General features: G+C 64.1%; 84 protein-coding genes, 1 tRNA gene and 2 pseudogenes (1 of these 87 cut by a window edge). 56 read left to right on the plus strand and 31 right to left on the minus strand.

Features of this window, described 5'->3' with window-relative positions:
* The 3 genes from glpK to ACTIEZ_RS03600 form a co-directional block, all read left to right on the plus strand.
* Positions 1-676, plus strand: the final stretch of a protein-coding gene (gene glpK / locus ACTIEZ_RS03590) for a glycerol kinase GlpK (protein WP_439545275.1). Its footprint begins 791 nt before the window's first position; only the last 676 of its 1,467 coding nucleotides appear in the window; the start codon falls outside the window, past its left edge; the stop codon is at positions 674-676.
* Positions 676-855, plus strand: coding sequence for a hypothetical protein (locus ACTIEZ_RS03595; protein WP_439545276.1), 180 nt, complete (start codon positions 676-678; stop codon positions 853-855). Before glpK ends, ACTIEZ_RS03595 begins: the two co-directional genes overlap by 1 nt.
* A 75-nt stretch (positions 856-930) precedes the next feature.
* The gene (locus ACTIEZ_RS03600) at positions 931-3,069 is read left to right on the plus strand and encodes a PQQ-dependent dehydrogenase, methanol/ethanol family (protein ID WP_439545277.1); all 2,139 of its coding nucleotides are present in this window, start codon (positions 931-933) and stop codon (positions 3,067-3,069) included.
* 14 nt (positions 3,070-3,083) lie between these two features.
* Here ACTIEZ_RS03600 and ACTIEZ_RS03605 read toward each other — a convergent pair whose 3' ends face one another.
* The 3 genes from ACTIEZ_RS03605 to ACTIEZ_RS03615 all read right to left on the minus strand — a co-directional run bounded on the left by ACTIEZ_RS03605 (position 3,084) and on the right by ACTIEZ_RS03615 (position 6,503).
* Positions 3,084-3,497 (minus strand): BLUF domain-containing protein, encoded by a 414-nt coding sequence (locus ACTIEZ_RS03605; RefSeq protein WP_439545278.1) that lies wholly within the window; start codon positions 3,495-3,497, stop codon positions 3,084-3,086.
* Positions 3,494-5,254 (minus strand): putative bifunctional diguanylate cyclase/phosphodiesterase, encoded by a 1,761-nt coding sequence (locus ACTIEZ_RS03610; protein ID WP_439545279.1) that lies wholly within the window; start codon positions 5,252-5,254, stop codon positions 3,494-3,496. The genes ACTIEZ_RS03605 and ACTIEZ_RS03610 overlap by 4 nt, the downstream gene beginning before the upstream one ends.
* Before the next feature lie 70 nt (positions 5,255-5,324).
* The gene (locus tag ACTIEZ_RS03615; protein WP_439545280.1) at positions 5,325-6,503 is read right to left on the minus strand and encodes a vWA domain-containing protein; all 1,179 of its coding nucleotides are present in this window, start codon (positions 6,501-6,503) and stop codon (positions 5,325-5,327) included.
* A 98-nt stretch (positions 6,504-6,601) separates the two neighbouring features.
* Between ACTIEZ_RS03615 and ACTIEZ_RS03620 the strand changes: the two genes are divergently transcribed.
* Positions 6,602-7,714: an acyltransferase family protein gene (locus tag ACTIEZ_RS03620; RefSeq protein WP_439545281.1), complete on the plus strand. Its 1,113-nt coding sequence runs from the start codon at positions 6,602-6,604 to the stop codon at positions 7,712-7,714.
* Between the two features lie 48 nt (positions 7,715-7,762).
* Here the strand turns inward: ACTIEZ_RS03620 and ACTIEZ_RS03625 are convergent, their stop codons facing one another.
* Positions 7,763-8,716, minus strand: coding sequence for an SDR family NAD(P)-dependent oxidoreductase (locus ACTIEZ_RS03625; RefSeq protein ID WP_439545282.1), 954 nt, complete (start codon positions 8,714-8,716; stop codon positions 7,763-7,765).
* Positions 8,717-8,755: 39 nt separating this feature from the next.
* Here ACTIEZ_RS03625 and ACTIEZ_RS03630 point away from each other — a divergent pair, with 39 nt between their 5' ends.
* The 9 genes from ACTIEZ_RS03630 to ACTIEZ_RS03670 all read left to right on the plus strand — a co-directional run bounded on the left by ACTIEZ_RS03630 (position 8,756) and on the right by ACTIEZ_RS03670 (position 19,713).
* A complete protein-coding gene (locus ACTIEZ_RS03630; protein WP_439545283.1) occupies positions 8,756-9,481 on the plus strand; it encodes an SDR family NAD(P)-dependent oxidoreductase in 726 nt (241 codons plus the stop codon).
* Entirely contained in the window at positions 9,478-10,206 is a 729-nt protein-coding gene (locus tag ACTIEZ_RS03635) for an SDR family NAD(P)-dependent oxidoreductase (protein ID WP_439545284.1), read from the plus strand. The genes ACTIEZ_RS03630 and ACTIEZ_RS03635 overlap by 4 nt, the downstream gene beginning before the upstream one ends.
* Before the next feature lie 190 nt (positions 10,207-10,396).
* Positions 10,397-13,777, plus strand: a complete 3,381-nt coding sequence (locus ACTIEZ_RS03640; protein ID WP_439545285.1) for a PAS domain-containing protein — start codon at positions 10,397-10,399, stop codon at positions 13,775-13,777.
* A 221-nt stretch (positions 13,778-13,998) separates the two neighbouring features.
* Complete coding sequence (locus ACTIEZ_RS03645) at positions 13,999-14,628, plus strand: response regulator transcription factor (RefSeq protein ID WP_439545286.1); 630 nt, start codon at positions 13,999-14,001, stop codon at positions 14,626-14,628.
* A complete protein-coding gene (locus ACTIEZ_RS03650; protein ID WP_439545287.1) occupies positions 14,625-15,434 on the plus strand; it encodes a two-component system sensor histidine kinase NtrB in 810 nt (269 codons plus the stop codon). The genes ACTIEZ_RS03645 and ACTIEZ_RS03650 overlap by 4 nt, the downstream gene beginning before the upstream one ends.
* 207 nt (positions 15,435-15,641) lie before the next feature.
* Complete coding sequence (locus ACTIEZ_RS03655; protein WP_439545288.1) at positions 15,642-16,442, plus strand: sigma-70 family RNA polymerase sigma factor; 801 nt, start codon at positions 15,642-15,644, stop codon at positions 16,440-16,442.
* Positions 16,439-17,851 (plus strand): putative bifunctional diguanylate cyclase/phosphodiesterase, encoded by a 1,413-nt coding sequence (locus ACTIEZ_RS03660; protein WP_439545289.1) that lies wholly within the window; start codon positions 16,439-16,441, stop codon positions 17,849-17,851. Before ACTIEZ_RS03655 ends, ACTIEZ_RS03660 begins: the two co-directional genes overlap by 4 nt.
* A gap of 7 nt (positions 17,852-17,858) precedes the next feature.
* A complete protein-coding gene (locus tag ACTIEZ_RS03665) occupies positions 17,859-18,254 on the plus strand; it encodes a BLUF domain-containing protein (RefSeq protein ID WP_439545290.1) in 396 nt (131 codons plus the stop codon).
* A gap of 166 nt (positions 18,255-18,420) precedes the next feature.
* The gene (locus ACTIEZ_RS03670) at positions 18,421-19,713 is read left to right on the plus strand and encodes a M20/M25/M40 family metallo-hydrolase (protein WP_439545291.1); all 1,293 of its coding nucleotides are present in this window, start codon (positions 18,421-18,423) and stop codon (positions 19,711-19,713) included.
* Positions 19,714-20,262: 549 nt separating this feature from the next.
* On the opposite strand, the gene ACTIEZ_RS03675 is transcribed toward ACTIEZ_RS03670, so the two are convergent.
* The 10 genes from ACTIEZ_RS03675 to ACTIEZ_RS03720 all read right to left on the minus strand — a co-directional run bounded on the left by ACTIEZ_RS03675 (position 20,263) and on the right by ACTIEZ_RS03720 (position 30,922).
* A complete protein-coding gene (locus tag ACTIEZ_RS03675; protein ID WP_439545292.1) occupies positions 20,263-21,207 on the minus strand; it encodes an AAA family ATPase in 945 nt (314 codons plus the stop codon).
* On the minus strand, positions 21,204-22,139 hold the full coding sequence (locus tag ACTIEZ_RS03680) for a toprim domain-containing protein (protein ID WP_439545293.1): 936 nt from the start codon (positions 22,137-22,139) through the stop codon (positions 21,204-21,206). Before ACTIEZ_RS03680 ends, ACTIEZ_RS03675 begins: the two co-directional genes overlap by 4 nt.
* The gene (locus tag ACTIEZ_RS03685; RefSeq protein WP_439545294.1) at positions 22,136-22,276 is read right to left on the minus strand and encodes a hypothetical protein; all 141 of its coding nucleotides are present in this window, start codon (positions 22,274-22,276) and stop codon (positions 22,136-22,138) included. Before ACTIEZ_RS03685 ends, ACTIEZ_RS03680 begins: the two co-directional genes overlap by 4 nt.
* Before the next feature lie 144 nt (positions 22,277-22,420).
* Entirely contained in the window at positions 22,421-22,612 is a 192-nt protein-coding gene (locus ACTIEZ_RS03690) for a helix-turn-helix domain-containing protein (RefSeq protein WP_439545295.1), read from the minus strand.
* A gap of 157 nt (positions 22,613-22,769) precedes the next feature.
* On the minus strand, positions 22,770-23,417 hold the full coding sequence (locus ACTIEZ_RS03695; protein ID WP_439545296.1) for a hypothetical protein: 648 nt from the start codon (positions 23,415-23,417) through the stop codon (positions 22,770-22,772).
* A gap of 8 nt (positions 23,418-23,425) precedes the next feature.
* Entirely contained in the window at positions 23,426-27,625 is a 4,200-nt protein-coding gene (locus ACTIEZ_RS03700; protein ID WP_439545297.1) for an Eco57I restriction-modification methylase domain-containing protein, read from the minus strand.
* Positions 27,626-27,718: 93 nt separating this feature from the next.
* Complete coding sequence (locus ACTIEZ_RS03705; protein WP_439545298.1) at positions 27,719-28,957, minus strand: tyrosine-type recombinase/integrase; 1,239 nt, start codon at positions 28,955-28,957, stop codon at positions 27,719-27,721.
* 171 nt (positions 28,958-29,128) lie between these two features.
* Positions 29,129-29,218: transfer RNA gene (locus ACTIEZ_RS03710), tRNA-Ser, on the minus strand.
* Between the two features lie 33 nt (positions 29,219-29,251).
* Positions 29,252-29,860, minus strand: coding sequence for a bifunctional transcriptional activator/DNA repair enzyme AdaA (locus tag ACTIEZ_RS03715; RefSeq protein ID WP_439545299.1), 609 nt, complete (start codon positions 29,858-29,860; stop codon positions 29,252-29,254).
* Positions 29,861-29,929: 69 nt separating this feature from the next.
* The gene (locus tag ACTIEZ_RS03720) at positions 29,930-30,922 is read right to left on the minus strand and encodes an aldo/keto reductase (protein WP_439545300.1); all 993 of its coding nucleotides are present in this window, start codon (positions 30,920-30,922) and stop codon (positions 29,930-29,932) included.
* A gap of 50 nt (positions 30,923-30,972) precedes the next feature.
* Between ACTIEZ_RS03720 and glmM the strand changes: the two genes are divergently transcribed.
* From glmM to ACTIEZ_RS03780, 12 genes are all read left to right on the plus strand, one after another.
* Positions 30,973-32,322: a phosphoglucosamine mutase gene (gene glmM, locus ACTIEZ_RS03725; RefSeq protein WP_439545301.1), complete on the plus strand. Its 1,350-nt coding sequence runs from the start codon at positions 30,973-30,975 to the stop codon at positions 32,320-32,322.
* The gene (locus ACTIEZ_RS03730; RefSeq protein ID WP_439545302.1) at positions 32,322-32,564 is read left to right on the plus strand and encodes a DUF4160 domain-containing protein; all 243 of its coding nucleotides are present in this window, start codon (positions 32,322-32,324) and stop codon (positions 32,562-32,564) included. The genes glmM and ACTIEZ_RS03730 overlap by 1 nt, the downstream gene beginning before the upstream one ends.
* Positions 32,548-32,796, plus strand: a complete 249-nt coding sequence (locus ACTIEZ_RS03735) for a DUF2442 domain-containing protein (RefSeq protein ID WP_439545303.1) — start codon at positions 32,548-32,550, stop codon at positions 32,794-32,796. Before ACTIEZ_RS03730 ends, ACTIEZ_RS03735 begins: the two co-directional genes overlap by 17 nt.
* Positions 32,793-33,581 carry a bifunctional hydroxymethylpyrimidine kinase/phosphomethylpyrimidine kinase gene (gene thiD / locus ACTIEZ_RS03740; RefSeq protein WP_439545304.1) on the plus strand — a complete coding sequence of 263 codons (789 nt, stop codon included), beginning with the start codon at positions 32,793-32,795 and terminating at the stop codon, positions 33,579-33,581. The genes ACTIEZ_RS03735 and thiD overlap by 4 nt, the downstream gene beginning before the upstream one ends.
* Complete coding sequence (locus tag ACTIEZ_RS03745) at positions 33,578-34,129, plus strand: ribonuclease HII (RefSeq protein ID WP_439545305.1); 552 nt, start codon at positions 33,578-33,580, stop codon at positions 34,127-34,129. The genes thiD and ACTIEZ_RS03745 overlap by 4 nt, the downstream gene beginning before the upstream one ends.
* Before the next feature lie 197 nt (positions 34,130-34,326).
* The gene (locus tag ACTIEZ_RS03750; RefSeq protein ID WP_439545306.1) at positions 34,327-35,490 is read left to right on the plus strand and encodes a site-specific DNA-methyltransferase; all 1,164 of its coding nucleotides are present in this window, start codon (positions 34,327-34,329) and stop codon (positions 35,488-35,490) included.
* A 110-nt stretch (positions 35,491-35,600) separates the two neighbouring features.
* Positions 35,601-37,646, plus strand: coding sequence for a M13 family metallopeptidase (locus tag ACTIEZ_RS03755; RefSeq protein WP_439545307.1), 2,046 nt, complete (start codon positions 35,601-35,603; stop codon positions 37,644-37,646).
* Positions 37,640-38,659: a dihydropteroate synthase gene (folP, locus tag ACTIEZ_RS03760; protein WP_439545308.1), complete on the plus strand. Its 1,020-nt coding sequence runs from the start codon at positions 37,640-37,642 to the stop codon at positions 38,657-38,659. The genes ACTIEZ_RS03755 and folP overlap by 7 nt, the downstream gene beginning before the upstream one ends.
* Positions 38,660-38,724: 65 nt before the next feature.
* A complete protein-coding gene (locus ACTIEZ_RS03765; RefSeq protein ID WP_439545309.1) occupies positions 38,725-38,862 on the plus strand; it encodes an aa3-type cytochrome c oxidase subunit IV in 138 nt (45 codons plus the stop codon).
* A gap of 32 nt (positions 38,863-38,894) precedes the next feature.
* Positions 38,895-40,022 carry an NAD(P) transhydrogenase subunit alpha gene (locus ACTIEZ_RS03770; protein WP_439545310.1) on the plus strand — a complete coding sequence of 376 codons (1,128 nt, stop codon included), beginning with the start codon at positions 38,895-38,897 and terminating at the stop codon, positions 40,020-40,022.
* An 11-nt stretch (positions 40,023-40,033) separates the two neighbouring features.
* Positions 40,034-40,351 (plus strand): proton-translocating transhydrogenase family protein, encoded by a 318-nt coding sequence (locus ACTIEZ_RS03775; RefSeq protein ID WP_439545311.1) that lies wholly within the window; start codon positions 40,034-40,036, stop codon positions 40,349-40,351.
* Positions 40,352-40,366: 15 nt separating this feature from the next.
* On the plus strand, positions 40,367-41,794 hold the full coding sequence (locus ACTIEZ_RS03780; protein ID WP_439545312.1) for an NAD(P)(+) transhydrogenase (Re/Si-specific) subunit beta: 1,428 nt from the start codon (positions 40,367-40,369) through the stop codon (positions 41,792-41,794).
* A 74-nt stretch (positions 41,795-41,868) separates the two neighbouring features.
* Here ACTIEZ_RS03780 and msrA read toward each other — a convergent pair whose 3' ends face one another.
* Genes msrA through ACTIEZ_RS03800 form a run of 4 tightly spaced genes read right to left on the minus strand, consistent with a single transcriptional unit; the run spans position 41,869 to position 46,298 of the window.
* Entirely contained in the window at positions 41,869-42,528 is a 660-nt protein-coding gene (gene msrA / locus ACTIEZ_RS03785) for a peptide-methionine (S)-S-oxide reductase MsrA (RefSeq protein ID WP_439545313.1), read from the minus strand.
* Positions 42,525-42,998 carry a peptide-methionine (R)-S-oxide reductase MsrB gene (msrB, locus tag ACTIEZ_RS03790; RefSeq protein WP_439545314.1) on the minus strand — a complete coding sequence of 158 codons (474 nt, stop codon included), beginning with the start codon at positions 42,996-42,998 and terminating at the stop codon, positions 42,525-42,527. Before msrB ends, msrA begins: the two co-directional genes overlap by 4 nt.
* Before the next feature lie 36 nt (positions 42,999-43,034).
* Positions 43,035-44,204, minus strand: coding sequence for a DUF3089 domain-containing protein (locus tag ACTIEZ_RS03795; protein ID WP_439545315.1), 1,170 nt, complete (start codon positions 44,202-44,204; stop codon positions 43,035-43,037).
* 57 nt (positions 44,205-44,261) lie between these two features.
* Positions 44,262-46,298: a 3-hydroxyacyl-CoA dehydrogenase NAD-binding domain-containing protein gene (locus ACTIEZ_RS03800; RefSeq protein WP_439545316.1), complete on the minus strand. Its 2,037-nt coding sequence runs from the start codon at positions 46,296-46,298 to the stop codon at positions 44,262-44,264.
* Between the two features lie 141 nt (positions 46,299-46,439).
* Between ACTIEZ_RS03800 and ACTIEZ_RS03805 the strand changes: the two genes are divergently transcribed.
* From ACTIEZ_RS03805 to ACTIEZ_RS03845, 9 genes are all read left to right on the plus strand, one after another.
* Positions 46,440-46,754, plus strand: coding sequence for an FtsB family cell division protein (locus ACTIEZ_RS03805; RefSeq protein WP_439545317.1), 315 nt, complete (start codon positions 46,440-46,442; stop codon positions 46,752-46,754).
* Positions 46,755-46,861: 107 nt separating this feature from the next.
* Complete coding sequence (gene pdhA / locus ACTIEZ_RS03810) at positions 46,862-47,917, plus strand: pyruvate dehydrogenase (acetyl-transferring) E1 component subunit alpha (RefSeq protein WP_439545370.1); 1,056 nt, start codon at positions 46,862-46,864, stop codon at positions 47,915-47,917.
* Positions 47,917-49,332, plus strand: coding sequence for a pyruvate dehydrogenase complex E1 component subunit beta (locus ACTIEZ_RS03815; protein ID WP_439545318.1), 1,416 nt, complete (start codon positions 47,917-47,919; stop codon positions 49,330-49,332). Before pdhA ends, ACTIEZ_RS03815 begins: the two co-directional genes overlap by 1 nt.
* Positions 49,332-49,991 carry an NYN domain-containing protein gene (locus ACTIEZ_RS03820; protein ID WP_439545319.1) on the plus strand — a complete coding sequence of 220 codons (660 nt, stop codon included), beginning with the start codon at positions 49,332-49,334 and terminating at the stop codon, positions 49,989-49,991. The genes ACTIEZ_RS03815 and ACTIEZ_RS03820 overlap by 1 nt, the downstream gene beginning before the upstream one ends.
* Positions 49,992-49,993: 2 nt before the next feature.
* Positions 49,994-51,292: a pyruvate dehydrogenase complex dihydrolipoamide acetyltransferase gene (locus ACTIEZ_RS03825; protein ID WP_439545320.1), complete on the plus strand. Its 1,299-nt coding sequence runs from the start codon at positions 49,994-49,996 to the stop codon at positions 51,290-51,292.
* Positions 51,289-52,683 carry a dihydrolipoyl dehydrogenase gene (gene lpdA / locus ACTIEZ_RS03830; RefSeq protein WP_439545321.1) on the plus strand — a complete coding sequence of 465 codons (1,395 nt, stop codon included), beginning with the start codon at positions 51,289-51,291 and terminating at the stop codon, positions 52,681-52,683. Before ACTIEZ_RS03825 ends, lpdA begins: the two co-directional genes overlap by 4 nt.
* Entirely contained in the window at positions 52,683-53,054 is a 372-nt protein-coding gene (locus ACTIEZ_RS03835; protein ID WP_439545322.1) for a hypothetical protein, read from the plus strand. Before lpdA ends, ACTIEZ_RS03835 begins: the two co-directional genes overlap by 1 nt.
* A 238-nt stretch (positions 53,055-53,292) precedes the next feature.
* Positions 53,293-54,216: a lipoyl synthase gene (lipA, locus tag ACTIEZ_RS03840; RefSeq protein ID WP_439545323.1), complete on the plus strand. Its 924-nt coding sequence runs from the start codon at positions 53,293-53,295 to the stop codon at positions 54,214-54,216.
* A complete protein-coding gene (locus ACTIEZ_RS03845; RefSeq protein ID WP_439545324.1) occupies positions 54,216-54,662 on the plus strand; it encodes a type II toxin-antitoxin system RatA family toxin in 447 nt (148 codons plus the stop codon). The genes lipA and ACTIEZ_RS03845 overlap by 1 nt, the downstream gene beginning before the upstream one ends.
* 2 nt (positions 54,663-54,664) lie before the next feature.
* Here ACTIEZ_RS03845 and ACTIEZ_RS03850 read toward each other — a convergent pair whose 3' ends face one another.
* A complete protein-coding gene (locus ACTIEZ_RS03850; RefSeq protein WP_439545325.1) occupies positions 54,665-55,153 on the minus strand; it encodes a CinA family protein in 489 nt (162 codons plus the stop codon).
* Complete coding sequence (locus tag ACTIEZ_RS03855) at positions 55,150-56,307, minus strand: bifunctional 2-C-methyl-D-erythritol 4-phosphate cytidylyltransferase/2-C-methyl-D-erythritol 2,4-cyclodiphosphate synthase (protein WP_439545326.1); 1,158 nt, start codon at positions 56,305-56,307, stop codon at positions 55,150-55,152. Before ACTIEZ_RS03855 ends, ACTIEZ_RS03850 begins: the two co-directional genes overlap by 4 nt.
* A gap of 65 nt (positions 56,308-56,372) precedes the next feature.
* On the opposite strand from ACTIEZ_RS03855, the gene dusB reads away from it, so the two are divergent.
* From dusB to ACTIEZ_RS03920, 13 genes and pseudogenes are all read left to right on the plus strand, one after another.
* A complete protein-coding gene (dusB, locus tag ACTIEZ_RS03860; protein ID WP_439545327.1) occupies positions 56,373-57,383 on the plus strand; it encodes a tRNA dihydrouridine synthase DusB in 1,011 nt (336 codons plus the stop codon).
* A gap of 141 nt (positions 57,384-57,524) precedes the next feature.
* Positions 57,525-59,804 carry an ATP-binding protein gene (locus ACTIEZ_RS03865; protein WP_439545328.1) on the plus strand — a complete coding sequence of 760 codons (2,280 nt, stop codon included), beginning with the start codon at positions 57,525-57,527 and terminating at the stop codon, positions 59,802-59,804.
* Between the two features lie 18 nt (positions 59,805-59,822).
* Positions 59,823-61,229: a nitrogen assimilation response regulator NtrX gene (ntrX, locus tag ACTIEZ_RS03870; RefSeq protein WP_439545329.1), complete on the plus strand. Its 1,407-nt coding sequence runs from the start codon at positions 59,823-59,825 to the stop codon at positions 61,227-61,229.
* 114 nt (positions 61,230-61,343) lie between these two features.
* Positions 61,344-61,571 (plus strand): annotated as a pseudogene (gene hfq / locus ACTIEZ_RS03875) (RNA chaperone Hfq); the annotation flags it as partial.
* A gap of 70 nt (positions 61,572-61,641) precedes the next feature.
* Positions 61,642-62,952 carry a GTPase HflX gene (gene hflX, locus ACTIEZ_RS03880; RefSeq protein ID WP_439545371.1) on the plus strand — a complete coding sequence of 437 codons (1,311 nt, stop codon included), beginning with the start codon at positions 61,642-61,644 and terminating at the stop codon, positions 62,950-62,952.
* A 102-nt stretch (positions 62,953-63,054) separates the two neighbouring features.
* Positions 63,055-64,143: a lytic murein transglycosylase gene (locus tag ACTIEZ_RS03885; RefSeq protein ID WP_439545330.1), complete on the plus strand. Its 1,089-nt coding sequence runs from the start codon at positions 63,055-63,057 to the stop codon at positions 64,141-64,143.
* Complete coding sequence (locus tag ACTIEZ_RS03890) at positions 64,140-65,018, plus strand: septal ring lytic transglycosylase RlpA family protein (protein ID WP_439545331.1); 879 nt, start codon at positions 64,140-64,142, stop codon at positions 65,016-65,018. The genes ACTIEZ_RS03885 and ACTIEZ_RS03890 overlap by 4 nt, the downstream gene beginning before the upstream one ends.
* Positions 65,019-65,042: 24 nt before the next feature.
* Positions 65,043-66,209 carry a D-alanyl-D-alanine carboxypeptidase family protein gene (locus tag ACTIEZ_RS03895; RefSeq protein ID WP_439545332.1) on the plus strand — a complete coding sequence of 389 codons (1,167 nt, stop codon included), beginning with the start codon at positions 65,043-65,045 and terminating at the stop codon, positions 66,207-66,209.
* Positions 66,209-66,817 carry a dTMP kinase gene (tmk, locus tag ACTIEZ_RS03900; RefSeq protein ID WP_439545333.1) on the plus strand — a complete coding sequence of 203 codons (609 nt, stop codon included), beginning with the start codon at positions 66,209-66,211 and terminating at the stop codon, positions 66,815-66,817. The genes ACTIEZ_RS03895 and tmk overlap by 1 nt, the downstream gene beginning before the upstream one ends.
* Entirely contained in the window at positions 66,814-67,788 is a 975-nt protein-coding gene (locus tag ACTIEZ_RS03905) for a DNA polymerase III subunit delta' (RefSeq protein ID WP_439545334.1), read from the plus strand. The genes tmk and ACTIEZ_RS03905 overlap by 4 nt, the downstream gene beginning before the upstream one ends.
* A 33-nt stretch (positions 67,789-67,821) precedes the next feature.
* A complete protein-coding gene (gene metG / locus ACTIEZ_RS03910; RefSeq protein WP_439545335.1) occupies positions 67,822-69,354 on the plus strand; it encodes a methionine--tRNA ligase in 1,533 nt (510 codons plus the stop codon).
* Between the two features lie 3 nt (positions 69,355-69,357).
* Positions 69,358-70,140, plus strand: a complete 783-nt coding sequence (locus ACTIEZ_RS03915; protein ID WP_439545336.1) for a TatD family hydrolase — start codon at positions 69,358-69,360, stop codon at positions 70,138-70,140.
* Positions 70,137-70,916, plus strand: a complete 780-nt coding sequence (locus ACTIEZ_RS03920; protein ID WP_439545337.1) for an MBL fold metallo-hydrolase — start codon at positions 70,137-70,139, stop codon at positions 70,914-70,916. Before ACTIEZ_RS03915 ends, ACTIEZ_RS03920 begins: the two co-directional genes overlap by 4 nt.
* On the opposite strand, the gene ACTIEZ_RS03925 is transcribed toward ACTIEZ_RS03920, so the two are convergent.
* Positions 70,911-71,969 carry a YeiH family protein gene (locus ACTIEZ_RS03925; protein WP_439545338.1) on the minus strand — a complete coding sequence of 353 codons (1,059 nt, stop codon included), beginning with the start codon at positions 71,967-71,969 and terminating at the stop codon, positions 70,911-70,913. The genes ACTIEZ_RS03920 and ACTIEZ_RS03925 overlap by 6 nt on opposite strands.
* Before the next feature lie 132 nt (positions 71,970-72,101).
* Between ACTIEZ_RS03925 and ACTIEZ_RS03930 the strand changes: the two genes are divergently transcribed.
* Together ACTIEZ_RS03930 and mazG are read left to right on the plus strand one after the other, a co-directional pair.
* Positions 72,102-73,076 carry an alpha/beta fold hydrolase gene (locus ACTIEZ_RS03930; RefSeq protein ID WP_439545339.1) on the plus strand — a complete coding sequence of 325 codons (975 nt, stop codon included), beginning with the start codon at positions 72,102-72,104 and terminating at the stop codon, positions 73,074-73,076.
* Complete coding sequence (gene mazG / locus ACTIEZ_RS03935) at positions 73,073-73,864, plus strand: nucleoside triphosphate pyrophosphohydrolase (RefSeq protein WP_439545340.1); 792 nt, start codon at positions 73,073-73,075, stop codon at positions 73,862-73,864. The genes ACTIEZ_RS03930 and mazG overlap by 4 nt, the downstream gene beginning before the upstream one ends.
* Here the strand turns inward: mazG and prmC are convergent.
* From prmC to hisS, 3 genes are read right to left on the minus strand one after another with little or no spacing between them, the layout of a single operon-like run.
* Positions 73,856-74,671 carry a peptide chain release factor N(5)-glutamine methyltransferase gene (gene prmC / locus ACTIEZ_RS03940; protein WP_439545341.1) on the minus strand — a complete coding sequence of 272 codons (816 nt, stop codon included), beginning with the start codon at positions 74,669-74,671 and terminating at the stop codon, positions 73,856-73,858. The genes mazG and prmC overlap by 9 nt on opposite strands.
* Complete coding sequence (prfA, locus tag ACTIEZ_RS03945) at positions 74,668-75,726, minus strand: peptide chain release factor 1 (protein WP_439545342.1); 1,059 nt, start codon at positions 75,724-75,726, stop codon at positions 74,668-74,670. Before prfA ends, prmC begins: the two co-directional genes overlap by 4 nt.
* Before the next feature lie 10 nt (positions 75,727-75,736).
* A complete protein-coding gene (gene hisS, locus ACTIEZ_RS03950; RefSeq protein WP_439545343.1) occupies positions 75,737-77,017 on the minus strand; it encodes a histidine--tRNA ligase in 1,281 nt (426 codons plus the stop codon).
* A gap of 90 nt (positions 77,018-77,107) precedes the next feature.
* Here hisS and ACTIEZ_RS03955 point away from each other — a divergent pair, with 90 nt between their 5' ends.
* A complete protein-coding gene (locus tag ACTIEZ_RS03955) occupies positions 77,108-79,018 on the plus strand; it encodes a M61 family metallopeptidase (RefSeq protein ID WP_439545344.1) in 1,911 nt (636 codons plus the stop codon).
* A 3-nt stretch (positions 79,019-79,021) separates the two neighbouring features.
* On the opposite strand, the gene ACTIEZ_RS03960 is transcribed toward ACTIEZ_RS03955, so the two are convergent.
* The gene (locus ACTIEZ_RS03960) at positions 79,022-79,348 is read right to left on the minus strand and encodes a DMT family transporter (RefSeq protein ID WP_439545345.1); all 327 of its coding nucleotides are present in this window, start codon (positions 79,346-79,348) and stop codon (positions 79,022-79,024) included.
* An 88-nt stretch (positions 79,349-79,436) separates the two neighbouring features.
* On the opposite strand from ACTIEZ_RS03960, the gene ppa reads away from it, so the two are divergent.
* A complete protein-coding gene (gene ppa / locus ACTIEZ_RS03965) occupies positions 79,437-80,021 on the plus strand; it encodes an inorganic diphosphatase (protein WP_439545346.1) in 585 nt (194 codons plus the stop codon).
* A 133-nt stretch (positions 80,022-80,154) separates the two neighbouring features.
* On the opposite strand, the gene ACTIEZ_RS03970 is transcribed toward ppa, so the two are convergent.
* The 4 genes from ACTIEZ_RS03970 to ispG are packed head-to-tail and all read right to left on the minus strand — an operon-like array spanning position 80,155 to position 82,269.
* Positions 80,155-80,625 carry a GNAT family N-acetyltransferase gene (locus ACTIEZ_RS03970; protein ID WP_439545347.1) on the minus strand — a complete coding sequence of 157 codons (471 nt, stop codon included), beginning with the start codon at positions 80,623-80,625 and terminating at the stop codon, positions 80,155-80,157.
* Complete coding sequence (locus tag ACTIEZ_RS03975) at positions 80,622-80,789, minus strand: hypothetical protein (protein ID WP_439545348.1); 168 nt, start codon at positions 80,787-80,789, stop codon at positions 80,622-80,624. The genes ACTIEZ_RS03970 and ACTIEZ_RS03975 overlap by 4 nt, the downstream gene beginning before the upstream one ends.
* The gene (locus ACTIEZ_RS03980; protein WP_439545349.1) at positions 80,786-81,115 is read right to left on the minus strand and encodes a hypothetical protein; all 330 of its coding nucleotides are present in this window, start codon (positions 81,113-81,115) and stop codon (positions 80,786-80,788) included. The genes ACTIEZ_RS03975 and ACTIEZ_RS03980 overlap by 4 nt, the downstream gene beginning before the upstream one ends.
* Positions 81,116-81,138: 23 nt before the next feature.
* On the minus strand, positions 81,139-82,269 hold the full coding sequence (gene ispG / locus ACTIEZ_RS03985) for a flavodoxin-dependent (E)-4-hydroxy-3-methylbut-2-enyl-diphosphate synthase (protein ID WP_439545350.1): 1,131 nt from the start codon (positions 82,267-82,269) through the stop codon (positions 81,139-81,141).
* A gap of 105 nt (positions 82,270-82,374) precedes the next feature.
* Here ispG and ACTIEZ_RS03990 point away from each other — a divergent pair, with 105 nt between their 5' ends.
* Together ACTIEZ_RS03990 and ACTIEZ_RS03995 are read left to right on the plus strand one after the other, a co-directional pair.
* Positions 82,375-83,187, plus strand: coding sequence for an NUDIX hydrolase (locus ACTIEZ_RS03990; protein ID WP_439545351.1), 813 nt, complete (start codon positions 82,375-82,377; stop codon positions 83,185-83,187).
* 65 nt (positions 83,188-83,252) lie between these two features.
* A complete protein-coding gene (locus ACTIEZ_RS03995; protein ID WP_439545352.1) occupies positions 83,253-83,543 on the plus strand; it encodes a hypothetical protein in 291 nt (96 codons plus the stop codon).
* Between the two features lie 282 nt (positions 83,544-83,825).
* Here the strand turns inward: ACTIEZ_RS03995 and ACTIEZ_RS04000 are convergent, their stop codons facing one another.
* Complete coding sequence (locus ACTIEZ_RS04000) at positions 83,826-85,373, minus strand: acyl-CoA carboxylase subunit beta (RefSeq protein ID WP_439545353.1); 1,548 nt, start codon at positions 85,371-85,373, stop codon at positions 83,826-83,828.
* 394 nt (positions 85,374-85,767) lie between these two features.
* On the opposite strand from ACTIEZ_RS04000, the gene ACTIEZ_RS04005 reads away from it, so the two are divergent.
* From ACTIEZ_RS04005 to ACTIEZ_RS04015, 3 genes are all read left to right on the plus strand, one after another.
* Positions 85,768-86,439: a response regulator transcription factor gene (locus ACTIEZ_RS04005; protein ID WP_439545354.1), complete on the plus strand. Its 672-nt coding sequence runs from the start codon at positions 85,768-85,770 to the stop codon at positions 86,437-86,439.
* 79 nt (positions 86,440-86,518) lie between these two features.
* Positions 86,519-86,878 carry a hypothetical protein gene (locus ACTIEZ_RS04010; protein WP_439545355.1) on the plus strand — a complete coding sequence of 120 codons (360 nt, stop codon included), beginning with the start codon at positions 86,519-86,521 and terminating at the stop codon, positions 86,876-86,878.
* 78 nt (positions 86,879-86,956) lie between these two features.
* Positions 86,957-87,364 carry a hypothetical protein gene (locus tag ACTIEZ_RS04015; protein ID WP_439545356.1) on the plus strand — a complete coding sequence of 136 codons (408 nt, stop codon included), beginning with the start codon at positions 86,957-86,959 and terminating at the stop codon, positions 87,362-87,364.
* Positions 87,365-87,519: 155 nt separating this feature from the next.
* On the opposite strand, the pseudogene ACTIEZ_RS04020 reads toward ACTIEZ_RS04015, so the two are convergent.
* A pseudogene (locus ACTIEZ_RS04020) lies at positions 87,520-88,284 on the minus strand (IS256 family transposase); the annotation flags it as partial.
* Between the last annotated feature and the right edge of the window lie 84 nt (positions 88,285-88,368).

The following is an 88,368-nucleotide window of genomic DNA, read 5'->3' on the forward strand; positions in this document are numbered from 1 at the left end:
GCTCGCCCATGCTGGTGCCGTCGCGCCGGTGTCGCACAACCGCCTGCTGTCCACCGTGGCGTGGCGGCTGAACGGTCGCTGTGCCTATGCGCTGGAAGGCGCGATCTTCGTGGCCGGATCGGCGATCCAGTGGCTGCGTGACGGGCTGGGCATCATCGCCAGCAGCGCGGAATCCGAAGAACTGGCCCAATCCGTGCCCGACAATGGCGGAGTCAGCTTCGTGCCGGCGCTGGCCGGGCTTGGGGCGCCGCACTGGGCGCCGGACGCACGCGGGCTGATCTGCGGGCTTTCGGGCGGCACCACGCGCGCCCATGTCGTGCGGGCCGCGCTGGAGGCCCAGGGCCAGCAGACGGCCGATCTGGTCGATGCGCTCGCGGCCGATGGCGTGGCGGCGGCCGTGCTGCGGGTCGATGGCGGCATGGTTGCCAACAATTGGCTGTGCCAGGATCTGGCCGACAGCCTGGGCGTGGTCGTCGAACGGCCGCGGGTGATCGAAACCACCGCGATGGGCGCGGCGATGCTGGCCGGCGTTGGTGTGGGCCTGTTCGCCGATCTGCCTGCTGCCGCGGCCGCGATGGCCAATGCCGACCGCCGCTTCCACCCTGCCACCGATGCCGCCACCCGCACGCAACGGCGTACGCAGTGGCAGACGGCCATCGCGCGGGTGCTGGCCTGATGGGCGCGATCACGCCGCTCACCGGCCTGACTCTGGTCGCGGCACTCGCGTTGGTCGCCGGCGGCTTCTGGCTGCTCACTCAGCCCAGCGGCAACCGGACCAAGGCCATTTTGATGATGGTCGCCGGCGTCGTTGTCGCCTTCAACGCCTGGATCAACAGTCTGCCACTGCCGGGCTAGACTTGCCTGTGACAATCTATGGCTTGCATGTCGCCCCACCTGCCATAGTCTGATGAAAAATCTGGGGAGATGATCATGACACGGGCAAGCAAGGCCGCAGCACTGCTGCTGGCGGGATCGATGCTGGTTGGCGGGCTGGCGGGGGCCGGTGGGCCGGGGACCGGCGCCCGCGGGGTCGATGCGCAGCGCATCATGAATGCGCGCAGTGAACCGGGCAATTGGCTGACCCACGGCGGCAGCTATGCCGAGCAGCGCTTCGCCGATCTTGGCGAGGTCAACGCCGGCAACGTCGATCAACTCGGGCTGGCCTGGTATGTCGATCTCGACACGTCGCGCGGGCAGGAAGCGACTCCGATCGTCGTGGATGGCACGATGTACACCACCACCGCCTGGTCCAAGGTGATGGCGCTGGATGCTGCCACCGGCAAGGTGAAGTGGCGCTTTGACCCGGAAGTGCACAAATCGCGCGGCCAGGCGGCGTGCTGCGATGTCGTCAACCGCGGGGTCGCGGTGTGGAACGGCATGGTCTATGTCGCCGCGCTTGATGGCCGGCTGATCGCGCTGGATGCAAATACCGGCAAGGTGAAATGGTCCAGCCAGACCTTCACCGACACCACCAAGCCCTACACCATCACCGGCGCGCCGCGCGTGGTGAAGGGGCTGGTGATCATCGGCAATGGCGGCGCCGAACTGGGCGTGCGCGGCTATGTGACCGCCTATGATGCGGCCACCGGCAAGAAGAAATGGCGCTTCTTCACCGTGCCCGGCGATCCCGGCAAAGGCCCTGATGGCGAAGTGTCCGACAGCGTGCTGGCCGGCAAGGCGGCGCCGACATGGGCCGGCGAATATTGGAAGGGCGGCGGCGGCGGCACCGCCTGGGATGCCATTGTCTATGATCAGGAACTGGATCAGCTTTATATCGGCGTCGGCAATGGTTCGCCCTGGAACCACCAGATCCGGTCCGATGGGAAGGGCGACAATCTCTTCCTGTCCTCGGTGGTCGCGCTGAAGCCGGATACCGGCGAATATCTCTGGCATTATCAAGGCACACCGGGCGAAACCTGGGATTTCACGCAAACCCAGCCGATCATCCTTTCCACGCTGATGATCGAAGGCAAGCCACGCAAGGTGCTGATGCAGGCACCGAAAAACGGCTTCTTCTATGTGATCGACCGCGAGGGCGGGAAGCTGATTTCAGCCAAGGGTTTCGCCACCCAGACCTGGGCCACCGGCGTTGACATGAATACCGGTCGCCCGATCGAGGTCGCCGACGCGCGGTACAAGGACAAGGGCTTTCTGGTGATGCCCTCGGCGCTGGGCGCCCACAATTGGCACCCGATGAGCTTCTCGCCGCGCACCGGGCTGGTCTATCTGCCGGCGCAGGAAGTGCCGTTGTTCTACCAGTCCGACAAGGGCTTCGAGCGCCGCGAGGGCGCCTGGAATGTCGGCATCGATCTGCTGGCCAATCCGGTGCCGGATGATCCCAAGGCCTTCAAGGCCGTGAAGGCCATGCTGAAGGGCAAGCTGATCGCCTGGGACCCGGTGGCGCATAAGCCGGCATGGGAAGTGACCTATGATGGCCCGTGGAATGGCGGCACATTGGCCACGGCCGGCAATCTGGTGTTCCAGGGCAATGGCGGCGGCAGCTTCCAGGCGTTCAAGGCCACCGATGGCGAGAAACTCTGGAGCTTCGATGCGCAGACCGGCGTCATCGCCGGCCCGGTCAGCTACACGGTGAAGGGTGAGCAATATGTGGCGGTGATGGCCGGCTATGGCGGCGCCTATCCGCTCACCAGCGCCTTCGACGATCCGCGCACAGCCAACAATGGCCGCGTGCTGGTGTTCAAGCTGGGCGGCAAGGCGAAGCTGCCCGCCGCCACGCAACCGGTGTTTGCGGCTGCCAATCCGCCGCCGGCCGGCCTGTTCACGGCGGCGCAGGTGAGCGAGGGTGAGCGCATCTATGAATCGACCTGTGGCCTGTGCCACGGCGCTGGCGCGCGGTCTTCGGGTATCCTGCCCGATCTGCGGCGCTCAGCGGTGCTCACCGATGGCGAAGCGTGGCGGACGATCGTGCATGAAGGCGCGCTGCACGCCAACGGCATGATCGCCTTCTCACGCTGGTACAAGCCGGAGCAACTGGAATCAGTGCGTGCCTATGTCGGCGCTCAATCGCGCAAGTTGGCCGAACAGGACGCGGCAACTGCGGGAAAATAGACCCGGGAACCGCGTCAGCGGGCACCGGCCTGGTCGACATGGTGCAGCCTTCCGATGGCTGCGCTGGCCATTTCGATGATCGCTTCGCCGATGCTGTCGTCGGTGGGCAGGGCGATATCGTCCACATCGATGCTGACCAGGCGAAAGCTGGAAAAGGCCGGGGTGTCTGACGGGCCATAGTTCATCACCAGCACATCGCGGTGGCGCGGATCAACGCAGATGCGTTCGAACGTGCGCTCGATCGCAGCGCGCGGACCTTCCAGCACCTGGGCGAAGCGGTTGCCGGACGCCATCAGCGCGCCTCTGAGTCCCTGCAGCTCGTTGTTGCGGCTCGCGACAGCCACAATGTCGGTCACTTCGGCTGCGGCAATCGCCGGTTCGCGCGCGGTGCGGCGGCTGGTGTAGACCAGGCGATAATTGTCGGTCATTGATCCACGCCTCCTGCAATGGCCGCGCCAGCCAGAAAGCCGGCAATGTCGCCCGGCGGCATTGGCCGGCTGATCAGATAGCCCTGGATCTGGCTGAAGCCGTCGTGCCGGGCCAGCATCGCCTGTTCCCGGGTCTCGACGCCTTCGGCCACCGATGTCACGTTCAGCGACCGGGCCAGCGCCGCAATCGATCGCACCAGCGCACCGGCCTTTTCATCATGGCCCAGTCCGGCGACAAAGCTGCGATCGACCTTGATGCTGTCGAACGGGAATTCCAGCAGGCGCGACAGGCTGCTGTGCCCGGTGCCGAAATCATCGATCGACACCCGCACGCCCAGTTCGCGCAACCGGTGGAGCTGCTGCAAACCACCTTCGCCAGCGGCGGCCAGGCCGGTCTCGGTGACTTCCAGCTCCAGCCGCCAGGCCGGCAAGCCGCTTTCGGCCAGGGCCCGCATGACGCTGGTGACGATGCGATCACCGTCCTCGAGCTGGCGCGGCGACAGATTCACCGCCACCCGCATGTCACCCGGCCAGCGCATGGCTTCGCGGGTTGCGCAGTGCAGCACCCAATCACCGATGGCGTTGATCAGGCCGGTTTCCTCGGCCAGCGGGATGAAATCATTGGGTGGCACCAGGCCATGGCCGGGGCGTTCCCAGCGCACCAACGCTTCAAAGCCGACCACATCGTTGCCGCTGGCCGCCAGTTGCGGCTGATAATGCAGGCGCAGCGCACCCAGCGCGAGCGCGCGGCGCAGATCGACCAGCAACTCCTGCCGGCTGCGCGCGGCACTGTCCATGCCGGGCTCGAAGCGGCGCCAGCCACCGCGCCCACCGGCCTTCGCCCCATAAAGCGCCAGATCGGCAGCGCGCACCAGCATGTCGGCATCCTGCGCATCGGCCGGCGCCACCGCCATCCCGATGCTGGCGCCCACCTCCACGACATGGCCAAGCAGCAGAAACGGCCGGCTGAGCAGATCGACCAACTGGCCGGCCAGTGGCTCGACATCGCCAGTGAGACAGGGGATCAGCAGGGCGAATTCATCGCCGCCCAGCCGCGCCACGGTGGCGCCGGGCGGCGCTGCCTTGCGCAGGCGTCCGGCGACAGCACGCAGCAGCGCATCACCCGTGGGATGGCCCAGCGTGTCATTCACCGTCTTGAAGCGATCGAGATCGACCAGCAGCAGCACGGCGCCAGCACTCTGGCAGGCAGCTTCGAGATGCTGCTGAAACAGTGTGCGATTGGCGAGGCCGGTGAGCGGATCGTGGTTGGCGATCCAGCGAACTTCATCCTCGACACAGCGCCGATCGGTCACATCCTGCTGCATGCCATAGGCCATGGTCGGCTGGCCATTGGCATCGCGTTCCACGCGGGTGCGGGATGAAACCCAGCGCGTTTCGCCGCCGGTGGTGATGATGCGATATTCGATGGCGCCCAGATCGATGGACGTCAGCACATCGTGCAGATGGTTGCGCACCATGTGCCAATCAGCGGGGTGGACATGGCGGCGCCATTCCTCACTGCTCAGCCGCAGCTTGTCGCGGGGCAGGCCATATTGATCGAAGAAGGTCGGCGTGGCGTAAGTGATGCCGGTACGCGTGTCGATTTCATAGCAACCGATGCGGCCAACCTCTTGCGCCAATTGAAAGGATCGTGCGATCCGCCGCATGGTTTCCGGTGACTCCAGCCGCCCGGCCGCCAGCCCGAACCAGTCGATTTCCGTCGACGTTGCCAGATCGAAGCGCTGCGATAAATCCATGGTTGCACGTTCCCGGCCTTGCCCATCAAAGGCATGAAGCGGCCGGGAAGGGCGGATGTTTAGCCAAATGCTATTTCTTCCGGCTCAACTCCCGCATGCCGCGATCCAGGCCATCGAGTGTCAGCGGGAACATCCGATCGTGCATGATTTCCTTGATCATGCGGATCGACTGGCCATTCTCCCAATGCCGTTCCGGAATCGGGTTCAGCCATACCGATGATTGATAGACATCGGTCATCCGCCGCAGCCAGGCCTCGCCGGGTTCCTCGTTCCAATGTTCGGTGCTGCCGCCGGCATAGGTGATCTCATAGGGGCTCATCGAGGCATCGCCCACGAACACCAGTTTGTAATCATGCGGGAATTTGTGGAGGATCTCCATCATCGGCGTGCGTTCGGACCAGCGCCGCTTGTTGTCCTTCCACACCGCCTCATAGGGGCAATTGTGGAAATAGAAGAATTCCAGATGCTTGAATTCGGATTTGGCGGCTGAGAACAGTTCCTCGCACAGCTTGATATGGGGGTCCATCGATCCGCCGATGTCGAGCATCAGCAGCAACTTCACCGCATTGTGGCGTTCCGGCCGCATCACGATATCGAGCCAGCCCTGCTTGGCAGTGCCGTTGATGGTGGCATCCAGATCGAGCTCGTCGGCGGCGCCTTCGCGGGCGAAGCGGCGCAGGCGGCGCAGCGCCACCTTGATGTTGCGGGTGCCAAGCTCGACGGTGGAATCGAGATTCTTGAACTCGCGCTTGTCCCACACCTTGACGGCGCTGTTCTTGCGGCCTTCATTCTGGCCGATGCGCACGCCTTCCGGGTTGGACCCTTGCGCCCCAAACGGCGATTTGCCGGCGGTGCCGATCCACTTGTTCCCGCCTTCGTGGCGCTTTTTCTGTTCCTCCAGCCGCTTTTGCAGCGTTTCCATCAACTTGTCCCAGCCCATTTTCTCGAGCTCGGCGAGTTCCTCGGCTGACAGGTTCAATTCGGCGACTGCCTTCAGCCATTCGGCCGGAATCTCGGTCTCGCCGGTCTCGATGCTCGGTTCGATGCCCTTGAACACCTTGGCAAACACCATGTCGAACCGGTCGAGCAGGCCTTCGTCCTTCACATAGGTCGCGCGCGCCAGATAATAGAAATCGGTGATCGACAGATCGATGGCGTCGCTTTTCAACGCCTCCAGCAGCACCAGGTGCTCCTTCATGGAAGCCTTGATCTTTGCTGCGCGCAGCTCTTCGAGAAAGGTCAGGAACATGGGCCAAGACTAACACGCCGCCCGCCGCCTGCCAGTGCGTTTTGTTGACAGGGCGAAGTGCCCGGCTATACCCCCGCGCAGAGCGGACAGGCGGGCCGGTGCAGACATTCCAGGACAGGCTTGATGATGTCGGCGGCTTTGGCCCCGGGTTCGATCTGGTGCGGCTGCTGCTCTGCTATGAAGTGATGGTCTGGCACACGATCTCGCTTGCCGGCGGCGATCTCCTGGCCTGGCAGGCCAGCCCCTTGTGGTTGCCGTTCGACCTGATGGTGCCGATGTTCTTCACCTTGTCGGGCTTTCTGGTCACCGCCTCGGCACTGCGGCTGCCCGCAACACCCTATCTGCTCAACAGGGCCGCGCGCATCCTGCCGGCGTTGTTTGCCGTCGTCGGGTTCGCAACGTTGGTCGCCGGCCCGCTGACCACGACGCTGCCGATCGGCGATTATTTCAGCGACGGCCGGTTCTGGCGGCACCTCACCAACCTCGCCGGCTGGCCCAATTATGTGCTGCCCGGCGTGTTCGACGCCAATCCCTATCCCGGCGCCGTCAATGGATCATTATGGACGGTGCGCTGGGAAATCGGCTGCTACATGATGATGGCGATCATGGTGGGGTTCGGCATCGCGCGGCGGCCGTGGGCGGTGCCGGCGCTGGCGCTGGTCTGGGCGGCGGTGCCATGCATCCTGGGCCCTGTCACGCTTTGGTCGAGCGGGTTGCCGGCGCCCATTGCCGCCGTTTTGCGCCAGATTTTTGGCACCGGCGGCATGTTGTTTCCCTATTTCCTCGGCGGCGCCACCATCTGGCTCTATCGCCGCCGCATCCCGTGGCACGGCGGCGTCGCAGCGCTGTGCGGCGGCATGTTGCTGGCCGCCGCCCTGCTGCTTGATGGCCGGGTATCGAGCAGCGATCCGTTGAAAAGCCTGATGTTGATTGCGCCGTCGGCCTATCTGGTGGCGTGGGCCGGCCTGCAGCGACTGCCGGTGCCGCGTGTCTATAGGGGCGGTGATTACAGCTATGGCGTCTATCTCTGGCACTTCCCCGTGCTGCAGACGCTCCAGCATTTCCTGCTGTTGGGGGAATGGTGGCAGTTGTTGCTGGTCGGTTTCCTGCCGGTCACCTTGCTGGCGGCCGCCTCGTGGCATGCCATCGAAAGTCCGGTGCTTGCCGCACGCAAGCGGCAGACCCGCCGCGCTGCTGTTGCCGCCGCTTAGCCGGTGAACAACATCCGCCGTGCGGCAAAGGCGGCGACATGATCGGTTTCACGTGGTCAGCGCCTTCAACGTGCGACCCGGCGGGATGCGCGTATCGATGCGGCCGCCCGGATAGAATGCGCGGATCGGGGCCTGGGCGGGCAGGGCGGCCAGGGCTTCGGCCAGCGCCTCGACCCGCCACTGGCCGTCGCCGCTGACCAGCCAGTCGGCGCTCCACGGCTGATACAGCGCCACATCCGGGCCTTCGGCGGCGAAGATGCGGCCCGTGAAACGGTTGAGCGGCGAGGCGAGATAGACGACCAGCGGTGAGACGTGATCGGGCAGGTGGCGATCAAATCCTGCTGCACGCGGCATCAACTGGTCCACTGCCGGGCTGGCCATCACCATCCGGGTGCGTGCGGCCGGAGCGATGGCGTTGGCGCGCACGCCCAAAGCGGCAAGTTCCTGCGCAGCCACCACGGTCAGCGCCGCGATGCCGGCCTTGGCCGCGCAATAGGGGCCACCGTTGGGCATCGGGTGCACGCCCACCGGCGATGTCGTGTTGATGATGGCGCGGCCTTCTGCACGGCCCTGGGCAGCCCATAGCCGTGCCGCATGATGGCACACCGCCGTGGTGCCCTTCAGATGCACGCCGGTTTCCAGATCAAAATCCGCTTCGGTCAGGTCGATCAGGCTGGCCGGGCGATTGATGCCGGCATTGTTCACCACGATGTCGAGGCCGCCGAACGCTGCCACAGCATCGTTTATGATCGATTCGGCGCCAGCCCAATCGGCGACACTGGCGCGATTGGCCACCGCATTGCCGCCCATGGCGACGATTTCCGCAACGACCGCGCCAGCAGCGTCCCCCGCGTTTTGATCAGGGCCGTCACCGGTCACTGCGCCGCCCAGATCATTCACCACCACCGAAGCACCATGGGCAGCCAGCGCCAAGGCATGGCATCGCCCCAGCCCGCGCCCGCCGCCTGTCACAATCGCGACCTTGCCTGAAAGAAGCGCCATGGTTGAAATCCTTGCTGTAATGACGAGGGAAACGTGCGCGTGAGCGAGTTTGCCGGCAAGACCGTGCTTGTGACAGGGGGATCGACCGGGATCGGCAATGCCGCCGCGCGCCTGTTTCTGGCCGCCGGCGCACGCGTGATCGTGACCGGCACGCGGGCCACGGCAGCGGATTATGCTGGCAGCGACGGTGATCTGGATGGCATCGAATATCACTGCCTCGATCAGGGCGACATGGCGGCGGTGGCGGCGTTCGATCCCGACATCGACAGCCTGGATGTGCTGGTAATCGCCGGCGCCAAGGTTGCCTATCGCCGGGCCGAATTCCAGCCCGACATCTTCGCTGATGTACTGGCCACCAACCTGACCGGGCCGATGCAGCTTGCGATGAAATTCCGTCCGCACCTGGCGGCGGCCAAAGGCAATATCATCTTCATCGGCTCGGTCGCCAGTTTCAGGGGTACCATCGGGCAGCCGGCTTATTCCGCCAGCAAGGGTGGTCTGCTCACGCTCACCCGCAGCCTGGCGCAGGCGTTGGGCGGGGAAGGGATCCGCGTCAATCTGGTGGCGCCGGGGCTGGTACGGTCCAAGATGACCGCCATCACATGGCAACATCCCGACCGGCTGGCGGCGACCGAACGCCAGGTGCCATTGGGCCGGATCGGTGAGCCTGACGATATCGCCAGGCCGATCCTGTTTCTGGCGTCGGATGCGGCGCGTTACGTCACCGGCACGTCACTGGTGATCGATGGAGGCTTGAGCGCATGAATGAGCGCAACAACGATTGGGCGACCGGCAAGACGGTGCTGGTCACCGGCGGCACGCAAGGCATCGGCAAGGCCGTGGCCGAGCAGTTTCTGGCGCAAGGTGCCCATGTGACGATCACCGGCACGCGTATTCACCTTGGCTGCTATGAAGAACCGCCCACCGGCGTTGATTATATTCAGGCCGACCTGACCTGGCCCGAAGCGCGCGCCGATGTGGCGGCGCATTTCGATCATCTCGATGTGCTGATCAACAATGCCGGCCGCGGGTCCCCACGCGAATATGAGCAGGAAGAGTTCGAGCATGTGATCGATACCAATCTGAATGCGGCGATGGACCTTTCGGTGCGGTTGCACCCCTATCTGAAGGCGGTGCGCGGCAGCATCGTCAATGTCGGCAGCCTCGCCAGCTTCCTGGCGCTGAAGGAAACGCCGGCCTATACTGCGTCAAAGGCTGGTCTGCTCGGCCTGACGCGGGCGCTGGGCGACAAATGGGCGCCCGATGGCGTTCGGGTCAATCTGGTGGCACCGGGCTTCATCGAGACACGGATGACCGAAGGCGCACGGACGAATCCGGAGCGCGAGAAGAAGTTGTTACGGGCAATCCCCATGCAACGCTGGGGCGATCCGGCCGAAGTCGCAGCAGCCATCCTGTTCCTCGCCAGCCCGGCAGCGAGCTATATCACCGGGCAGAGCCTGGCCATTGACGGCGGCCTGATGCTGCGTTGAGGCTCATCTACTGGTGCCTGTCTTGCTGTTCTGATCGACCCGGCCAATGCAAGGCTGGAGCGGTCGCGGCGTCCTGAACGGCCAAATCGCAATTCTTGTATAAAGTGTCGCACGGCGTTAAAGGCTTCAGGTCTGATTATTGTTGCGATCGGAAGTCGTCATGGACCTTGCTGCCGGTCCGGGATTGCACATGTTTCTTGCAGCCGGCGACGTGGTTCCGTTGTGGATCATCGATCCGACCAGCTTGGCCATCCTCCACGCCAGCCCGGCGATGGCCACGGCGCTTGTCCGCCCGGCAGACGATCTGCGGTGCCTAACGCTGCACGACCTGGTTGCGCCTGATCACGTGCCATGTCTCCGCGATACGCTGTCTGTCCTGGCTGTCGACACCCACCACACCGGCTTGCTGCGTTTGCGCATGGGTGAATTATGGTCGCGGCCGGTGGCGATGCAGTGGCACTTGACACAGCATGATGATCGCCCCGCTGTGCTGGGCATTCTCGGTAATAATGGCGCGCTGACCGAAACCGATGCGATGGATCAGCAGCGGCTGCGCGAACAAGCGGCCAATCTGGATCTGGTTCAGCAACTCATGGCCATCGGTTTCTGGCGGATGGAGGTGGCCACCGGCCGTTTGCGCTGGAGCGACAATATCTACCGTATCATCGGCAGCTCGCCCGGCACGTTCGACGCCGATCTCAGCACATTGCTGAAATTGACTCATCCAGCCGACCGGGCCGAGACCTCGCGCCTGTTCGAAAATTTCATGGCCTCCGACGAAACGCGGTTCGATTTCACCCATCGCATCATCCTGCCGGACGGCAACATCCGCCACATGCGCGGTATCGCCGAACGCAAGGTTGCCGGCGATGATGGCTGGCTGTCGGGCATCGTGCAGGACATCACCCGCGACGTGCGCGTTCGCGCCGAGGTTGACCGGGCCGACCGCATGCAGCGTATCGCCAAGAAAGTGGCACGGTTGGGCTGGTGGCGGCTGGGCTTTCGCCCGCTGCAGATCGAATGGAGCCCGGAAACCTGCGCCATGCACGATGAACCCGAAGGGAAACAGCTCGAGCTTGATGCGGCGCTCGAATATTATGCGCCGGCTGATCGCGGGCGCATCCGGGCAGCGGTCGAACGCTGTTCGATGGAAGGCATGTCCTTCGATGAAGTGGCGCAGATCGTCACGGCCAAAGGCCGCCATCTGTGGGTACGGGTCATCGGCGAAGCCGAAAGCGACGCCGATGGCGCGGTGATCGGTGGTCAAGGTGCGTTTCAGGATATCACCGAACTTGTGGCGATGCGCGACGAGTCGGACAAGCTGGCCCGGCGCCTGCAGCACACGCTGGAATCGATCAACGACAGTTTCCTGATTATCGATCATGATTGGTGCTTTGCTTTTCTCAACCGGCGAGCCGAAGCATTGTTGCAGAGCAGCAGTGCCGATCTGATCGGGCGCAACGTCTGGGAAGCCTTCCCGACCGCAGCCGGAAGCGTGTTCCAACAGAATTACGAGCTGGCGGTCGAAACCGGCCGTTCGGTGCGCTTTCAGGCGCATTTTGCACCGCTCGATCTGCAACTCGAAGTCGATGTACACCCGACGTCGGAAGGTTTGGCCATTTATTTCCGCGACATCACCGCCGAACATGCCCGCGCCGAACATCTGCGCCTGCTGGAAGCCGCCGTATCGCAGCAGGACAATATGCTGATCATCCTGGAGGGCCATCCGGTGTCCGGCACCTACGGTCGTCCGATTGTTTACGTAAACAACGCCTTTGTCCGCCGCACCGGCTACAGCCGTGAAGAGGTGATCGGCCGTACGCCGGACATGATGTACGGCCCCAATACCCAGCCGGACGTGATCGAAGATCTGCGCGCTGCCATGCAGCGTGGCGAAGCGGTCAACGCCGAAATGATCCATTATACCAAGGCCGGGAAAGAGTTCTGGCAGGAAGTGGACATGGTGCCCGTGGTCGATGAGGCCGGGCAATTGACTCACTGGGTCGGCATCGAGCGCGACATCACCGACCGCAAGCATGCCGAAGAAGCCCTGCGCCGCAGTGATGAACGGTTCCGCCTGGTGGCGCGCGCCACCAACGATGTCGTGTGGGACTGGGATCTCGAGTCTGACACGCACTGGTGGAACGAGAATTTTGAATCGCTGTTCGGCTATGATCCGGCGCAGCTTTCGCCCGGCGCGGATTCCTGGAGCGACCATATCCATATCGAAGATAAGGAAGAAATTGTCAGGCGCGTTTATGCGGCGTTGGCCGGTTCCGACACGACATGGGTTGGCGAATATCGTTATTGCCATGCAGACGGTCACATCATGACCGTGATCGATCGGGCCTTCATCATTCGCGATATCGCCGGCAAGGCGGTGCGGATGATCGGCAGCATGATCGATGTCACCAAGCAGCGCGAAACCGAAGCCCGGCTCAACCAGGCGCAGAAACTCGAAGCCGTCGGCCAACTGACCGGCGGGGTCGCGCATGATTTCAACAATCTGCTGACCGTCATCCTGGGCAATGCCGAGGCGTTGAGTGAACGGCTGGAAGATAAAGAAGCGCGCCGGCTTGCCGAAATGACCGCCAGTGCCGCCGAGCGCGGCGCGGCACTGACCAAGCGACTGCTGGCCTTTTCGCGCAAGCAGCCGCTGCAGCCGCGCCTGCTGGATATCAGCAAGCAGGTCGACGGGATGGAGGAGCTGCTGCGCCGCGCACTGGCCGAACATATCGATATCCGGATCTCCCACCCCCGCAATGTCTGGCAGACCGCGCTTGATCCGTCCCAGCTTGAGGCTGCGCTGCTTAATCTGGCGCTGAATGCCCGCGATGCGATGCCCGGCGGCGGCTATCTGACGATTGAGACGGCCAATGTGGCCGTGGACGAAGAACATGCTCTGCCGGAAGAGGATTTGCCGCCCGGCGATTATGTGCGCGTCAGCGTGACCGACACCGGCGAAGGCATCGCCGCCGACGCGCTGCCGCACATCTTCGAACCGTTTTTTACCACCAAGGATGTCGGCAAGGGCTCCGGTCTCGGCCTCAGCATGGTCTATGGCTTCGTCAAGCAATCCGGTGGCCATGTCCGCGTCTATTCCGAACTGGGCGAAGGCACGGTGGTGAAAATATATTTCCCGCGCAGCCGGTTGGTGGATCGCAGCGGGCGTGGCCAGATGCTGGCCCGGCAGATGGTTGGCGGAAATGAACTGATCCTGGTCGTCGAAGATAATGCGCTGGTGCGCGAATATCTGGTCGGGCAACTAAAGGCCCTGGGCTATCGGGTGGAAATGGCGTCCTCGGGCATCAGGGCGCTGGAACTGCTCGATACTGTCCCTGGCATTGATCTGCTGTTTACCGATGTGATGATGCCCGGCGGCATGAACGGGCAGGAACTGGCGCAGATCGCGCGCAGCCGGCAGCCGGATCTGAAGCTGCTGTTTACCTCGGGCTATACCGAAAATGCCTTTGCCCACAGCGGGCGGCTCGACCCGCCGATTGAACTGCTCAGCAAACCTTACCGCCGCGATCAACTGGCCAGCAAATTGCGCAAGGTCCTTGATCGGTGACGATGGCCAGAAGGCTGCAGGATGGCGTTGGCAGGTTATTTTCGCCGCCGCGACACGAAACACGTAGGTATCAATACCGGAAGAGACTAGAGTCGCCGAAGGAAATACCTCGGACAGTAGGCGTTCGAACGATCGGTTCGACATGACTGACAGAAGAGTTCGCCAGACGGCGCGTATGGCAGGGACATGCCATTGCCAGTCTGGCGCGAAGGGAAGACCGGATGACCGATAGCGAACAGCAACGGGCTGTTTACATCATCGATGATGATGCCCTGGTCCGCGCTTCGGTTGCCGCGCAGATGACCAGCTTGGGCATTGAAGCGCGTGCCTTCGCCGGCGCGCGGGAATTTCTGGATACGATCGACGAATTGCGGCCCGGCATTGTCCTGCTGGATGTGCGCATGCCGGAACTGGATGGCATCACCTTTCTGTCGACGCACCGGACGAATCTGGCGGATTTCGCGGTGATCGTGATGACCGCCTATGGCGACATCGCCACGGCCGTGCGCGCCATGAAGATTGGCGCCATCGATTTCATCGAAAAACCGTTCAACATGGTGCTCTTGAAATCCATGCTGGAACAGGCGTTTGGCCTGTTGGAACGATCCCAGGGCCATGTCCAGGATCGCCGCGCCGCCGTGGATGCCATCGGGCAGTTGACCGCGCGGGAACGCGATGTGCTGCGCGGGCTGCTGGCCGGCGGCCACAACAAGCAGGTCGCGCACCAACTGGGCTTGAGCGTGCGGACGGTGGAAATGCACCGCGCCAACATGATGCGGCGTCTGCAGGTCAAATCCCTGTCCGAAGCGTTGAAATTGGCCATTGCTGCGGAAATCGACACGGAATCATGAGCGGTTCGGGATCTGCCGACCGCCTGGAACAGGCCAAAGCCCGCGAGGCTGCGCGCCTGTCGGCGGCGGCGCAGATCAGCAGCGAAATCGCGCACGAACTGAACAACATGATTACCGTTGTTCTGGGCAATGGCGAATTGCTGGCCGATGCGCTCGCCGATGATCCCGCGTTGCAGCCGCTGGCCGAACTCATCGTGCTGGCTGCCGAACGTGCCGCTACGCTCTCCGCCAATCTGCTGAATTTTGCGCGCCGCCAGCAACCGCGGCCAAAGGTGGTAGCCATCAACGATTGGCTGCTGGCGCTATTGCCGGTGCTGCAGGCCCAGGTGGGCGAAGATATCGATGTCCACACCGATCTTGATCCCGATGCCTGGCCCGTGCTGGTCGATCCGGCGCCGCTGGAAAGCGTGCTGCTGGCACTATGTGCCAATGCTCGGGCAGCCTTTGCCGGACGTCATGTGCGCCGACCGGGCAGCATCACGATCGGCACGCGCAATTCTGTTGATGCCGCTGTGTCGGCGCCCGGCGTTGAACCGGGCGGCCATGTGCAGATCATGTTTGTCGACACCGGGCGCGGGATGGACCGCGAAACCCGCATTCGTGCCACAGACATGTTCTTCTGCGGGCTTGAAGCCGCGCCGCGGAGCGCCAGCGTGGAAGGTGAGGGCGAAGGTCTCGGCCTCAGCCTCGTTCACAGCTTCATCAAGCAATCCCAGGGGTTCATGGCCATTGATTCAACCCCGGCCTTCGGCACCAGCATCCGCCTGTGGCTGCCGCGCGCGGTAACCACCGTAAACCGACGGTAACGGCCTTACCGTAATTTTTCGGTACGGTCGGAAAATATGCTGAAATCCCCGCAAGAACACCTACGGTAATTGTCCGTGATTGGTTTGCGCCTGGGTGTTGTTACATGTACCGCACTGAAGCATTCAGCCAGTTCGGATGTTTTCAAGTCTGCACATTCGTTCGGACTGATCTCTTCGGTGTTTCGTAGTTGCTTGGGGAGCAAGTATATGTTCATCGGGCAAAGCCTGCCTTCTTCATCTCGGGTAGATGATTGTTACCAGAATGAAACGGTTGCCCGCACGCCGGCGCTGACAGCGTGGGAAAACCCCCTCGCCGATACACGCGCGCCTTCCCAAACGCAGATCGCGCTGTATCGGGTGATGGTGCAGCGCATTGCCTGGTCGGTCTATTCGCGCATTGCCACGGTGATCGAGCTGGAAGATCTGGTGCAGATCGGCTTGCTGGCGGTGATCGCCACCCCGGCGCGTGTCGAAAACCGCGGGGATCAGCCGTTGCAGGCCTATCTGCACACCCGCATTCGCGGCGCCATGCTCGATGCGCTGCGCCAATTGTCGCCGCTGCCGCGCGCCAGCCTGAAATTCCGCCGTGATGCCGCGGCCGCCCGCGCCGCACTGAAGCTCAGCCTGGCACGTGACCCTGATGATGCTGAAGTGGCTGCGCAACTTGGCCTCGATCTCGCCAGCTTCCAGCAAAAGACCCGGCTCGCCGTTGCGCCGATCTTTGAACCGATGGACAGCGCCCAGCTCGATCGCGTGGCCGGCGCCGCCGATCCGTCCGGTGACGGTTTTGAGTGCCTGGAGCAGGGCCGGATCACCGGCGACATCGCCGCCGCCATCGCTGCACTGCCGCCGCGCGAGGCCCAGATCATCCGCTGGTTTTTCATCGATGAGCTGTCGCTGCCCGAAATCGGCGCGAAGCTCGGCATGGGTGCCTCGCGGGTCTGCCAGATCAAGCGCACTGCACTCGGCCGGCTGAAGCGCGTGCTCCATGGGTGGAGCGACCGTTGAAACACGATCCCCATGATTTCGCCGCCGTTATGCCGATGATCTGGCCGATGGCCGAGCCGACGGGCCCGGCCCGCAGCAAGATCGACGGCAATTGGGCGTTGGCGATTGACAGCCTGACCGGGCTGGCCGCGCGCGCCCGCTTTGAAGAGCGGTTGCAGGCGAGGCTGCATGACGGCCATGCGCGGTTGGCGCTGCTGCTGATCGATGTCGATTATTTCAAGCAGATCAACGATGGCCATGGTCACCCGACCGGCGACCAGATCCTGCGCCGCCTGGCCGACCGCATGCGCGCCGGCATCCGCCGCGGCGATCTGGCGGCGCGGCTGGGCGGCGATGAGTTTGCCGTGATCCTGGAAGGGCTCGCCGATGTGCCGGCCTTCGTTGCGCGCGCCCAGGCGCTGGTGAACCGCTTGTGCCAGCCGATGAAGCTGGATGGCCATCGGCTGCCTTGTTCTGTCAGTGCTGGCCTCGCCATCGCCGAAGACGGATCGACCGGCCTCATTGCGCTGATGAAGAATGCCGATGCCGCCTTGTATGACGCCAAGAGCGCCGGCGGCGGGCAATTGTCGGTGTTCGATGCGGACATGCGGGCCGAACTGGCCCAAAAGACCGAAGCCGAAGCCCGCGCCCGTGAGGCGATCAAGAACCACCGCATCGTGCCGTTCTACCAACCCAAGGTCGATCTGCAGACCGGGGATATCGTCGGTTTCGAAGCGTTGATGCGCTGGAAGGCGCCCGATGGTACAGTCGAAAGCCCTGGCGGCTGTCCGCGCGTGCTGGAAGATCCCCACATCGCCCGCATCGCCATCGATGTGATGTTGAGCCGGGTGCTCGCCGATCTGAAGAAATGGCAGGAAGAAGGCGTCGCTCGTCCGGTGTCGATCAACCTGACCGACAGCGATCTGCGGCGCGCCGGCTTTGCCGAATGGTTTCTGGGCCGCATCAGCCGCGTCGGCATCCCGACCCGGTTGATTGCCGTGGAAATCAGCGAGACCGTGCCGCTGGCGCGCAATCCCGCGCAGATCACGCGGGTGCTGCATGAACTGAGCGAGGCCGGCATCCGCATCGCGCTCGATGATTTCGGGACCGGCAACGCATCGCTGGTCCACCTGCGCACCCTCCCGGTCGATGAACTGAAGATCGACCGCCAATTCGTTGCCGGCCTGGAAACGGAACCAGACGACCGCGCCATTGTTGCGTCGATGTTGGCGCTGGCCAGCACCTTGTCCATCGAAGTCGTGGCCGAAGGGATTGAAACCTGGCGTCAACAGGACATCCTGCGATCCGAAGGTTGCCGGATCGGGCAGGGATATCTGCTGGGGCGCCCCAAACCGGCGCGCAGCATCCTGCGTTTGCTCCGCCGCGCCTTGGCCGGGCGCGATCCACCATCCCTCCAGCCAACCGCGTAGGACGACCATGGGTCTGCTTTCGATCCTTTATGTCAGCACGTGCAACCTCGGCGGCAATCCCGGCAACGAAATCGACAGGATACTCGCGGTCTCACGAGAGAATAACGCCAAACTGGGCATCACCGGCGCGATTGCGTACACAGGTGGCCAGTTCGCCCAATGTATCGAAGGCCCCGCCACGGTGGTCGAGGAACTACTGGCGCGCATCACGGCCGATCCGCGCCACGGCGACGTGTCGATTGTCCAGCGGTCGGACATCAACGAACGGCAGTTTTCCGGCTGGTCCATGGCCTATGCCGGGCCATCGTTGTTCGTCAAACGCACGCTCTATCTCAGCCTGGCCGGCCGCCGCGTCGCGGCTGAGCGGCTGCTGCGCTTGCTGAAGGAATTTTCCACACAATAGCTGGCGCCATGACGGGCCAGGGCAATGATAGAGCGGCGGCGGCCGACGCCTGCGGCGCGGCAACCCCTGCCGCAACACGCAGGATTGTTGCGCCTTGACCGTCCTGCCGTGGTCACGCAGATAACTGCCGGGCGATTTGTCCGGGGATGAATGGGGGAGCGTGGTCATGATGGCTTGGACGAGGCGGGTTCACCGTACAGCAGTGTCGGCAGCGTTGTTGATTGGCGCCATCCCGGCATTTGCAGCACCAACGCCGGCCGCAGTGGCAACGATCAAGCGTATCGAAGCCAGCCCAGCCTTCGCCAAGGCCGTGGCGGCGATCGATGCCGGCCATGACAACTGGGTTGCCGACATCATCACCTTGACCGAAATCCCGGCGCCACCGTTCAAGGAATCTGCCCGCGCCCAAGCCTATCGCGACATGTTCATGGCCCGCGGGCTTTCCGATGTCGAAATCGATGCAGCTGGCAATGTCACAGGTTTGCGCAAGGGCGGCGGTGACGGCCTGATCGTCGTTTCAGCCCATCTCGATACCGTCTTTCCAGAGGGAACGCCGGTGAAGGTGCGCCGTGAAGGGGAGCGGCTCTACGCACCGGGCGTGGGCGATGACAGCACCGGCCTCGCCACCCAACTGGCGTTCATCGATGCCATGAACCAGGCCGGTATCCGCACCAAAGCCGATATCCTGTTCGTCGGAACCGTCGGCGAGGAAGGCCGCGGCGACCTGCGCGGGGTGCGCCATCTGTTCACCAAAGGCAAATATCAGGGCCGGGCCAAGGCGTTCTTTTCGATCGATGGCGGCGGCATGGACAGCCTGACCATCGGGGGTGCCGGATCAAAACGCTATCGTGTCACCTTCAAGGGACCGGGCGGGCATAGTTTTGGCGCCTTTGGCCTGGTCAATCCAATGACCGCCATGTCGCAAGCCGTCGTCGATCTCTACAAGATCGCGGCCCCCGCCGATCCCAAGACAACCTATAGCGCCAGCGTTGTCGGCGGCGGCACTTCGGTGAATGCGATTCCGGGCGAAGTGTGGATGGAATTCGACATGCGTTCGGTGACCGCCGACGAACTCGCCAAAGTCGAAAAGCGTTTCCTCGCCATTCTGGACGAAGCCGCCGCCACCGAAAATGCCGCGCGCTCGACCCGTGACGGGCGCATCACGGTTGAACCGGTGCTCGTCGGTGACCGCCCAGCCGGCGCCACACCGCTCAGCGCCGATATTGTGCAGTTTTCCACGGCGGCCCATGCCGCACAAGGCATAACGGTCCAATATCGGTCAAGCTCGACTGATTCGAACATTCCGATCAGCCTCGGCATCCCGGCCGTCACCATTTCACGTGTCGCAAGCGGGGGCCGTAACCATTCGGTGGACGAATGGATCGGCATCGAAAAGGCGGACAACGTCAAGCTGAAGCGTATCGGCCTCGCCACGATCCTCGACACCGCCGGCATGTGATCGACAGGCCGTGGCGGACAGAGTGTCAATCGAATAAATCCGCTAGACATTTGATTTTGAACAATAAATAATTTGCCGAAAGGCAGGTTCCCACAAAAAACCCCACATAATCGCGCCTGCTAGGCGGTATTTGGGACATCGATGGAGGGATTTGATACACCCCAACGCGCATGCGCGCACGCGCGAATTTCTCCCAAAAAAATTGGCATGCATGATTTGCGGCTGGCGATCTCGCGCGTGCGCGTGCGCGCATATCGTTCCGGAAAATTCGGTTGCGGCTGGGGCGGGCGACAATCTCGCGCGCACACGCAGGTGAGGGCAAGGGAAACTGGACGCATCGTGCGCGCGCGCGTGTGAGGCTGGCAAAACTCCCCCCTCTATCCGGACGGAACCCTATTCACCCCCCTATTTTATCGATACGGAATATTCGGCGGGCGGCGCGGTTCCGCTGTTCCGTTCCGCGTTCCATCCGCTGTTCCGCGATTGGCTGGCCGGGTGTTCCATCGTTCCAGTCTATAGGGGGTGAAACAGTGGAACAGGCCACAATCGTCATCCCGGCTTGTCTTTTCGCCCCTTGATCACGCGGTTCACCGTCGCCACACCGCACTTCACAGCCTTGGCAATATCCCGCTGGGAAACGTCTTCATCGGCCAGAGCCAATATCTGAGCATCCCGCGCGGAAGTCCCGCCGGCAAGGTGCCAGCTTCCGTCTTTCAGCCAGGCTTCGAAAGGATCGGCATCGTTCCCGAACAGGCCACGGCATTTGGTGTAGGACACGATGAACCGGGCGCCCTCGCTTTCCTTGTAATCGGTTGGCCGGGTCAGCTTGATCACAGTTTCCAGCACGTCTTCCCGGCCGCTGGTGCCGCGCTGTTCGCCGTTCTTGCCGGCATGGTGGACAAACAGCACCGCGCGCCCGGCACGGCGCTGGCCAAGCCCCCAAGCCTGAATGCTGGCCCAGCTTTCCTTTTCGTTTTCCTTGCCGGTGCGGCAAAGCGTGGAAAGATTGTCGAGGATCAGCAGGTCTTGCCCATCCAGTGCGGGCGCCAGCTGCTCTTGACCTTCCGGGTTGGAAAGATCGGGCAGCCCTTCAAGGAACATATCGGCGGCCAGAATCGATATGTTGGCTTGGGCCAGTTCTGGCGCCGCGCAAGACTTGATGGCCGTCGCCAGCCGTTCCTGCAATGCCACCGCCGGCATCTCGCCATCGATCAGCAGCACGCGGCAAGGCTTGGGCGCTGTCCATTGCAGAAAGCTGGTCCCGGTGCCGGCGGCAATCGCCATGCCGATCACCAGGTGGGTTTTGCCAATGCCGCGCGTGGCAAAGATCATGCCCAGGGACCGTTCGGCAATAATCGGTCCCAACAGCATCTCGCGTGGTGGCAGGTCCAGTTTCAGGAAGTCGCCCAGCGCCATTGGCTGCAATCGCGGCGGCGGCGGTTCGGGTTCAAAGATGGCCCAGCCTTCGGGCGGCTTGGGGTTCGGCTTGGTCATGGCTGCCGTTCTTCCGAAATAGAGAGAAATACTGAGAATGCCGCCCGGATCGCTTCGGCGCCGCCCGGCAATGACCATGCATCGGCGAAGTCCCATCCCTTGCCATCGGGCCAGCCCGGCGGCTTGGGCGGCCAGGCGATGCCGGCGCCCACCAATGCGGCGGCTTCACGGGCGGCGCGCTGCCCAGTTTCGTTGGGGTCAATGTCGGCGGCCAGGATCAGGCGGCATGCGGGGTGCCGCGCTGCCATCGCCCGCGCGATTGGCCCAAGATTGTTGGCCGAAATTGCCGCTGCCACGGGCAACCCGGTGGCGGCATGCACGGAAGCCATGGTGGCCACGCCTTCGCCAATCACCAGCGGTGCATCGGCCACTGTTCCGCGCCGCCACAACAGGCCAGCTACCCGGCCGCCTTTCAGGAAGCGTTTGCTGCCATCCGCGTAAATCCGTTGCAGGTTCCACAACTGGCCATCGGCATCGTGCATGGGGACCAGCAGCACCCGGCCGGATTGGCGCAAGCCATCGCCGGCCATGCGCTTGGCTGCCAAATAGGGATGATCGGCGCTGGCCGGCTGGGCAGCGTGCCACAGGCGTTCCGCTTCGGCCGCCACGTCCTGTTGCAGTGCCAGCCGGGTTTCCGCATGCATCGCCCGCATGCGCGCGTGCGATTGGCCGCAAAACGGGGCAGGGGCATGGCCACCCGCGCGCCAACTGCCCGATTTGCCCAAGCGCCAGTTGCCGAATGCACCGGCTGGGGATCGATCAAGGAACAACACAGCCCAGCCGTTGGGCTTGCGTTCGCCATGGCAGGCAAAGCGCACCAGGCCGCCCTGCAACAAATCGGCCGACACCGCGCCTGCATTAGCAGGTGTGATGCCCGATGCTGCCATGGTGGCCATGAAACTGCCCACCAGGTCCGCCGCGTTCCCTATCATGGCGCCAGCCCTTCATAGCGGCCGGTTTCTTCCTGTTTTTCTAACGGAACGGCACGGGCGCTGCCCAGCCGGGCCAGTAGCGCCGCCTTGGCTTCGGCCGGCAAGTCTTGCCCAGCTTTCTTGGGGCGTTTGCCCATGCGAAACGGATGCAGGGCGCACCGGCTGATTTGGCATTCGCGCACTTCGGATGGCATGCCGCCCGCGCAATCCAGGCATTTGGCCCGAATAGCTTTCAAGGCGCTGGCGGTTTCCGGTGCAGGGGTGGGGGGTGGCATCGCGGCTCACTCCCCCAACTTGGGCAATGATGCCGCCCAGCGTTCCGCATCGGCGCGCTGGATGCGGCTGGCGCGGCCGATCTTCACAATCGAAATCTGGCCAGCGGCGGCAAGTCGATAAAGCGTGGTGCGGCCAATTGGATAAGTATCCAGAAACTGGCGCACCGTCATGAAGCCAGAGGGGGGCGGCTGAGGCATTGATCGGGTATCCCGGAAGGGCAGGCGGGATTGCCGGCGGCCTTCTGGGTGTTTCAGTTATGGTGGTTTTCAGCCGCACGCCACGAATAGAATTCGCTCTGTTCGGATCAGATTGGAACAGATCACTTCGTGACTGACGCGAACCGTTCAGTTCGCGTCAGTGGTCGGGCTTGCCGATTGATAGGGCATGCATCAAAGGTCCAAAGTTGCGCTTCACGCTGGCGCGGGTCCCCGCTGCAAGCAGTTCATCATAAGTCGGATTGGTTGGAATCGGATCTCCCGCTTCCTCTATTGCGATGACTGCATCATTCATCTTTTCCAGGTAGTGTTTTGCTAAGCTATCGGCGCCTGCAATGCCTTCTGATTTTCTGCATAACGGGATCAAGGTCCGAACGGAAAACTCAGCCTTAGCAACCTCCAGGGCGTATATCGCCCGATAGGTTGCACATCTTGGCGTTGAAAGCCGGCGCAATAACCGTGTGATTACAGAGCTATGGCTTTGTTTATGCTTCACGGCAGGGGCGGCCAGTTCGGCCAGTTGCGTGCGGCTCCGTGCCGGTTCACCGTTCAACAGACGGCGGGCTTCCTCTCTCAGAATGGGTTCCAGCGCCCGATAGTCCTGAATTTCGGGTTCGGCGCGCAGATTGGGTTTGGTTAGCTTTTTCGCCGCCTTTGCCACCGCTTCCTTGCCATGCCTGCGAATAAGGCGCTTGATTTCGTCATCCAGACTTGCGGCAGAAAGTAGCCCGCTGCCCAGCGCGGTTTCAAAATATGATTCTGGCCTCGGCGGTCCGCCACCGATCATCCCGCGCCTCATATCGCCACCACGCTTTCCGTATCCCCGGCGGCCAAGGCGTTCATGTAGGCCAGGATCAGATCGCGGGTGAAATAGCGGCCATGGGCGGCGCGGTCTTCGCGTTCCACGATGGGGAAGGTGGACAGGATATAATCTGCATCTTCCCGGCCAATGCCATAGAGGATGAAAAACAGGGCATCCAGCCGGGCGCGGCGGTGGCGGCGGTCGGTTTCATCCCAAGGGAAGGGCAGGCCATCGTGGCCAAGATCACGGCAGAAGGCGGCCAGATCATGGGCGGTATAGGTGAGGCGCAAGACTTCCCGCTTCACCATGTCGCCGGCCGTCATGGCTCCAAGCGGCTGGGTGTAGGCGGCGGGGGGCAGGATGGGCAGCTGTTCCAGCAAATACCAGACAAGATGATTGGTGTTCACCTTCTGGCGGGCAGAATAGTCAAATGCCATTGCATTGAAATTGGCGGCCAGGGCCACTTGCTGGAAGACGGCATCAGCCTTGATCAGATTGGCGGCTGGGTCGGGAACGACAAGCGGTAATGTATGGCCAGCACCTGCCTTTGGAACAATGGCGGCAATGACCGTGCGGACATTGCTTGAAGCGGTCACGTCCTTGAAGGCCAGCGCCCAATCGGTCGGGGCTGGCCAATCCTTTTCGCCCACCTGAATCCAATAGCGCGGCTTGGCAGAGCGGTGGGGGTCGGCATGATCAGCGGCCGAGAGGCTTGCTTGCTGGCCAGGCCGGAAAACATTTTCTTCGTTTATGGTGATATCGGCGGCGCGGTGGTCAAACGCCTGCACCATCTTGCCTTCGAAAAGCGGATACCATTCGCCGCTGGCGGATTTCCACCGGTTGCCATCAATCGGCCACGCGCCTTCCTTTGCTGCGAGTTCTTCGGCGGTGCGGAATCGGCCGCTGTCACCGGCCATGTGAAACATAGTGGCGTATCGGGTCGGCCAGCTTGCACGGGGCGGACTGTGGCGCCGGTCTACTAGCACCGGCACGCGTTCGTAGATGGTCCGGGTTAACTCAGCATCGCGGCGGGTCCGAAAGATTGGGGCGTTCCCGGTGTTGGGGTTCACCCGGTCAAAGTCGGCTGCCGTCATTGGGTAAGTCTGGGCGGCCAGCACGGCATCATCAGTGCCTTGCAGATAGAACCCGCATTCAGCCGCCGGGAAGGTGCGCTGTTCGCCGCCCGCGATGAAGGCGCAAAACTTGAAGCGGTTGTCCACGTCCGGGAAAAAGCCGTTTGGTTTGTGGGCGCGATTTTCGAAGTCCAGCAGAGTGGCCAGCCGCCCACTTGTCGAGATGGCGCGGAAGAACGGCGCGGCGCCAAGATCGGCGGCAATGCCGCTGGGCACCAGTAAGCCCACCATGCCATCGCGTTTCACCAGCCGATTGGCACGCTCCACGAACAAGGAATAAAGGTTCACGTCTCCCCCACCCATCAAGGGGAATTGGCCGCCGTCCTTCTCACAAAGCCCCGTCATCCGCATGGCTTGGTTGGTGCGAGCGGCTACCCTTGCAAAAGCATCGGCCAATGGATCACCAGCTTTGGCCAGATCGGCAATCATTCGCTTTCGGTCCGAAGCGCGTTGGGCTTTAGCGATGCCCGGTGCGCGGGCTTCAAACCATTCAATTTCCTGCAATTTCAGTCGGTCCCAGGGCGGGTTCCCGATAATGGCATCAAAGCCGCCTTCCGGCTGGGCGCTGGCCCAATTCTGCCACACGCCAGGGAAACCAACTTCCCAATGGAAAAAGCGTTCTTCAGCCGCGATGGCTGCCGCTTGGCCAAGGAAGGCTAGTTCAGGATCAGGGTCATTTTGTTTTCCGTAGAATGTTGCGGCTGCGAAAACCGGATCGCCAAATCCGCCTTCTAACCAGACTTGGCCAACATTGGCCTTTCGCTCCAAGGCTTTCAGTTCTGAAAGGGCAGTGGCGGCAACGTGCGCGCCGGTTGCTCCCTGCACTTGCGCAGCCCTCAAAGTGGCTTTGGCCTTACGAATGCGTTTGCGGGCAGCGTCAATTTCTTCGCCCTTCCATGCCAGGCCATGCAAGGCATCCAGCATTGATCGCAGCGGTGCGGTATCATCTTGAATAGCGCGATATTGGGCGGCCGATTCATGCACTTCGGCCACGTCGCTATCGGTCAGTTCTTCCACGCGAGCCATGCCGGCAACGGCGCCTTGGGCAGCGGCAACGGCATTGTTGGCAAACAGGCCGCCAGCGGAAAGCCGGTCCATCGCCGGGCGCACCCATTCACCGAACAAGCTATCCCCGCACCGCAAGTGATGGTCCAGGAAGCTGAGAGGGGCGCCCACCGTGAAGCTGTGCAGCCACAACGACAGCTTGGCCAGTTCCACCGCCATCGGGTTCTTGTCCACGCCGTAGATCACCCGTTTCAGGATCATACGGCGCACCAGCTGGCGCTGGTCCAGCTGTTCATCGCGCACCGCCCAGCCGTTGGCTTCGGCCAGTTCCCGGATGCGCAGCCGCACCGCTTCCAACCGGGCGCCTAGCGGGGATGCGTATTCACCCCAGGCCACAAGATCAGGCGCTTCGGCCATGGCGGCCAGCGTGGCATCGGCCAAATAGTCCACCAGGCTGACAAGGAAGTGCCCCGAACCCATGGCGGGGTCGCAGATTTTTAGGTCCAGAAAATTTGTGGCCGGATCAAGCGCGGCCAGCTTGGCCAGCCGTTCGGATTTGCGGGGGTGCCCCCCTGCCATAGCCTTCGCGGCGTCGGAAAAGGCGGCGCGGCGTTCGGCCAACAATGGCCCAACCGTGCGGCGGATCACCAGCATCACCAGCGATTCAGGCGTGTAATAACTGCCGGTATTTTTCCGGGCGAAGGGTTGCAGGCGGGCGGCAATCGCCGTGCCATCGGCCACCAGATCGAAATCCAGCAGCCGTTCATAGATCGAACCCAAATGCTGCACCGACAGATCACGGTAATTCAGGCGGCGGCGCTGGCCATCGGCTTCGGTGCGGGACAGGGCGTCAAAAATGGGGGCAAAGGCCGCATCGGGCAGGATGGCGCGGTTCAGCAGGGGCGAGCGGGCTTCGGCAAACAGGCCGCCATTGTAGGGGGGCAGGCCAATGGACCTATCCCCCTTGTCGATTTGTTCCCACAGGCCGCGCAAGTGCCGATCAAGGTCTTTGCGGGTGGCGCTGAAAGCATCGGCCCGGTCCAGCCGGGCGGCAATTTCGCCGCGCAACCGCTTGTCCAGACTGTAATCATCGTAACCGGGGTGCCGCGTGGGCAACAGATCACGGTCTTCGGCATAAAGCACAAACAGCAGCCGATAGAGATAAGTTTGGGAAGCATCGCGCAATTCGGCCAGATAGGCTTCGCCCATGGCGGCTGGGCGCTGGGGATCGGCGGCGGCAAGGGCACCAGCCAGCTGGGCATAAACATCGTTGAAAACGCGGGACGCCAGATCATCGGTTAGGCGCGCTTCAAAGCGGCGGTTTTCATCTAGCAGCCCGGCCAGGGTGACATTGCCAGCGGCATCGGCGGCAATGGTGTTGCGCCCAAACACCACCAGGAACAGCCGGATGCCGTGCGCCTGTTCGGTGGCGTCGGGGTTCAGCAGATCAGGCGCGCGCCATGGCAAATCCTTGGCCAGCAAGGCGGCCAGATCGATTTCCAGAAAGTCTTCGGCGCGGGACGTAGCGCGCTGGTCATACAGGCGCCACAGGCTGCCATTGGTGAGGATGCCGAACCGAATGCGGCGGTCTGACAACACTTCCACCGCGCTTAGGTAGCGAAGTATTTGGCTGGATGGCACGCCTTCGCCCAAGGCGCCGCTGCCCTTGTCCAGCGCCACACCCCAGCCCTTGGCTTCCAGGATGGATTCGGCATGGCGGAAGCGTTCGCCCGGATTGGCCAGTGCGGCAGCCGTCGCCTTGGCGGTGGCATCGGCAAACAGGGCATAATCGGGAATTCCGGTGCGGCGCTTGTCAGTGGCTGCCTGCACAACCGTATCGGCCCAGCCGAGCGCGGCGATGGTGGGCTGGATCAGATCGGCTTCGGTTTGGGCTTCGCTGGGCGCTGCCATCGCGGCAATGGCGTTCATGTGGGCCAGCAGCATCGCGCGGGAAGCAGCCACTTCGGCATCGGTAATTGCCAGATATTCGGGATGGGAGCGAATGCCTTCCGACAGGAAATAATCACTCAGCAGCCGGCCACGCCTGTAGGTCATTCGCGCTTGTTCCCTCCTGTTCGGGAACCTTAACGGCGCAGCTGGGCAAGGCCAAGGGCAACAACCCTATTTCAGCCTATTTTACGCAAGCGCCTATTTCTTGCGCGCGGCGGCGATGGGCACAACATTTTGGCCAGATTTGTCGCCGCACCAGCTTGCCCAAGCCTCCATCATCTCCCGGCGCCGTTCCAGCAGATCACCGCGCCGATAGGCGGCTTCTGTCTTGTCCTTGATGGCATGCGCCAGCGCGGCTTCGGAAAGTTCGTTGGGGTAGCGCGCCACTTCGCTAGCCCAATCCTTGAAGGTGGACCGGAAGCCATGGGGCAGGGCGGTGCGGCCCATGCGGGTGAGAACGGCTTTCAAGCTGGCATCGGACAAGGGCTTGGCACCAGCCGGCTGGGCAGCGGTGGCGCGGGTGCGAGCGATGCCGGGGAAGCACAGGGTTTCATCCCCGGTGCGCAGCGCCAGCGCCCGGCGGAAGGCGTCCACCGCCGCATCGGAAAGCGGGATCACATGCGGGCGGGGGCGCTTCATGCGGGTGGCCGGGATGGACCATAGCTTGGCATCCAGATCGACTTCCTCCCACGTGGCGCCGCGAATGTCGCCAGACCGGCAGGCGGTGAGGATCAGGGCTTCCAGCGCCAGCGCGCCCATGCCGTGCCGTTCGCCGCGCAATTCAACCATGAAGGCGGCCACGTCACCATAGGGCATGGCTTCAAAATGCTGGATGGGCTTGGACCGTTTCGGCAGGCCGCGCGATATGGCCCGCATCGGGGTTTCGGCCGGGCGCCAGCCTTGGGAAAAGCCGTAATCCAGCACGGCGGCCAGCCGCTGGCGCACACGGCGGGCGGTTTCGTGCCGGTCCAGCCAGATGGGTTGCAGGATCGCCAGCAGGTCTTGGGCATCAATTGTGTCAACCGGCTTGTCGCCAATGGTGGGGAAAGCGAAGGTTTCCAGCGTGCGCAGCCATTGGTGGGCATGCTTGGCGTTGCGCCAGCCGGGTTTCAGGGTTTCCAGCACTTCGGCGGCAAGCACCTTGAAGGTAGGCGCCACCTTGGCCGCTTCCTTCTCGGCCAGCGGATCATGGCCTTCGGCAACCATGGTGCGGATTTTGGCGGCGGCTTCGCGGGCCTTGGCCAATTCCAGATTGAAGGCGCTGCCCAGCCCCTTTTCCCGCATCTTGTTGCCGGCCTTGTATCGCAGAATCCAGCTGGCAGCGGTGGCGGATTTCACTTCCAGAAACAGCCCTTGGCCATCTGCATAGCGGCCAGGTTTTTTGAGTGCGGCCTTCACGCCGTTCACGGTGAGGGCATTTTGCAGGCGCTTTGGCATGGCCGTTCCCCATCAAAACCGGAAAGTGGGAACCGAACCCATCTTCCTTCCCCCACCAAGATAATGGGGCTGCGGGGGCACGGCAAGGGCCAGCGCGGAACAAATATCCGCGCCGTTCCTTGGTAATTCAGGGCTTTAGGGGTTGTCTGGGGCCACTCAGGAAGGGGGTGGTGGCGGACAGAGTGGGATTCGAACCCACGGTGAGCTTTCACCCACGGCGGTTTTCAAGACCGCTGCCTTAAACCACTCGGCCATCTGTCCAGTGGCGGGCCTAATGCGTTGGGGCCGGGCAGGTCAAGCGGTGACATTGTGCGGGCGCACGCGGCGCAGGGCGGTGGGGGTGCGGCCATAACGGGCGGCGATGACTTCGTTGAAGCGCCTGAGCGAGCCGAACCCGGCAGCCAGGGCGATTTGCGTCATCGGCAAATCGGTGTGGGCGATCATCTGCATCGCCCGCTGCACGCGGCGGGTTTGGGCGACCTCTACTGGTGAGGCGCCGAGATGCTGGTGAAACAGCCGCGTCAGGTGGCGGGCGCCGACGCCGCAACGTTCGGCCAGGGCGGCTACCGTGCCGTCTCCATCCAGCGCACCGCCATCGATCAGTTTGCACGCCCGTTCGACGGTGGTGCGGGTGCCGTTCCACGCCGGGCAGAACGGCGCCGATTCCGGCCGACATTTCAGGCAGGGGCGGTAACCTGCCTTCTCGCAAGCCGCCGCGCTGGGGAAGAAGCTGATGTTGCGGGTGAGCGGCTGGCGCACCCGGCACACTGGCCGGCAATAGATGCCGGTGGTGCGCACCGCGATGAAGAACACGCCATCAAAGGCCGGGTCTCGCCGCAGCCGCGCCTGGTCCATCGTCTCGAAATCGAGGGGGTGGTCGAGCCGAGACTGCGGGGCGTGCATGAGGAGAGGTTATTCGCCCACCGCAAGCTGGGCCAGAGCGCGCGCAAACGCGAGGGCCGATTTCCGCGATTATAGCCGCGTCATCGCCATCGCCACCTTGCTGCCATAACGGTCGCCGGCCGTGCGCGGCAGGGCGCCATCCAGGGCCGCGATGTCGCCGCGCCCCAGCTTGATCGCAGCCGCGCCGGCCGTGTCGATCAGCGTTGCGCGCCGCTTGCAGCCGGGGATCGGCACCACATCGGGACCCTTGGCCAGCAACCATGCGATGGCGATCTGTGCCGGCGATGCGCCATGGGCGGCCGCAATGGCCTGCACCACCGCCACCGCCGCCAGGTTCGCGTCATAATTTGCGCTCTGATAACGCGGATCGTTCTTGCGGTAATCACCGTCCGGCAGATCTTCGGCGCGCGGCACACTGCCGGTCAGGAAGCCGCGGCCCAGCGGCGAGAAGGGCACGAAGGTCACGCCCAGTTCGCGGGCGGTGGGCGCGATGTCGGCCTCCACTTCGCGTTCCCACAGGCTCCATTCGCTTTGCAGCGCTGCCACAGGGTGCACGGCGCAGGCGCGGCGCAGCGTGGCGGCCGAACATTCCGACAGGCCGATGGCGCGGATTTTCCCTTCGCGAACCAGATCGGCCAACGTCTCCATCACATCCTCGATCGGCACGGCGGGATCGACCCGGTGCTGATAGAACAGGTCGATCACATCGCTGTTAAGTCGCTTCAGCGCCGCCTCGCACACGGCGCGGATATGGGTGGGCTGGCTGTTCACGCCGACCACGCGGCCATCGGCGATGTTGAAGCCGAATTTTGTCGCAATCACGGCTTCATGACGCCGCCCTGCCAACGCCTCGGCCAGCAGTTCCTCGTTGATGAACGGACCATAGACTTCGGCCGTATCGAAGAAATTGATGCCGATATCGAGCGCGTGATGGACGGTGGCGATGGCTTCGGCGCGGTCAACCGGGCCGTACATGGCGGCCTGGCCGGCGGTGCCGGCCATGCCCATGCAGCCCAGCCCGATGGCCGAAACATTCAACGGCCCGATGTGGCGGGTTTCCATGGCAACTCCTCCTTTGGCAAGCGACATTCGAGACGCTACAACCCGCTGCCATGACAGCAAAGCAGCAACGCCGATATTTCGGGACGGATGGCATCCGCGGCCGCACCAACACCCCGCCGATGACCGCCGCCATCGCCATGAAGGTGGGCCAGGCGGCCGGCCGGCATTTTCTGCGCGGGCACCATCTGCACCGGGTGGTGATCGGCAAGGATACGCGCCTGTCCGGCTACATGATGGAATCGGCGCTGACCGCCGGTTTCACCAGTGTCGGCATGGATGTGACGTTGCTGGGCCCGATGCCGACGCCGGCCGTGGCGATGCTCACCCGGTCGATGCGCGCCGATCTGGGCGTGATGATCTCGGCCAGCCACAACCCGTATGACGATAATGGGATCAAATTGTTCGGCCCTGATGGCTATAAATTGTCGGACGCCGACGAGGCCGCGATCGAGGCGTTGCTGGGTGACGAAATCCCGCTCGCCGAGCCGCGCGCTATCGGCCGAGCTCGGCGCATCGATGACGCGCAAGGCCGCTATATCCATTTCGCCAAGGACACGTTCCCCGAACATCTGCGTCTGGATGGCCTGAAGATCGTCATCGATTGCGCACACGGCGCCGCCTACCGCGTGGCGCCGGCCGCCTTGTGGGAATTGGGCGCGGAAGTGATCGCCATCGGCGTGGCGCCCGACGGTTTCAATGTGAACGCCGATGTCGGCTCCACCCACCCCAAGGCGCTGCAGATGAAGGTGCTGGAAACCGGCGCCCATATCGGAATCGCGCTGGATGGCGATGCCGACCGGCTGATCGTTGTCGATGAAAAGGGCCAGATCGTCGATGGCGATCAGTTGATGGCGCTGATCACCACGCGCGCGGCGGCGGCTGGCACGTTGCGCGGCGGTGCGCTGGTGGCGACCGTGATGTCCAATCTGGGGCTTGAGCGTTTCCTGGCCGGGCAGGGCATCGGCATGCTGCGCGCGGCGGTCGGTGATCGCCATGTGCTGGAACTGATGCGCAGCCATGGCTGCAACGTCGGCGGCGAACAGTCCGGCCATATCATCATGGCCGATCACGCCACCACCGGCGATGGTCTGGTCGCCGCGCTGCAGGTGCTGGCGGCGCTCGTCGCCACCGGGCGCGCGGCAAGCGAATTGCTCCACCTGTTCGATCCGCTGCCGCAACTGCTCAAGAATGTCCGCTTCAAGGGCGGCGCACCGCTGGAAGTCGACAGCGTGCAGGCCGCCATCGCCGCCGGTGAAACGCGCCTGGCCGGCACCGGACGCCTGCTGATCCGCAAGAGCGGCACCGAACCGCTGATCCGCGTGATGGCCGAAGGCGAGGACAAGGCGCTGGTAACGGCGGTGGTGGACGATATCTGCGCAGCCGTGGCGGCGGTGGTGTAATGCCGGAAGTGTTCCGCCGCGATGGGTGGAAATATTTCTTCTACGCCAACGAAGGCACTCCACGTGAACCGCCGCACGTGCACGTGCGACGCGGGCGAGACGAAGCCAAATATTGGCTGCACCCATTCGTGCGACTGGCCTATAACGATGGTCTGAGCCAGCGCGAACTGCGCGACACCATGATGGTAGTGGTGGCGGAGCGCGATCGGATCGAAAGGGTATGGCATGAGTTTTTCGCCTGAAAGCGTCCGCTTCGATGCCGATGCCATGTGGGTGGGCATTTCCGATGGCCGCACCATCGGCGTGCCGCTGGCCTGGTTTCCCCGCCTGCTGGCCGCCAGCCCGGCACAGCGCGAGCAGTTTGAACTGAGCCGCCGCGGCATTCATTGGCCGGCGCTGGATGAGGATATCTCCGTGGCGGGCCTGCTCGCCGGGCTGGGTGATCAAACCAATCCGATGCGCGGCGCCGCATGATCGCACGCATTTTGGCCATCGCCGGGTCGGACAGTGGCGGCGGCGCTGGTATCCAGGCAGATATCAAGGCGATCACTGTCCTTGGCGGCTATGCGATGACGGCGGTGACGGCGATCACCGTGCAGAACACGCTGGGGGTATCCGCCATCCATGCCGTGCCGCCCGAAATCATCGCGGCGCAAATCCGTGCCTGCATCGATGATATCGGTGTGGATGCGATCAAGATCGGCATGCTCGGCAATGAGGCGACCATCAACGTAGTGGCTGACGCATTGTCGGGCGTGAATGTGCCGATCGTGCTCGATCCGGTGATGGTGGCGAAGGGCGGCGCCGCGCTGATCGATGAAGAAGCCGTGTGGGCGTTGATGCAGCGCCTGTTGCCGCTGGCGCGCGTTATTACACCGAACGTGCCCGAACTGATCGCGCTGACCGAAACCGAGATCGAGGACAGCGCCGATATGCTGTTGGCTGCACAGGAATTGCTCAACGCCGGTCCGCGCGCCGTGCTGGCCAAGGGCGGGCATCTGGAGGGCGATATGGTCACCGACTGGCTGGTCACCCGCCATGGCCACCAGGCCTTCAGCGACACGCGCATCGAAACCCGGCACAGCCACGGCACCGGCTGTACGTTGGCCAGCGCGCTGGCGTGTGGGCTGGGGCAGGGGCTTGCGCTGCCCGAAGCGGTGGCCCGGGCACGGGCTTTTGTGCGGCAGGGACTGGAGCGTGCGCCCGGCCTTGGCAAGGGCCATGGACCACTGGGGTTTTTTCCGCTGCCATCCCCATGATCGCCGGTGTGGACGAAGCCGGCCGCGGGCCGTGGGCGGGGCCAGTGGTCGCCGCCGCGGTGATCCTGCGCCACAACATCCCGGCAGGTCTGAACGACAGCAAGAAACTCTCTGCCCTCCGCCGCGAAACCCTGTTTGCCGCTTTGCATGCCAGCGATGCCGTCATCGGCGTTGGCCAGGCCAGCGTCGCCGAGATCGATGCGCTCAACATCCTTCAGGCCACCTATCTCGCCATGACGCGTGCCGTGGCGGCGCTGGGCACCGAACCTGGTGAAATCCTTGTCGATGGCAACCGCCTGCCGCAATGGCGCTGGCCGGCGCGCGCCATCGTTGGTGGTGATGCCAGCGTGCCGGCCATCGCCGCCGCGTCGATCATCGCCAAGGTGACCCGCGACGCGATCATGGCCGATCTGCATGGCCAGCATCCGCACTACGGCTGGCTGCGGAACCAGGGCTATGGCACCGCAGCGCACGCAGCCGCGCTGAAAATCCACGGACCCTGCCTGCATCACCGCCGCAGCTTCGCCCCCATTCGCGCCTTGCTGTGAATATCGGTGCGGTGAGTCCTTTGCGTCACACCACTAGGGATTGAGTCCGCACACCCGCTCTGGACTCAACATATGGTGCCGTTCCCGATTTGATTCAGCATTGCAGCGAATCAGGGAATCTCTCTGATTCAAAATGATTCTTGACCGCGAATCCGCCATGATTCATCCCTTGTCCACAAGGCAAGGTGGAGCAGGCAATGAAGGCTTTCAGAGACACGGATCTTCGCGATGCCGAACGCCTGCCCGCCGATACCGGCGCCTCGGGACGCAAGGCCGCGCCCAAGATCGACACCAACCGCATCATCATCGGCGATTGCATCGCCGCGATGAACGCCTTGCCCGCCGGCAGTGTCGATCTTATCTTTGCCGATCCGCCCTATAATCTGCAATTGGGCGGCGATCTGCACCGCCCGGATGGCAGCCAGGTGGATGCCTGCGACAATGATTGGGACAAGTTTGCCAGCTTCAAGACCTATGATGATTTCACCCGCGCCTGGCTGAAGGCCGCCCGCCGCCTGCTCAAGCCCGATGGCGCGATCTGGACCATCGGTTCCTATCACAACATCTTCCGTGTCGGCGCCGCGTTGCAGGATGAAGGCTATTGGATCCTCAACGACATCGTCTGGCGCAAGGCCAATCCGATGCCCAATTTCAAGGGCACGCGTTTCACCAACGCCCACGAAACTCTGATCTGGGCATCGAAATCCGAAAACAGCCGCTATTGCTTCAACTATCACGCCATGAAGGCGATGAACGACGATCTGCAGATGCGGTCCGATTGGCTGATCCCGATCTGCAACGGCAACGAACGGCTGAAGGACGCCGGCACCAAGGCGCACCCGACCCAGAAACCCGAAGCCCTGCTGTATCGCATCATCGTCGCCTGCACCCGGCCCGGCGACATCGTGCTCGATCCATTTTTCGGCACCGGCACCACTGGCGCCGTCGCCAAATTGCTCGGCCGGCAATGGATCGGCATCGAACGCGATGAACGCTACGCCGCGCTCGCGCAGCAGCGCATCGACAGCCTGCTGCCGTTGAAAGGCGGTACCACCACAATCAGCGAGGGCAAACGCGCCGAACCGCGCATCCCGTTCGGCAGTCTCGTCGCGGGCGGCCTCGTCCGTCCCGGCACACGGCTTTGGGATCCCGGCCGCCGTGTTGGTGCCAGCGTACGCGCCGACGGCAGCCTGGACATGGCCGGGCGCACGGGCTCCATCCATCAGATGGGGGCCGCGGCGCAAGGCCTGCCCAGTTGCAATGGCTGGACCTTCTGGCATGTCGAGGACGACAATGGCCAACTGGTCCCGCTGGATGCCAAGCGACAGCTCTTCCGCTCCACCGCGCCTGCGTGCACCTGATCCCTGGCATCCCGTTGCCGCGCTGAGGGCTGCACTTGCCCTTGCCGTATCGACTGGATAATACACCCCTCGTTATTGCCCGCACGGGGCGCACATGACGGGGATTATCCATGCGCAATTTTCTGATCGCCTCCAGCCTGATCGCAATGGTGGCCAACATCGGCCTGCATCCGGCCCTGGCAGCCGAAGCTGACGCAATCGGGCGTTTCGGCGTCGATACCAGCGCCATGGATCGCAGCGTCAAGCCCGGCGATGATTTCAACGCCTATGTCAACGGCGCTTGGCTGGCCCGCGCGGAATTCCCGGCCGACAAGGCCTATATCGGCGCCGCCATCGATGTCGATGAAAAGGCCCGCGCCCAGGTGCGCAGCATCATCGAAGCCGCCGCCGCCGACAGCAGCGCCGCACCGGGCAGCGTCACCCGCAAGGTGGGCGATTATTATGCCGCCTTCATGGACGAAGCCGGCATCGAAGCCCGCGGCATGGCGCCGATCCAGCCGATGCTCGCCGACATTGCCGCCGTGCGCACGCAGGCCGATCTGCTCGCTGCCTTTGGCAAGGCCAACCGCATCGGCATCACACTGCCGCTGGGCGTCGGGGTGGGGCCCGATGACAAGGATCCCGATGCCATCGTCACCTTCATGAACCAGAGCGGGCTGGGGCTGCCCGATCGCGACTATTATCTCGATACGAAAAACCCGGAATTCGCCAAGGCGCGCGCCGCCTATCGCAGCTATGCCACCGCGATGTTGCGCCACGCCGGATTCGACAATCCGGAACAGCGCGCCGATGCCATTCTGGCGCTGGAAACACAGCTGGCCGGCGTGCACTGGACCCAGGTGGAGCGGCGCCAGGCCGAGAAGAATTACAACCCGGTAGCGATTGCCGACCTCGGCAAGATATTCCCCGGCATCGACTGGCCGGCATTCCTGGGGCCGATCGGCGTTGCCGGGCAGCCGGGCGTGGTTGTTGGCCAACCCAGCGCCATCGCCGGCACGGCGACGCTGATCGCGCAGGAACCACTGTCGGTGTGGAAGGATTATCTGGCGCTGCACACGATGGCCTGGGCCGCGGCTGTCATGCCCAAGGCGGTGCTCGATACCCAGTTCGAACTGAGCAAGGCGCTGAGCGGTGCCCAGCAATTGCGTCCGCGTTGGCAACGCGGCGTTGCCGCCACCAGCGGCGCGCTGGGTGATGCTGTCGGCCAGATCTATGTCGAGAAACATTTTCCGGCCGACGCCAAGGCAAAGATCGACACGATGGTGAAGAACATCATCGCTGCCATGGATCGCCGCCTCGCCAATCTGGACTGGATGGAGCCGGCCACCCGCGCCGTCGCCCGCGAGAAGCTGGCGGCGTTCCGGCCCAAGATCGGCTTTCCCGACGAATGGCGCGATTATGGCGCGCTGGTGGTGGACAAGAATGATGTGCTGGGCAACCGGATGCGCGCCGCCGAATTCGAACATCGCCGCGAAATCGCCAAGCTTGGTAAACCGGCCGACCGCAATGAATGGTATATGGCGCCGATGGTGGTGAATGCCTATGCCAACCCGACCTGGAACGAAATCGTGTTCCCCGCCGCCATCCTGCAGGCGCCGTTTTTCGATCCCGGTGCCGACGATGCGGTGAACTATGGCGCCATCGGTGCGGTGATCGGCCACGAAATCACCCACCATTTCGACGATCAGGGCCGCAAATATGACAAGACCGGCCGCCTGGCCGACTGGTGGACCGCACAGGATATCAAACGCTTCGAAGAGCGTGCGAATGTGGTTGTGCAGCAATATGGCGCCTATGAACCGGTGCCGGGCACCAAGTTGAACGGCGAACTGACCCTGGGCGAGAATATCGCCGACATCGCCGGTCTGCTGGTGGCCTGGGATGCCTGGCAGTTGGCGCGCCAGAACAATCCGGCGGCCAATGCGGTGATCGACGGCTTCAGCCCGGAACAGCGGTTCTTCTTGGGCTATGGCCAGGCATGGCGCGCCAAGATGCGGCCGCAGTTGTTGATGCAGGTTGTCACCGCCGATCCGCATTCACCCGCCGAATATCGGGCGCAGGCCGTGCGCAACCATGATGGCTGGTATGCCGCGTTTGGCGTGAAACCGGGTGACAAGCTGTATCTGCCGCCTGCACAGCGCGCCCGGCCGTGGTGAGGCGCTATTACCGCCCGATCTTGACCGAAGGAGAGGGGCTGCCGCTGGCCGGCGGCCCCTTTTCCTTTGCTCGCGCGCAAGTGCTGACGCGCGCAGGGTGCGAGGGGATCATTGCGGCGTCTGACGTGCCGGCACAATGGCTGGAGCGGCTCACCGGGCCGCGGCCATTCAGCCAACCGCAGCCGCTGATCATGGGCGTGCTCAACATCACGCCAGACAGTTTTTCCGATGGTGGCCGCAACAACGATGCCGCCACGGCGATTGCGGCTGCCCATGCCATGCACAGGGCAGGGGCCGCGTTCATCGATATCGGCGCGGAATCAACCCGGCCGGGTGCCGCCGAACTGCCCCTGGCCGACGAACTCGCCCGCCTGGCGCCGCTGTGGGCCGGATTGGCCGGGCTGCCGCTGTCCATCGACACCCGCAAGGCCGCAGTCATGGCGACCGCGCTCGATGCCGGCGCGAGTCTGATCAACGATGTCAGCGCGCTCACCCATGATCCGGCTGCCGCCGCCCTGGTGGCGGCGCGCGGCTGCCCGGTCGTCTTGATGCACCACCAGGGCACGCCCGAAACGATGCAGGCGGCGCCGCATTATGATGACGCGCTGCTGGATGTGTTTGATTGGCTGGAGGGGCGGATTGCCGCAGCGGTCGCTGCCGGCATCAACCGCGACAGGATCATCGCCGATCCCGGTATCGGCTTTGGCAAGGCCCTCGATCATAATCTGGCGCTGCTGCGCGGGCTTACGCTGTTTCATGGCCTTGGCGTGCCGATCCTGCTCGGCGCCAGCCGCAAATCGCTGATTTCCACGGTGTCAGGCGGTGTCGGCGTGGCCGATCGCCTGCCCGGTAGCCTGGCCATCGCGCTGGCCGGAGCCTCGGCGGGTGTGCAAATCCTGCGTGTGCATGATGTCGCAGAGACCAGACAGGCGCTCAGCCTGTGGGCGGCGTGCAACCCCGCGCTGATGCAACCGCAACCATTTGCCCCTTCACAGCAGCGCCCAAACTGCTAACAGGCAGGCTGCACGGTTGCGGGGAACGCCGTGTGCACATGCAACAATCAAGGGTTTTGCCTGTCATGGCCAGCAACGAACAACCGGACAACACCCCCGGAACCAACAATTTTTCGACCTACGCCAGCTTCATGACCGTGACGAAATGGGTCTCGATCTTCGTCATCACCGTGCTGCTCGCGTTGTACATTTTCCTGGTCTGACCGTCGCGTTAGGGGTTTTTGGGGGCTGAACCATGAAGATTGCGGTATTGAAGGAAACCGCGGCCAACGAACAGCGTGTGGCCGCGACACCGGAAACGGTGAAGAAACTGCTTGGCCTGGGCGCTGCGGTCGCCATCGAAAGCGGCGCTGGTGCTGGCGCCCGCATCCGCGATGAGGATTATGTTGCCGCCGGTGCCACCATCGGCGCCCGCGCCGATGTGATTGGCGGCGCGCATATGGTGCTGGGCGTGCAGGGCCCGGCGCCGGACGACCTGCCTGGCATCGCTGCCGGCACCATTGTTTCTGCCATCCTGTCGCCCTTCAACGATCGCGCCAAGATCGACGCCTATGCCGCCGCCGGCCTGATTGGCTACGCGATGGAGTTCATGCCGCGCACCACCCGCGCGCAGTCGATGGACGTGCTGTCCAGCCAGTCCAACCTCGCTGGTTACAAGGCGGTGATCGATGGCGCCGAAGCCTATGGTCGCGCCTTCCCGATGATGATGACGGCCGCCGGCACGATCAGCGCCGCGCGCCTGTTCGTGATGGGCGTCGGCGTTGCCGGGTTGCAGGCAATTGCCACTGCCCGCCGCCTGGGCGCGCTGGTCTCCGCCACCGACGTGCGCTCGGCAACGCGCGAACAGATTGAATCGCTGGGTGCCAAGGCCATCTTCGTGGAGAAAGTCGCCGGCATCGAAGGCGAAGGCGCTGGTGGTTACGCCACGGAAATGAGCGACGAATACAAGGCAGCGCAGGCCGAGTTGGTCTCCAGCCACATCGCCAAGCAGGATCTGGTCATCACCACCGCGCTGATCCCAGGTCGCCCGGCACCGCGCCTGATCACCGATGCGCAATTGGCCTCCATGCGCCCCGGCAGTGTCGTCGTTGATCTCGCGGTCGATAGCGGCGGTAATGTCGAGGGCGCCGTTGCCGGCCAGATCGCCGAGCGCCATGGCGTCAAGATCATCGGCCACAGCAACCCGGCCAGCCGCATGGCGCCCGACGCCAGCGCACTCTACAGCCGCAACCTGTTCAACATGATCAACGCCTTCTGGGACAAGGAGGCGAAAGCCGCCGTGTGGCCGGCCGATGATGACATCGTGAAGGGCATCAAGCTGACCGAGGGCGGCAAGATCGTCCACGAACGCTTGGCTGGTTAAGGGGCAAAACCATGGATTTCCTGTCGATCCTGTCGATTTTCGTGCTGGCGGTGTTCGTCGGCTATTATGTCGTGTGGTCGGTGACGCCGGCGCTGCACACGCCGCTGATGGCCGTCACCAATGCAATTTCATCGGTGATCGTGGTCGGCGCGCTGATCGCGTCGGCCGAAGGCGCCCGGTCGCTGACCGAAGCCGGCGGCGTGTCGATGTGGCTGGGCCTGATCGGGGTCGTGCTGGCCAGCATCAACATCTTCGGCGGCTTCGCGGTCACGCGTCGCATGCTCGCGATGTACAAGAAAAAAGACAAGAAGCCGGCGGCTTCGAAGTAAGGTTGGGGCAACATTATGGAACATGCAGTCGCCACCCCGGCCTGGGCCGTTCTGGCCTATCTCGTCGCCGGCGTTCTCTTCATCCTGTCCCTGCGCGGCCTGTCGTCGCCGGAGACGTCTCAAGCCGGCAACCGCAATGGCATGATCGGCATGGCCATCGCCGTGGGCACCACATTGGCGCTGCACAATTCCGGCCTGCTGCTGATTGTCGGCGCCATCGCCATAGGTGGCGGCATCGGCTGGGTGATTGCCCAGCGCATCCAGATGACCGCGATGCCGGAACTTGTCGCCGGTTTCCACAGCCTCGTCGGTATGGCCGCGGTGCTGGTCGGCTGCGCGGCTTTCCTCAATCCGGAAGCCTTCAACATCGTTGACGCTAACGGCATCCTCACCGTCAGCCGCATTGAGATGGGCCTGGGCATCGCCATCGGCGCGATCACCTTCTCCGGTTCGATCATCGCCTTCCTGAAATTGTCGGGCCGCATGTCCGGTGCGCCGATCCTGCTGCCTGCCCGCCACATCATCAACCTGGGCGTGCTGGTCGGCATCATCGTGCTCACCGGTATCTTCGCCACCGATGCCGGCGCTGCCGCCGGCGATGGCACGCTGCTGTGGATCATACTGGCCTTGAGCTTCGTGATCGGCGTCACCCTGATCATCCCGATCGGCGGCGCGGACATGCCGGTCGTCATCTCGATGTTGAACAGTTATTCGGGCTGGGCGGCGGCGGCGATGGGTTTCACGTTGCAGAATACCGCGATGATCATCACCGGGGCGCTGGTCGGCTCGTCGGGCGCGATCCTGTCCTACATCATGTGCAAGGCGATGAACCGCAGCTTCATCAGCGTCATCGCCGGCGGCTTTGGTGCCGAAAGCGGCGGTGGTGGGGCCACGGGCACGGCGATCCAGAAGGCCTACAAGGCCGGCTCGGCCGACGATGCGGCCTTCATCATGCAGAATGCCGAAACCGTCATCATCGTGCCGGGTTATGGCATGGCGGTTTCCCAGGCCCAGCACGCGCTGCGCGAAATGGGCGATCTGCTGAAGAAGGAAGGCGTGTCGGTGAAATACGCCATCCACCCGGTTGCGGGGCGCATGCCTGGCCACATGAACGTGCTGCTGGCGGAATCGAACGTGCCTTATGACGAGGTGTTTGAACTGGAAGACATCAACAGCGAGTTCGGCCAGTGCGACGTCGCCTTCGTCATCGGCGCCAACGACGTTACCAACCCGCTCGCCAAGACCGACAAGACCTCGCCAATCTACGGCATGCCGATCCTGGACGTCGAAAAGGCCAAGACCGTGCTGTTCATCAAGCGCTCGATGGGCGGTGTCGGCTATGCCGGCGTGGACAATCCGGTCTTCTATGCGGACAACACGATGATGTTGCTCGCCGATGCCAAGAAGATGGTGGAGAATATCGTCAAAGCCCTCGGCCATTAATTCCGAGTGCCTTCACGAAAAGCAGAAAGGGCGGCTCCCACGAGCCGCCCTTTTTGGTTCTGGTTGTCATCACTTCACACCGCCGGCTTGTCACTCCACAAGGCCGGGAACATCCGCTTCAACGCCTCCACCTTCGGGATATCGTTGATTGCGATATAGGGCTGCTGCGGGTGCGCGCGCAGGTAATTCTGGTGATAATCCTCGGCCGCATAAAACGGCTTGTTGCCCTCGAACGTGGTCACGATCTTCGGCTTCCAGGTGCCGGCCTTCTCAAGCTGGGCGACATAGGCCTTGGCAATCCGATCCTGCTCCACCGTCCGCGCGAAGATCGCCGTGCGATACTGCGGCCCCTGGTCCGGCCCCTGGCGGTTCAATTGCGTCGGATCATGGGCCACCGAGAAAAACACCCGGAGCAGCGTGCCATAGGAAACCACCGCCGGATCCCACGTCACCTGCACTGCCTCGGCATGGCCGGTCTGTCCCGTCCCGATCATCTCATACACCGCGGTCGATTTCGCGCCGCCGGCATAGCCCGACACCGCTGATTTCACGCCCTTGATCCGTTCGAACACGCCTTCCACGCCCCAGAAACAGCCGCCGGCAAACACCGCCGTCTGCAACGCGCCGGCCTTCAACTGCGCATCCACGGCCGGGGCGGGCGCCAGCACCATGCGCTCGGCGGCGCAAGCCGGGGTGGCCAGCGCCAAACCCAAGGCGATCCATGCGTGCTTCATGCGGTCTTCCCCAGAATGAACTGCAAGACCAGGCCGTTGATGCAATAGCGCAATCCGGTCGGCTTCGGCCCATCGTCAAACACATGGCCCTGGTGGCCGCCGCAGCGACTGCAGTGCACTTCGGTGCGCACCATGAACAGGCTGCGATCCTCCGTGCTGCCGATCGCCGTCTTGTTGATCGGCTGCCAGAAGCTCGGCCAACCGGTGCCGCTTTCAAACTTGTGCGCCGAACTGAACAGCGGCAACGCGCAACCACGACAGGCAAACACGCCCGCGCGCTTTTCCTTGTTCAGTGGCGAGGTGAACGGCCGTTCGGTCGCTTCTTCGCGCAACACGGCATAGGCATCCTTGCCCAGCCGCCGCTGCCATTCGGCGGGCGTGAAGGACACGGCAAACCGGCCTGCCGGCGCAGCAGCAGTAAGGAACGGCAGGGCGGCCAATGCCCCGATGAAGCTTCTGCGATCAGTCATGCCATGCATATACGCAGCCGAAGCCTGAATGGTTACTTATCGCGATGCCGCAGCCGCTCGCTGCTGCAACCAGGCCGCGCCTTGCGATTTCGCAAGTGCCACCAGATCGCCCATCACCACATTCATGTCGATCAGATGCAGGCCCCAGGCGTCCTGCACCTGGCCGCCGACCACCACGTCACCGTTGATCGTATCGGTGCGCGGATCGGCAGGATCGGCGTTGATGCCCACCGACAGGATATTGGCATTATCGCGGTTCATGCACTCGGCGGTCAGCAGGCCGGGCACCGCCACGAACGGCGTATAGATATTGCGGCCCTTCGCCCACTTCGGCGCCGGCGCGCCATTGTCGACGATGCCCGTGCGGTTGACCATCATGGCGTTCACCGTCACCCGGCCGCCAGCCAATGCGGCGGGATTGGTGCACGCCACTGCCATGCCGGCAGGGGCGTTTGCCGGCGGCCGGCCAAACAGGCTGGACGCCGGCACTGCCATCGTGTCGCGGAAACTCACCCAGGCCAGCGCGCAACCGGTCTGTGTTGCCGAACGGCACAGCGGCATCGATTTCAGATCGCCGCCCACATCCTTGCCGGCCGGCACCAGCACATTATGCCCGGCCAGATAGGCTGCGATCACCTGGCTCGCCACCGGCTTGCCCTCGATATCATTCTGCAGCAGCGCCTTCAGCACGCCGCTGCCCTGGCTGTGCCCGATCAGGATGACGCCGCGACCCTTGTTGTCGTGCTTCATGTAATCAGCAAAGGCCGCCGCCACGTCGCGATAGCCCATGGTGATATCGGCGGTCACCGGCTTGCCCAGCATGCGATCGCGCAAGGCCGCCAGTGTCACCTGGCGATACAGCGGCGCATAAACCCGGCAGGCCTGGCGGAACGGCGCCGCCTGGAACAGCGCGACATTCTTCTCGGCCGGATCGGCGATCATGTCGCTGTTCGGCGTCGGATCGGTGGAAACGGTGGGATAGACATAGAAGCAATCGATCGGCGCGTTACTGTCGGCCGGCAGCATGTCCAGCTTCACCCCGGCGTCGGCCGCGACAACGGTGGTGCTGGCGTCACCACTGCATGGATCGGTGGCGCCGGGGCGACACAGCCAATTGGCTGGGTCACGATAATCAGGGGCTGGCGTGCTCAGCGCCGCGGCCGGCGCAGCGAGCAAAGCGAGAAGGGGAAGGAAAAACCTGTTCATAACCAGCATCCTGAACCAAATCGTCACCCCGGCATGCGCCGGGGTGACGGGAGATGATTACTTCCACCCATCCTTCAGCAACGGCGACACCTCTTCGCCCATCTTCTCCAGCACCTCGACAATCCGCGCCCGGCCGACGTCGTTTTCGGCCCAGAACATCGGGCCGCCGCGGTACACCGGCCAGCCATAACCGTTGATCCACACGATATCGATGTCGCTGGCGCGCTGCGCCTTGCCTTCGGCCAGGATGCGGGCGCCTTCGTTCACCATCGGGAACAGGCAGCGCTCCAGGATTTCCTGATCGTCGATGGTGCGGCGGTTGATGCCCTTCTCGGCCGCATAGGCATCGATGATCGCCAGCGCATCCGGGTTCGGCGTGCGGTTGCGATTTTCGTCGTAGGTGTAGAAACCCTTGCCATTCTTCTGGCCACGCAGACCCGCTTCGCACAGCCGATCGCGAACGGTTTCACCCTTCGACGTTTCGGCGTTCCAGCCAATATCCAGCCCGGCCAGGTCGCTCATCTGGAACGGCCCCATCGGGAAACCGAAATCGGTCAGCACGCGATCGATATCGGCAGGCGCGGCGCCTTCCAGCATCAACAGATTGGCCTGTTGCTGGCGCCGGCTGAGCATGCGATTGCCGATGAAGCCATGGCACACGCCGGCGACCACCGCGATCTTGCCGGTCGCCTTGCCCATCGCCATCGCGGTGGCCAGCACCTGGGGATCGGTCTTCTCGCCGCGCACCACCTCCAGCAGCCGCATCACATTGGCCGGGCTGAAATAATGCATGCCCACCACCGATTCGGGGCGCGATGTGGCGGCGGCGATTTCATCGACATCCAGATAGGAGGTGTTGCTGGCGAGGATCGCGCCGGGCTTGGCGATCTGGTCGAGCTTGCCGAAAATATCCTTCTTGATGGCCATATTCTCGAAAACGGCCTCGATGATCAGATCGCAATCCGCCAGATCATTCATATCCAGCGATGGCGTAAGCCGGCCCATGCGCGCCTCGACCTCGTCCATGCTGAACCGGCCTTTCTTGGCGCTGTTTTCATAGTTGCGGCGAATCACGCCGACGCCGCGATCGAGCGCTTCCTGCTTTTGCTCCACAATCGTCACCGGGATGCCGACGCTCAGGAAGTTCATCGAAATGCCGCCGCCCATGGTGCCGGCACCGATCACGCCGACCTTCTTCACCGGCAACGGCTGCATGTCGGCAGGCAGGCCGTCGATCTTGGCGGCAGCCCGCTCGGCGAAAAACACGTGGCGTTGGGCTGCGGATTGCAGCCCGGTCATCAGCTTCATGAATTCGCTGCGCTCAACCTTCAGCCCTTCATCGAACGGCAGCGCCACCGCCGCCTCGATGCACTTGATATTGGCTTCCGGCGCGTCAAAGCCGTTGAAGGCCTTGGCATTCTTCGCACGGAACTCGGCAAAAAACGGTGCCAGTTCATCCGCGCTGCCGCCCAGCTTGCTGGCATCATCCCGCACCTTCTTCAGCGGGCGGCCTTCGGCAACAACCCGCTGCGCGAACGCCACCGCGCCCGCCGTCAGATCACCATCAACCACTTCATCGACCAACCCGACCGCCAGCGCGTCCCTGGCGCCCATCTGCGCGCCGCTGGTCACCATTTCCGTGGCCTTCTTTGCTCCAACAATGCGCGGCAGCCGCTGCGTGCCACCGGCACCGGGCAGCAGGCCCAATTTCACTTCGGGCAGGCCGAATTTCGCCTTGGCATCGCTCACCCGGTAATGGGCGCACAGCGCCACTTCCAGGCCGCCGCCCAGTGCCGTGCCGTGGATGGCAGCAATCACCGGCACCGGCGAGCTTTCCATCGCATCCTGCACGACCGGCAGCGACGCCCCACGCGGGGCTTTTCCGAATTCGCTGATATCGGCGCCGGCAATGAAGGTGCGCCCGGCGCAGACCAGAACGACTGCCTTTGCATCATGCCCGGCCAGCGCCGCGAACGCACCCGCTAGGCCATCGCGCACATCGGCCGAGAGCGCGTTGACAGGCGGCGAATTGACGGTGATGACGGCGATGTCGCCTTGGCTTTCCAGATACACAACGCTGTTGATGGCGGCCATGATATTCTCCCCAATTTGTTTGTTGATGGTGATTGTTAGCACGCACGCACGCGCAATGCAGCCCATTGCACTCTATGGTTGTGGATAGGCCCGTATCTTCGTAATGTTACCGCAATGACAGTCACGCTTACCCTCCGGCAAATGATGATGCGAGCCGCATTGCCTGTCGGCTGTCTGCTGGTTGGTGGCTATTTCGCCTTCTACGCCGTCGAAGGCCCGACCGGCTACACCGCCTGGCAGGCTTACCGCCAGCAGCATGTCAGGCTGAGTAACGCCGTGCAGGCCAGCGATGAGCAGAAAGTTGCGCTGCAAAGGCAATTGGCGCTGCTCAATCCGCGCGCGGTCAATCCCGACATGGCCGACGAACTGGTACGCGGCAATCTGGACATGATTCGCCCCGATGAAGTGGTGGTGCCGCTGCCCGTTGATCCGGACCCCGCGCCAGATACCCAATAACCAAACAGGTTAAATGGGAAAAATCGCTGCTTGTCGGGAACCGGCCCACGACCCATGCTCTCAGCAGATTGTCGCGGTTTCCCCGCCGCAGTAGCGAACAGAAGGTGATGATCTTGGCACGCAGCGCCGGCCGCAAGGCTGACTCCACCCCGCCGACTCCGAATTGGCCGCGCCCCCAGGAACCGGAACGGTTCGTCGCCACTGCCGAGCAATATCTTGCCATGTATCGGGAGATGGTGCTGATCCGTCGCTTCGAAGAGCGCGCCGGACAGTTGTATGGCATGGGCCAGATCGGCGGTTTCTGTCACCTCTATATCGGCCAGGAAGCGGTGGTGGTCGGCATGCAGGCCGAACTGCAAAAGGGCGACTCGATCATCACCGGTTATCGCGACCACGGCCATATGCTGGTGTGCGGTATCCCGGCCCGCGCGGTGATGGCGGAATTGACCGGCCGCGCCGAAGGCATCAGCGGCGGCAAGGGCGGTTCCATGCATATGTTCAGCCCGGAACATGGGTTTTACGGCGGCCACGGCATTGTCGCGGCACAGGTGCCGCTGGGCGCCGGTCTGGCGTTTGCCCACAAATACAAGGGCGACGGTCATATCGCGGTCACCTATTTCGGTGATGGCGCATCCAACCAGGGCCAGGTCTATGAAAGCTTCAACATGGCCGAGCTGTGGTCGCTGCCGGTGATATTCGTCATCGAAAACAACCAATATGCGATGGGCACCTCGGTAAACCGCGCCAGTTCCGAAGATCAGCTCTATCGCCGCGGCGAAAGCTTCCGGGTGCCGGGGCTGCAGATCGACGGGATGGATGTGCTGGCGGTGCGCGGCGCGGCCAAGGCCGCGGCGGAATGGGTGCGCGCCGGCAAGGGGCCGCTGCTGCTGGAAATGAAAACCTACCGCTATCGCGGCCATTCGATGAGCGACCCGGCCAAGTATCGCAGCCGCGAGGAAGTGCAGGCGATGCGCGAAAACAGCGATCCCATCGAGCGGCTGAAGAAGGAAATCATCGAGGCCGGCCACGCCGACGAAGCCGCGTTGAAAGCCATCGACCGCGAAGTGCGTGACGAAGTTGCCGATGCCGCCGATTTCGCGCTGGAAGCGCCGGAGCCGGCATTGAGCGAACTCCACACCGACGTACTGCTGGGAAGCTACTGATGCCGCAGATATTGCTCCCCGCCATGTCGCCGACCATGGAGGATGGCACGCTGGCCAAATGGTTGGTGGCCGTAGGCGATGTGGTGAAGCCGGGTGACGTGATCGCCGAAATCGAGACCGACAAGGCGACGATGGAACTGGAAGCCGACGATGGCGGCACGGTGACGGCACTGCTGGTCGACGCCGGCAGCGAAGGCGTGAAGGTCGGCACACCGATCATCGATATCGCCGGGGAGGATGAGGAGGCCGCTCCTGCTGCTTCTCCCCTCCCGCCTGCGGAAGGGGCCGGGGGTGGGGATAAAAAAGCGCCCCTCGAGGACCGCGCCACCGCCGCCACCGCCGCCGTGCCGCCGGAAGAGCGCAACGAAGACAACGACAACACCGCCATTCCCACGCCAACCCCGCCCGAAACCAGCTCAGAAGGTTTGGGCGGCCCCACCAAACGCCAGACCGTCCGCGAAGCCCTGCGCGATGCCATGGCCGAGGAAATGCGCACGGACGATAGGGTGTTCGTGATGGGTGAGGAGGTCGCCGAATATCAGGGCGCCTACAAGGTGACGCAAGGGTTGCTCGCCGAATTCGGTGGCACCCGCGTGATCGACACGCCGATCACCGAATATGGCTTTGCCGGCCTGGGCACCGGCGCCGCGATGGGCGGGCTGAAACCCATCGTCGAGTTCATGACCTTCAATTTCGCCATGCAGGCCATCGATCACATCATCAATTCAGCCGCCAAAACCCTCTATATGTCCGGCGGCCAGATGCGCTGCCCCATCGTGTTCCGCGGCCCCAACGGTGCTGCGGCCCGTGTTGGCGCGCAGCACAGTCAGAATTTTGGCCCCTGGTATGCCAGCGTGCCCGGCCTGATCGTGATTGCGCCCTACAGCGCCGACGATGCCAAGGGCCTGCTGAAATCCGCCATCCGCAGCCCCGATCCGGTGGTGTTCCTGGAAAACGAGCTGCTCTACGGCCAGAGTTTCGATGTTCCCGAAGGCGATCATGTCGTCCCCATCGGCAAGGCGCGCACGGTGCGCGCCGGCAAGGATGTCACGCTGGTCAGCTACAGCATCGGCGTCGGCGTCGCACTGCAGGCCGCCGAAACGCTGGCTGCCGACGGCATCGAAGCCGAAGTGATCGACCTTCGTACCCTGCGTCCGCTCGACAAGGCCGCCGTGCTCACCTCCCTCAAGAAGACCAACCGCCTGGTGGTGGTGGAGGAAGGCTGGCCGACCTGTTCGATCAGTTCCGAAATCATGGCGATCTGCATGGAGGACGGCTTTGATGATCTCGACGCCCCGGTGCTGCGCGTGACGAACGTCGATGTGCCGCTGCCCTATGCCGCCAATCTGGAAAAGGCCGCGCTGCTGAAGGCCGACGATGTCGTCGCTGCGGCCCGCACCGTGTGTTACCGCTGATGGCTGAGCAAACCCGCATCGCCGTGATGATCGACGGCAGTTATTTCAACCGCGTGTCGAATTACTATAAATTCGAACACCACACCGGCCGTCGCGTCTCGATGACCGGCCTGCTGGAGCTGATCCGCGCTGCCACCGCCGACATGGAGGATGTGCCGGTTGCCCGCGCCCGCGTCGTGGCCGCCCATTATTTCCGCGGCCGCTACACGTTGCGCGACCTGGAAGACCGGGCGCGCAGCCCCAATTTCGTCGAGGAATCGCTGCGCAACGACCGTGTCTTCGATCAGATCCTGGCCGCCAGCAACATCACCTCCCATTACACCCGCATCGACACCATGTCGGAACCGCCCAAGGAACAGGGCATCGATGTCTGGCTGGCGCTGGAGGCGTTCGATCTGGCCGTGAGCGACCGCTGTGACGTGGTGGCGCTGGTGGCGGGTGACGGTGATTTCGTGCCGCTCGTCAAGAAAATCAACGCCATCGGCAAGCGCGCCATGGTGGTGGCCTGGGGCATGAAATCCGAAACCGGCACCGAAGTGCGCTATTCCGCCAGTCTCGCCAGCACCGCCGCCTATTTCCTCGACATGGCCGATCTGATCGACAACCCGCGCGGCGACGAACAGATCGAGCTGGTGGACCAACTGTTTGTGGACAATTGATCATGAGCATCGATGTCACCATGCCCGCCCTGTCGCCGACCATGGAGGTCGGCACGCTGGCCAAATGGCATGTGAAACCGGGCGACACGCTGAAATCCGGCGACATCATCGCCGAGATCGAGACCGACAAGGCGACCATGGAAGTGGAAGCGGTCGATGAAGGCGTGGTGACGGAATTGCTGGTGGCGGAAGGCACGGAGAATGTCGCCGTGGGCGCCGTGATCATGCGCCTGGATGGGGAAGGGGAGGCAGCACCCAAGGCGGCCAAAAGCCCCGCTCAGACTGAGCCTGTCGAAGCCCCGCCAGCAGCATCGCCTACCCCGCCAGCCCAACCTGCTCCCCTCCCGCCTGCGGGAGGGGCCGGGGGTGGGTCTTCGGGCCCGCGCACAATCGCCAGCCCGCTCGCCCGCCGCATCGCCGAGCAACAGGGCGTTGATCTCGCCACCATCAAAGGCAGCGGACCGGGCGGGCGTATCGTGAAAGCCGATGTCGAATCGGCCGCCAGCAAGCCTGCCGCCGCTGTGCCGGAACAACCCAGAACCGCCGAGGCAGAACCTGTCGAAGCACCCACCGCGGCACCGAAACCCGAAACCCCCAAACCCACCACAGACATCCCGCACAACCTCGAAAAACTCGGCAATGTCCGCAAGGTCATCGCCCGCCGCCTTACCGAGGCCAAGCAAACCGTCCCGCACATCTACCTCACGCTGGATGTCGAACTCGATGCGCTCCTCAAACTGCGCGCCGATCTCAACAAGGCACTCGAACCGCGCGGCATCAAGCTCAGCGTCAACGATCTCGTCATCAAGGCACTGGCCGTGGCGCTACGCCAGGTGCCGAAATGCAATGTGAGCTTCGCGGGTGACAATCTGGTGGTTTATGAACGTGCCGACATCAGCGTGGCCGTCGCCGCCCCGTCCGGCCTGATCACCCCGATCATCGTCGGCGCCGACAGCAAATCTGTCAGCGTCATCGCCACGGAGATGAAGGCACTCGCCGAAAAGGCCCGCGCCGGCAAACTCCAGCCCCACGAATATCAGGGCGGCACCGCCAGCCTGTCCAACCTCGGCATGTTCGGCATCCGGAACTTCGACGCGGTGATCAACCCGCCGCAAGCCATGATCCTGGCCGTCGGTGCGGGGGAAAAACGCGCCGTGGTCAAGGGCGATGCCCTCGCCATCGCCACCGTGATGACCATCACCGGCAGCTTCGATCACCGCGCCATTGACGGCGCGGATGGCGCCGCGCTGATGGGCGCGGTGAAGGCGCTGATCGAGTCGCCGCTGGGGTTGGTGGCGTGACAACCACCCACGATCTCCTCATCCTCGGCTCCGGCCCCGGCGGCTATGTAGCCGCCATCCGCGCGGCACAGTTGGGCCTCAAGGTCGCCATCATCGAGCGGGAACGCCTCGGTGGCATCTGCCTGAATTGGGGCTGCATCCCGACCAAGGCACTGCTGCGCACCAGCGAGATCTACCATTATATCACCCACGCCGATGCCTATGGCCTGAGCGTCGAGAAGCCGAGTTTCGACCTGAAAAAAGTCACTGACCGCAGCCGGAAGGTCGCCGCGCAGCTCAACAGCGGCGTCAAATCGCTGATGAAGAAGAACAAGATCGAGGTGGTCGAAGGGCAGGGCCGTCTGACCAGCGCCACCGAAATTACCGTCACCACCGCCTCCGGCGAACGCGCCCTCAGCGGCAAAAACATCATCATCGCCACCGGCGCCCGCGCCCGCGATCTGCCGGGCGTTGAAGCCGACGGCAATCGCATCTGGACCTACCGCCACGCCATGGTGCCGCCAGCCATGCCAACGAAATTGCTGGTGATCGGATCAGGCGCCATCGGCGTGGAATTCGCCAGCTTCTACAGCGACATGGGCGCGAAGGTCACGGTCGTCGAAATGCAGGACCGCATCCTGCCTGTGGAGGACGCCGACATTTCCGCCCACGTGCAGAAGGCCCTCACCAAGCAGGGCATGACCATTATCACCGCCGCCAAGGTCTCGGATGTCACCCCCGGCCCGAACGCCGTCACTGCCACCATCACCACCGCCGACGGCAAGGCCACCACCGCCGACTACAGCCACGTCATCGTCGCCATCGGCATCGTGCCCAACACCGAGAATATCGGCCTGGAAGCGCTGAACATCGCCACCAATCGCGGCCATATCACCACCGATCCGATGTGCCAGACCAATGTCCCCGGCCTCTACGCCATCGGCGACGTCACGGGCCCGCCCTGGCTGGCGCACAAGGCCAGCCATGAAGGCATCATCGCGGTGGAGCATATCGCCGGCAATCACCCGCACGCCATGGACAACGCACTGATCCCCGGCTGCACCTATTCGCGGCCGCAAGTCGCCAGCATCGGCCTGACCGAAGCCAGGGCCAGGGACGCTGGCCACGACATCCGTGTCGGCAAATTCCCGTTCATCGGCAACGGCAAGGCCATCGCACTGGGCGAAGCGGACGGCTTCGTGAAGACGATCTTCGATGCCAAGACCGGGCAGTTGTTGGGCGCCCACATGGTTGGCGCCGAAGTCACTGAACTCATTCAGGGCTATGCCATCGCCATGGGCCTGGAAACCACCGAGGCGGAACTGATGCACACCATCTTCCCGCACCCGACCCTGTCTGAGATGATGCATGAAAGCGTGCTCGACGCCTACGGCCGGGCCATTCATTTCTGATGCTCGTCGCCGCCGCCTTGTTATTGGCGGCAGATGGCACCGCAGCCTTGCTGCCGCGGGGGTGGAGCGCGTTATGCCCGCCCAAGACCCGATCCGATGAAATCGTGGTGTGCACCAATCGCGACCCGCCGCCGTCCCCCTATCGCGCGCCGATCGCCATCCCGCGCGAATTCGGGGATCGCGGCACCGCCAGCGTCTCCGCCGAGCGCAACCGGCTGCTTGGGCCGGATGCCGGCTTTGTCGGCACCTGTTCCGGCATTGGCCCCTCCGGCCCGTTCGGGTGCAAATACAAAGAGTTCAAGAACAACGTGAACCAGGCCGCCGGCAGCCGCGATACGCGCGGGCGGGTGTATGACCGTACGCCGGAGTGACGCCCTGACTGGGTGCGGCAGCCTGTCGCACCAAACGCGCGCTTGAATACCGGACCAAAACAATCCTATATCAAACGCAACGGACGGGCGAAGCGGCAACTGCCCTTGCTGCCCGCCTGTCCGCTGCGGGCGTATCCGGTGCTCCACCCTGTTTGCCCCGGATACGCCCGTTTCTCGTAACACGGCTGCGTCACGCGGGAAACTTGGCATCGGCCGCACTGCGCGCTAGGCGTCTTCCATGAACGATCCGGTGCTGACCTTGCCCTCCAATGCCATGCGCAAACCCGATTGGATTCGCGTGCGCGCGCCCACCGGTCAGGCCCATGCCGAAACCCGCGCGCTGATGCGCCGGCTGAAGCTCAACACCGTCTGCGAAGAGGCCGCGTGCCCCAATATCGGTGAGTGCTGGAGCCAGAAACACGCGACCGTGATGATCCTGGGCGACACCTGCACACGGGCCTGCGCCTTCTGCAACGTCAAGACCGGCATGCCGAACATCGTCGATGCCGCCGAGCCGGCGCATGTTGCCGAAGCCGCTGCCGTGCTGGGCCTCGAACATATCGTCATCACCTCGGTGGACCGCGATGATCTGCCCGATGGCGGCGCCAGCCAGTTCGTCAAGGTGATCCAGGAACTGCGCCGCACGACGCCGAACACCACGATCGAAATCCTCACCCCGGATTTCCGCAACAAGATGGACCGCGCCGTCGAGATGATCGTCGAGGCCGGCCCGGACGTGTACAACCATAATCTGGAAACCGTGCCGCGGCTCTATCCCACCATCCGGCCCGGTGCGCGTTATTATCATTCGCTGCGGTTGCTGGACAAGGTGAAAGGGCTGTCGTCCACCGTTTTCACCAAATCCGGGTTGATGGTGGGCCTTGGCGAAACCGCGCAGGAACTGCACCAGGTATTTGACGACATGCGCTCGGCCGGCGTCGATTTCCTCACCGTCGGCCAGTATCTGCAGCCGACGCCGCGCCACGCCAAGGTGATCGAATATGTGCCGCCGGCCGCGTTTCAGGCGTTGTCGGCCGTCGCGCGGTCCAAGGGCTTTCTGCTGGTCGCCGCCTCGCCGCTGACCCGCTCCAGCTATCACGCTGGCCGGGATTTCGCCGAAATGCAGGCCCGCCGGCGCCTCCAGGCTGCCAACACGCGCTGATGCCCAAACATCACGAGATTCGCCGACTGCCGTGGTCGGCCACCGAGATGTTCGATCTGGTGGCCGACATCGGTCGCTATCCGGAATTCCTGCCCTGGGTGCAGGGCATGCGTGTTGGCGCTCGTCAGGGGAATATCGTGCAGGCCGACATGATCGTCGGCTTCCGCTTCATCCGCGAACGTTTCACCAGCCGGGTAACATTGAACCGGCCGGATCATATCCATGTCGAGTATCTCGATGGGCCGATGAAGCATCTGTTCAACGATTGGCGGTTCAGCGAGACGCCAGGCGGCGGCTGCGAGATTGATTTCAAGGTGGATTTCGAATTCCGCAACAAGGCCTTCGAGAAACTGGCCGGGCTGTTCTTCACTCAGGCCTTTGAACGCATGGTGGCGGCGTTCGTGACGCGGGCAGGGGCGTTGTACGGGCCACGGCCCGCGGCCTGAGACTAAGGCCGCAACAACGCCAGCGCCACCAGCGCCGCCTGTCGCCGGATTTCTGCCCGGCCCAGATCGCCGAACAAGCGCGTGTCAGCCACCACGGCTTCTGGGTCTTCACCGCGCACCGCGCGGGCGAACACCACCATGCCCACCGGCTTGCTCGGCGTTGCGCCGCCCGGCCCGGCGATGCCGGTGATCGATACCGCCACGTCGGCCCTGCTGTTTGCCAGGGCGCCGCGCGCCATCGCCCAGGCCGTCGCCACAGACACCGCGCCAAAGGTCCCCAGCACATCCTCCGAAACGTCGAGCATCTCCATCTTGGCCTCGTTGGAATAAGTGACGAAGCCGCGGTCAAACACGTCGGATGATCCCGGAATTTCGGTCAGCGCCGCTGCCACCATGCCGCCCGTGCAGCTCTCGGCAGTCGCCACCATCCGCCCGGCCGCGCGATTTTCGGCCAGCACGCGTTGCGCCAGCGCGATCAGATCGGCGTTCATTCCGGCAACCTTACGCTGGCCATCGCATGCGCCGCCAGGCCTTCCTGCCGGCCCGTAAAGCCCAATTTCTCGGTGGTCGTCGCCTTCACACTCACCCGTTCCACCGATATCCCCAAAATCATCGCCATCCGCGCCCGCATTGCCTCCCGGTGTGGGCCGATTTTTGGCCGCTCGCAGATCAAGGTCACGTCGACATGATCGATGATGCCGCCGCGTTCCCGCACCAGATGCGCGGCGTGGGCGAGGAACTGATCCGACGCCGCACCGCGCCAACGCTCATCGCTGGGCGGGAAATGATCACCGATATCGCCGGCCGCGATGGTGCCAAGCAGCGCATCGGTCAGCGCATGCAGCCCGGCATCGGCATCGCTGTGGCCGATCAGGCCGGCATCATGCGGAACCTGCACCCCGCAAAGCCAGACATGATCGCAACTGCCATCGCTGGGCCCGAAGCGATGCACATCATAGCCGGACGCGGCGCGGGAGGAGTAGGTCGTCATCGCGTCGGCTTTGGCAAAATCGGCCGGCTCCGTCACCTTGAAAGCGCGTTCATCGCCGGGCGTGATCGCCACCCGCAGCCCGGCGGCCAGCGCAATCGCCACCTCATCGGTCGCGCCCGGCCCTGCCGCCCGATGCGCCGCCAGCAACGCCGCAAACCGAAATGCCTGCGGCGTCTGCACCCGCCACAACCCGTCGCGATCGACACTCCCCGAAAACCGCCCGTCTGTGCCGCGCCGCAAGCTGTCGACCTGGGGCAGGGCCGGACACGCGCCATCCACGCCCCCATCATCAAACGCCGCCACCAATGCATCAATCACCGCGGCTGGCACGAACGCCCGCGCCGCATCATGCACCAGCACCACATCGGGCGGATCGCCGGCCAATGCCTCCAGACCGGCCAGCACGCTGGCTTGCCGTGTCGCGCCGCCTGCAACGGGTTCGGGCAAGGCCAGCCCCGCCACCGCATCATCATAGAGCGCCCGGCAAGCAGGGTTCATCACCACCGTCACGCCGTCGATCGCCGCATGGTTCAGCAACCCCAGCACCGCGTGGCGCAGCAAGGGCTGGCCGGCGACGTGTTGATATTGTTTGGGCACATCGCCGCCCGCCCTGATCCCGGAACCGGCCGCGACGATGATGGCATGGATGCGCATGGCCGCCCGCATAGGCTGCGCCCGCCTTGTCGAAAAGGCCCAAACTGCGCTATGGCCGCCCACAAATGAGCCTGATCGCCCCCATCCACATCGGCCCCAACCGCATCGACGCGCCCGTTATCCTGGCGCCGATGACCGGCGTCACCGACATGCCGTTCCGTACGCTGGTCAAGCGCTTCGGCGCCGGCCTGACCGTGACCGAGATGATCGCATCCGAAGCGATGATCCGCGAAACCCGCCAGAGCATCCAGAAAGCTGCCTGGCACGCCAGCGAAGAGCCCGTCTCCATGCAACTCGCCGGCTGCGAACCCGAGCGTATGGCCGATGCCGCCAAGCTGAACGAGCAAAAGGGCGCCGCGATCATCGACATCAACATGGGTTGCCCGGTGAAGAAGGTCGTCAACGGCCACGCCGGATCGTCGCTGATGCGCGACCTGCCGCTTGCCACGCAGTTGATCCGCGCCACCGTCCGCGCCGTCGAGCTGCCGGTGACGCTCAAGATGCGCATGGGCTGGGATCACCAGAGCCTCAACGCGCCGGAACTGGCGCGCATTGCCGAAGGCGAGGGCGTGCAGCTCATCACCGTCCACGGTCGCACCCGCAACCAGCTCTACAGCGGCACCGCCGATTGGGCGTTCGTGGCCAACGTCAAGCGCGCCGTGCGCGTGCCGGTGATCGTCAACGGCGATATCTGCTCGATCGACGATGCCAAACTCGCGCTGGCCCAATCCGGCGCCGATGGCGTGATGATCGGCCGCGGCGCCTATGGCCGGCCCTGGCTGATCGGCCAGGTCATGGCAGCGCTTACCGGGCAGGACGTGCCTGCTGATCCCAGCCTGGAACAGCAGCACGCGACGGTGCGCGAACATTATCAGATGATGCTCGATTTGTACGGGCCGGTGATCGGCGTCAACGTCGCCCGCAAGCATCTGGGATGGTACACCAAGGGCCTGCACGACAGCGCCCAGTTCCGTCACGCGGTCAACCAGATCATGGACGCGGATATCGTTCTCGGCATGATCGACCGCTTTTACGAAGCGCAAACCCGCCTGCCGGAGCTGCGCGCCGCCGCGTAACGGCGCCCTGTCGCAGCTGTGCAACGCTGCGGCGACTGACTGTGTTCCCGGCGCAACAGTTTGGCCTTATGCTGCCCATTCGTGACAGCCGATTCGATCCCGATAGCGCATACCGACCGGCCCCGCCGCCGGCGACGGCCAATGGCTGTGCGCTTGCGCCGGCAATGGCGGCGCATCTTGCGATCGCGCAACATCTATCCGCGGCTCGAGCTGGTCGCCGCCATTTCCACCATCGTGCTCGGCTGGTCGAGCTATGCGTATCTGACCGGCAGCGGCCTGCCGGCCAATGGCGTCTCGCAATCCCTTGTTGGCCTGCTGCTGGTCGCCAGCCTGGTACCGGCGATGCTGCTGATCGTGCTGATCGGTCGCCGCGTCGCCATCCTCATCACCAACCGCCGCCGCGGCCTTGCCGGCGCGCGCCTGCACTTGCGGCTGGTGGCGCTGTTTTCCGCCATCGCCGCGGTGCCGACCTTGCTGGTGGTCGCCTTCGCCTCGCTGCTGTTCCAGTTCGGGGTGCAATTCTGGTTTTCCGATCGGGTGAAGACCATCCTCGATGGCTCAAACCAGGTCGCGCAAGCCTATGTGGAGGAAAACCGCCGCCGCATCGCCGATGACATAGTGGTAATGGCCGCCGACGTCGCGTCCTATGCCCGCGATTTCGGCGAAGCCAGTGTGCTCTACCGCCGCGGCCTCGATTTCCAGGTGGCAGGGCGCACCCTCACCGAAGCCGCCGTGGTGCGCCGCGAAGACGGGCAGACCAGCTTGGTCGCGGTCAGCAAGGTGACGCCCGAGGATGCTCTGCTGCATGTGGCCAACATGCGCCTCGATCGCGCTGTCGATGCGCCGGTCACGCTGATCGGCACCGGCGCGGACCGCGTCGAGTCCGCCGTCGCGGTGCCCGGCAGCCCCGGCACGTTCCTGTACGTCAGCCGCAAGGTCGATCCCGCCGTGCTCGCCCGTGCCCGCCAGGCCGCCAGCGCCTTGGGCGACTATAACGAACTGATCGAGCGCGGCCGCGTCATGCAGTTGCGCTTCAACCTGATCCTGATGGCCGTCTCGCTGCTGACCCTGATCGTCGCCATCTGGTTCGCGCTGTGGTTGGCCAATCGCCTGGTCGAGCCCATCGCCCGCCTGGTGTTCGCCGCCGAACGTGTCGGTGCCGGCGATCTCGATGCCCGCGTGCCGGTCGGCGGCGCGGCGGATGAGATCGGCGCGCTCGAACGCGCCTTCAACCGCATGACCGGGCAGTTGAAAACCCAGCAGACCGCGCTGCTGTCCGCCAATGATGAGCTCGACACCCGCCGGCGGTTCACGGAAACCGTGCTCGCCGGCGTGTCGGCCGGCGTGATGTCGATCGCACCGGAAGGCATCATCCGAGTCGCCAACGCCTCCGCCGCAGCGCTGCTCGCCGTGCCGCACCGGGCCTTGCGCGGGCAATATCTGCACGATGTTTCGCCGGAACTTGCCGAACTGCTCGATCAGGCCCGCCAGACCGGGGACGCCGCCGGGCAGGTCCTCATTCAGCGCGGCACCGAAACCCAGACGCTGGCCGTGCGCATCGGCGCCGCCGCAGATGGTGTGCCGCGCGGCGCCGAAGACGGCTATGTCCTCACCTTCGACGATATCACCGAGCAGCTGGCGGATCAGCGCCGCGCCGCCTGGGCCGATGTCGCCCGCCGCATCGCCCACGAAATCAAGAACCCGCTCACCCCGATCAGCCTCGCCGCCGAACGGCTGCAACGCAAATTCGGCCGCCAGATCAGCGAGGATGCCGAGATTTTCACCACGCTCACCGGCACCATCGTCCGTCAGGTTGGCGATCTGCGGCGCATGGTCGATGAATTCAGCGAATTCGCCCGTCTGCCCAAGCCGGTGTTCGCGCCCGAACAGCTCGATCGCATCCTGCGCCAGGCGCTGGTGCTGCAGGAAGTCGCCTTTCCGGCCATCCGCTTCAGCCTGGATGTCGATGCCGATGCGGCCCTGGTCTGCGATCGCCAGCAACTCTCGCGCGCACTGACCAATCTGATCAAGAATGCCGCCGAAAGCGTGGCGGCGCGAACCGAACGCGATGCCGAAAATGCCGCCCCCGACCGCCCCGGCGAAATCGCGATTCGAGTCACCGACGACGAGGATGACCATCTGTGCATCCGAATCGCCGACAATGGCCTGGGTTTCCCCACCGAAGACCGCGCCCGCCTGCTTGAGCCCTATGTCACCACCCGCGCACGCGGCACCGGCCTCGGCCTTGCCATCGCTGCCAAGATCATCGAGGAACATGGCGGACAGCTTGAACTGTCCGACAACCCGGTTCCAGCACCCGCCAGCCCGGGCGCGATGGTCGTCGCACGCATCAGCCGGCACCTGTTGGCCCATGCCCAGCCCACAACACGCGAAGCCGCCCCCGGCACAATTTCCGCCTGAACAGGATGCCCCCACACCATGGCCCTTGATATCCTGATCGTTGATGATGAAGCCGATATCCGCGATCTCGTGGCCGGCGTGCTCGGCGATGAAGGCTTTCAGACCCGCGTCGCCGCCCACAGCGACGGCGCGCTCGCGGCCATTGCCGAACGCCGGCCCAGCCTCGTCATTCTCGATGTCTGGCTGCAAGGCTCGGCGATGGACGGCATCGAGCTGCTGGACGTGATCAAGACCCGCGATCCAACCCTGCCGGTGGTGGTCATCTCCGGCCACGGCACGCTCGATACCGCGGTCGCCGCCATCAAGCGCGGTGCCTATGATTATATTGAAAAGCCGTTTCAGGCCGATCAACTGCTGCTGGTGGTGCGCCGCGCCACCGAAACCGAGCGCCTGCGCCGCGAGTACGAAGCGCTGAAGGAACGGGTCGGCTATGATGCCGAACTCACCGGCACCTCGCCGCACATCAACCAGGTGCGCGCGACACTGCGCCGCGTCGCCGCCACCGGCAGCCGGGTGCTGATCACCGGCCCCGCCGGCAGCGGCAAGGAAGTCGCTGCCCGCCTGCTGCACCAATGGAGCCCGCGCGTCGCGGCGCCGTTCGTTGTCGTTTCCGCCGCCCGCATGACGCCGGAAACCGTCGAGGAAGCGCTGTTCGGTAGTGAACATGGTGATCAGGGGGGCGAGAATATCCGCGCCGGCCTGCTCGAACAGGCGCATGGCGGCACCTTGTTTCTGGACGATGTCGCCGACATGCCGGCCACCACCCAGGCCAAGATCTTGCGCGTGTTGACGGAACAAGTGTTTCAGCGCTTGGGCGGCACGCGCATGGTGCGGGTGGATGTGCGGGTGATTTCCGCCACCAGCCGCGATCTCGCCGCCGAAATCGCCGCCGGTCGCTTCCGTGAGGATCTTTATTACCGCCTCAACGTCGTGCCCGTCCGGCTGCCGCCGCTTTCGGAACGGCGGGAGGATGTGGCTGAACTTGCCCGTTATTTCCTGGCCCGCTTTGCCGCCGAACGCGGCCTGCCAACGCCGGTCATGACCGACGATGCGCTGGCCGCGCTGCAAACCTATGAATGGCCCGGCAATGTCCGCCAATTGCGCAACGTGATCGAACGCACGCTGATCCTGGCGCCGGTCACCCGCATGGCGCAAATCGATATCGACATGCTGCCATCCGAAGTGACGGCCGAACCATCCAAGCTGGTGCCCGGCCAAGCCGTCCGCTCGATCATGGGCACGCCGTTGCGCGAAGCCCGTGAAGCCTTCGAACGCGAGTATCTGCGCGCCCAGATCCGCCGCTTTTCCGGCAACATCAGCCGCACCGCCGCCTTCATCGGCATGGAGCGCAGCGCACTGCACCGCAAATTGAAGGCGCTTGGCCTGGCCGATGAGCCCGGCGGTGAAGCGGAGGGGGATGAATGACCCCTTTCGCCGCGCGCTGACTGTGGCGAAAGGAACATTGTGAACCAGCCGGCGAAAGCCTAGTTCACGAGGGGACTGGCGGCCACGGCTGCCCAAGAACAACAGGATGCCCAAATGGCGGACAAGCCCAACAGCCTGCAGGACATGTTCCTCAACACGGTGCGCAAGACGCGCACGCCGGTGACGATGTTTCTGGTCAACGGCGTCAAATTGCAGGGCGTCATCACCTGGTTCGACAATTTCTCGGTGCTGCTGCGCCGTGACGGCCACAGCCAATTGGTGTACAAGCACGCCATCTCGACGGTGATGCCAGCCACTCCGCTGCAATTGTTCGAGGCCGAAACCGAAGAAGATTGAGAGTAAGCGTTTGAATTCAAACACAACCGGACCCACCGAGGCCGGCGTTCCCGACATCACCATCGGTGCCTTCGACGAAGCCCGCGGCATCCGCACCGGATCGCGCGCATTGGTTGTGTTGCCCGTGTTGTCGAGCGGCAACAGCAGCGCGCTGCGCTCCCCTGATGCCAAGCTCGCCGAAGCCGTCAGCCTGTCGGGCGCCATCGCGCTCGATGTCGTCCATGCCGAAGTTGTCAAATTGCGCGCGCCCAACGTGTCACGCCTGCTCGGCACCGGGCAAATCGCGCGGCTGGCCGCTACCGTTGCGGCGCTGTGCGTCGAGGTCGTGATCATCGACGGCCCGGTCACGCCGGTGCAGCAGCGCAACCTGGAAAAGGAACTGAAGGCCAAGGTCATCGACCGCACCGGGCTGATCCTGGAAATCTTTGGCGAGCGCGCCAGCACCTCTGAAGGCACGCTGCAGGTCGAGCTTGCCCACTTGCAATATCAGGCCAGCCGCCTGGTGCGCAGTTGGACCCACCTCGAACGCCAGCGCGGCGGTTTCGGCTTTCTGGGCGGCCCGGGCGAATCGCAGATCGAAACCGATCGCCGCCTGATCCGCGATCGCATCGCCCGCCTGCGCAAGGAGCTGGAGGAGGTGCGCCGCACCCGCGGACTGCACCGCACCAACCGGCAGAAGGCGCCGTGGCCGGTGGTGGCACTGGTCGGCTATACCAACGCCGGCAAATCCACCCTGTTCAACCGGCTGACCGGTGCCGAAGTGCGCGCCGAGGATCTGCTGTTCGCCACGCTCGATCCGACCATGCGCGCCATCCGCCTGCCGGGGCACGACAAATTGGTGCTGTCCGACACGGTTGGCTTCGTCTCCGATCTGCCGACGCAGCTCGTCGCGGCGTTCCGTGCCACCCTCGAAGAAGTGCTGGAGGCCGATCTGATCGTCCACGTCCGCGACATCAGCCACCCGGACAGCGACGCCCAGGCCCAGGACGTGATGAAGGTGCTGTCCGAACTCGGCCTGGCGCCTGAAAATCGCGAAACGCCGATGCTGACCGTTTTCAACAAGATCGACGCGATGGACGCCGAACAGCGCGCCCTGGTGCAGGCGCGCGCCGGCAGCGATGCCATCCCGGTCTCGGCGCTGACCGGTGAAGGCCTAGATCAACTGCGCGCCGCCATGGATATCGCGCTGCGGGCTGGCGCCCGCGTCCACCGTTTCACGCTGCCTGCCGGTGACGGCAAACGCTTGGCATGGCTGCACAGCCACGGCGAGGTGGTCAGCGAAGCCTTTGACGATGAAGGCGTCACCGTGGAGGTCCGCCTGTCGGACAAGGACCGCGCCCGCTTCGTGGCAATGGAACTGGCCTGATCCGTTCAGCTTTGGCTCAGTGCGCGCCGCCGATCCTGTTTGCTTCGCGGTCCGGCTATTGGGGCCTTTTCGCCGCAGGTTGCCGGTGGCACAAAGGTGAGCATGCGTATCAAATTTTCTGCTCTGCTCCTGGCGCCACTGCTGGCGCTCGGCCTCACGGGCCCCGCCCGCGCTGACGATGCCAAGGCCACGCCGGCGCAATTGGCGGCGTTCGCCGATTGGCTGAACACCTACCGCGCCGAAGCCGCCGCCCGCGGCCTGAAGCCCGAATGGCTGGATGCCGCACTGGTCGATGTCGCGCTGGTGCCGCGCGTGATTGGCGCCGATCGCAGCCAGCCCGGCGGCACTGCCAAACCGATCCGCTTTCCCGAATATCTCGCCGCGAAATTTCGCGGCGATCGTATCCCCCATGGCCAGCGCCAATATGCCGAGAACCGCGCTGCGCTCGACCGCGCACAGGCGCAAAGCGGCGTGCCGGCAGCGATGATAGCGGCGATCTGGGGCATCGAAACCAGCTATGGCCGGGTGCTCGGCCGCCATGATCTGCCGTCGGCGCTGGCAACCCTGGCCTTCGACGGCCGCCGGGCAGAGCTGTTCACCCGCGAACTCGATGCCATCGTGCAGATCGTCGGCGAAGGCCGGGTGGCGCGCGACGCGATGAAGGGCAGTTGGGCCGGCGCCTTCGGCCAGGCGCAATTCCTGCCATCCTCCTATCTGGCCTATGGCCGTGACGGTGATGGCGACGGCAAGGTTGATCTGTGGGGCAGCCACGCCGATGTGTTTGCCTCGATTGGCCATTATCTGAACAAGGCGGGCTGGCAGGCCGGTGAGGATTGGGGATTTCGCACCCTGGTGCCCGATGGGTTCGATCGTGCCAGCGTCGCCGCGCCCGAACCGCCAACCCGCTGCGTCGCGCCGCTGAAACGCCACAGCGCACTGAAACCCGCCGCTGAATGGCGCGCACTCGGCTTCACGCCGGTCAACAATGCCTGGCCGGCCGATGATGTGGTGATGAGCCTTGTCGAACCCGACGGCGAAGGGCAGGGCGCCTATCTGGTCACCAGCAGCTATCGCGCGATCCTCGGCTATAATTGCTCCAACCTCTACGCGCTGTCGGTGGCGCTGCTGTCCGATGCGATCCGCCTGCCCACCGCCAATGGCGCCGTCGTGGCCGGGAACAGCGCCCCGTGACGCGGCTGTGGGGCGTTCTGCTGGCCGGACTGCTGGTGACCGCCTGTTCTGGCGGCAACAAACCGGCCCCGCGCAGCGCCACCAGGCCGCCACCGCGCGCTGTGGATATGTCCGAAGCCGAACGGGCCGTCGCCCGCGACGCGGCAAAGCTGGGCAACTGGCCGGTGAAGATCGGCAAGCCCTATCAGGTCGCCGGCATCACTTATTATCCAGCCGATGATCGTGATTATCGCGAGGAAGGCATTGCGAGCTGGTACGGCCCGGGCTTCCACGCCAGCAGCACGGCGAACGGCGAACGTTACGACCAGGATGACATCACCGCTGCGCACCGCACCCTGCCGATGCCGAGTTGGGTCGAGGTGCAAAATCTCGACAACGGTCGCCGGCTGACGGTGCGCATCAATGATCGCGGACCCTTCGCACGGAACCGGATCATCGACCTGTCGCGCAAGTCGGCCCAACTGCTCGGCGTGGACCGCGCTGGCACCGCGCGGGTGCGCTTGCGGCGGGTTTATCCGGCCGGGAAGCTGCCTGAACCGGTATCGGACAAAAGAGTCGTGTTGGCGGCCGTCGAGACGCCTGCTGTGGCCACCATCGCCCTGCCTGCGGGCAACAATTCCCCCGCTGCAGCCACGAAATCGGGGCCAAACTGGCTGGTACAGGTCGCGGCGCTGAGCGACGGCGGCCGGGTGTCCTGGCTGAAGGGTTTCCTGTCCAGCTTCGGCCCGGTGCTGACCGAAGCAGCCCCCGGCGGCCTGACCCGGGTCCGGCTGGGGCCGTTCAGGAACATGGCGCAGGCCAGCGCAGCGCTGGCGCAGGTGCGCGCCGCGGGCTATGGCGATGCCAGATTGATTCCGCCGCCGGGCAGTCGGTGAATATAGTTTAGGAACAGTGTTACGATGCGTTTGATCACTCAAGTTGTTTCCCCATTTGTCGTCGCTGCTTCGCTGGCCGCCCCGGCCCTTGCCCAAGCACCCGCCTATGATACGGCCGCCCCGATTGCCTATCTGAAGGATCTGCAGACCGGCCGCGTGCTGTTTGCCAAGAATGCCGATCAGAAAATCCCGCCCGCTTCGATGGGCAAGATGATGAGCGTCTATGTCGCCTTCAAACTGCTGAAGGCCGGCGAAGCCAATCTCAACCAGACGGTGCTGGTCCGCCCCGAAACCTGGAAGAAATGGAACAACCAGGGCAGCACGATGTTCCTGTCGGTCAATGAACAGGTCAGCGTCGAGAATTTGCTGCACGGCATCGTCACCTTGTCGGGCAATGATGCCTGCGTGGTTCTTGCCGAAGGCCTTGGTGGCACCGAAGCGAATTACGTCGCGCTGATGAACCGCGAAGCCAAGCGCCTTGGCCTGAAAAACAGCAATTTCGCGAACACCAATGGCTGGCCCGACCCGGCTGAATATGTGACCGCCCGCGACCTCGCCATCATCGCCGAAGCGACGATCCGCGACTTTCCCGATCTGTACAAGATGTTCTATGGCAAGGATAATTTCACTTGGGGCAAAACGCTGGGCGCTGGTGAAGCCATTACCCAACCCAACCGCAATCCGCTGCTCGGCAAGGTATCCGGCGCCGATGGCCTGAAAACCGGTCACACCCAGGAAGCCGGCTATGGCTTCACCGGCTCGGCGGTACAGAACGGCCGCCGGCTGGTCATGGTGGTGGCTGGCCTCGATAGCTTCAGCGGCCGGGTGTCGACCAGCGTCGATTTCATGAACTGGGGCTTCGCCGCCTGGCAGAATGTGTCGCTCGGGAAAAAGGGGCAGGTGATGGGCCAGGCCGCCATCGCCGGCGCCGCCGAACCGACCGTTGCCGCCACCGCCCCGCGCGATTTGTTCGCCACCCTGCCGCGCGGATTTGCCATGGAACGCAAGAATTTGGTTGTCGCTGTGCCCGGCCTGACCGCGCCGCTGAAGGCCGGCGCCAAGGTCGCTGATCTGGTGGTGACCATGCCCGGCCAGCAGCCCGTCAAGCTGCCGCTGGTCACGCCGGTGGCCATCGAGGAAGCCGGCATGTTCCAGCGGGCCTGGAACTGGCTGATGAGTTTCTTCGGCTGATGCCTGCTGGCCGCTTCATCACGCTGGAGGGCGGGGAGGGGAGCGGCAAGTCCACGCAAGCACGCCTGCTGGCAGAAGCGCTGCAATCCCAAGGGCATGAGGTTGTGCTGACCCGCGAACCGGGCGGCACACCGGGCGCCGAAGCCATCCGCAACCTGCTGGTAACCGGCGATCCTGACCGCTGGACTGCATGGAGCGAGGCGCTGCTGGTCGCCGCGGCGCGGGTCGATCATGTGACGCGCGTCATTCGCCCGGCCCTGGCCCGCGGCGCCACCGTGATCTGCGATCGGTTCATCGATTCCACCCGCGCCTACCAGGGCGCCGGGCGCGGACTGGCAGACAAGGCATTGCTTTCCCTACACGATTCAGCCGTTGGCCTGTGGCCTGACCTGACATTGGTGCTGCTGCTGGATGAAACCGAAGGCCTGGGGCGTGCAGCCGCCCGCAGCGATGGCGAGGCCCGCTTCGAAGCCATCGGCGGCGATTTCCACGCCCGTGTGCAACGCTTCTTCACCAATCTGCCCGCCAGCGACCCAGATCGCTGCCGCGCCATTCAGGCCAGCGGCAGCATCGAATCCGTCGCCGTGCGCATCCGGGCGGCGCTATGACCAACCTGATCGGTCATCAGTCACAAATTTCTGATTTCATGGCCGCATTTACCGGCGGCCGCCCGCACCACGCCTGGCTGCTCGCCGGCCAGCAGGGCCTGGGCAAAGCGCAATTCGCCCACGCTGCCGCCACCTGGCTGCTCGCCGGCGCGCCCGCGGGGCCGAATTTCACCGTTCCGCCAGACTGCGAAGCCGCCCGCCTGATGGCTGCGGGTTCCCACCTCGATTTCCGCCGGCTCGAACGCCTGCCCGCCAAGACCGGCAAGTTGCGCGCCGAAATCGTCATCAGCCAGATCGTCCGCCGCGACGCCAGCGATCCGCAACCGCTGCGCGAATTTCTGTCCGGCACACCGATGCTTGGCCCGCGCCGGGTAGTGATCGTCGATGCCGCGGACGACATGAACCGGAACACAGCCAATGCCTTGCTGAAAAGCCTTGAGGAACCATCGGAAGACACGGTGTTCCTGATGGTAAGCCACACGCCTGGCCGTCTGCTGCCCACCATCCGTTCGCGCTGTCGCACGCTGCGCTTTTCGCGCCTCCCCGATGCCGATGTCGCCCGGGTGCTGGCCAGCGCAAACATCGACGGCGAAGATCCCGCCCTGCTGGTCCACCTCGCCCAAGGCTGCCCCGGCCGTGCGCTCGGCCTGGCCGCAGCCGGCATCACTGCGCTGGAGCGCGATCTCGCCAACCTGGTCGGCCAACCCGTCGAACGCGCCAGCCCGGCCGCGCTGGCACTGGCGCGCAGTGTCAGCCTCAAGGGCGGGGAGGGGCGCTATACCGCATTGCTCGACCGCGCACCGGCGGTGATTGCGGCGCGCGCGCAGCAACTTGCCGGCCACGCCCGCGCCGATGCCATCACCACGTGGGAACAGGCCGCACGCCTGGCGCGCGAAGCCGTGCCGCTGCAGCTCGATCCCGGACAGGTCGCTTATGCGCTCGGCATGCATGTGGCATCGCTGGCGGCTTGAAAGCCCGGCCTTCTTGCCCCATTGCACCGCAGCATGAGCCGCCCCCGTTTCTACATCACCACCGCCATCGCCTATCCCAATGGCCGGCCACACATGGGCCATGCCTATGAAGCGATCGCCACCGATGTGATTGCCCGCTTCAAGCGGCTCGACGACCATGACGTGCGCTTCCTCACCGGCACCGACGAACACGGCCTGAAGATCGATCAGGCCGCCCGCGCAGCCAACATGGCGCCCAAGGCCTATGTCGATGATATGGTGGCACCGTTTCTGGAACTGGATCACGCGCTTGGTATCAGCTTCGATCGCTTCATCCGCACCACAGATGCCGATCACAAGGCGCTGGTGCAGGCGCTGTGGCAGCGCATGGCTGCCAATGACGATCTTTATCTTGGTCGCTACGAAGGCTGGTACTCGGTGCGCGACGAAGCCTATTACGACCAGAGCGAGCTGGTCGAAGCCACCGATGCATCCGGCGCCAAGCTCCACCTGTCCCCGCAAGGCACGCCCGTCGAATGGACCGTCGAAGAAAGCTGGTTCTTCAAGCTTTCGGCCTATCAGGATCGCCTGCTGACGCTCTACGATACCCAGCCCGAGTTCATCCAGCCCAGCAGCCGTTTCAACGAGATGCGCAGCTTTGTTGCCGGCGGACTTTCAGATCTGTCGGTCAGCCGAACCAGCTTTTCGTGGGGTATCCCGGTGCCCGGCGATGAGCGCCATGTCATGTATGTCTGGCTCGATGCGCTCGCCAATTACCTGACCGGCGCCGGCGGCCTCGATGGTGAATGGTGGCCGGCCGACCTGCACATCGTCGGCAAGGACGTCGTGCGCTTCCACACCGTCTATTGGCCGGCATTTCTGATGTCTGCCGGCATATCATTGCCCAAGACGGTATTCGGCCACGGCTTCCTGCTCAACCGCGGCGAGAAAATGTCCAAATCGCTGGGCAATGTCGTCGATCCCGCCGAAATGGCCATCCGCTTCGGTGTCGATCGCCTGCGCTGGTTCCTGTGCCGCGAAGTCGCCTTTGGCGAAGACGGCAGCTACAGCGATGAAGCCATTGTCGAGCGGACCAATGCCGATCTGGCCAATGGCATCGGCAATCTGGCGCAGCGCAGCCTGTCGATGGTGGCCAAGAATCTGGGCGGTGTCATGCCGGTGCGCGGTGACGCCGGCGAAAGCGAAATCCGCCTGAAAGACGCGTTCCTGGCCGGCGCCGAAGCCTATTTTGCCCACATGAACGCGCTGGCCCTGCACAAGGCGCTGGATAGCCTGATGGCCATGGTCGCCGCCGCCAACGGCTATTTTGCCGAAAATGCGCCCTGGGCACTGGCCAAGACCGATACCGCGCGCATGGCCGAAGTGCTTGCCGCCACGCTGGATGCCACGCGCCGCATCGTCATGCTGGCGCAGCCGTTCATGCCGGAAAGCTGCGCCCGGCTGCTCGATCAACTTGGCGTGGCAGAAGACGCTCGCGATTTCAAGGCGTTCAACACGCCTGTTGCAACTGGTACGGAACTGCCAGCCCCCGCTGGGGTCTTCCCGCGCATCACGCTGGACGGCTGAGCCATGCTCCCCTTTACCCTCGTCGACAGCCACTGCCACCTCAACTACGCCAGCCTGGGTGACGATGTGCCCGGCGTGCTGGCCCGCGCGCGCGCGGCGGGGGTTGGCGGTTTTCTGGCGATTTCCTGCCGGCAGAATGAGTGGAACGGCGTCATCGCACTGGCCGACACCCACGACGGCGTCTGGGCCACCGTCGGCATCCACCCGCACGAAGCCGACGAACATCCGGACACCGACGCCGCTACCCTGATCGCCGCAGCCCAGCATCCGCGCGTTATCGGCATTGGCGAGACCGGCCTCGATTACTATTATGACAAGTCCGACCGTGACCGGCAAAAGGCCAGCTTCCGCAGCCACATCATCGCCGCGCGCGCCACGGGCCTGCCGCTGATCGTCCACACCCGCGATGCCGAAGCCGATACGCTGGCGTTGCTGAAGGAGCCGGGTGAGGGGGTCCTGAACGGCGTCATCCACTGCTTCACCGCCAGCCAGGCCTTTGCCGATGAAGCTCTTGCGCAGGGGTTCTACATTTCGCTGTCCGGCATCGTCACCTTCAAGAATGCCCGCGATCTCGCCGAAACTGCCAAGACCATCCCCACCGACCGCCTGCTGGTGGAAACGGACTCGCCCTATCTGGCGCCGGTGCCGATGCGCGGCAAAACCTGCGAGCCGGCCTTCGTGGCCCACACCGCGCGCTTCCTCGCCACCCTCCGGGGTGTGAGCGAAGCTGAACTGGCTGCCACCACCACGGCCAATTTCCACGCGTTGTTCACGAAAGCCGCATGAAGATCACGATCCTCGGCTGCGGCACCTCGTCCGGCGTGCCGCGCCTCGGCGGGCTCGATGGCGCCGGCAATTGGGGCCTGTGCGATCCCGCCAACCCGAAAAACCGCCGCCGCCGCGTGTCGGTGCTGGTGGAGGCGGCCGGGCAACGCGTGCTGATCGATTGCGGCCCGGATTGCCGCGAACAATTGCTGAGCGCCCGCGTCGCGCACCTGGACGCGGTGGTCATCACCCATGATCATGCCGACCACGCGCACGGCATCGATGATCTGCGCCAGGTGTTCCATGCGATGCGCCGCCCGGTGCCCGTGCACGCCAGCGCCGCGACTCTGGCCGTGCTGACCCGGCGCTTCGATTATGTGTTCGCAGGGGCCGTTGGCTATCCGGCGACGTGTCAGGCGCATGTGTTCGACGCGCCGGTTCAGCTCGGCGACCTGACCATAACGCCTTTTCCGCAACTGCATGGCGACATCGAATCCACTGGGGTACGCTTCGATTGCGCTGGCAAGAGCGCGGCCTATTCCACTGATGTCAAAGGCTTCGATGATCGTGCCGAGGCGGCGCTTACCGGCCTTGATCTGTGGGTCGTCGACGCCCTGCGCCGCGAACCGCACCCGACACACAGTCATCTTGAACAGACGCTGCAATGGATCAACCGCTGGCAGCCGGGCAGGGCGCTGCTCACCCACATGGACCAGACGATGGACTATGAAACGCTCAGCGCCGAACTGTCGGCCGGCGTCGCCCCCGCCTATGATGGGCAGACTGTCGCGCTATAGCGCCAGTATCGCAAAACCAAGCGCTGCGACCAGGCTGGTCATGCTGGCGATGCCGCCGACAATCAGCGGCTTCGGCCCGGTGCGCAATATCTCGCCAAGCGGTGAACGGATGGCCGTGGCCGCCACCGAAATCGCCAGCATCCAACTTGAAAGTTCGGCGGTGAAATCCGTCACTTGCGCCGGAATGATGCCGGTGGAATTGATGCCCGCCACCACGAAGAACCCCACCACAAACCACGGCAGCAACGGCGCCACCCGCTTGCCACCGCTGATCTTCAGCGGCGCCGGAAACGCCAGCGCCACCAATGCCAGCACCGGCGCCAGCAGGGCCACGCGCGCCAGTTTCACGATTGTCGCGGTCTCGCCAGCCGCCGGCGAAAAGGCATAGCCGGCGCCAAGTGTCTGCGCGACATCATGAATCGAGGCGCCAAGCACAAATCCGGCCTGCACATCAGACAGCCCGAACAGCTCACAGATCGCCGGATACAGCACCAGCGCCGCGCTGCTCATCGCCGACGTGCCGACCAGCACCAGCGTCAGTTCGGCCTGGCGCACCCGGCGTTCCGACAAGGTCGCCGAAATCGCCATCGCCGCAGACGCGCCGCAAATCGCCACCGCACCGCCGGACAAGGTGCCGAACGCCGCACCAAGCTTCAACGCCCGCGCCGTCAGCACGCCGGCGCCAACCGTCAACCCGACGATCGCCACCACCGCCAGCAACGAGAACGGCCCCAGTGCCACGATCTGCGACAGGGTGATGCGCACACCCACCAGCACGATCGCCCAGCGGAGCAGTTCGCGGCTCGCCAGCGCCAGGCCGGGGGTCAATCGCGCATCGGCCGACAGGAAATTCATCGCCAACCCAACCAGCAGCGCCAGCAGCGTTAGCGGTGCGCCGTAGCGATCCGCCAGCGATGCCGCTGCCAAGGTCGCCAGCAACGCCACCAGCAGCCCGGGCACATAATCGCGCCAGCCGGTTGATGCGGTGCGCTCGATATCGCCAAACAGATCGGCCGCCTGCGGCAGTTGGGATGGTGGCAGCGGGGCGTCCATGGCTTTGGTTAGGCGAGCCCCGCGATTCCGCCAAGGGTGATCGCATAATTATACATAATATATATTATCGACATTATTCCCAACCGTATCAGCTTGCCAACCCGCCTCCCAATCGTCCACCAAATGCCCAACATGTCCCGGGGATTCCACATGCGCAGCCTCACCGTCCAGAATGGCAATATCGCCCTGAATGTCATGATCGCCGGCCCGGATAAAAGCGACGATCTGCCGATCCTGTGCGTCCACGGCTGGCCGGAGCTGTCACATAGTTGGCGCCACCAACTTGCGCATTTTGCCAAGGCTGGCCGCACCATCGCCGCCATGGACGTGCGCGGCTATGGCGCCAGCGACAAGCCGCACGCCATTGCCGATTACACACTGGCCGCGCTGGCATCCGATGTCGCTGCCGTGATCGATGCGCTGGGCGGCCGCGCCATATTGTTCGGCCATGATTGGGGCGCGCCGATCGTGTGGAACACTGCGCTGCGCCACCCCGATCATGTCGCCGCCGTCGCCGGTCTCAGCGTGCCGTTCACGCCTTGGGGCGATACCCGCTTTCTGGATGTGATGCGCGCGATGCATGCCGGCAAATTCTTCTATCAATTCTATTTTCAGGCCGAAGGCGTGGCGGAGGGCGAACTGGCCGCCGATCCCGATGCACTCCTTAAAATCTACCACGCGCTGTCGGGTGACGCACCCTACCCCGGTTTCGGCCGCAAGGGCCCAGACGCAACTCTGCTGGACGGCGTCCCCCTGCCCAATCCGCTGCCCGCCTGGCTGCAACCGCACGATCTGGCCGTGTACCAGCAAGCCTTCGCCGCCGGTGGCTGGCGCGGTCCGCTCAACCGTTATCGCGCGCAGGATCTTGATTTCGATCAAGCCATCCCCCTGCGTGGCCAGCACATCGTCCAGCCCGCAGCCTTTATCGCCGGCACCCGCGATCCGGTGCGCTATTTCGCGCCGGGCATGGATTTGTTCGCCACGGCTGGCGCCGGCTGCGATGATTTCCGCGGGACGACCCTGATCGAAGGCGCCGGCCATTGGGTGCAGCAGGAAGCGCCCGGCGCCACCAACGACGCGCTCTCCGCCTTCGTGGCCGGCCTGTGAGCGCGCTCTCGCTCGACCGCCTTGCCGGCATCATGGCGCGCCTGCGCGATCCGACGGCTGGCTGTCCCTGGGATCTCGCCCAGGATTTCGACACGATCGCGCCCTACACCATCGAAGAAGCCTATGAAGTCGCCGAAGCCATTGCGTCGCGCGACATGGCCGAGCTGAAAAAGGAGCTCGGCGATCTGTTGTTCCAGGTCGTCTTCCACAGCCGGCTCGCAGAGGAAGCCGGGCATTTCGGCCTCGCCGATGTGGTGACGGCGCTGTGCGAGAAAATGGAACGCCGCCACCCCCACATCTTCGGCGACGGCCAGCGCGCCGCCGATGCCGATGCGCAGAAAGGCGAATGGGAACGCATCAAGGCCGCCGAGCGCGCTGCCGCGGGCGCCCCCGACAAGCCGGTGTCGGCCCTTGATGGCGTGGCAACCACCTTGCCCGCCTTGATGCGCGCCGAAAAACTTCAGGCCCGCGCTGCCCGCGTCGGCTTTGAGTGGCCAGACATCGCCGGCGTCCGCGCCAAGCTCGATGAGGAACTCGCCGAATTCGATGCCGCCACCGATGACGCGCATCGCGCCGAGGAATTTGGCGACGTGCTGTTCGTGCTCGCCAATCTGGCGCGGCGCCACGGCATCGACCCGGAAACCGCGTTGCGCGCCGGCAATGCCAAATTCGAACGGCGTTTCAAGGCGATGGAAGCACTGGCCGGGCCGGCTTTCTCGTCGCTGAGCATCGACCAACAGGAAAAATATTGGCAACGCGTCAAGGCAGCGGAGCGCGGATCAGCCTGAGCGCAAGGCCACGCAGCGGTCGCGGCCGGCAAGGTCGCAATGCAGTGTTGCCGCAAGTCCATGCCCGGCTGCCAGCGCCAGCAGCGCCGGTCCCTGGCGATGGCCGATTTCCAGCACGGCCAATCCATCATTAGTCATCAAACCTGCCAATTGCGGCAGGATACGGCGATAATCATCCAGCCCGTCGGCGCCGGCAAACAACGCGGCTGCAGGTTCATGGTCGCGGACTTCGTCCGACAGCGCTTCGCTGGTGCCAATATAGGGCGGGTTGCACAGGATCAGATCGAAGCGTTCTTCCAATCCCTGCCCCCAATCGCCAAGGCGAAACGCCGCCCGCGCCGCCATGCCGGTGCGGTCCGCATTGGCCTGCGCCACGGCCAGCGCCGCCGCACTGGCATCGATGCCAAGGCCGGTTGCGTTGGTCCATTCGCTTAGCGCTGCCAGCAACAGCGCGGCGGAACCCGTGCCCAGGTCGAGGATGCGCGTCGGCGGCCGGTCACACAGGCGCAGCGCCACCTCGATCAACGTCTCGCTATCCGGCCGCGGGATCAGCACATCGGGCGTGACGATGAGATCGAGCGACCAGAATTCGCGGCTGCCGACAATGTGGGCCACGGGTTCACCGGCAGCGCGGCGTTTGACCATGGTTTCATAAACTTGTGGGTCGATGCTGCGTTGTTGGTTCAACAACAGATCGCCGCGCGTGCAGCCCATCGCGTGCGCAAGCAGCACTTCGGCATCCAGCCGCGCTGTCTCCCCGCCAATGCGCGCTGCCGCGGCGTTGAGCAGATCGATGATGCGGGTCACAAACTCGCCAACCGCGCAGCCTCATCCTCCGCAATCAGCGCGCCCACCACATCATCGAGCGCGCCTTCCATGATTTCGGGCAGGCGGTGCAGGGTCAGATTGATGCGATGGTCGGTCACGCGGCCTTGCGGGAAATTATAGGTGCGGATGCGCTCCGAACGGTCGCCGCTGCCCACCATCGCCTTGCGGTCGGCGCTGCGGGTGCTGGCCAGGCGCTCGCGTTCGGCGTCGAACAACTTGGTGCGCAGCAATTTCATGGCCTTCGCCTTGTTCTTGTGCTGGCTGCGTTCGTCCTGCACCGCCACCACCACGCCGCTGGGGATATGGGTGATGCGCACCGCGCTGTCGGTGGTGTTGACATGCTGGCCGCCCGATCCCGACGCGCGATAGACATCGATGCGCAAATCCCGCTCGTCGATGGCGACATCGACATCCTCGGCTTCGGGCAGCACCGCCACCGTCGCCGCGCTGGTGTGAATGCGCCCGCCGGCCTCGGTCGCCGGCACCCGCTGTACCCGGTGCACGCCGCTTTCGAACTTCAGCCGCGCAAATACCCCGGCGCCAGCAACGCTGGCGACAATTTCCTTGAATCCGCCCAGATCGGAGACATTCGCCGAGATGATTTCCCAGCGCCAGCCGTGGTTTGCCGCATAACGTTCATACATGCGCGCAAGATCGCCGGCAAACAGCGCCGCCTCATCCCCGCCGGTCCCCGCCCGGATTTCCAGCACCGCGGATCGTTCATCGGCCGCATCGCGCGGCAGCAGTTGCAGCGCCAGCGCGCGCTCTGCGGCCGGCAGGCGTTCCATGATGCTGGCCAGTTCCTCCTGGGCCATCTCGTGCATCTCATCACTGGCCGGAATGGCGCGCAACTGCTCGGCCTCAGCCAGCAGCGCCCGCCACGCTGCCGCAGCCGTCACCAGCGGTGTCAACTCGGCATAATCCTTGGACAGCGCCACGAACTGCTCCGCCGGCAGCGCCGGATTGCCCATATCGTTCGCCACCTGGGCATGGCGGCGCTCGATCTGGGCGATACGCTCGATCGGCAGGGTCATGGTTGCGGAGTCACCCTTTCAACCCGCCGCTTGCCAATCGCGCGCAAATGGCGGTGACCGCTTCGGCCTGGCTGACAACGACTTGCTCACCGCTGCCCAGATCGCGCACCGTCATGGTGCCCGCCGCCACCTCATCGCTGCCGATCAACACAGCCAGACGCGCGCCGGATTTGCCGGCCCGCTCCATCTTCTTCTTCAGATTGCCGCGCCAGCCCTGCTCGGCCGCAACGCCGGCCCGCCGCAAATCGTTGAGCAACGACAAGGCCGGTGCTTCGGACTCTGCGCCGACACCAACCACCGCGACAGCAACACTTGGCAACGCCGGCTCCGCCACCAACATCGCCAACCGCTCGATCCCCGCCGCCCAACCGACCGCCGGCGTGTCCGGCCCGCCCATATGGCCGATCAGGCCATCATAACGCCCGCCGCCCAGCACCGTACCCTGCGCCCCCAGATTTTCGGTGATGAATTCGAACACGCTGTGCCGATAATAATCCAGCCCACGCACCAGCCGCGCATTGCGCTGCCAAGCGATCCCACTCGCCTGCAAACCTTTGCGCAGGCTCTCGAAAAACGCGCCGGCCTCGACGGTGAAATATTCATCGATCTGCGGCGCACCCGCCACCAGCGCAGCATCGCCGGCGTCCTTGCTGTCCAGAATCCGCAGCGGATTGGCGTCCAGCCGGCGCTGGCTGTCCTCGCTCAGATCGCCGCGATGTGCGGCAAAATACGCCGCGACCGCCGCGCTCCAGGCGCTCCGCGTTTCCGGATCGCCCATGCTGTTCAGCGTCAGCACGATCTGGTCAGCGATGCCCAGTTCGCTCAGCAATTGCTGCCCCAGCGCGATCACTTCCACATCCGCCGCTGGCTCGGCCGCGCCCAAAATCTCCGCATCCAGTTGGTGGAACTGCCGAAACCGGCCCTTCTGCGGGCGCTCATAGCGGAACAGCGGCCCCCAGGTGGCCAGCTTCAACGGCGCGAACTGCTGCCAGCCATTCTCGATGAACGCGCGCGCGATGCCGGCGGTGAATTCCGGACGCAGACACATCGAATCGCCGCCACGGTCCTGAAACTCATACATTTCCTTGGACACGACATCCGTTGTCTCCCCCAGCGAGCGCGCGAACACGGCTGTGCTCTCGAACACCGGCACTTCCACCCGGCCAAAGCCGTAAAGCTGCCGCACCCGGTTGAACGTCGCGATCACATGATCGAAGCGGGCTGCAGCCTCGCCGATCATGTCTTGCGTACCCCGAGGCTTCTGGGGCGGTTTCTGGGGGGCCTTGCTCATGGTGGCGGCAATAAGCTGTGGCTGGGCACAGCGCAACGGGTGCGCTTGGTGGGATTGGCAAACCCGCACAACCCGCGCTAACCAACCCCTATGCGCACGCTCCTGCTCCTCGCCGCCGCCCTCATCGCCGCCCCTGCCCTCGCCCAGCGGTCGATGCCGCAACCGCTGCCCATCGTGGACGAAGTCCCCGCCGCGCGCGACACGCCCTTCCCCGGCGCCCTCACGCTTCACGTGGACGCCGCCGACACAGCTCGCGGCGTCTTCAAGGTGACCGAAACCATCCCCGTTCCGCCGGCGCTGGCCGGCAAGCGCATGGCGCTGCTGTTCCCGAAATGGCTGCCCGGCAAGCACGCGCCGCGCGGCGAGATCGAGAAAGTCGCCGGCCTGGAAATCCGCTCGGGCGGCACCCTATTGCAATGGCAGCGCGACCCGCTCGATATGTATGCCTTCTGGGTGAACGTCCCCGCCGGCGCCACCGCGCTGGATGTGAAGTTCGATTTCCTGTCCGCCACCGATGACCCGCAGGGGCGCATCGTCGTCACCGCCGACATGATGAACCTGCAACCAAACAGCGTCTCGATCTACCCGGCTGGCTGGTACACACGGCAGATTCCGGTCAACCTGTCGGTCACCTGGCCCGAAGGTTGGACGGCGGCCGGTGCCATGCGGGAGGCTGCGCGCAGCGGCAACCGCATCACCTATGCCACCATCGATTACGAAGCGATGGTGGACAGCCCGTTCTTCGCCGGCCGCCATTTTGCCAAATGGGATCTGGGCCAGAATGTCACGATGAATGTCGTTGCCGATGATGCCCGCTTCCTGAAGGCGACGCCCGATCAGATCGACAAGCACCGCAATCTGGTGACGCAGGCCGTCAAGCTGTTCGGCACCCGCCAGTTCGACCATTATGATCTGCTGGTCAGCCTCACCGACAAGATGGGCGGCATCGGGCTGGAACATCACCGTTCATCGGAAAACGGCGTCAATCCCGGCTATTTCACCGATTGGGACAGGGGCCCCGGCCGCCGCAATCTGCTGCCGCACGAATTCACCCATAGCTGGAACGGCAAGCACCGCCGCGGCGCCGATCTGGTCACCCCGGATTTCCGCACGCCGATGCGCAATTCGATGCTGTGGGTGTATGAAGGCCAGACGCAGTTCTGGGGTTATGTGCTGCAGGCGCGTTCGGGCCTGGTCGCGCCGGACGTGACCATCGATCAGATCGCGCTGATTGCCGCCACGCTCGACAACCGCCCGGCGCGCGGCTGGCGCAGCCTGGATGATACCACCAACGATCCGGTGATGACGCCGCGCCTGCCCAAGGGCTGGCTCAGCTACCAACGCAGCGAGGATTATTATGCCGAAGGCATGCTGATCTGGCTGGAGGCCGATGGCATCATCCGGCGCGAAAGCGGCGGCAAGCGCAGCCTGGATGATTTCGCGCGGAGTTTCTTCGGCACCGGCGACGGCGATTGGGGGGTGAAACCCTATACCATGGCCAGCCTGGTCGCCGATCTGAACGCCGTGCAGCCTTATGATTGGGCCGGCTTGCTGCAGCGCCGCCTGACCGAAAAGGCCGATGGTGCCCCATTGAGGGGCCTGGAATATCTCGGCTGGAAACTGATCTATACCGAAAAGTCGACCGCCGCCTTCATCGATGCCACCGCCCGCACGCTGAATCTGGCCTTTTCGGGCGGGCTGGTGATCGGCCCTGCCGGCAAGGTGAGCCAGGTGATCTGGGCGACGCCGGCTTTCGATGCCGGGCTGGCGGTGGGCGATGTGCTGCTGGCGGTGAATGAAATACCCTACAGCGATGATGCGATGCGGGCCGCCATCACCACCGCCAGGGACACGAAACAGCCGATCAAGCTGACCGTGAAGACCGCCGACCGCATCCACAACGTCGATCTGGCCTGGAGCGGCGGCCTGCGTTATCCGCGGCTGGAGCGGCTCGGCAAGGGCGAGACCGGCCTCGAAAAACTGCTGGCGCCGCGCAAATAGTGGTCAGCCGATCGCCTTCAGCCCGACGATGCAGCCGACCAGGCCGATCAACAGCAGGCCGCGGGCGATGCTGATCGGCTCGGCGTAAAAGGCGACGCCGATGATCACCGTTGCCGTCGCGCCAATGCCGGCCCACACTGCATAGGCCGTGCCCATCGGGATGTGACGCCCGGCCAGCGCCAGCAGCCCCATGGAAGCCGTTACTGCCACGATGAACGCCGCCAATGCCCACAGATTGCGGCCGCCATCGATATGGCGCAGCGCGGTGGTGAAGCCGGCTTCGCACAACCCGCCACCCAGCAGCGCCAACCACGGCCAGATCATTGTCATATTCAACCCTTTCAGGTGTAATTCGGGCATGGACTATTGCGCGCCAGCCCCTTAACTCGCGACCAGATCAACAGGAGAACCATCCCTCATGCGTATCGATGCAATTCCGATTGGCGTCGCCCCGCCGCACGATGTCAATGTCGTGATCGAATGCCCGCTGGGTGGGGAACCGGTCAAATATGAACTGGACAAGGCGTCGGGCGCGCTGTTTGTTGATCGCATCCTGCATACGCCGATGCGCTATCCGTGCAATTATGGCTTCATTCCGCACACGCTGGCCGATGATGGCGATCCCATCGACGCGCTGATCGTGGCGCGGACGCCGTTCATGCCCGGCTCCATCGCCCGTGTGCGCCCGGTGGGCGTGCTGATGATGGAAGATGATGGCGGCGGCGATGCCAAGCTGATCTGCGTATCCGTCAACAAGGTTTACCCTTATTATTCGGATGTGGCGGAATATACCGATCTGCCCAAGATCGTGCTCGACCAGATCGAGCATTTCTTCACTCACTACAAGGATCTGGAACCCGGCAAATGGGTGAAGTGCCAGGGCTTTGAAGGCAAGGCCACCGCAGAGCGTCTGATCCTGGAATCGATCGATCGGTACAACGCCGAAAAGGACGGCCGCCTGCTGGTAGAGCCGAAGCTGCACCCCGGCGCCCCGCGCGGCTGAGCTGTTCCCCTCTCCCCTTGCGGGTGAGGGCGGACTCGGGCAGCAAACCGGGTGAGGGGAACTTGGGGAAGACCACCCTCACCCTTCCATCGTGACGCGCTGGCCCCCGCCCTCTCCCGCAAGAATAGAGAATTTACTGCCCCGCCAGCACCGACAACGCCGCGCCCTCGACGCGCATCGCCGTCCACTCGTTCATGGGCTTGGCGCCCAGCGCTTCGTAGAATCCGATCGCCGGCGTGTTCCAATCAAGCACGCTCCATTCGAACCGGCCACAGCCACGCGCCACTGCGATCCGTGCCAGTTCACGCAGCAACGCCTTGCCCAACCCCTGCCCGCGCGCCACCGGCATCACGAACAGATCCTCCAGATAAATCCCGGCCTTGCCGGTCCAGGTCGAAAAATTGGTGAAGAACAGTGCCAGCGCCACCGCTTCGCCGCCCATCTCTGCCAGCAAACATTCGGCCACCGGGCGCGCACCGAACAGCGCGGCGTGCAGATCGGCGTGCGTCGCCTTCACCGCATCCGGCTCTTTTTCATAAATCGCCAGTTCAACGATCAGGCGGTGAATGGCCGGAATGTCAGCGCGTGTTGCCGGCCGGATCATGCCGCGCGCCGGCTGCGCAGCACCAGGCCCGCGCCGGCCAGCATCCATGCCAGCACCAGCGCCACCACGGCGCGCTGCCAGTTTCCATCGATCAGCCAGACCAGCGCCGCCATCTTTGCCAGCCCCACACCGGCCCACGCCGCAACAAACAGCATCTGCCTCACAACAGGCGCCCCATCGCGCGAAACACCCACATTACGCCGAAAAACGCCAGCGCCACCGACGGCACCGCAAACAACCAATAGCGCCCGCCACGATCGACCCGATCCGGCAACCACAGCCGCTTCAACAGAAACGCCAGTGCCGCCGGACCGGTCAGCGCCGCGATCCAGGTGATCCGTTCGGCATCAAAGCCCAGGTTGATCGCCTCGATCAACACCACAGCCGCGCCGATGCCGAAACACCAGGTTCCCACCGCAAAGCCATAGGCAACGGCCTGCTGGCGCACCGGCTCTTCCACCCGGCGCGGGCGTGGAGGACCGCCGTGCATTACGGAAACACGCGCATCGCAGCTTACTCGGCGGCGACAGCAGCCGCAGCGGCAGCGTTGAACGCGTCGATCTCGGCGGCCTTGGCCTCCACCAGCTTGACGATATGCTCCAGCATCTGCTCGCTGTCGATCACGTGATCGGAAATGCCGTTCAGGAACACCGCGTGCCGGCCATTGCCGCCGCCGGTCAGGCCGATATCGGTTTCACGTGCTTCGCCCGGCCCATTCACGACACAGCCCAGCACCGAAAGCGACAGCGGCGTGGTGATATGCGCCAGCCGCGTTTCCAACGCCTCAACGGTGCGCACCACATCGAAACCCTGGCGCGCGCACGACGGGCACGACACCACCCGCACACCGCGGGCGCGGATGCCGAGCGATTTCAGGATATGATAGCCAACCTTCACTTCCTCCACCGGATCGGCGGACAGCGACACCCGGATGGTATCGCCCACCCCGGCCCACAGCAACATGCCCAACCCGATGGAGGATTTCACCGTGCCGCCGATCAGCCCGCCAGCTTCGGTAATGCCCAGATGCAGCGGATAATCGCACACTTCGGCCAGACCGTTGTAGGCCGCGACCGCCAGGAACACGTCGCTGGCCTTCACGCTGATCTTGAACTCGTGGAAATCCTCGTCCTGCAGATATTTCATATGCTCCAGCGCGCTTTCCACCAGCGCTTCCGGGCAGGGCTCACCATATTTTTCCAGCAGATGCTTTTCCAGGCTACCGGCATTCACGCCGATGCGGATCGCGCAGCCATTGGCCTTGGCGGCGTTCACCACTTCACGGATACGGCTGCGGCTGCCGATATTGCCCGGATTGATGCGCAGGCAGGCAGCACCGGCATCGGCGGCTTCCAGCGCGCGTTTGTAATGGAAATGGATGTCGGCAACGATCGGCACGCGCGCGGCGCGGGTGATCTTGCCAAAGGCGGCGGTGGCTTCCTTGGTCGGGCAACTCACGCGGATAATGTCGGCGCCCACCTCTTCGCAGGCGCGGATCTGGTCGATCGTCGCGGCGGCGTCTTCGGTGGGGGTGTTGGTCATGGTCTGCACGGCGATCGGCGCATCGCCGCCCACCGGCACCTTGCCCACCATGATCTGCCGGCTCTTGCGACGGGTGATATCGCGCCACGGACGCACGCTCATGCCTTTTGGCTCCTGCAACTTTCGCGCCCTGCCCGGCGGCTTTTTGATGCCCTGCCCGATAGCACAGGGGTGCATCCATGCAAGACGCGGCCTATCATCGCCGTCATGTCCGCAGCGCCCAAACCCGTCTCCATTCAGGCCGCAACTGTCATCCTCGCCCGGGCAGGCCCCGCCGGCGTGCCGGAATTTCTGCTGGTGCAGCGCGGCGAAAATCTGGCCTTCGCTGGCGGCGCGCTGGTGTTTCCCGGCGGGCGGGTGGATGCGGCCGATATCGGCATCGCCCGCGATCCCGCTCTGGCAACGGGTTTTGCAGGCCTCGATGATCTTGATGCTGCCGCCCGCGTGACCTGCGCCCGTGAAGCGCTGGAGGAAACCGGCGTGCTGCTCACCGAAGGGCCGCTGCCCGAACCCGTCGCGCTGGCCAATGCCCGGCAGGCGCTGGCCAGCGGACCGGATGCTGCCGAAGCCGCCACCTTCGCCTCCATGCTCGGCGCCATGGCCCACAAAGTTGACGCGGCGCGCTTCATCCCGTTTGCCCGTTGGGAACCGCCGTCCGCTGCGGCCATCGTCCGCCGCTTCGATACGCGCTTTTACCTTGCCGATGCCGGCCGCTCCGCCAGCGCCGACATCGCGCCAGATGGCTTCGAAGCCAAGGCGCTGCGCTGGACCACCGCCGCACAGGCGCTGGCCGATTATGATGCCGGCCTTGCCGCAATGGTGTTCCCGACCTGGTGCAACATGCACAGGCTGGCGCAATATCAAACGATTGCGGCGCTGTTCGCTGCCGTTACCGCTCTGCCCGCCCCCTATGTGCAGCCGGCGTTCGAGATAGTGGATGGTGAACAATGGCTGACCATCCCGGAGGGCCTGGATTATCCCGTGACCCGCGATCGCGTGGCGGCCTTGCGCCGCGAATGAAACCGGCGGGGGATTGCAGCGGTTGGTTACGTTGCTACGCTGATGCGTTGCCGATGGAGATTGTCATGCGCCTGTTTGCTGCCGCGTTGCTTGCCCTGTTCGCTGCGCCCGCAATGGCCCAGGAACCACCAGCCACTGCCCCTCAACCCGCGCAATCCGCTGCCGGCCAACGCCTGATGGCCGCCGATGCCAACAAGGACGGCAAATGGAGCAAGGACGAATGGCTGGCCGCCGGCCGCCGCGAAATGGGCTTCAACCTGCTCGATGCCGACAAGGATGGCTTCGTCACCCGCCCCGAACTGGCGGAAGGGATGAAGCGCATGCGCGCGATGGGGATGTCACCGCCTTCGGAGTGACCGCAGGGGCGCGATTGGACGCCTGCACCACCATTACCGCGTCACCCCGCACTTGATGCGGGGCTTGGCTTTCTTTCTTGTCAAACAAACAGCCAGATCGGCGCGGCCGGCGGCAAAGCCGCCGAGTCCGCTAAGATCATCGAAAAGCAGGAAAGGCAGAAAGTGCGCGGCAAAGCCGCGCCGTCGAAGCTGTGCGCCTGGCCTGCGGGCCAGGCGCCAGCCCGTCCGGGCACTGCGCCGAGTCCGGCACGATCGCGATGCGATCGTGCCGGCCGGCTTGGCCTACGGCCTAAGCCCCCGCCCCTTCACCCCCACCTTCAACACCCGCTGCGCCATCCCGGCAAAGCGGCACAATTCGGCTCGCGTTTCCCTCGGATCGATGATCGCCTCCACCCCGAAATGTTCCGCGGTGCGGAATGGCGACCGCACCTGCTCCAACCGCGCCTTGATCGCTGCCAGATGCGCCGCAGGATCCTCCGCCGCCTCAAGCTCGGCGCGATAGGCCGCCTCCAGCCCACCCGAAATCGGCAAGCTGCCCCAATCGCCCGATGGCCAGGCCAGCCGCCACCGGAACCGGTCCGCCGGCGCATGGCCGCTGCCCGCCATGCCATAGGCCTTGCGCATCACCACGCACGCCCAAGGCACCGACGATTGATAGATTGCCGTCAAGGCCCTGGAACCCCAACGAATTGTCGCCTCTTCCTCCGCCCGGCGCCCGATCAGGAAGCCGGGATTATCAACCATCTGTATCAACGGCAGGTGGAAGGTGTCGGCCAGATCGACCATGCGTTCGACCTTGCGCGCCGTCGCCGCGGTCCACAAACCGCCAAGGCATTCCGGATTGGATGCAATCACCGCCACTGGCCAGCCATCCAGCCGGGCAAAGCCGGTCACCACGCCGGTGCCCCATTCGCGGCCGATCTCGAACCAACTGCCCTTGTCCACCACCGCCTGCACGATCGGACGCACCGGATACAGCCGGCGCGGATCCCGTGGCACGGCGCCGATCAACCAGTCATCGGCACGGTCCACCGGATCATCACACGGCGTGCGCGCCGGCAATTCGTCCACCGAAGACGGCAAATACGACAGGAACCAGCGCGTGCGCAGAAACGCCTCGGCCTCGCTGCCCACCCGGTCGTCCACCGCGCCATTGGCGGCATGGATGGATGCACCGCCAAGTTCCTCCTTGGTGCGATGCTCGCCAGCCGCGGCCACCACCGGCGGGCCGGCGACGAACATCTGCGCCGTACCCTCCACCAGCAGCGAATAATGCGCCATCACCATCCGCCCGGCGCCCAGGCCGGCGACCGGCCCCAGCCCCATCGCCACCACCGGTACGTGGGCAAGATTGGCCGTCATCAACTCCCAGCCGGGAATCTCGGGAATATAGGTGTATCCCGCCAGTTCCAGCGTGCGCACGCTGCCGCCGCCGCCGGTGCCCTCGATCATCCGGATCAGCGGCAGCCGATATTCGCTGGCCAATTGTTCGGCAGCGATCAGCTTGCGATGCAGGCTGGCATCGGCCGCGCCGCCACGCACGGTGAAATCATCGGCCGTCGCCACCACGGGACGCCCGGCAATGCTGGCATGGCCGAACAGGAAATTCGCCGGCTGAAACGCCAGCATGTCGCCATCGGCACCATATTGGGCGAATCCCGACAGTGCGCCGATCTCGTGAAAACTGCCGGGATCGACCAGCGCGGTCAGCCGTTCGCGGACATTCAGCTTGCCGTGCGCGCGCTGCCGCGCCAGCTTTTCCGGGCCACCCATCGCCTTCGCGGCCTGTTGGCGGCGGCGCAGTTCGGCAATTTCCTGTTCCCAGCTCATCTGTCACTCCCGCCGGAGACCCTGACCTGCAGCTTGACAGGGGTTGGGCGCGGCGAAAAGCCTCAATGTTGATGGTCTCTGGCCGCGATCGTCACGATCTTCGGCGGGCGATTGCCCGGATTCGACGCAACATTGTCGCATTTGGCTGGACGAATCGGCACCATGGGGCGAATCCCCCACCAGATACCATCGTTAAGACTTGTAACCTTTCCTGATTCGCGAGATAGAAGAGATTGGGTCGTTTTGGGTCGCAGGGGTCGCGGCTATGTTGATTGGGTCTCTACTGGACAAATCGGGCGCCGAAGGCGCGCCTGCGCTTGACTTTTGCCGGTCAAACAGCGCCTGTCCTACTGTGACAATACGGTCGGCGCCCGAAAGCCCGCGCAACCCGCGCGTGAAGCTGTTGACCGATGGCGAACGCGAATGTCTGCGTCTCGTCTATCAGCACATGACATCCAAGGACATCGCACGGCAGCTTGGTGTGTCCCACCATGCTGTCGACATGCGTTTGCGCAATGCCATTCGCAAGCTGGACGTGCTGAACCGCATCGAAGCTGCAAGGGCATTGATCGCCGACGAAGGCGCGTCTGAACCAGATTCAACAACAAATTCAATGCCTGCAGACTATCAATCATTGATATATCAGGCGTCGGAGCTTGAGGAAGTTGCAGCCCCGGTCACATTTGGCTCACCGGCCTCGATGCAGACCGGTGCAGCCCAACGTTCCAGCGACCCCAATCAGCTAGAACCCGGATCCCTCGCAAGGCCGCTGCACCAGTTGAAATCCAGGCCGGATGCTGGTCCATCAGGCGGCTCCCTCGCCAAGCCCGATGCACTGGCAGGCACTGTGGCCCTCGGGTCATCGCTTGCAACGGATTGGCCGGGCATTGCAGCCCCCGACCCTGGCATTGATGCCCGGCCCTTCCTGACCACGCGACCCTGGGGCGCACGAAATGATCTCGCGATCGGACACCGGCTTGGCTGGATGCTGTTCATCGCACTTGCGTCCGCAATGACGTTTGGTGGCGTGCTCGCCGCCCTCGCCGCGCTCAAGACGCTGATTTAGCACTTCCGGACGGCTGTCGTTCGGAAGAACGACCCACCCCCCGGGCGCGTTGGCGCGCCGGCTACCGAAGGATTGTGCCATGTTGAAAGAACGTCGCCTCGCCGCCAACAAGATCGCCGAGCAGCTGTTCGCTGCAGAAGCCGCCATCGATGCTGCCGTGGCTGCTGTTGCTCAACTCACCGCGGTAATGCCGCTGGCCCGCCAAGAGGCACATCTGTCTGCCTGCATCGGTCAGGACGCTCTCATGGGCGCCATGGAAACCTGCCAGCAGCTCGTGGCCGCCCGCGGCCGCATTATTGCCACCCATGCAGCGCTTCGTGAAGCGCAGACGAAGGTTGGCCTTGGTGCTGTCAACTTCAATGGCACCTGCCCGCCCGAGGAGGGTCATCTGACCGATGACGTCACCCCAGCCCGCCGCCACTTGACTGTGGCAGCCTGAGTCTACCGTCATCGACGTGAGCGGCCGGCGAAATTGCTTCGGCAATTCGTCCGGCCCTTGCGCGTTTGGGAGATTGCTATGTTCCCGATCCTTGGAATTCTTGCTCTTGGTGCGGCCTGTTACCTCGCCTTCAAATATGGCGGTTTTGATGAAAAGGCCGCCGCAGCTGCGTTTGTGATCGCCACATTGGTCTCACGACTGGTTCAGCAGAATTATTCACACACCGAAACCGGCGTGCTGGCGGTGGATTTCGTTCTGCTGGGCGGGCTCTTGGTACTGGCGCTGAAAAGTGATCGTTTCTGGCCAATGTATGCAGCCGCGTTCCAGTTTGTCGGCTCTTTGGTGCACGTTGCCAGCATGGCGGAACAGGGGGCCTACGCCTGGGCCTATGCTGTCGGGCTGGTATTCTGGTCGTACCCTGTCATGTTCGCGCTGATGGCCGGCACGTGGCTGGAAGCCCGCCATCGCCGGCTATCCGACTACTAACCCATTGTTCTAAAGCGTGCATATCAATCATTGATAGTGCCGCAACAATCGGGCCGCCCCTGCTGATTGCATGGGCGGCCCGTGTTGTTGCTGGCCCGCGACGGTCGTGTCCGTCAATGTGGTGTAATTTGGGGTGTGGCACCGGGCCGTCATCGTCAGGCGGCTTTGGGTGTAATTTGTAGCTGGGCAACCTCCTCGATCTGGGGTGTGGCGAGCGCGGTCATGCCTTCGAGTTGCATGTAGCGGCACTGGAGCTGGTATTCGTCGTTCTGCTCGAGAAGGACTGCGCCGATCAGGCGGGTGATGCTGTCCTCGTTGGGGAAGATGCCGACGACATCAGCACGGCGCTTCACCTCCTTGTTCAAGCGTTCCAACGGATTGGTGCTGTGGAGTTTGACGCGGTGCTGCTCTGGGAAGGTCATGTAGGCGAGCACGTCGTGCTCGGCGGCATCCATACAGGCGCCGAGCTTGGGCCAGCGGCCGCGGAGTTGGTCGGCGACATTGCGCCAGGTTTGGGTGGCGGCGGCATGATCGGGCTGAAGGAAGACCTGACGGATCGCGGCGGCAACAACGGTGTTCTGGCCTTTGGGCACATGCGCCAGCGCGTTCCTCATGAAGTGGACGCGGCAGCGTTGCCAGGTGGCGCCGACGACGCGGGTGATTGCTGCCTTCAGGCCTTCGTGGGCGTCGGAGATGACCAGCTTGACGCCCTTGAGGCCGCGGCGAACGAGGTCCTTGAGGAAGGTCGACCAGAACGGCTCGGCTTCGCTCGGGCCGATGTGCAAGCCGATGATCTCGCGCTTGCCCTCGGTGTTGACGGCAACCGCTATTATGGCGGCGACGCTGACAATGCGGCCGCCCTCCCGGACCTTGAGGTAGGTGGCATCAAGCCAGAGATAGGGCCATTCGCCATCGAGCGGGACTGTAAGGATTTTCGTGTGCGGGCGGGCGGTTGAACATTACGCCGCCATGGCCCTGATGAACCGCTCGCCGAAGATGACGGC

The organism is Sandarakinorhabdus sp., from assembly GCF_051860625.1.
Taxonomy (GTDB): domain Bacteria; phylum Pseudomonadota; class Alphaproteobacteria; order Sphingomonadales; family Sphingomonadaceae; genus Sandarakinorhabdus.

What these genes read in the sequence shown, in the direction of transcription:
- ACTIEZ_RS03595 (WP_439545276.1), top strand. Translation starts at nt 676, where the DNA reads ATGGGCGCGATCACGCCGCTCACCGGCCTGACTCTGGTCGCGGCACTC.
- ACTIEZ_RS03600 (WP_439545277.1), top strand. Translation starts at nt 931, where the DNA reads ATGACACGGGCAAGCAAGGCCGCAGCACTGCTGCTGGCGGGATCGATG.
- ACTIEZ_RS03605 (WP_439545278.1), bottom strand. Translation starts at nt 3,497, where the DNA reads ATGACCGACAATTATCGCCTGGTCTACACCAGCCGCCGCACCGCGCGC.
- ACTIEZ_RS03610 (WP_439545279.1), bottom strand. Translation starts at nt 5,254, where the DNA reads ATGGATTTATCGCAGCGCTTCGATCTGGCAACGTCGACGGAAATCGAC.
- ACTIEZ_RS03615 (WP_439545280.1), bottom strand. Translation starts at nt 6,503, where the DNA reads ATGTTCCTGACCTTTCTCGAAGAGCTGCGCGCAGCAAAGATCAAGGCT.
- ACTIEZ_RS03625 (WP_439545282.1), bottom strand. Translation starts at nt 8,716, where the DNA reads ATGGCGCTTCTTTCAGGCAAGGTCGCGATTGTGACAGGCGGCGGGCGC.
- ACTIEZ_RS03635 (WP_439545284.1), top strand. Translation starts at nt 9,478, where the DNA reads ATGAATGAGCGCAACAACGATTGGGCGACCGGCAAGACGGTGCTGGTC.
- ACTIEZ_RS03640 (WP_439545285.1), top strand. Translation starts at nt 10,397, where the DNA reads ATGTTTCTTGCAGCCGGCGACGTGGTTCCGTTGTGGATCATCGATCCG.
- ACTIEZ_RS03645 (WP_439545286.1), top strand. Translation starts at nt 13,999, where the DNA reads ATGACCGATAGCGAACAGCAACGGGCTGTTTACATCATCGATGATGAT.
- ACTIEZ_RS03650 (WP_439545287.1), top strand. Translation starts at nt 14,625, where the DNA reads ATGAGCGGTTCGGGATCTGCCGACCGCCTGGAACAGGCCAAAGCCCGC.
- ACTIEZ_RS03655 (WP_439545288.1), top strand. Translation starts at nt 15,642, where the DNA reads ATGTTCATCGGGCAAAGCCTGCCTTCTTCATCTCGGGTAGATGATTGT.
- ACTIEZ_RS03665 (WP_439545290.1), top strand. Translation starts at nt 17,859, where the DNA reads ATGGGTCTGCTTTCGATCCTTTATGTCAGCACGTGCAACCTCGGCGGC.
- ACTIEZ_RS03670 (WP_439545291.1), top strand. Translation starts at nt 18,421, where the DNA reads ATGATGGCTTGGACGAGGCGGGTTCACCGTACAGCAGTGTCGGCAGCG.
- ACTIEZ_RS03675 (WP_439545292.1), bottom strand. Translation starts at nt 21,207, where the DNA reads ATGACCAAGCCGAACCCCAAGCCGCCCGAAGGCTGGGCCATCTTTGAA.
- ACTIEZ_RS03680 (WP_439545293.1), bottom strand. Translation starts at nt 22,139, where the DNA reads ATGATAGGGAACGCGGCGGACCTGGTGGGCAGTTTCATGGCCACCATG.
- ACTIEZ_RS03685 (WP_439545294.1), bottom strand. Translation starts at nt 22,276, where the DNA reads ATGGGCAAACGCCCCAAGAAAGCTGGGCAAGACTTGCCGGCCGAAGCC.
- ACTIEZ_RS03690 (WP_439545295.1), bottom strand. Translation starts at nt 22,612, where the DNA reads ATGCCTCAGCCGCCCCCCTCTGGCTTCATGACGGTGCGCCAGTTTCTG.
- ACTIEZ_RS03695 (WP_439545296.1), bottom strand. Translation starts at nt 23,417, where the DNA reads ATGATCGGTGGCGGACCGCCGAGGCCAGAATCATATTTTGAAACCGCG.
- ACTIEZ_RS03700 (WP_439545297.1), bottom strand. Translation starts at nt 27,625, where the DNA reads ATGACCTACAGGCGTGGCCGGCTGCTGAGTGATTATTTCCTGTCGGAA.
- ACTIEZ_RS03705 (WP_439545298.1), bottom strand. Translation starts at nt 28,957, where the DNA reads ATGCCAAAGCGCCTGCAAAATGCCCTCACCGTGAACGGCGTGAAGGCC.
- ACTIEZ_RS03715 (WP_439545299.1), bottom strand. Translation starts at nt 29,860, where the DNA reads ATGCACGCCCCGCAGTCTCGGCTCGACCACCCCCTCGATTTCGAGACG.
- ACTIEZ_RS03720 (WP_439545300.1), bottom strand. Translation starts at nt 30,922, where the DNA reads ATGGAAACCCGCCACATCGGGCCGTTGAATGTTTCGGCCATCGGGCTG.
- glmM (WP_439545301.1), top strand. Translation starts at nt 30,973, where the DNA reads ATGACAGCAAAGCAGCAACGCCGATATTTCGGGACGGATGGCATCCGC.
- ACTIEZ_RS03730 (WP_439545302.1), top strand. Translation starts at nt 32,322, where the DNA reads ATGCCGGAAGTGTTCCGCCGCGATGGGTGGAAATATTTCTTCTACGCC.
- ACTIEZ_RS03735 (WP_439545303.1), top strand. Translation starts at nt 32,548, where the DNA reads ATGAGTTTTTCGCCTGAAAGCGTCCGCTTCGATGCCGATGCCATGTGG.
- thiD (WP_439545304.1), top strand. Translation starts at nt 32,793, where the DNA reads ATGATCGCACGCATTTTGGCCATCGCCGGGTCGGACAGTGGCGGCGGC.
- ACTIEZ_RS03745 (WP_439545305.1), top strand. Translation starts at nt 33,578, where the DNA reads ATGATCGCCGGTGTGGACGAAGCCGGCCGCGGGCCGTGGGCGGGGCCA.
- ACTIEZ_RS03750 (WP_439545306.1), top strand. Translation starts at nt 34,327, where the DNA reads ATGAAGGCTTTCAGAGACACGGATCTTCGCGATGCCGAACGCCTGCCC.
- ACTIEZ_RS03755 (WP_439545307.1), top strand. Translation starts at nt 35,601, where the DNA reads ATGCGCAATTTTCTGATCGCCTCCAGCCTGATCGCAATGGTGGCCAAC.
- ACTIEZ_RS03765 (WP_439545309.1), top strand. Translation starts at nt 38,725, where the DNA reads ATGGCCAGCAACGAACAACCGGACAACACCCCCGGAACCAACAATTTT.
- ACTIEZ_RS03770 (WP_439545310.1), top strand. Translation starts at nt 38,895, where the DNA reads ATGAAGATTGCGGTATTGAAGGAAACCGCGGCCAACGAACAGCGTGTG.
- ACTIEZ_RS03775 (WP_439545311.1), top strand. Translation starts at nt 40,034, where the DNA reads ATGGATTTCCTGTCGATCCTGTCGATTTTCGTGCTGGCGGTGTTCGTC.
- ACTIEZ_RS03780 (WP_439545312.1), top strand. Translation starts at nt 40,367, where the DNA reads ATGGAACATGCAGTCGCCACCCCGGCCTGGGCCGTTCTGGCCTATCTC.
- msrA (WP_439545313.1), bottom strand. Translation starts at nt 42,528, where the DNA reads ATGAAGCACGCATGGATCGCCTTGGGTTTGGCGCTGGCCACCCCGGCT.
- msrB (WP_439545314.1), bottom strand. Translation starts at nt 42,998, where the DNA reads ATGACTGATCGCAGAAGCTTCATCGGGGCATTGGCCGCCCTGCCGTTC.
- ACTIEZ_RS03795 (WP_439545315.1), bottom strand. Translation starts at nt 44,204, where the DNA reads ATGAACAGGTTTTTCCTTCCCCTTCTCGCTTTGCTCGCTGCGCCGGCC.
- ACTIEZ_RS03800 (WP_439545316.1), bottom strand. Translation starts at nt 46,298, where the DNA reads ATGGCCGCCATCAACAGCGTTGTGTATCTGGAAAGCCAAGGCGACATC.
- ACTIEZ_RS03805 (WP_439545317.1), top strand. Translation starts at nt 46,440, where the DNA reads ATGATGATGCGAGCCGCATTGCCTGTCGGCTGTCTGCTGGTTGGTGGC.
- pdhA (WP_439545370.1), top strand. Translation starts at nt 46,862, where the DNA reads ATGATCTTGGCACGCAGCGCCGGCCGCAAGGCTGACTCCACCCCGCCG.
- ACTIEZ_RS03815 (WP_439545318.1), top strand. Translation starts at nt 47,917, where the DNA reads ATGCCGCAGATATTGCTCCCCGCCATGTCGCCGACCATGGAGGATGGC.
- ACTIEZ_RS03820 (WP_439545319.1), top strand. Translation starts at nt 49,332, where the DNA reads ATGGCTGAGCAAACCCGCATCGCCGTGATGATCGACGGCAGTTATTTC.
- ACTIEZ_RS03825 (WP_439545320.1), top strand. Translation starts at nt 49,994, where the DNA reads ATGAGCATCGATGTCACCATGCCCGCCCTGTCGCCGACCATGGAGGTC.
- ACTIEZ_RS03835 (WP_439545322.1), top strand. Translation starts at nt 52,683, where the DNA reads ATGCTCGTCGCCGCCGCCTTGTTATTGGCGGCAGATGGCACCGCAGCC.
- lipA (WP_439545323.1), top strand. Translation starts at nt 53,293, where the DNA reads ATGAACGATCCGGTGCTGACCTTGCCCTCCAATGCCATGCGCAAACCC.
- ACTIEZ_RS03845 (WP_439545324.1), top strand. Translation starts at nt 54,216, where the DNA reads ATGCCCAAACATCACGAGATTCGCCGACTGCCGTGGTCGGCCACCGAG.
- ACTIEZ_RS03850 (WP_439545325.1), bottom strand. Translation starts at nt 55,153, where the DNA reads ATGAACGCCGATCTGATCGCGCTGGCGCAACGCGTGCTGGCCGAAAAT.
- ACTIEZ_RS03855 (WP_439545326.1), bottom strand. Translation starts at nt 56,307, where the DNA reads ATGCGCATCCATGCCATCATCGTCGCGGCCGGTTCCGGGATCAGGGCG.
- dusB (WP_439545327.1), top strand. Translation starts at nt 56,373, where the DNA reads ATGAGCCTGATCGCCCCCATCCACATCGGCCCCAACCGCATCGACGCG.
- ACTIEZ_RS03865 (WP_439545328.1), top strand. Translation starts at nt 57,525, where the DNA reads ATGGCTGTGCGCTTGCGCCGGCAATGGCGGCGCATCTTGCGATCGCGC.
- ntrX (WP_439545329.1), top strand. Translation starts at nt 59,823, where the DNA reads ATGGCCCTTGATATCCTGATCGTTGATGATGAAGCCGATATCCGCGAT.
- ACTIEZ_RS03885 (WP_439545330.1), top strand. Translation starts at nt 63,055, where the DNA reads ATGCGTATCAAATTTTCTGCTCTGCTCCTGGCGCCACTGCTGGCGCTC.
- ACTIEZ_RS03895 (WP_439545332.1), top strand. Translation starts at nt 65,043, where the DNA reads ATGCGTTTGATCACTCAAGTTGTTTCCCCATTTGTCGTCGCTGCTTCG.
- tmk (WP_439545333.1), top strand. Translation starts at nt 66,209, where the DNA reads ATGCCTGCTGGCCGCTTCATCACGCTGGAGGGCGGGGAGGGGAGCGGC.
- ACTIEZ_RS03905 (WP_439545334.1), top strand. Translation starts at nt 66,814, where the DNA reads ATGACCAACCTGATCGGTCATCAGTCACAAATTTCTGATTTCATGGCC.
- metG (WP_439545335.1), top strand. Translation starts at nt 67,822, where the DNA reads ATGAGCCGCCCCCGTTTCTACATCACCACCGCCATCGCCTATCCCAAT.
- ACTIEZ_RS03915 (WP_439545336.1), top strand. Translation starts at nt 69,358, where the DNA reads ATGCTCCCCTTTACCCTCGTCGACAGCCACTGCCACCTCAACTACGCC.
- ACTIEZ_RS03920 (WP_439545337.1), top strand. Translation starts at nt 70,137, where the DNA reads ATGAAGATCACGATCCTCGGCTGCGGCACCTCGTCCGGCGTGCCGCGC.
- ACTIEZ_RS03925 (WP_439545338.1), bottom strand. Translation starts at nt 71,969, where the DNA reads ATGGACGCCCCGCTGCCACCATCCCAACTGCCGCAGGCGGCCGATCTG.
- ACTIEZ_RS03930 (WP_439545339.1), top strand. Translation starts at nt 72,102, where the DNA reads ATGTCCCGGGGATTCCACATGCGCAGCCTCACCGTCCAGAATGGCAAT.
- prfA (WP_439545342.1), bottom strand. Translation starts at nt 75,726, where the DNA reads ATGACCCTGCCGATCGAGCGTATCGCCCAGATCGAGCGCCGCCATGCC.
- hisS (WP_439545343.1), bottom strand. Translation starts at nt 77,017, where the DNA reads ATGAGCAAGGCCCCCCAGAAACCGCCCCAGAAGCCTCGGGGTACGCAA.
- ACTIEZ_RS03955 (WP_439545344.1), top strand. Translation starts at nt 77,108, where the DNA reads ATGCGCACGCTCCTGCTCCTCGCCGCCGCCCTCATCGCCGCCCCTGCC.
- ACTIEZ_RS03960 (WP_439545345.1), bottom strand. Translation starts at nt 79,348, where the DNA reads ATGACAATGATCTGGCCGTGGTTGGCGCTGCTGGGTGGCGGGTTGTGC.
- ppa (WP_439545346.1), top strand. Translation starts at nt 79,437, where the DNA reads ATGCGTATCGATGCAATTCCGATTGGCGTCGCCCCGCCGCACGATGTC.
- ACTIEZ_RS03970 (WP_439545347.1), bottom strand. Translation starts at nt 80,625, where the DNA reads ATGATCCGGCCGGCAACACGCGCTGACATTCCGGCCATTCACCGCCTG.
- ACTIEZ_RS03980 (WP_439545349.1), bottom strand. Translation starts at nt 81,115, where the DNA reads ATGCACGGCGGTCCTCCACGCCCGCGCCGGGTGGAAGAGCCGGTGCGC.
- ispG (WP_439545350.1), bottom strand. Translation starts at nt 82,269, where the DNA reads ATGAGCGTGCGTCCGTGGCGCGATATCACCCGTCGCAAGAGCCGGCAG.
- ACTIEZ_RS03990 (WP_439545351.1), top strand. Translation starts at nt 82,375, where the DNA reads ATGTCCGCAGCGCCCAAACCCGTCTCCATTCAGGCCGCAACTGTCATC.
- ACTIEZ_RS03995 (WP_439545352.1), top strand. Translation starts at nt 83,253, where the DNA reads ATGCGCCTGTTTGCTGCCGCGTTGCTTGCCCTGTTCGCTGCGCCCGCA.
- ACTIEZ_RS04000 (WP_439545353.1), bottom strand. Translation starts at nt 85,373, where the DNA reads ATGAGCTGGGAACAGGAAATTGCCGAACTGCGCCGCCGCCAACAGGCC.
- ACTIEZ_RS04010 (WP_439545355.1), top strand. Translation starts at nt 86,519, where the DNA reads ATGTTGAAAGAACGTCGCCTCGCCGCCAACAAGATCGCCGAGCAGCTG.
- ACTIEZ_RS04015 (WP_439545356.1), top strand. Translation starts at nt 86,957, where the DNA reads ATGTTCCCGATCCTTGGAATTCTTGCTCTTGGTGCGGCCTGTTACCTC.